General features: G+C 68.8%; 109 protein-coding genes, 3 pseudogenes and 1 other annotated feature (2 of these 113 cut by a window edge). Of the genes and pseudogenes, 52 read left to right on the top strand and 60 right to left on the bottom strand.

Annotation, left to right across the window (positions count from 1 at the left end):
• Both B2515_RS01765 and B2515_RS01770 read left to right on the top strand, forming a co-directional pair.
• Positions 1 to 258, top strand: partial view of a histidine triad nucleotide-binding protein gene (locus tag B2515_RS01765; RefSeq protein ID WP_293872934.1) — the 3' portion only. Its footprint begins 120 nt before the window's first position; the window shows 258 of its 378 coding nt (coding positions 121-378); its start codon lies beyond the left edge, outside the window; the stop codon is at positions 256 to 258.
• 135 nt (positions 259 to 393) lie between these two features.
• On the top strand, positions 394 to 1,929 hold the full coding sequence (locus B2515_RS01770) for an amino acid permease (protein WP_293872936.1): 1,536 nt from the start codon (positions 394 to 396) through the stop codon (positions 1,927 to 1,929).
• 357 nt (positions 1,930 to 2,286) lie between these two features.
• Here B2515_RS01770 and B2515_RS01775 read toward each other — a convergent pair whose 3' ends face one another.
• Positions 2,287 to 3,285, bottom strand: a complete 999-nt coding sequence (locus B2515_RS01775) for an adenosine kinase (protein ID WP_293872938.1) — start codon at positions 3,283 to 3,285, stop codon at positions 2,287 to 2,289.
• Positions 3,286 to 3,392: 107 nt separating this feature from the next.
• Between B2515_RS01775 and B2515_RS01780 the strand changes: the two genes are divergently transcribed.
• The 5 genes from B2515_RS01780 (at position 3,393) to B2515_RS01800 (ending at position 6,005) form a co-directional block, all read left to right on the top strand.
• A complete protein-coding gene (locus tag B2515_RS01780; protein WP_293872940.1) occupies positions 3,393 to 4,082 on the top strand; it encodes an EI24 domain-containing protein in 690 nt (229 codons plus the stop codon).
• A complete protein-coding gene (locus B2515_RS01785; RefSeq protein WP_293872941.1) occupies positions 4,079 to 4,444 on the top strand; it encodes a hypothetical protein in 366 nt (121 codons plus the stop codon). Before B2515_RS01780 ends, B2515_RS01785 begins: the two co-directional genes overlap by 4 nt.
• A 71-nt stretch (positions 4,445 to 4,515) precedes the next feature.
• On the top strand, positions 4,516 to 5,097 hold the full coding sequence (locus tag B2515_RS01790; RefSeq protein ID WP_293872942.1) for a TetR/AcrR family transcriptional regulator: 582 nt from the start codon (positions 4,516 to 4,518) through the stop codon (positions 5,095 to 5,097).
• A 12-nt stretch (positions 5,098 to 5,109) separates the two neighbouring features.
• Positions 5,110 to 5,403 carry a YciI family protein gene (locus tag B2515_RS01795; RefSeq protein WP_293872944.1) on the top strand — a complete coding sequence of 98 codons (294 nt, stop codon included), beginning with the start codon at positions 5,110 to 5,112 and terminating at the stop codon, positions 5,401 to 5,403.
• Entirely contained in the window at positions 5,400 to 6,005 is a 606-nt protein-coding gene (locus tag B2515_RS01800; RefSeq protein ID WP_293872946.1) for a DNA-3-methyladenine glycosylase I, read from the top strand. The genes B2515_RS01795 and B2515_RS01800 overlap by 4 nt, the downstream gene beginning before the upstream one ends.
• A gap of 4 nt (positions 6,006 to 6,009) precedes the next feature.
• Here B2515_RS01800 and queG read toward each other — a convergent pair whose 3' ends face one another.
• On the bottom strand, positions 6,010 to 7,062 hold the full coding sequence (gene queG / locus B2515_RS01805) for a tRNA epoxyqueuosine(34) reductase QueG (protein ID WP_293872948.1): 1,053 nt from the start codon (positions 7,060 to 7,062) through the stop codon (positions 6,010 to 6,012).
• Positions 7,063 to 7,127: 65 nt separating this feature from the next.
• Here queG and B2515_RS01810 point away from each other — a divergent pair, with 65 nt between their 5' ends.
• The 5 genes from B2515_RS01810 (at position 7,128) to msrB (ending at position 12,329) form a co-directional block, all read left to right on the top strand.
• A complete protein-coding gene (locus B2515_RS01810; protein WP_293872951.1) occupies positions 7,128 to 8,063 on the top strand; it encodes an ABC transporter ATP-binding protein in 936 nt (311 codons plus the stop codon).
• On the top strand, positions 8,060 to 9,283 hold the full coding sequence (locus B2515_RS01815; RefSeq protein ID WP_293872954.1) for an ABC transporter permease: 1,224 nt from the start codon (positions 8,060 to 8,062) through the stop codon (positions 9,281 to 9,283). The genes B2515_RS01810 and B2515_RS01815 overlap by 4 nt, the downstream gene beginning before the upstream one ends.
• Before the next feature lie 110 nt (positions 9,284 to 9,393).
• Complete coding sequence (locus tag B2515_RS01820; protein WP_293872957.1) at positions 9,394 to 10,626, top strand: cytochrome P450; 1,233 nt, start codon at positions 9,394 to 9,396, stop codon at positions 10,624 to 10,626.
• Positions 10,627 to 10,736: 110 nt separating this feature from the next.
• Complete coding sequence (locus B2515_RS01825; protein WP_293872960.1) at positions 10,737 to 11,729, top strand: endonuclease/exonuclease/phosphatase family protein; 993 nt, start codon at positions 10,737 to 10,739, stop codon at positions 11,727 to 11,729.
• Between the two features lie 90 nt (positions 11,730 to 11,819).
• Positions 11,820 to 12,329, top strand: coding sequence for a peptide-methionine (R)-S-oxide reductase MsrB (msrB, locus tag B2515_RS01830; RefSeq protein WP_293872963.1), 510 nt, complete (start codon positions 11,820 to 11,822; stop codon positions 12,327 to 12,329).
• Positions 12,330 to 12,342: 13 nt separating this feature from the next.
• Here the strand turns inward: msrB and B2515_RS01835 are convergent, their stop codons facing one another.
• From B2515_RS01835 to B2515_RS01845, 3 genes are all read right to left on the bottom strand, one after another.
• Positions 12,343 to 12,885 carry a CHAP domain-containing protein gene (locus B2515_RS01835; protein WP_293872966.1) on the bottom strand — a complete coding sequence of 181 codons (543 nt, stop codon included), beginning with the start codon at positions 12,883 to 12,885 and terminating at the stop codon, positions 12,343 to 12,345.
• Positions 12,886 to 13,062: 177 nt separating this feature from the next.
• Positions 13,063 to 14,463: an MFS transporter gene (locus B2515_RS01840; RefSeq protein WP_293873506.1), complete on the bottom strand. Its 1,401-nt coding sequence runs from the start codon at positions 14,461 to 14,463 to the stop codon at positions 13,063 to 13,065.
• 80 nt (positions 14,464 to 14,543) lie between these two features.
• Complete coding sequence (locus B2515_RS01845; RefSeq protein ID WP_293872969.1) at positions 14,544 to 15,371, bottom strand: SDR family NAD(P)-dependent oxidoreductase; 828 nt, start codon at positions 15,369 to 15,371, stop codon at positions 14,544 to 14,546.
• A gap of 144 nt (positions 15,372 to 15,515) precedes the next feature.
• On the opposite strand from B2515_RS01845, the gene B2515_RS01850 reads away from it, so the two are divergent.
• Complete coding sequence (locus B2515_RS01850; RefSeq protein WP_293872972.1) at positions 15,516 to 16,676, top strand: acyl-CoA dehydrogenase family protein; 1,161 nt, start codon at positions 15,516 to 15,518, stop codon at positions 16,674 to 16,676.
• A gap of 73 nt (positions 16,677 to 16,749) precedes the next feature.
• Positions 16,750 to 17,538 carry an SDR family oxidoreductase gene (locus tag B2515_RS01855; RefSeq protein ID WP_293872974.1) on the top strand — a complete coding sequence of 263 codons (789 nt, stop codon included), beginning with the start codon at positions 16,750 to 16,752 and terminating at the stop codon, positions 17,536 to 17,538.
• 139 nt (positions 17,539 to 17,677) lie between these two features.
• Here B2515_RS01855 and B2515_RS01860 read toward each other — a convergent pair whose 3' ends face one another.
• Complete coding sequence (locus tag B2515_RS01860) at positions 17,678 to 19,936, bottom strand: NADP-dependent malic enzyme (protein WP_293872976.1); 2,259 nt, start codon at positions 19,934 to 19,936, stop codon at positions 17,678 to 17,680.
• 87 nt (positions 19,937 to 20,023) lie between these two features.
• Here B2515_RS01860 and B2515_RS01865 point away from each other — a divergent pair, with 87 nt between their 5' ends.
• From B2515_RS01865 to B2515_RS01880, 4 genes are read left to right on the top strand one after another with little or no spacing between them, the layout of a single operon-like run.
• Positions 20,024 to 20,212: a hypothetical protein gene (locus B2515_RS01865; protein ID WP_293872978.1), complete on the top strand. Its 189-nt coding sequence runs from the start codon at positions 20,024 to 20,026 to the stop codon at positions 20,210 to 20,212.
• A gap of 5 nt (positions 20,213 to 20,217) precedes the next feature.
• Positions 20,218 to 20,478 carry a type II toxin-antitoxin system RelE/ParE family toxin gene (locus B2515_RS01870; RefSeq protein WP_293872980.1) on the top strand — a complete coding sequence of 87 codons (261 nt, stop codon included), beginning with the start codon at positions 20,218 to 20,220 and terminating at the stop codon, positions 20,476 to 20,478.
• A gap of 24 nt (positions 20,479 to 20,502) precedes the next feature.
• Positions 20,503 to 23,082, top strand: a complete 2,580-nt coding sequence (gene mutS / locus B2515_RS01875; protein ID WP_293873508.1) for a DNA mismatch repair protein MutS — start codon at positions 20,503 to 20,505, stop codon at positions 23,080 to 23,082.
• Between the two features lie 52 nt (positions 23,083 to 23,134).
• Entirely contained in the window at positions 23,135 to 25,879 is a 2,745-nt protein-coding gene (locus B2515_RS01880; protein ID WP_293872982.1) for a [protein-PII] uridylyltransferase, read from the top strand.
• 1 nt (position 25,880) lies between these two features.
• Here the strand turns inward: B2515_RS01880 and B2515_RS01885 are convergent, their stop codons facing one another.
• The 6 genes from B2515_RS01885 to B2515_RS01910 form a co-directional block, all read right to left on the bottom strand.
• Complete coding sequence (locus B2515_RS01885; protein WP_293872985.1) at positions 25,881 to 27,644, bottom strand: cation:proton antiporter; 1,764 nt, start codon at positions 27,642 to 27,644, stop codon at positions 25,881 to 25,883.
• 177 nt (positions 27,645 to 27,821) lie between these two features.
• Positions 27,822 to 30,665: a TonB-dependent receptor gene (locus B2515_RS01890; protein WP_293872988.1), complete on the bottom strand. Its 2,844-nt coding sequence runs from the start codon at positions 30,663 to 30,665 to the stop codon at positions 27,822 to 27,824.
• A gap of 243 nt (positions 30,666 to 30,908) precedes the next feature.
• Positions 30,909 to 31,442 carry a translation initiation factor IF-3 gene (gene infC / locus B2515_RS01895; RefSeq protein ID WP_163959129.1) on the bottom strand — a complete coding sequence of 178 codons (534 nt, stop codon included), beginning with the start codon at positions 31,440 to 31,442 and terminating at the stop codon, positions 30,909 to 30,911.
• Positions 31,443 to 31,514: 72 nt separating this feature from the next.
• Positions 31,515 to 32,081 carry a Uma2 family endonuclease gene (locus tag B2515_RS01900; RefSeq protein WP_293872994.1) on the bottom strand — a complete coding sequence of 189 codons (567 nt, stop codon included), beginning with the start codon at positions 32,079 to 32,081 and terminating at the stop codon, positions 31,515 to 31,517.
• Between the two features lie 9 nt (positions 32,082 to 32,090).
• Positions 32,091 to 34,082 carry a threonine--tRNA ligase gene (gene thrS, locus B2515_RS01905; protein ID WP_293872996.1) on the bottom strand — a complete coding sequence of 664 codons (1,992 nt, stop codon included), beginning with the start codon at positions 34,080 to 34,082 and terminating at the stop codon, positions 32,091 to 32,093.
• 164 nt (positions 34,083 to 34,246) lie between these two features.
• Entirely contained in the window at positions 34,247 to 35,062 is an 816-nt protein-coding gene (locus tag B2515_RS01910) for an LD-carboxypeptidase (RefSeq protein ID WP_293872998.1), read from the bottom strand.
• A 54-nt stretch (positions 35,063 to 35,116) separates the two neighbouring features.
• Here B2515_RS01910 and B2515_RS01915 point away from each other — a divergent pair, with 54 nt between their 5' ends.
• The 21 genes from B2515_RS01915 to B2515_RS02015 all read left to right on the top strand — a co-directional run bounded on the left by B2515_RS01915 (position 35,117) and on the right by B2515_RS02015 (position 51,782).
• Positions 35,117 to 36,556 carry a glutamate ligase domain-containing protein gene (locus tag B2515_RS01915; protein WP_293873001.1) on the top strand — a complete coding sequence of 480 codons (1,440 nt, stop codon included), beginning with the start codon at positions 35,117 to 35,119 and terminating at the stop codon, positions 36,554 to 36,556.
• 23 nt (positions 36,557 to 36,579) lie between these two features.
• Entirely contained in the window at positions 36,580 to 36,816 is a 237-nt protein-coding gene (locus B2515_RS01920) for a DUF6356 family protein (protein ID WP_293873004.1), read from the top strand.
• A 72-nt stretch (positions 36,817 to 36,888) separates the two neighbouring features.
• Positions 36,889 to 37,293, top strand: coding sequence for a hypothetical protein (locus tag B2515_RS01925; RefSeq protein WP_293873006.1), 405 nt, complete (start codon positions 36,889 to 36,891; stop codon positions 37,291 to 37,293).
• The gene (locus B2515_RS01930; protein ID WP_293873008.1) at positions 37,290 to 37,493 is read left to right on the top strand and encodes a helix-turn-helix transcriptional regulator; all 204 of its coding nucleotides are present in this window, start codon (positions 37,290 to 37,292) and stop codon (positions 37,491 to 37,493) included. Before B2515_RS01925 ends, B2515_RS01930 begins: the two co-directional genes overlap by 4 nt.
• A gap of 1 nt (position 37,494) precedes the next feature.
• Positions 37,495 to 38,400: an alpha/beta fold hydrolase gene (locus tag B2515_RS01935; protein ID WP_293873010.1), complete on the top strand. Its 906-nt coding sequence runs from the start codon at positions 37,495 to 37,497 to the stop codon at positions 38,398 to 38,400.
• A 62-nt stretch (positions 38,401 to 38,462) separates the two neighbouring features.
• A complete protein-coding gene (locus tag B2515_RS01940; protein ID WP_293873012.1) occupies positions 38,463 to 39,185 on the top strand; it encodes an alpha/beta hydrolase in 723 nt (240 codons plus the stop codon).
• Positions 39,182 to 39,958 (top strand): hypothetical protein, encoded by a 777-nt coding sequence (locus B2515_RS01945; protein ID WP_293873014.1) that lies wholly within the window; start codon positions 39,182 to 39,184, stop codon positions 39,956 to 39,958. Before B2515_RS01940 ends, B2515_RS01945 begins: the two co-directional genes overlap by 4 nt.
• Positions 39,959 to 40,030: 72 nt before the next feature.
• Positions 40,031 to 40,468: a VOC family protein gene (locus tag B2515_RS01950; protein WP_293873017.1), complete on the top strand. Its 438-nt coding sequence runs from the start codon at positions 40,031 to 40,033 to the stop codon at positions 40,466 to 40,468.
• The gene (gene gloB / locus B2515_RS01955; RefSeq protein WP_293873021.1) at positions 40,468 to 41,196 is read left to right on the top strand and encodes a hydroxyacylglutathione hydrolase; all 729 of its coding nucleotides are present in this window, start codon (positions 40,468 to 40,470) and stop codon (positions 41,194 to 41,196) included. The genes B2515_RS01950 and gloB overlap by 1 nt, the downstream gene beginning before the upstream one ends.
• A 31-nt stretch (positions 41,197 to 41,227) precedes the next feature.
• A complete protein-coding gene (locus tag B2515_RS01960) occupies positions 41,228 to 41,644 on the top strand; it encodes a hypothetical protein (RefSeq protein WP_293873024.1) in 417 nt (138 codons plus the stop codon).
• Positions 41,645 to 41,648: 4 nt separating this feature from the next.
• The gene (locus B2515_RS01965) at positions 41,649 to 42,026 is read left to right on the top strand and encodes a hypothetical protein (protein ID WP_293873027.1); all 378 of its coding nucleotides are present in this window, start codon (positions 41,649 to 41,651) and stop codon (positions 42,024 to 42,026) included.
• A gap of 56 nt (positions 42,027 to 42,082) precedes the next feature.
• Positions 42,083 to 43,309, top strand: a complete 1,227-nt coding sequence (locus B2515_RS01970; protein WP_293873030.1) for a sensor histidine kinase — start codon at positions 42,083 to 42,085, stop codon at positions 43,307 to 43,309.
• 54 nt (positions 43,310 to 43,363) lie between these two features.
• Positions 43,364 to 44,401, top strand: coding sequence for a substrate-binding domain-containing protein (locus B2515_RS01975; RefSeq protein ID WP_293873033.1), 1,038 nt, complete (start codon positions 43,364 to 43,366; stop codon positions 44,399 to 44,401).
• Positions 44,398 to 45,774, top strand: coding sequence for a phosphate ABC transporter permease subunit PstC (gene pstC / locus B2515_RS01980; protein ID WP_293873036.1), 1,377 nt, complete (start codon positions 44,398 to 44,400; stop codon positions 45,772 to 45,774). The genes B2515_RS01975 and pstC overlap by 4 nt, the downstream gene beginning before the upstream one ends.
• The gene (gene pstA / locus B2515_RS01985) at positions 45,767 to 47,023 is read left to right on the top strand and encodes a phosphate ABC transporter permease PstA (RefSeq protein ID WP_293873039.1); all 1,257 of its coding nucleotides are present in this window, start codon (positions 45,767 to 45,769) and stop codon (positions 47,021 to 47,023) included. The genes pstC and pstA overlap by 8 nt, the downstream gene beginning before the upstream one ends.
• Positions 47,020 to 47,778 carry a phosphate ABC transporter ATP-binding protein PstB gene (gene pstB, locus B2515_RS01990; protein ID WP_293873041.1) on the top strand — a complete coding sequence of 253 codons (759 nt, stop codon included), beginning with the start codon at positions 47,020 to 47,022 and terminating at the stop codon, positions 47,776 to 47,778. The genes pstA and pstB overlap by 4 nt, the downstream gene beginning before the upstream one ends.
• Positions 47,778 to 48,473 (top strand): phosphate signaling complex protein PhoU, encoded by a 696-nt coding sequence (gene phoU / locus B2515_RS01995; RefSeq protein WP_293873044.1) that lies wholly within the window; start codon positions 47,778 to 47,780, stop codon positions 48,471 to 48,473. Before pstB ends, phoU begins: the two co-directional genes overlap by 1 nt.
• Positions 48,473 to 49,165 carry a phosphate regulon transcriptional regulator PhoB gene (phoB, locus tag B2515_RS02000; protein WP_163959145.1) on the top strand — a complete coding sequence of 231 codons (693 nt, stop codon included), beginning with the start codon at positions 48,473 to 48,475 and terminating at the stop codon, positions 49,163 to 49,165. Before phoU ends, phoB begins: the two co-directional genes overlap by 1 nt.
• Positions 49,166 to 49,264: 99 nt before the next feature.
• Positions 49,265 to 49,696, top strand: a complete 432-nt coding sequence (locus tag B2515_RS02005) for a hypothetical protein (RefSeq protein ID WP_293873051.1) — start codon at positions 49,265 to 49,267, stop codon at positions 49,694 to 49,696.
• Between the two features lie 93 nt (positions 49,697 to 49,789).
• Positions 49,790 to 50,692, top strand: a complete 903-nt coding sequence (locus tag B2515_RS02010) for an SDR family NAD(P)-dependent oxidoreductase (RefSeq protein WP_293873053.1) — start codon at positions 49,790 to 49,792, stop codon at positions 50,690 to 50,692.
• Positions 50,693 to 50,762: 70 nt separating this feature from the next.
• Positions 50,763 to 51,782: a hypothetical protein gene (locus tag B2515_RS02015; RefSeq protein ID WP_293873055.1), complete on the top strand. Its 1,020-nt coding sequence runs from the start codon at positions 50,763 to 50,765 to the stop codon at positions 51,780 to 51,782.
• 22 nt (positions 51,783 to 51,804) lie between these two features.
• Here B2515_RS02015 and B2515_RS02020 read toward each other — a convergent pair whose 3' ends face one another.
• The 8 genes and pseudogenes from B2515_RS02020 to B2515_RS02055 form a co-directional block, all read right to left on the bottom strand.
• Positions 51,805 to 52,788, bottom strand: coding sequence for a nucleotidyltransferase domain-containing protein (locus B2515_RS02020; RefSeq protein WP_293873057.1), 984 nt, complete (start codon positions 52,786 to 52,788; stop codon positions 51,805 to 51,807).
• Positions 52,773 to 53,627, bottom strand: a complete 855-nt coding sequence (locus B2515_RS02025; RefSeq protein ID WP_293873059.1) for an HprK-related kinase A — start codon at positions 53,625 to 53,627, stop codon at positions 52,773 to 52,775. The genes B2515_RS02020 and B2515_RS02025 overlap by 16 nt, the downstream gene beginning before the upstream one ends.
• A complete protein-coding gene (locus B2515_RS02030; RefSeq protein WP_293873061.1) occupies positions 53,624 to 53,890 on the bottom strand; it encodes an HPr-rel-A system PqqD family peptide chaperone in 267 nt (88 codons plus the stop codon). Before B2515_RS02030 ends, B2515_RS02025 begins: the two co-directional genes overlap by 4 nt.
• A 5-nt stretch (positions 53,891 to 53,895) precedes the next feature.
• Complete coding sequence (locus B2515_RS02035) at positions 53,896 to 54,318, bottom strand: hypothetical protein (RefSeq protein ID WP_293873063.1); 423 nt, start codon at positions 54,316 to 54,318, stop codon at positions 53,896 to 53,898.
• A 113-nt stretch (positions 54,319 to 54,431) separates the two neighbouring features.
• Positions 54,432 to 55,724, bottom strand: coding sequence for an ATP-dependent protease ATPase subunit HslU (hslU, locus tag B2515_RS02040; RefSeq protein ID WP_293873065.1), 1,293 nt, complete (start codon positions 55,722 to 55,724; stop codon positions 54,432 to 54,434).
• A gap of 120 nt (positions 55,725 to 55,844) precedes the next feature.
• A complete protein-coding gene (gene hslV, locus B2515_RS02045) occupies positions 55,845 to 56,390 on the bottom strand; it encodes an ATP-dependent protease subunit HslV (protein ID WP_230781641.1) in 546 nt (181 codons plus the stop codon).
• Positions 56,391 to 56,733: 343 nt separating this feature from the next.
• Positions 56,734 to 56,970 (bottom strand): annotated as a pseudogene (locus B2515_RS02050) (3TM-type holin); the annotation flags it as partial.
• A gap of 5 nt (positions 56,971 to 56,975) precedes the next feature.
• Positions 56,976 to 57,515 carry a glycoside hydrolase family 108 protein gene (locus B2515_RS02055; RefSeq protein ID WP_293873074.1) on the bottom strand — a complete coding sequence of 180 codons (540 nt, stop codon included), beginning with the start codon at positions 57,513 to 57,515 and terminating at the stop codon, positions 56,976 to 56,978.
• Positions 57,516 to 57,700: 185 nt separating this feature from the next.
• Positions 57,701 to 57,756: a sequence feature (sul1 is cis-regulatory element that is thought to sense ions involved in sulfur or methionine metabolism; They are found in Alphaproteobacteria), on the top strand.
• 72 nt (positions 57,757 to 57,828) lie between these two features.
• Between B2515_RS02055 and B2515_RS02060 the strand changes: the two genes are divergently transcribed.
• Positions 57,829 to 59,298: a SulP family inorganic anion transporter gene (locus B2515_RS02060; RefSeq protein ID WP_293873076.1), complete on the top strand. Its 1,470-nt coding sequence runs from the start codon at positions 57,829 to 57,831 to the stop codon at positions 59,296 to 59,298.
• A gap of 41 nt (positions 59,299 to 59,339) precedes the next feature.
• Here B2515_RS02060 and sdhA read toward each other — a convergent pair whose 3' ends face one another.
• From sdhA to B2515_RS02180, 25 genes and pseudogenes are all read right to left on the bottom strand, one after another.
• Entirely contained in the window at positions 59,340 to 61,142 is a 1,803-nt protein-coding gene (gene sdhA / locus B2515_RS02065; RefSeq protein WP_293873078.1) for a succinate dehydrogenase flavoprotein subunit, read from the bottom strand.
• The gene (gene sdhD, locus B2515_RS02070; protein ID WP_293873080.1) at positions 61,139 to 61,522 is read right to left on the bottom strand and encodes a succinate dehydrogenase, hydrophobic membrane anchor protein; all 384 of its coding nucleotides are present in this window, start codon (positions 61,520 to 61,522) and stop codon (positions 61,139 to 61,141) included. Before sdhD ends, sdhA begins: the two co-directional genes overlap by 4 nt.
• Positions 61,522 to 61,950 (bottom strand): succinate dehydrogenase, cytochrome b556 subunit, encoded by a 429-nt coding sequence (sdhC, locus tag B2515_RS02075; protein WP_293873082.1) that lies wholly within the window; start codon positions 61,948 to 61,950, stop codon positions 61,522 to 61,524. The genes sdhD and sdhC overlap by 1 nt, the downstream gene beginning before the upstream one ends.
• Positions 61,951 to 62,056: 106 nt before the next feature.
• Positions 62,057 to 63,235, bottom strand: a complete 1,179-nt coding sequence (locus B2515_RS02080) for a deoxyguanosinetriphosphate triphosphohydrolase (protein ID WP_293873084.1) — start codon at positions 63,233 to 63,235, stop codon at positions 62,057 to 62,059.
• On the bottom strand, positions 63,232 to 65,268 hold the full coding sequence (locus B2515_RS02085) for a tetratricopeptide repeat protein (RefSeq protein ID WP_293873086.1): 2,037 nt from the start codon (positions 65,266 to 65,268) through the stop codon (positions 63,232 to 63,234). The genes B2515_RS02080 and B2515_RS02085 overlap by 4 nt, the downstream gene beginning before the upstream one ends.
• A gap of 428 nt (positions 65,269 to 65,696) precedes the next feature.
• A complete protein-coding gene (gene ftsZ, locus B2515_RS02090) occupies positions 65,697 to 67,199 on the bottom strand; it encodes a cell division protein FtsZ (protein WP_293873088.1) in 1,503 nt (500 codons plus the stop codon).
• Between the two features lie 110 nt (positions 67,200 to 67,309).
• The gene (ftsA, locus tag B2515_RS02095) at positions 67,310 to 68,572 is read right to left on the bottom strand and encodes a cell division protein FtsA (protein WP_293873090.1); all 1,263 of its coding nucleotides are present in this window, start codon (positions 68,570 to 68,572) and stop codon (positions 67,310 to 67,312) included.
• Complete coding sequence (locus B2515_RS02100) at positions 68,572 to 69,507, bottom strand: cell division protein FtsQ/DivIB (RefSeq protein WP_293873092.1); 936 nt, start codon at positions 69,505 to 69,507, stop codon at positions 68,572 to 68,574. Before B2515_RS02100 ends, ftsA begins: the two co-directional genes overlap by 1 nt.
• Complete coding sequence (locus tag B2515_RS02105; protein ID WP_293873094.1) at positions 69,504 to 70,445, bottom strand: D-alanine--D-alanine ligase; 942 nt, start codon at positions 70,443 to 70,445, stop codon at positions 69,504 to 69,506. The genes B2515_RS02100 and B2515_RS02105 overlap by 4 nt, the downstream gene beginning before the upstream one ends.
• Positions 70,442 to 71,347 carry a UDP-N-acetylmuramate dehydrogenase gene (murB, locus tag B2515_RS02110; RefSeq protein WP_414711352.1) on the bottom strand — a complete coding sequence of 302 codons (906 nt, stop codon included), beginning with the start codon at positions 71,345 to 71,347 and terminating at the stop codon, positions 70,442 to 70,444. Before murB ends, B2515_RS02105 begins: the two co-directional genes overlap by 4 nt.
• Positions 71,344 to 71,544: a hypothetical protein gene (locus B2515_RS02115; RefSeq protein WP_293873098.1), complete on the bottom strand. Its 201-nt coding sequence runs from the start codon at positions 71,542 to 71,544 to the stop codon at positions 71,344 to 71,346. The genes murB and B2515_RS02115 overlap by 4 nt, the downstream gene beginning before the upstream one ends.
• Positions 71,541 to 72,956: a UDP-N-acetylmuramate--L-alanine ligase gene (murC, locus tag B2515_RS02120; protein ID WP_293873510.1), complete on the bottom strand. Its 1,416-nt coding sequence runs from the start codon at positions 72,954 to 72,956 to the stop codon at positions 71,541 to 71,543. The genes B2515_RS02115 and murC overlap by 4 nt, the downstream gene beginning before the upstream one ends.
• Positions 72,956 to 74,125, bottom strand: coding sequence for an undecaprenyldiphospho-muramoylpentapeptide beta-N-acetylglucosaminyltransferase (murG, locus tag B2515_RS02125; RefSeq protein WP_293873101.1), 1,170 nt, complete (start codon positions 74,123 to 74,125; stop codon positions 72,956 to 72,958). The genes murC and murG overlap by 1 nt, the downstream gene beginning before the upstream one ends.
• Positions 74,110 to 75,345, bottom strand: coding sequence for an FtsW/RodA/SpoVE family cell cycle protein (locus B2515_RS02130; RefSeq protein WP_293873103.1), 1,236 nt, complete (start codon positions 75,343 to 75,345; stop codon positions 74,110 to 74,112). The genes murG and B2515_RS02130 overlap by 16 nt, the downstream gene beginning before the upstream one ends.
• Positions 75,342 to 76,637, bottom strand: a complete 1,296-nt coding sequence (gene murD / locus B2515_RS02135; RefSeq protein WP_293873105.1) for a UDP-N-acetylmuramoyl-L-alanine--D-glutamate ligase — start codon at positions 76,635 to 76,637, stop codon at positions 75,342 to 75,344. Before murD ends, B2515_RS02130 begins: the two co-directional genes overlap by 4 nt.
• On the bottom strand, positions 76,634 to 77,704 hold the full coding sequence (gene mraY, locus B2515_RS02140) for a phospho-N-acetylmuramoyl-pentapeptide-transferase (RefSeq protein ID WP_293873107.1): 1,071 nt from the start codon (positions 77,702 to 77,704) through the stop codon (positions 76,634 to 76,636). Before mraY ends, murD begins: the two co-directional genes overlap by 4 nt.
• Positions 77,705 to 79,126: a UDP-N-acetylmuramoyl-tripeptide--D-alanyl-D-alanine ligase gene (locus B2515_RS02145; protein WP_293873109.1), complete on the bottom strand. Its 1,422-nt coding sequence runs from the start codon at positions 79,124 to 79,126 to the stop codon at positions 77,705 to 77,707. It lies immediately after the preceding gene.
• Positions 79,123 to 80,538: a UDP-N-acetylmuramoyl-L-alanyl-D-glutamate--2,6-diaminopimelate ligase gene (locus B2515_RS02150; protein ID WP_293873111.1), complete on the bottom strand. Its 1,416-nt coding sequence runs from the start codon at positions 80,536 to 80,538 to the stop codon at positions 79,123 to 79,125. Before B2515_RS02150 ends, B2515_RS02145 begins: the two co-directional genes overlap by 4 nt.
• Before the next feature lie 10 nt (positions 80,539 to 80,548).
• A complete protein-coding gene (locus B2515_RS02155; RefSeq protein WP_293873113.1) occupies positions 80,549 to 82,264 on the bottom strand; it encodes a peptidoglycan D,D-transpeptidase FtsI family protein in 1,716 nt (571 codons plus the stop codon).
• Positions 82,261 to 82,890, bottom strand: coding sequence for a hypothetical protein (locus B2515_RS02160; protein WP_293873114.1), 630 nt, complete (start codon positions 82,888 to 82,890; stop codon positions 82,261 to 82,263). Before B2515_RS02160 ends, B2515_RS02155 begins: the two co-directional genes overlap by 4 nt.
• Positions 82,887 to 83,840 carry a 16S rRNA (cytosine(1402)-N(4))-methyltransferase RsmH gene (gene rsmH / locus B2515_RS02165; protein WP_293873511.1) on the bottom strand — a complete coding sequence of 318 codons (954 nt, stop codon included), beginning with the start codon at positions 83,838 to 83,840 and terminating at the stop codon, positions 82,887 to 82,889. The genes B2515_RS02160 and rsmH overlap by 4 nt, the downstream gene beginning before the upstream one ends.
• A 32-nt stretch (positions 83,841 to 83,872) precedes the next feature.
• Positions 83,873 to 84,307 (bottom strand): division/cell wall cluster transcriptional repressor MraZ, encoded by a 435-nt coding sequence (locus B2515_RS02170; RefSeq protein WP_366001902.1) that lies wholly within the window; start codon positions 84,305 to 84,307, stop codon positions 83,873 to 83,875.
• Positions 84,308 to 84,341: 34 nt separating this feature from the next.
• Positions 84,342 to 84,398 (bottom strand): annotated as a pseudogene (locus B2515_RS17330) (hypothetical protein); the annotation flags it as partial.
• 276 nt (positions 84,399 to 84,674) lie between these two features.
• On the bottom strand, positions 84,675 to 84,947 hold the full coding sequence (locus B2515_RS02175; RefSeq protein WP_414711353.1) for a hypothetical protein: 273 nt from the start codon (positions 84,945 to 84,947) through the stop codon (positions 84,675 to 84,677).
• Between the two features lie 68 nt (positions 84,948 to 85,015).
• Entirely contained in the window at positions 85,016 to 85,984 is a 969-nt protein-coding gene (locus B2515_RS02180; RefSeq protein WP_293873120.1) for a cysteine synthase A, read from the bottom strand.
• 158 nt (positions 85,985 to 86,142) lie between these two features.
• Between B2515_RS02180 and B2515_RS02185 the strand changes: the two genes are divergently transcribed.
• The 3 genes from B2515_RS02185 to aat all read left to right on the top strand — a co-directional run bounded on the left by B2515_RS02185 (position 86,143) and on the right by aat (position 88,144).
• Complete coding sequence (locus tag B2515_RS02185) at positions 86,143 to 86,529, top strand: hypothetical protein (protein WP_293873122.1); 387 nt, start codon at positions 86,143 to 86,145, stop codon at positions 86,527 to 86,529.
• Between the two features lie 118 nt (positions 86,530 to 86,647).
• Positions 86,648 to 87,355 carry a ParA family protein gene (locus B2515_RS02190; protein WP_293873512.1) on the top strand — a complete coding sequence of 236 codons (708 nt, stop codon included), beginning with the start codon at positions 86,648 to 86,650 and terminating at the stop codon, positions 87,353 to 87,355.
• A gap of 51 nt (positions 87,356 to 87,406) precedes the next feature.
• Positions 87,407 to 88,144, top strand: a complete 738-nt coding sequence (aat, locus tag B2515_RS02195; RefSeq protein ID WP_349676223.1) for a leucyl/phenylalanyl-tRNA--protein transferase — start codon at positions 87,407 to 87,409, stop codon at positions 88,142 to 88,144.
• Positions 88,145 to 88,179: 35 nt separating this feature from the next.
• Here aat and B2515_RS17290 read toward each other — a convergent pair.
• Positions 88,180 to 88,614 (bottom strand): annotated as a pseudogene (locus B2515_RS17290) (DUF2155 domain-containing protein); the annotation flags it as partial.
• On the bottom strand, positions 88,614 to 89,009 hold the full coding sequence (locus B2515_RS02205; RefSeq protein WP_293873124.1) for an NADH:ubiquinone oxidoreductase subunit NDUFA12: 396 nt from the start codon (positions 89,007 to 89,009) through the stop codon (positions 88,614 to 88,616). The gene B2515_RS02205 and the pseudogene B2515_RS17290, both read right to left, overlap by 1 nt.
• A 464-nt stretch (positions 89,010 to 89,473) precedes the next feature.
• Between B2515_RS02205 and B2515_RS02210 the strand changes: the two genes are divergently transcribed.
• Positions 89,474 to 90,163 (top strand): hypothetical protein, encoded by a 690-nt coding sequence (locus B2515_RS02210; protein WP_293873126.1) that lies wholly within the window; start codon positions 89,474 to 89,476, stop codon positions 90,161 to 90,163.
• 653 nt (positions 90,164 to 90,816) lie between these two features.
• Here B2515_RS02210 and B2515_RS02215 read toward each other — a convergent pair.
• The 3 genes from B2515_RS02215 to B2515_RS02225 all read right to left on the bottom strand — a co-directional run bounded on the left by B2515_RS02215 (position 90,817) and on the right by B2515_RS02225 (position 92,549).
• On the bottom strand, positions 90,817 to 91,338 hold the full coding sequence (locus tag B2515_RS02215; RefSeq protein WP_293873516.1) for a DUF192 domain-containing protein: 522 nt from the start codon (positions 91,336 to 91,338) through the stop codon (positions 90,817 to 90,819).
• 13 nt (positions 91,339 to 91,351) lie between these two features.
• A complete protein-coding gene (locus tag B2515_RS02220; RefSeq protein WP_293873128.1) occupies positions 91,352 to 91,906 on the bottom strand; it encodes a cold-shock protein in 555 nt (184 codons plus the stop codon).
• 112 nt (positions 91,907 to 92,018) lie between these two features.
• On the bottom strand, positions 92,019 to 92,549 hold the full coding sequence (locus tag B2515_RS02225; RefSeq protein WP_293873130.1) for a regulatory protein RecX: 531 nt from the start codon (positions 92,547 to 92,549) through the stop codon (positions 92,019 to 92,021).
• Between the two features lie 98 nt (positions 92,550 to 92,647).
• Here B2515_RS02225 and B2515_RS02230 point away from each other — a divergent pair, with 98 nt between their 5' ends.
• Positions 92,648 to 94,426 (top strand): fatty acyl-AMP ligase, encoded by a 1,779-nt coding sequence (locus B2515_RS02230; protein WP_293873132.1) that lies wholly within the window; start codon positions 92,648 to 92,650, stop codon positions 94,424 to 94,426.
• A gap of 79 nt (positions 94,427 to 94,505) precedes the next feature.
• Complete coding sequence (locus B2515_RS02235; protein ID WP_293873134.1) at positions 94,506 to 96,863, top strand: putative bifunctional diguanylate cyclase/phosphodiesterase; 2,358 nt, start codon at positions 94,506 to 94,508, stop codon at positions 96,861 to 96,863.
• 12 nt (positions 96,864 to 96,875) lie between these two features.
• On the opposite strand, the gene B2515_RS02240 is transcribed toward B2515_RS02235, so the two are convergent.
• The 5 genes from B2515_RS02240 to B2515_RS02260 form a co-directional block, all read right to left on the bottom strand.
• Positions 96,876 to 98,267 carry a hypothetical protein gene (locus B2515_RS02240; RefSeq protein ID WP_293873136.1) on the bottom strand — a complete coding sequence of 464 codons (1,392 nt, stop codon included), beginning with the start codon at positions 98,265 to 98,267 and terminating at the stop codon, positions 96,876 to 96,878.
• Between the two features lie 109 nt (positions 98,268 to 98,376).
• On the bottom strand, positions 98,377 to 99,771 hold the full coding sequence (gene lpdA / locus B2515_RS02245; protein ID WP_293873138.1) for a dihydrolipoyl dehydrogenase: 1,395 nt from the start codon (positions 99,769 to 99,771) through the stop codon (positions 98,377 to 98,379).
• A gap of 38 nt (positions 99,772 to 99,809) precedes the next feature.
• Positions 99,810 to 100,193: an acyl-CoA thioesterase gene (locus B2515_RS02250; protein WP_293873140.1), complete on the bottom strand. Its 384-nt coding sequence runs from the start codon at positions 100,191 to 100,193 to the stop codon at positions 99,810 to 99,812.
• On the bottom strand, positions 100,190 to 100,390 hold the full coding sequence (locus tag B2515_RS02255) for a hypothetical protein (protein ID WP_293873142.1): 201 nt from the start codon (positions 100,388 to 100,390) through the stop codon (positions 100,190 to 100,192). Before B2515_RS02255 ends, B2515_RS02250 begins: the two co-directional genes overlap by 4 nt.
• A 7-nt stretch (positions 100,391 to 100,397) precedes the next feature.
• A complete protein-coding gene (locus B2515_RS02260) occupies positions 100,398 to 101,750 on the bottom strand; it encodes a pyruvate dehydrogenase complex dihydrolipoamide acetyltransferase (protein ID WP_293873144.1) in 1,353 nt (450 codons plus the stop codon).
• 110 nt (positions 101,751 to 101,860) lie between these two features.
• On the opposite strand from B2515_RS02260, the gene B2515_RS02265 reads away from it, so the two are divergent.
• The 3 genes from B2515_RS02265 to B2515_RS02275 all read left to right on the top strand — a co-directional run bounded on the left by B2515_RS02265 (position 101,861) and on the right by B2515_RS02275 (position 103,890).
• Positions 101,861 to 102,316: a universal stress protein gene (locus tag B2515_RS02265; RefSeq protein WP_293873146.1), complete on the top strand. Its 456-nt coding sequence runs from the start codon at positions 101,861 to 101,863 to the stop codon at positions 102,314 to 102,316.
• 65 nt (positions 102,317 to 102,381) lie between these two features.
• Positions 102,382 to 102,552 (top strand): hypothetical protein, encoded by a 171-nt coding sequence (locus B2515_RS02270; protein ID WP_293873148.1) that lies wholly within the window; start codon positions 102,382 to 102,384, stop codon positions 102,550 to 102,552.
• Positions 102,553 to 102,606: 54 nt separating this feature from the next.
• Entirely contained in the window at positions 102,607 to 103,890 is a 1,284-nt protein-coding gene (locus B2515_RS02275) for a M20/M25/M40 family metallo-hydrolase (RefSeq protein ID WP_293873150.1), read from the top strand.
• A 306-nt stretch (positions 103,891 to 104,196) separates the two neighbouring features.
• Here the strand turns inward: B2515_RS02275 and B2515_RS02280 are convergent, their stop codons facing one another.
• From B2515_RS02280 to B2515_RS02295, 4 genes are all read right to left on the bottom strand, one after another.
• On the bottom strand, positions 104,197 to 105,099 hold the full coding sequence (locus tag B2515_RS02280) for a D-alanyl-D-alanine carboxypeptidase family protein (RefSeq protein ID WP_293873152.1): 903 nt from the start codon (positions 105,097 to 105,099) through the stop codon (positions 104,197 to 104,199).
• A gap of 17 nt (positions 105,100 to 105,116) precedes the next feature.
• Entirely contained in the window at positions 105,117 to 105,446 is a 330-nt protein-coding gene (locus B2515_RS02285; RefSeq protein ID WP_293873154.1) for a hypothetical protein, read from the bottom strand.
• A gap of 11 nt (positions 105,447 to 105,457) precedes the next feature.
• Positions 105,458 to 106,879 (bottom strand): L,D-transpeptidase family protein, encoded by a 1,422-nt coding sequence (locus B2515_RS02290; RefSeq protein WP_293873156.1) that lies wholly within the window; start codon positions 106,877 to 106,879, stop codon positions 105,458 to 105,460.
• 137 nt (positions 106,880 to 107,016) lie between these two features.
• On the bottom strand, positions 107,017 to 108,510 hold the full coding sequence (locus B2515_RS02295; RefSeq protein ID WP_293873158.1) for a replicative DNA helicase: 1,494 nt from the start codon (positions 108,508 to 108,510) through the stop codon (positions 107,017 to 107,019).
• Between the two features lie 73 nt (positions 108,511 to 108,583).
• Between B2515_RS02295 and B2515_RS02300 the strand changes: the two genes are divergently transcribed.
• From B2515_RS02300 to B2515_RS02310, 3 genes are read left to right on the top strand one after another with little or no spacing between them, the layout of a single operon-like run.
• Positions 108,584 to 109,066: a UPF0262 family protein gene (locus tag B2515_RS02300; protein ID WP_293873160.1), complete on the top strand. Its 483-nt coding sequence runs from the start codon at positions 108,584 to 108,586 to the stop codon at positions 109,064 to 109,066.
• The gene (locus B2515_RS02305; protein WP_293873162.1) at positions 109,066 to 109,743 is read left to right on the top strand and encodes a GH25 family lysozyme; all 678 of its coding nucleotides are present in this window, start codon (positions 109,066 to 109,068) and stop codon (positions 109,741 to 109,743) included. Before B2515_RS02300 ends, B2515_RS02305 begins: the two co-directional genes overlap by 1 nt.
• Positions 109,740 to 110,189, top strand: coding sequence for a cytidine deaminase (locus B2515_RS02310; RefSeq protein WP_293873164.1), 450 nt, complete (start codon positions 109,740 to 109,742; stop codon positions 110,187 to 110,189). Before B2515_RS02305 ends, B2515_RS02310 begins: the two co-directional genes overlap by 4 nt.
• A 344-nt stretch (positions 110,190 to 110,533) precedes the next feature.
• Here B2515_RS02310 and B2515_RS02315 read toward each other — a convergent pair whose 3' ends face one another.
• Positions 110,534 to 111,601, bottom strand: the 3' portion of a protein-coding gene (locus tag B2515_RS02315) for an RcnB family protein (protein ID WP_293873166.1). It continues 102 nt past the right edge of the window; the window shows 1,068 of its 1,170 coding nt (coding positions 103-1,170); its start codon lies beyond the right edge, outside the window — the gene reads right to left on this strand; the stop codon is at positions 110,534 to 110,536.

Genomic DNA, 111,601 nt, shown 5'->3' on the forward strand with positions numbered 1-111,601 from the left:
GCGCCGGTCGCGCCGCTGCATATCCTCGTGATCCCGCGCGGCGCTTATGTGTCGTGGGACGATTTCAGCGCCCGCGGGTCGGATGCGGAGATCGCCGGCTTCGTTCGCGCGATCGGTCATGTCGCGCGCGAACACGGGCTGGTCGTCCCCGGCTATCGCCTGCTCGCCAACGTCGGCGGCCATGGCGGGCAGGAAGTACCGCACCTCCACGTCCACCTGTTCGGCGGCAAGCCGCTCGGGCCGATGCTGGCGGGATGATCGCCGCGCCGCGGCAGGCGGCGCGAAGCGGCGGCGCGATAAGGGATTGCCTCTCCCCCATTTGCGGCTAGCATCCCCCGCTTCACCATGCGGCGGCGTTCCAGGGACCGTTCGCATCTGGGGGGATAGAGCTTCATGATATTCGGGCGCGTCAAACCACTCGACGCCATTCTCGCCACGGCCGAAAAACGCGGCTTGCATCGTTCACTCGGGGCGTTCCAGCTGACCATGCTGGGCGTCGGCGCCGTCATCGGCACCGGCATCTTCGTCCTCACCTCCGAAGCCGCGCAAAAGGCCGGGCCGGGCATGATGATCTCGTTCATCATCGCCGGCTTCGTCTGCGCGGTCGCGGCGCTCTGCTATTCCGAGCTCGCCTCGATGGTGCCGGTGGCAGGCTCCGCCTACACCTATACCTATGCGGTGATGGGCGAATTGCTCGCCTGGATGGTCGGCTGGGCGCTGATCCTCGAATATGCCGTCGGCGCCTCCGCGGTCGCGGTCGGCTGGTCGGGCTATATGGTCGGGCAGCTGCGCAATTTGCTGGGGATCGAGATCCCGATGGAATGGGTCAACGGCCCGTCGGCGGGGGGCTATATCAACCTGCCCGCGGTCATCATCTCCGGCCTCGTCACCTGGCTGCTGGTGATCGGCACGACCGAGAGCGCGCGCGTCAACGCGGTGCTGGTGTGCATCAAGGTCGCGGCGCTGTCGCTGTTCGTCGCGCTGTCGCTGCCGGTCATGAACCTCGACCATTTCGAACCGCTGATGCCGACCGGCTTCACCGGGGTCGCCGGCGCCGCCGCCTCGATCTTCTTCGCCTATGTCGGGTTCGACGCGGTCTCCACCGCGGCGGAGGAAACCAAGAACCCGCAGCGCAACGTGCCGATCGGCCTGATCGCGTCGCTGGGCTTCTGCACCATCTTCTATCTTTTGGTGTCGGCGGGCGCGATCGGTTCGCCGCTCGGCGCGCAGCCGGTGCGCGATGCCGCGGGGACCTTGCTGTCGCCCGGCACGTCGGAACTCGCCGACCGCTGCCGTGCGATCGTCGCCGGCGGTGCGCTCGAACCGCTCTCCTGCTCGCGTGAGGCGCTCGCCCACGTGCTGCGCACGATCGGCTGGGTGCAAGTGGGCAACCTCATCGGTCTCGCCGCCACCCTCGCCCTCCCCTCCGTCGTCTTGATGATGATGTTCGGCCAGACCCGCGTGTTCTTCACCATGGCCCGCGACGGGCTGCTGCCGGCGAAGCTCGCGACCGTCCATCCGAAGTACCGGACGCCGCATGTCGTAACGATCGTCACCGGCATCGCGACGACGCTCGCCGCGGCGTTCCTGCCGGTCGGCAAGCTCGCCGATTATTCCAACTCGGGGACGCTGTTCGCTTTCCTGATGGTGGCGATCTCGGTGCTGGTGCTGCGCAAGGTCGATCCCAGCCGCAAGCGTCCGTTCCGCACCCCGCTGGTGTGGCTGGTCGCGCCGGCTGCGATCATCGGCTGCCTGTACCTCTATTTCTCGCTGCCGCTGCTGGCGATCCTCGTCCTGCCGGGCTGGGGCCTGATCGGGCTGCTCATCTACTTCGGCTACAGCCGCAGCCGCTCCTACGTGGGCCGCGGCATCACCGACGTGGTCGACGACCCCGCGATGCAGCCGGAAATCGCCAAGCCTCTCCACTGAGGTTTCGATGCACGATGAAGGGCCGGGGGAGCGATCCTCCGGCCCTTTTTCTTGTGCGACACCTGATGGGTTCACGCGAAGCCGCGAAGACGGAAAGAGGGCGCGTTCAGGGCGAACGCATTGCTTCCCAGTTCTGTCTTAATGATAACCGCAGCCACGGAAGCAACATCGTCGCGGCTTCGCGGCTTCGCGTGAAACCGATATTTCGCGCAGAGGCGCGAACGACGCGGAGGGGTTGCGCGCTTCTCTCCGGTTCATCCGCCGGCACAGTATGAGAGCCGCACGCGAGGCAGGCGGGACGCCTCGGCGGCCTCTGCGCGAACCCCCCCTCTCCGACCGGAGAGGGGGGCAACGCGATCAACCGATCTTGGACGTCGCCAGCGCCTTCATGTCGACGTTCGGCCGCGCGCCGAAGTGGCTGATGATCTCCGCCGCGCAGATCGCGCCGAGGCGGAGAGACTGTTCAAGTCCTTTGCCCTGCGCCTGACCGTGCAGGAAGCCCGCCGCGAACAGGTCGCCCGCGCCGGTCGTGTCCACCACCTGTGCGATCGGCTCGGCCGGTACTTCGGCGCGGGTGCCGTGCTGGATCGCGCAGGCGCCCGAGGCGCCGCGGGTGACGACCAGGGTCGGCACCTGCGCCGACAGCTTCTCCGCCGCCGCCTCGAAATCGTCGGTTTCGGCCAGCGCGGCGAGTTCGCTCTCGTTGGCGAACAGGATGTCGATCAGGCCGTCGGCGATCAGGCTGCGGAAATCGCCGCCATGGCGACCGATGCAGAACACGTCGGACAGGGTGAAGGCGACCTTGCGGCCCGCCTTGCGCGCCGCCTCGATCGCCGCGCGCATCGCCGCGCGGGGCTCCTCGGGGTCCCACAGATAGCCTTCGAGATACAGGATCGCCGCATCCTCGATCACCGACAGGTCGAGCGCGCTCTCGGGCAGGAACTGCGACGCGCCGAGATAGGTGTTCATCGTCCGCTGGCCGTCCGGCGTCACGAAGATCAGGCAGCGCGCCGTGGTCGGCTGACCGGGACGCGACGCGGTGTCGAAGGCGACGCCGGCGGCGCGGATGTCGTGCGCGAACACCTGCCCGAGCTGGTCGTCGGCGACCTGCCCGATGAAGGCGGTGCGCCCGCCCAGCGCGGCGATCCCCGCCACGGTGTTGGCGGCGGACCCGCCCGACACTTCGCGGCCCGGCCCCATCTTGGCGTAGAGGGCATCGGCATCCTCGGGCGAGAACATCAGCTGCATCGAGCCCTTGGCGACGCCGATCGATTCGATGAAGGCATCGTCGGCCTGGCTGAGGATATCGACGATCGCGTTGCCGATCGCGACCACGTCATATTTGGGCTGGAACAAGGGATTGGGGCTCCGGAAAAGATATCGCCACCCCCTAGAGCCGCGACGCCCTTGGCGCAACGTACCGGCGGTTGACGCGCCCGGCGCCACCCGGCACGCCGACGGTCATGCTCCGCGCCCTCTCCCTGTCGATCGGCCAGCTCGGCGACCCCGCGATCCTGCGCGTGCTGATGAAGTCGCTACTGGTGACGCTGGCGCTGTTCGCTGGGCTGGGCGCCGCGCTCTACGTCGGCCTGCGCGCGGCGTTCGAGGCTCTGGTCGGTATCGAATTCGGCGGCAGCCTCGCCGGCGTCGCGGCGGTCGTGCTGCTGGTGCTGGGCGCCTGGCTGCTGTTCCGGGTCGTCGCGATCGCCGTGATTGGCCTGTTTGGCGACGAGGTGGTCGCCGCGGTCGAGGCACGGCATTATCCAGCCGCGCACGCTGCGGCACGGCCGGTCGGCATGGCCCGCTCGACGCGCATGGCGCTCGGCTCGGCGGGGCGGGCGGTGGCGGCCAATCTGCTGATGGTCCCCGTCTATATCGCCCTGCTGTTCACCGCGATCGGCCCAGCCATCGCCTTCTTCCTCGTCAACGCGCTGCTGCTCGGCCGCGACCTTGGCGAGATGGTGGCGAGCCGGCACATGGACGATGCGACGGTGCGGGGCTGGCGCACGGCGACGCGCGGGCGGCGGTTCGCGCTGGGGCTTGCCGGCACCGGGCTGTTCGTGGTTCCGCTCCTCAACCTGTTCGCCCCGATCCTCGGCGCGAGCATGGCGACGCATCTGTTCCACGCGTCGCGACGGGGGACGAGCACGTGAAGGCACTGGCGGCATCCGTACTGGCTCTGGGATTGAGCGCCTGTGCCGCACCCGGCGGCGTCGCGCCGATCCCGGCCGGCCGCACCGTCATCCCCTACACCACCGCCGGGCTGGAGCGCGTGCTCGGCCAGGACGCCGCCGGCCTGACGCAATTGTTCGGCCAGCCCGATGCCGACATCCGCGAAGGGACCGCGCGCAAGCTCCAGTTCGCCGGCCCGATCTGCGTCCTCGACGCCTATCTCTACCCCAAGGGCAGCGAACCGCCGCGCGTCACCTATCTCGATGCGCGCGAACCCGACGGCAGCACCATCGACCGCGCCAGCTGCGTCGCCGCCCTCACCCGCCGCGATGGCGGCAGATAGCTTGCCCGATCGATTTGACAGCCTAGGTCAATCGTCCTAATTTTTCGGCTCCGCTGCCGAAGGCCCTGACGATGCCTGCTGCCACCACCCGCGACCTGATCGTCGAGACGGCGGACGAACTCTTCTACACGCAGGGTTTCGAAGCGACGTCCTTCGCGCGCATCGCCGGGCCGCTGGGCCTGTCGCGCGGGAATTTCTATCATCATTTCAAGACGAAGGATCACATCCTCGATGCCGTCATTACCCGCCGGCGCGACATTACGCAGGCGATGCTCGACGATTGGCAGGTCGTGGGCGACGATCCGCGGGATCGCATTCTCCGCTTCGTGCGGCTGCTGATCGTCAACCGGGTCAGGATCATGGCCTTTGGCTGTCCGGTCGGAACATTGTGCGCCGAACTGGCCAAGCTCGACCACGATGCGCAGCCGCGCGCGGCCGGCATCCTCCTGATGTTCCGCGACTGGCTGACCGACCAGTTCCGTGCGCTCGGCGCAGGCGACGCCGCCGGCGACCTTGCCCTGCACCTGCTCGGCTGGGCACAGGGGACTGCGGTTCTGGCGACGGCGTTGCGGGACGAGGCCATGATCCGCCGGGAGGTCGCCACGACGGAAAGCTGGCTGGCCGGACTGCCCTATCCTTCACCCTCTGCATGAACGGGGAGCATCATGTTCGTTACCTTTCTGCACTTCACCGAACGGCGCGAGGCAGCGGCCTCGTTCATGGCCGGGCATAATGCCTGGATAGCGCAGGGATTCGCGGACGGCATTTTCCTGTGCGCCGGTTCGCTCGACCATGGCGCCGGTGGCATGATCCTCGCCGCCGGCGAGGGTCGCGTGGCCTACGATGCCCGGGTTCAGGCGGACCCGTTCGTGGTGCACGGCATCGTAACCGCGGAAACGCACGAGATCGATGCGAAGCGAACGATCCCGGCGCTCGCCTTCCTGAGGGCAGCGGCATGACCGACACCCTTCCCGGCCCCGACGGCCGGCCGCGCTGCCGCTGGTGTGCGATCACGCCGGACTTCGTCGCCTATCACGATCGCGAATGGGGATTCCCGGTCGCCGACGACATTCGCCTGTTCGAAAAGCTGTGCCTCGAATGCTTTCAGTCGGGCCTCAGCTGGCGGACGATCCTGTCGAAGCGCGAAAATTTCCGCACCGCCTTCGCCGGCTTCGATTTCCGGACGGTCGCCCGCTTTGACGACGCCGACGTCGCGCGGCTGATGGCGGATGCGGGGATCGTCCGCCACCGCGGCAAGATCGAGGCGGTCATCAACAACGCCGCCCGCGCCTGCGAACTGGTCGCGGCCGAGGGATCGCTGGCGGCCTTCCTCTGGCGGTTCGAGCCGGCGGACGACGGCATCGCGCCGCAGAGCCGATCGACCTCCCCCGCCTCAGAGGCCCTGTCGAAAGCCTTGCGCAAACAGGGGTGGAAGTTCGTCGGACCGACGACGGTCTACGCGTTCATGCAGGCCATGGGCCTCGTCAACGATCATGCCGAAGGCTGCGTGATACGCGACGAGGTCGCCGCGGCACGCGCCGGCTGCGTGCGGCCCGCCTAGCGGCTCACGACGTCAACCGACCGATCGCCCAGTCTGCCGCCTCAGCCACCACCGGGTCGGCGTCGTCGCGCAGCCGCTCCAGCACCGGCAACAGCGCCGGCGCGCCGCTGTTGCCCGCGGCGATCGCGGCGTTGCGGACCATGCGGCTGCGGCCGATGCGCTTGATCGGGGAGCCGGCGAACACCTGCCTGAACGCCGCATCGTCGAGCGACAACAGGTCCGCGAGCGCAGGTGCGGTCAGCTCGGCGCGGGGGTGGAACGCCATGTTGGCGGCAGCGCTGGCGGCGAACTTGTTCCACGGACAGACCGACAGGCAGTCGTCGCACCCGTAGATCCGGTTGCCGATACCCGTGCGGAACTCGACCGGGATCGGGCCGGCATGCTCGATCGTCAGATACGAGATGCAGCGCCGCGCATCGAGGCGGTAGGGCGCCGGAAAGGCGTCGGTCGGGCAGGCGCGCTGGCAGGCGTCGCATGATCCGCAGCTGTCGCGCCCCGGCGCGTCAGGGGCCAGATCGAGCGTCGTGTAGATCGCGCCGAGGAACAGCCAGCTGCCATGGTCGCGGCTGACCAGATTGGTGTGCTTGCCCTGCCAGCCGAGTCCCGCCGCCTCGCTCAACGGCTTCTCCATCACCGGCGCGGTGTCGACGAACACCTTGAGGTCGCACCCCGCCTCCTGCGCCAGCCAGCGCCCCAGCGCCTTCAGCGCGCGTTTGATGACGTCGTGATAGTCGCCGCCCTGCGCATAGACGGAGATGCGGCCGCGCGTCCCCTCCCCCGCCAGCCGCAACGGATCGACGGCGGGCGCATAGCTCATGCCGAGCGCGATGACGCTGCGCACCTCCGGCCACAGCCCGGCGGGGGAACCGCGGTGATGCGCGCGCTCCTCCATCCAGATCATCCCGCCGTGCCGGCCCTCGTCCAGCCACTGGCGCAGCCGCGCGGCGGTCTGCGGCGCAGCGTCGGCGCGTGCGATGCCGCAGGCGACGAAGCCGAGTTCCGCCGCTTTCGCCCTGATGCGCGTCTCGATACCGGGTTGTTGCTTGTGTTCGGACACGCCGCGCCGCTACCACAGGTCGGGGGCCAGGGTCATCGGCCCCGATACTGGGGCAGGATGCGATTTTGGCGGACGATCAAGTGGCGGTGTTCGCCGAACATCTGGTGAAGCGCTTCGGCGACCGGCGCGTGGTCGACGGCGTCGACCTGTCGGTGCCGCGCGGTGCGATCTACGGCGTGCTCGGGCCGAACGGCGCGGGCAAGACCACGACGCTGCGCACATTGCTCGGCATCATCGAACCCGACGAGGGGCGCCGCGCGATCCTCGGCCATTTCGCCCCGCGCGAGGCGAGCGACCGCGTCGGCTACCTGCCCGAGGAACGCGGCCTGTACCCGTCGATGAAGGCGCGCGACGCCATCGCCTTCATGGGCGCGCTGCGCGGGCTCGACCGCCGCACCGGCCGCGCCCGTGCCGCAGAGATGATGGAGGCGGCGGGCCTCGGCCATGCGATCGACGAGAAGATCAAGAAGCTGTCCAAGGGCATGGCGCAGCTGGTCCAGCTGCTCGGGTCGGTGGTGCATCGCCCGGACCTGCTGGTGCTCGATGAGCCGTTCTCCGGCCTCGACCCGGTCAATCAGGAAAAGCTGGAGGCGCTGATCCTCGCCGAGCGCGATCGCGGCGCGACCGTGCTGTTTTCGACGCATATCATGGCGCATGCCGAGCGGGTCTGCGACCGGCTGGCGATCATCGCCGGCGGCAAGCGCCGGTTCGAAGGGACGGTGGACGACGCGCGCGGCACGTTGCCGAGCCGGGTCCGCTATCTGCCGACGCGACCCGATCCGGCGGTGGCGGCGGTGCTGCCGCACGATGCGGTGCCGGACGGCGACGGCTGGCGCTTCCAGCTGCCGCGAGAGGGGATCGAGGGGTTGCTGGTGACGCTGATCGAACGGGGCTACGGCATCGGCGGCCTGTCGATCGAACGGCCCAGCCTGCACGATGCGTTCGTCCGGATCGTCGGCCGCGACGCCACGCCCGACGCGATGCAGGAGTATGCGGCATGAGCCTTGCCCGCACCCTCCGCCAGGCGCTGACCATCGCGCGGCGCGACTTCATCGCGACGGTGTTCACGCCGATCTTCCTCCTCTTCCTGTTCGCGCCGGTCATCATGGGATCGTTCGGCGCTGTCGGCGGCCTCGGCGCGGCGAGCGTCGCGGACGGCCGAGGCGACCGCGCGCGGATCGTCGCGATCGTCCCCGATGCGCAGGCGCGGACGATCGCCGAGGCGGACACGCGGCTGCGCGACGTGTTTCGCCGCAGCGAGGAGGCGCCACCGGGACTTACCACGCTACGGCCTGCGGGCGACCCCGCCGCACAGGCCCGCGCCGCCTTCGCGAGCAAGGACTATGAAGCGAGCGCCGTCCTGTACGGGCCGCTCGCCGCGCCGCAGGTGCTGTACGGCCCGCGCGGCAAGCGGGCGGCGGACTATCTGGCGCTGCTCGCCGCGGAGACGTTGACGGCTGACCGGTTGAACGGCGACCTGCCGCGGGCGAATGCGGTGAAGACACCGATGGAGCGGCCGGACGGATCGGCAGGCAACCGCCGCCAGTCGGCTTCCTTCGCGGTGTTCGGCGTGTTCTTGCTCAACCTGTTCCTCGCCAGCCAGGTGGTCGGCACGATGGCCGAGGAGCGCAACAACAAGGTGATCGAGGTGCTCGCCGCCGCGGTGCCGTTGGAAAGCGTGTTCCTCGGCAAGTTGCTCGGCATGTTCGGCGTGGCGATCCTGTTCGTCTGTTTCTGGGGGACGATCATCGCCAAACTGGGGTCGCTGCTGCCGCCGGAGCTGGCCTCGGCGCTGGCGATCCAGGCGGCGGTGGGGATGCCGGCGTTCGTCGCGCTGTTCGTCACCTATTTCACCATGGCCTATCTGCTGCTCGGCTCGGCCTTCCTCGTCGTCGGGGCCCAGGCCTCGACCCCGCGCGAGATCCAGATGCTGGCGCTGCCGATCTCGGTCCTGCAGATGGGCATGCTCGCGCTGGCGCTCGCCGGCACCGCGCGGCCGGGCAGCTGGATCGCGACGCTGGCGGAGATGTTTCCGCTCTCCTCGCCCTTCGCGATGGCGGGCCGCGCGGCGACCTCCGCCGACCTGTGGCCGCACGTCGCCGCGATCGCGTGGCAGTTGCTGTGGGTGTCAATCTTCATCGCCCTCGGCGCCCGCCTCTTCCGCCGCGGCGTCCTGCAATCGGGCAGCGCCAAACCGTTCTGGAAGCGCGCGAAGGGCTGAGCCGCCCATGCCGTCACCCCGGACGGATCGGCCGGGGCGCTCCATCGCATAGCCAATTGACATGAGTGTCAGTTGGGTATCTCCTGCCGCAAAACGACAGGAGAGAGATGATGGCGACGCTGATGCAGCCCGAGGTGCGCGTGGACCCGCTCGATGTCAGCCGGGCGGAGCTCTACCGCGACGACGTCTGGCAGGCCCCCTTCGCGCGACTGCGCGCCGAGGCGCCGGTCTATCGCTGCGAACACAGCGATTACGGCCCCTATTGGTCGGTCAGCACCTACAAGCCGATCGTCGAGGTCGAATCGCTTCCCGAACTCTATTCGTCGGAGGCGGGCGGGATCACGCTCGCCGATTTCCTGCCCGACAGCGACGTGCGCATGCCGATGTTCATTGCGCGTGACCGGCCGATCCACACCGCGCAGCGCCGCACCGTCGCGCCCGCCTTCACCCCGTCCGAGATGACGCGGATGAGCGAGGACATCCGCCATCGCACCGGCGAGATCCTCGACAGCCTGCCGTGGAACACGCGATTCGACTGGGTCGATACCGTGTCGATCGAACTGACCACGCAGATGCTGGCGATCCTGTTCGACTTCCCGTGGGAGGACCGGCGCAAGCTGACCTTCTGGTCCGACTGGGCGGGCGATATCGAGCTGGTGAAGAACGAGGAACTGCGCAAGCAGCGGCTCGGCTACATGTACGAATGCGGGGCCTATTTCCAGCAGCTGTGGAACGGCAAGGTGGGCAAACCGCAGACGCCCGACCTCATCAGCATGATGATCCATTCGGATGCGATGAGCCACATGGATCATTTCGAATTCATCGGAAACCTGATCCTGCTGATCGTCGGCGGCAACGACACGACGCGCAATTCGATGTCGGCGCTTGCCTATGGCCTCGACCGGTTTCCGGACGCCCGCGCGCAGCTGGAGGCCGAACCGGCGCTGATCCCCAATGCGACGCAGGAGATCATCCGCTGGCAGACGCCGCTCGCGCACATGCGGCGCACCGCGACGCGCGACACGGAGTTGATGGGGCAGACGATCCGCGCGGGCGACAAGCTGGCGCTCTGGTATCTCTCCGCCAATCGCGACGAGAGCGTGTTCGGGCCGGATGCCGATGCGATCCGCGTCGACCGGCCCAATGCGCGCCGCCACCTCGCCTTCGGCCATGGCATCCACCGCTGCGTCGGCGCGCGGCTGGCGGAAATGCAGATCGGCATCCTGCTCGAGGAGATGGCGAAACGGCGGATGCGGGTGAACGTGCTCGACGAGCCGACGCGCGTCGCGGCCTGTTTCGTCCATGGCTATCGCCAGCTGCCGGTGGAGATCAGCCGCTACTGACGGCCGGCGCGAGCGCGATGTGACGATGATGTCATCGGCGCTACGTCACCCCGTCATGCCGGCATGGTTACGAACCGGTCCCGTTCCGTGGGGGAGATGGATCGGTGCGTATGTCGGGTATCGCTATATTGGCGTCGATCCTGCTGGTGACGGGCATGGCCGAGCCGCGATCGGTGATGGCCAACGTGCCGGTGGTGCTGCACGCCGCGGCTGCCGCAGGGCCGGTGACGCTCCTGTCCTACAATGTCGAGGGCCTGCCCTGGCCGCTGACGCACGGCCGCACCGCCGCCGCCGCGGCGATCGCCGCGGAGCTGCGCGCGCTCCACGATCGCGGCGCGGGGCCGCAGGTCGTCGCGGTGCAGGAGGCGTTCGGCGACGCGCAAAAGGCGATCGGCACGAGCGCAGGCTATCGCTACGCCGCCTTCGGCCCCGCGGCCGATATGCCCGGCGCACCCGCCACGCGCGCGGACGAGGCTGCCTTCCTGCAGGCCGCGAGCTTCTGGCACGGTGAAACCGAGGCCCCGCATGAGGACAGCGGCCTTGCCGTCTTTTCCGATTATCCGATCGTCTGGGTGCGGCGCATCGCCTTTCCCCGTTTCGCCTGTGCCGGTTACGATTGCCTCGCCAACAAGGGCGTGTTGGCGGTCGCGTTGCGCGTTCCCGGTCGCGCGGATCCGCTGATCGTCATCGACACACACCTTAACTCGCGTGCCGCGTCCGGGGTGGACGATCCCCGCAGCTTCTACGCCTATCGCCATCAGGTCGATACGTTGCGCCGCTTCGTCGCCAGCGTCGTTACAGCGGCATCGCCGGTGGTACTGGCCGGCGACTTCAACGTCGGCAGCGATCCAGAACGGCAGGCCTATCTGGCGGACGCCATGTTCGGTGCGCGGGCGATGACGATCGCCGCGTCGGAAAGCAGCTGCGGCGATGCCTGCCGCATCATCGCGCCGGTCCCGACGATGACGAAGGCGAAGACGATCGTCGCCACTCAGGGGCCGATCGCGGCGGAGGGGCGGACGTCCGGTTTCGGCACGCTCGCGGACGGGACGCGGCTGTCCGACCATATCGGCGTCATGCGATCGTTCGCGCTGCGCAGCTGAGCCCGACCAAGCAACGGGAATGACGGAGAGAAACACGCTCAGCGGGACCACGGCATGGATTGCCGGCGGGCAGCGTCCTATATTCGGGCGATGATCCAGGACCCCACCCGCCGCTCCCTGCTGTCGCTCGCCGCCGCCGGCGTCGCCGGTGCCGCCTTATGGGGTTGCCGCAGCGCGCCCGCCGCGGCGGCCGAACGCTATCCAGTGCAGATGAGCGATGCCGCGTGGCGAAAGAGACTGGGCGACGCGGCGTGGAGCGTGTTGCGCCACGAAAGCACCGAGCGCCCCTATTCCAGCCCGCTCAACGACGAGCATCGCGCCGGCACCTTCGCGTGCAAGGGCTGCGCGCTGCCGCTCTTTTCATCGAGGACCAAGTTCGAGAGCGGCACGGGCTGGCCGAGCTTCTATGCGCCCTTGCCCCGCGCGGTGACGACGCGGACCGACGGATCGTTGATGATGGAGCGGACCGAGGTCCATTGCCGCCAGTGCGGCGGGCATCTGGGCCATGTGTTCGACGACGGGCCGAAGCCGACCGGCAAGCGCTATTGCATGAATGGCGTCGCGATGACGTTCAAGCCGGGGGCGGCAAAGGCCGCCTGATCGGCGCGGCGGCTTATTCGCCCGCGACCGGGACCACCGGGACGATCGCCGCCGTCGCGATCACGTTGGTATCGATCGCAGGGGCGCTCTCGACCGCCGGAGCACGGCCCGAATAGATAAACCCGTTGGTGGGATAGCTGGAGGTGCCGAGGCCACCGGTCGGGCCGTACCAGACCTTGACTTCGCTCCAGTCGCCGGCCGCCGAGACGTCCACGGCGCGGACGTCGCGCTCGATGCCGCCGGCGCGCGACCAGTTGGCGTGGGTGAGCAGCACTTCGCGGTCGTTGACGATGCGCGACACCATGGCGACATGGCCAACGCGCATGCGGCGGGTGGACTGGAAGGCGAGGACCGCACCGACTTTGGGCGCATGGCCACGCTCGTACTTGCCGGCCGCCTGGCCCCACCAGGTGTTGGCGTTGCCGTGGATGTCGATGCCCGAGATCTCGCGCGCATAGGGCGCGCACTGCCAGAACTGCGCCATCGCCGGAGTGGCCATCAACAGGCCGCACGAGAACACCAGCGCAAAACGCGCTGCCAACGCCTTCACAGTCATTTGCTGACCCCCCGGTCAAAACCCGTTCGTCGAGGATGTGGCTAGCCGGGGGTTCCGGAATCTCCAATGGCCGCGGGAACCATAAGCGGCGAACTGTGTTCGCGCGCCGACCAAGCGACGCCGAGTCGATGAAGCGGGTCGGAAGGGCTGACCCTTTCGCGGCGCTGAACGGGCAAACTAGCGGGAATCGGTCAGCTTTTCTGCCCCGAGCCGGGCCAGCCGCGCCTCATGCTCGCGCCGCCCGAACGGGAAGCGGGTGAAGCAGAACGCCGCCAGCCCGGCGATCACCAGATAGGCGGTGCCATAGGTGAGCGTCAGCCGGTCGATCGTCGCGACCGACACCTGGCCGGGCGTCGCCTTTTCCGGGAAGCCCGCCACCGCAAGGATCGCACCGGCGAGGAAGATGCCGATGCCCGAGGTGCATTTCTGCACGAAGAACGATCCGGCGAAGAACACCCCCTCCGACCGGCGACCGGTCGTCGCCTCCGAATCCTCGACCACATCCGCCATCATCGACGCGCCGAGGATGAAGGCGGTGACGTTGCATGCAGTCGCAATGACGAAGAAGAATAGCAGCACCGGCAGGAGCGTCGTGCTGCCGACCTCCGGCAGGAGGTGGAACAGGCGCAACGCATAGGGCGCGATGTTGAAGCTCGCGCCGACGATCACCGCGGTCGCCGCGGCGGAGGGTTTGCTCACCCGTTTGCCGATCCGTGGCGCCGCGATGAAGGCGACCAGCACGCCGCCGAACAAAGCCACCGTCGCATAGACGAAGACGATGCCGCGGAATCCCCAGACATAGGTGTAGAGATAGGTCGACATCGCATAGCTGATCCCCTGCACCGTATAGGCGCACAAGCCGGCGAGCATCAGGATCGCAAAGGCGCGGTTGCGCACCGTCTGGCCAAGCTCGCGGAAGCTGTCGCGCAGCGACTGCGCGACGATCGGCGAATTGGGCAGATTGGGGATCTCGCGATGCGTCCCCCAGGCGGAGATCAGGATCGCGACCCCCATCAGCAGGGCGCCGAGTAGCGCATAGCCGACATAGCCGTCGCGGTTGAGCAGGCCGTTGGGAAATTGCGGCGTCGGCGCGAGGAAATAGAGATAGGCGCTGACCAGCATCGTCAGCCCGCCGGCCCAGCCGAACAGGTAGCGCCACGCCATGATCCGGGTGCGCTCGTCGTAATCCGACGACAGTTCCGGCGTCAGCGCGACCGACGGTACCTCGTAACAGCTCACCGCCGTGCGCACGAGCACCGCGGCAAGGAACAGCCAGCCGAGCGTCGCCGGCTCCGACAGCGATTCGGGCGGATTCCACAGCAGCACCCAGCCGACCATGATCGGCAGCGCCGACCCGTACATCCACGGATGCCGCCGTCCCCAGCGCGTGCGCGTCCGGTCGGAGAAGAAGCCGACCATCGGATCGACGAAGGCGTCGATCAACAGCGCCATCATCACCACCAGCCCGACCGTCGCCGAGGGCAGGCCGACCACCTGATTGTAGAAGAGGAGCAGGAACGTGCCGAACCCGGCATCTTTGACGCCATAGGCGACCGCGCCGAACGCATAGGCGCCCATCGTGCCGCCGCGCAGCCGGCGGGCTGGCGGGACTGCGGCATGGCCGGCGACCGTGGCGGAGAGGGGTTCGGCGCGCATACTCATGCCATGGCGGCCAATGCGGTCAGCAATGACGGTTCGGCTGGGTCCCAGCTGCCGCGCGTGCCGATCGTCAGGCCGCCGTCGACGAGGATATGCGTGCCGGTGACGAACGCCGCGTCGTCGCTGGCGAGGAATGCCACCGCCGCGGCGATGTCCTCCGGCCGGCCAGCGCGCGGGATCGGCTGCGCCCCGGCGGCAGCGCGCGCGATCATCGCATCCGCCTGTTCACGCCGCCCGGCATCGAGATCGAGATTGCGGGTGAAGATACCGGTCAGCACGAAACCGGGGACGACCGCATTCACCCGGATGCGCGACCCCGCGAGGTTCGCCGCCGCCATTTTGGTAAGGTGGAGCACCCCCGCCTTGGCGGTCGAATAGGCGGTCGGCGCATAGCCGGCGCCGAGTGCCGATACCGACGATGTGTTGACGATCGCGCCGCCGCCGCGCTGCGCCATCAGCGGCGCGGCATAGCGGATGCCGAGCGCGACCGAGCGGAGCAGCAGCGCCATCGTCCGGTCCCAGTCTTCGGGGGCGATCTGGTCGATCGGCTCGCGCGCGCCGCCGGCGCCGGCGTTGTTGAACAGGATGTCGAGCCCGCCCGCCGCATCCGCCGCCTGCATCAGCGCCTCGATCTGGTCCGGCTGCGTCACGTCCGTATGCCGGAAGACGATGCGCCCCTGCGACGCGGCGGCCAGCGCCGCGCCGCCCTCGGCATCGATATCGGCGACGACGACGCTGGCGCCCTCGTCGGCCAGCCGCAGCGCGGTCGCCCGGCCGATTCCCGATGCGCCGCCGGTGACGACCGCACGTTTTCCTGCAAAGCGCATCCCGGCTCCTATGTGTTTTCGGCAATCATAGTATGGGCCTTAGACGGGTCAACCGATCGCTTTTCGAAATTCGGGTTTGCAGCCGGAACGGTCCCGCTATACCGGTCGCAGCGGATCAACAGCCCCAGCTTCACTGGAACCGACATGGCCCTCGACCCCGATACGTTCGACGCCCTCATCGACACCGTCCGGCGCTTCGTCGCCGAACGGCTGCGGCCGCTGGAGGCGGCGGTGGAAGAGGCGGATGCGATCCCCGACGCGGTCGTCGCCGAGATGAAGGACATGGGCCTGTTCGGCCTGTCGATCGCCGAGGAGTTCGGTGGGCTGGGACTCGACATGGTCGAGGAATGCCGCGTCGCGATCGAGATGGGGCGCACCACCCCGGCGTTCCGCTCCACCTTCGGCACCAATGTCGGGATCGGCAGCCAGGGGCTGGTGATGGCCGGCACCGACGAACAGAAGGCCATGTGGCTGCCGAAGATCGCGAGTGGCGAGATCGTCACCAGCTTCGCACTGACCGAACCCGATGTCGGCAGCGATTCGGGGTCGGTCAAGACGCGGGCGGTGCGCGCCAGAGACGAAGACGGGGGCGACGTCTATCGCCTGTCCGGCACCAAACGTTACATCACCAATGCCGACAAGGCCCAGCTGTTCACGGTGATGGCGCGTACCGGCGAGGACAAGGGCGCGCGCGGCGTCTCCGCCTTCCTCGTGCCCAAGGACCTGCCCGGCATCACCATCGGCGAGCCCGAGAAGAAGATGGGGCAGAAAGGCGCGAAGGTCGCCGACGTGCATTTCGACGACGTGCCCGTCCCCGCCGCCAATCGCCTGGGCGCGGAGGGCGAAGGGTTCAAGATCGCGATGCGCGTGCTCGATCGCGGGCGGCTACACATCAGCGCGGTCTGCGTCGGCGTGGCGGAGCGGCTGATCGCCGACAGCGTCGCCTATGCCGGCAGCCGCAGCCAGTTCGGCCAGCCGATCGCAGGCCACCAGCTGATCCAGGGCATGATCGCCGACATGAAGACCGAGGCTTTGGTCGCGCGCGCGATGGTGCTGGAGACGGCGGGCAAGAAGGACCGCGGCGAGGACGTCGTGCTCGAATCCGCCGCGGCCAAATATTTCGCGTCGGAGATGGTCGGCCGCGTCGCCGACAAGGCCGTGCAAATCTACGGCGGGGCCGGCTATATCGCCGATTACGGGATCGAGCGTCTGTACCGCGACGTCCGCCTGTTCCGCATCTACGAAGGTACCAGCCAGATCCAGCAGGTCATCATCGCCCGCGAAACGATGAAACGCGGCGGCTGACGCGATCCCTGCCGCATCCTCGCCCCTGCGGACGCCATGATGCGACGACGACCTGAAACCGGAGACATATCCCATGGACACCAGCACCCTCTTCCGCCTCGACGGCAAGGTCGCGCTCGTCACCGGCGGCAGCCGCGGCATCGGCAAGATGATCGCCGCCGGATTCATCGCGCAGGGGGCGAAGGTCTACATCTCCTCGCGCAAGGCCGGCGCCTGCGAGGACGCCGCTGCGGAACTCGGCCCGAACTGCGTCGCGCTGCCGCAGGACGTCAGCACCGTCGCCGGGTGCAGGGCGCTGGCGGGGCAGATGGCGGCGCACGAGCAGCGGCTCGACATCCTCGTCAACAATGCCGGCGCGGCATGGGGCGTGCCGTTCGAGGAATTCCCGGAAAGTGGCTGGGACAAGGTGATGGACCTCAACGTCAAATCGCCCTTCTTCCTGACGCAGGCGCTGCATGGCCTGCTCAAGGCGGCGGGGTCGCCGGGCCGGCCGGCCAAGGTCATCAACATCACCTCGATCGACGGCCAGCGCCTCAACCCGTGGGAGACGTACAGCTATCACGCGTCGAAATCGGCGCTGATCTACCTCACCAAGCGGATGGCGGCGCGTCTGGTCAGGGATGCGATCAACGTCACCTCGATCGCCCCCGGCGCCTTCCCGAGCGAGATGAACAAGGCCGCCCGCGATCACGGCGACACCATCGCCCGCGGCATCCCCGCGGGCCGCATCGGCAGCGACGAGGACATGGCCGGCGCCGCCATCTACCTTGCCAGCCGCGCGGGCGACTATGTGATCGGCGAGACGATCACCGTCGACGGCGGCCTCGTCCATGCCGCGCTGGGGACGAGCATCGACGCGTGAGGGCGAGGCCCGACCGGACGTCGCCGTCATTGCGAGCGCAGCGAAGCAATCCAGAGCGGCGCGTGTGCGGCTCTGGATTGCCGCGTCGCTTCGCTCCTCGCAATGACGAGCGGGCGAGCGGCATTCCGTTTACGCGGACCTACCGCGCGATCCCGCCTGCTGCGAGCACCGCCAGCGTTACCAGCTCGCTCGCGGTGGAAGTCATCGGCGCGATCTGCACCGGCTTTTCCATGCCGATCAGCATCGGGCCGATCACGCTTTCGCCGCCCAGTTCGCGCAGCAGCTTGGCGGCGATATGCGCCGACTGCAGGCCGGGCATGATGAGGACGTTGGCGGGGCCGGAGAGGCGCGCGAACGGATAGTTCGCCAGCTGCTTCGGATTGAGCGCGACGTCAGGCGGCATCTCGCCTTCATATTCGAAGCCGACGTTGCGACCGTCGAGCACCGACACCGCGTCGCGGATATTGTCGACCCACGCGCCCTTCGGATTGCCGAAGGTCGAATAGCTCAGCATCGCTACGCGCGGTTCGTGGCCCATGCGGCGCGCGACCTGCGCGGTCTGTTCGGCGAAATCGGCGAGCTGTTCGCCGGTCGGACGCTCGTTGACCGTGGTGTCGGCGATGAAGACGGTGTGGCTCTGCCCGACGAGGACGTGGATGCCGAACGGGGTGCGCCCCGCCTCGGGATCGATGACGCGCTTCACCTGCCGCATCGATTCCGCCCAGGTGCGGGTGATGCCGGTAATCATCACGTCCGCTTCGCCGAGCTGAAGCAGCGCCGCACCGAAGACGTTGCGATCCTGGTTAATCATCCGCTCGACGTCGCGGCGCAGGTAACCGCGACGCTGCAACCGCCCATAGACGAAGTCGACCATCTTCGGGACCAGCGGCGAATGGCGGCTGTTGTGGACCTCATATTCCTGCGGGTTGGCGACGCCGAGCGCCTTCAGGCGATCGTAGACGTCGTCGCGGCCGACCAGCACCGGCGTGCCATAGCCGCCCTCCTTGAACGAGATCGCGGCCCGCAGCACCACTTCCTCCTCGCCCTCCGCGAACAGCACGCGCTTCGGCCGCGCGCGGGCGCCTTCATAGGCCAGGCTGAGCACCGACGTGGTCGGGTTGAGCCGCGCGCGCAGCGTCTGCCGGTAGGAGTCCATGTTGATGATCGGCTTGGTCGCGACGCCCGAATCCATCGCCGCCTTGGCGACCGCGGTTGGCACCAGTTCCATCAGTCGCGGATCGAACGGCGACGGGATGATATATTCGGGGCCGAAGCTGTGCTGCACACCATAGGCCATCGCGACCTCTTCGGGCACGCGCTGGCGCGCCAGTTCGGCGATGGCGTTGGCGGCGGCGATCTTCATCGCATCGTTGATGCCGGTCGCGCGCACGTCGAGGGCGCCGCGGAAGATGAAGGGGAAGCAGATGACGTTGTTCACTTGGTTCGGATAGTCCGAACGGCCGGTGGCGACGATCGCGTCGGGGCGTGCCGCCTTGGCCAGTTCGGGGCGAATTTCCGGTTCGGGATTGGCCATCGCGAAGATGATCGGCGAGGGCGCCATGTCCTTGACCATCTCGGGCTTGAGCGCCCCCGCCGCCGACAGCCCCAGGAACATGTCGGCGCCGTCCAGCGCCTCGGTCAGGCTGCGGCGGTCGGTGACCGCGGCGTGCGCCGACTGCCACTGGTTCACGTCCTCGCGGCCCTGGTAGATCACGCCGGTGCGGTCGCACATGATGACGTTGTTGTGGCGCACGCCCATCGCCTTCATCAGCTCGGTGCAGGCGATCGCCGCCGCGCCCGCGCCGTTGACGACGATCTTGACCTCGTCCAGCCGCCGCCCGGTCAGCAGGCAGGCGTTGATGAGGCCCGCGGCGCAGATGATCGCGGTGCCGTGCTGGTCGTCATGGAAGACCGGAATGTTCATCCGCTCGCGCAGCGTCTGCTCGATGATGAAGCATTCGGGCGCCTTGATATCCTCAAGATTGATGCCGCCGAAGGTCGGCTCCATCAGCTCGACCGCGTCGATAAAGCGATTCACGTCCTCGGTCTTGAGCTCGATATCGATCGAGTCGACGTCGGCGAACCGCTTGAACAGCACCGCCTTGCCCTCCATCACCGGCTTGGAGGCGAGCGCGCCCAGATTGCCCATGCCGAGGATCGCGGTGCCGTTCGAGATGACCGCGACGAGGTTACCCTTTGCCGTGTAATCGTAAGCGGTTGACGGATCGTCGGCGATCGCCTGAACCGGCACCGCGACGCCGGGCGAATAGGCAAGCGCGAGGTCGCGCTGCGTCGCCATCGGCTTCGATGCGATGATCTCGATCTTGCCGGGACGCCCCTCCGAATGGAACAGCAGCGCCTCGCGCTCGGAGAACTGGATGGACGCTTCGTCGGACATGGGACCTCGCTGACGGGCTGACTGTCCGGCTCTTGGCCGGTTCGGGCGGGGCTTTCAACCCAAGGCGCGAAGGCTTATGCTCGCCACATGAAGCATGAGGCCGATATCGCTCCTCGTACGCGCCGCCTCCCCGACGCGGAGGATTTCGCACGCGCCAAGGCGATGTACGCTGCGGAGGAAGGCGTCGAGCATGTCGTCGTCGGGCAATGGCTGCTGACCTGGGGTACGCCGGAGTTCAAAGATTTTCCCGACTGGCTGGCTGAACAATATGGTTGAACCGGGTGGCTGAGGTCGTCTGGCGATCGCAGGCAGTGAACGACATCCGTGCCATCGCCCGATACATCAACGACCACGATCCGAGAGCCGCCAGCGACATATCCTCACGGTTGCTCGATCTTGGTGAAAGCCTGGCCTCTTTTCCGCGACGTGGTCGCCCACGGGGCGACGAACGCGAGATGACGAGCGTACCACCCTACATCCTGCGCTACCGCGTGGAAGGCGACACCGTCTTCATCCGCCACGGCGCCCGCAACACAGACTGAGCACGCATGACCACCCCCACCCCGATGATGGCGCAATATCTCGGCCTGAAGGCGGAGGCGGAGGATTGCCTGCTGTTCTATCGCATGGGCGATTTCTTCGAGCTGTTCTTCGACGATGCGCGGATCGCCTCGCAAGTCCTCGACATCGCGCTGACGTCGCGCGGCGAGCATGAGGGCGAGAAGATTCCGATGTGCGGCGTGCCGGTCCACGCCTCCACCGCCTATCTGCAGCGCCTCATCAAGGCCGGGCATCGCGTCGCCATCGCCGAACAGACCGAGACGCCGGCGGAGGCCAAGGCGCGCGGCGGCTACAAGGCGCTGGTGGCGCGCGGGATCGTGCGCGTCGTCACCGCCGGCACCCTCACCGAAGAGGCGCTGCTCGACGCGCGCCAGGACAATTGGTGCGTCGCAATCGGCGAGGCGGCGGGCGCGGTGGCGATCGCCGCGGCGGACGTGTCGACCGGACGGTTCGAGGTGATCGACTGTCCGACAGCGGCGCTCGACGCCGAACTGGCGCGGCTGGGCGCGGCGGAGGTGGTCGCGTCCGAGGCGGGCGAGCAGGCCCATGCCGCCACGACGCTGCGCCCGAAGCAGGGCTTCGACAGCGGCACCGGCGAAACCCGGCTGAAGGCGCTGTTCGGCGTCGCGACGCTGGACGGCTTCGGCCAGTTCAGTCGCGCCGGCCTCGCCGCGGCGGGCGGCCTCGTCGCCTATCTCGAACATACCGCCAAGGGCGCCCTCCCCTTCCTGCGCCCGCCGCGGCTGACGCAGGCGGCGGAGACGATGGCGATCGACGCGGCGACGCGCGAGAGCCTGGAGCTGACCTGCACCACCGGCGGGCAGCGCAAGGGCAGCCTGCTCGACTGTATCGACCGCACGGTGACGGGCGCCGGCGCGCGGCTGCTCGCCGCCGATCTCGGGGCGCCGCTGATGGACAGGGCCGCGATCGATGCGCGGCTCGATCTCGTCCAGTATTTCCACGACGCCGCCGGCCAGCGCGAGCAGGTGCGCGGCGCGTTGCGCGCCCTGCCCGATATCGGCCGCGCGATCGGGCGGCTGGCGGCGGGGCGCGGGTCCCCACGCGATCTCGGCCAGCTGCGCGACGGGCTGAACGGGGCGTGGCACCTGGGCGAGCGGCTGGCGAAGATCGACGCGCCGCTGGCGTTGCTCGACCGGATCGCACCGCGGCTGCGCGGCCATGGCGCGCTGATCGACCTGCTCAAGCGCGCGCTCGTGCCCTCGCCGCCGATCGAGGCGAGCGACGGCGGCTATATCGCCGCGGGTTACGACCTCGCGCTCGACGATCTGCGCGATGCGGGCGCGGGCGGGCGCAAGGCGATCGCCGCGCTGGAAGCGGAGATGAAGGCCGCGACCGGCATCGCCGCGCTCAAGATCCGCCACAACAACGTGCTCGGCTATCATGTCGAGGTGCCGGCGCGATCCGCCGATCCGCTGATGCAGCCCGACAGCGGATTCACGCATCGCCAGACGCTGGCCGGTGTCGTCCGCTTCAACACGCCCGCGCTACACGAGGTCGCCGCCCGCGTGTCGCAGGCGGGCGCGCATGCGCTCGCCGCGGAGGCCGCGCATCTGGAGGAACTGACCGCTTCCGCGCTGGCGCATCGCGAGGGCATAGCCGCCACCGCCGACGCGCTCGCGCGGATCGACGTCGCCGCCGCGCTCGCCGAACGCGCGTCGGAAGGGCAATGGGCACGGCCCGCGCTCGCCGATCATGCCTGTTTCGATATCGTCGGCGGCCGGCATCCGGTGGTCGAGTCGGCGGTGGCAAAATCGGGCGACCGCTTCGTCGCCAACGATTGCACGATGACCCCGGATTCGCGGCTGTGGCTGGTCACTGGCCCGAACATGGGCGGCAAGTCGACCTTCCTGCGCCAGAATGCGCTGATCGCGGTGCTGGCGCAGGCGGGCAGCTATGTTCCCGCGACCAGCGCGACGCTGGGGCTGGTCGACCGGCTGTTCAGCCGCGTCGGCGCGTCGGACAATCTGGCGCGCGGGCGGTCGACCTTCATGGTCGAGATGGTCGAAACCGCGGCGATCCTCGCGCAGGCGACGCCCAACAGCTTCGTCATCCTCGACGAGGTCGGACGCGGCACCAGTACCTATGACGGGCTCGCCATCGCCTGGGCGGTGGTCGAGGCGATCCATGAGGACAATCGTTGCCGCTGCCTGTTCGCGACGCATTACCACGAGCTGACCCGGCTGGCGGAACGCTGCGAGGCGCTGACGCTGCACCATGTCCGCGCACGCGAGTGGAAGGGGGAACTGGTGCTGCTCCACGAACTCAGCACCGGGCCGGCGGATCGCAGCTACGGCCTCGCGGTGGCGCGGCTGGCGGGCATGCCGCCGGCGACGGTGGCGCGCGCCAAAGCGGTGCTGGCCAAGCTGGAGGCGGGGCGCGCCAAGACCGGCGGGCTGGCGGCGGGCCTCGACGACCTGCCGCTGTTCGCCGCCGCGCAGGTCGCCGAAGAGGAGCAATGCGATGCGATCCGCGGCGCGGTCGAGGCGCTCGACGTCGATGCGCTGACGCCGCGCGAGGCGCTCGATACCCTGTACCGGCTAAAGGCGCTGACCCGCGAGGGGTGACGGCGGCAAAGCCGGGTGTCGCGCCGACGTGCGACCCGCTATGACCGCCGCCATGGCAGGCCGTTTCGATCACATCCCCAACCGTCGCACGATCATCGACCGGCGTGCGCTCGCCGAGCGGATCGCGGCGATCGATGCCAGCGATGCCGCCCTGCGCGCGCAGGTTGCGGCGACGCTGAAGACCGCGCTCGTCGAGGGGCGGGCGGAGATCGAACGACGGCTCGCGACGCATCCCTCGCGCGGGCTCGAGGCCTCCAACGCGCAGGCCTATCTGACCGACGCGCTGCTGCGCGTGCTGTTCGACGTCGCGACGCAGCGGCTGCATCCGATTTCCAATCCGACCGCGGGCGAGCGCCTGACGCTGATCGCGGTCGGCGGCTATGGCCGGGCGGAGATGGCGCCCTATTCGGACGTCGACATCGGCTTCCTCACCCCGGGCAAGCAGACGCCCTGGGCAGAGCAGGTCATCGAATCGATGCTCTATGCGCTCTGGGACATCGGGCTGAAGATCGGCCATTCCAGCCGCTCGCTCGACGAGATGGTGCGCCAGTCCAAGGCCGATGTGACGATCCGCACCGCGCTGCTGGAGGCGCGCTACGTGACCGGCGACACCGGCCTGTACGACGAGGCGGCGACGCGCTTCAAGACGGAGGTGCAGCACGGCACCGAGCGCCAGTTCATCGCCGACAAGCTCGCCGAGCGCGACGCGCGCCACCGCAAGATGGGCGACACCCGCTATGTCGTCGAACCCAACGTCAAGGAGGGCAAGGGCGGGCTGCGCGACCTGCATGCGCTGTTCTGGATCGGCAAATACATCCACGATGTGCAGCGCGGTGCCGACCTAGTCGATGCCGGATTGCTGACCGCGGAGGAATATACGCTGTTCCACCGCGCCGACAATTTCCTGCAGGCGGTGCGCTGTCACCTGCACAGCGTCACCCGCCGGGCGGAGGATCGGCTGACCTTCGACGTGCAGCGCGAGATCGCGACGCGGATGCGCTTTTCCGATCGCCCGGGCAAACCCGCGGTCGAGCGGTTCATGCAATATTATTTCCTGCAGGCGAAGACGGTCGGCGACCTGACCGGCGTGTTCCTCGCGCATCTCGACGAAAGGTTTGCGGCGCGCGGGCGGCGGTTCGGGCTGCCGACGATCCGCCGGCGGCCGGGCAAATTGCAGGGTTTCGTCCTCGATCGCGGCCGGCTGGCACTGCCGCGCGACGATTATTTCATCGAGGACCCGGTCCGGCTGATCGAGATCTTCCAGCTCGCCGACCTGCATGGCGTCGAGATCCATCCGCTGGCGATGCGGGCGGCGAACCGCGACGCACGGCTGATCGCGCGCCACCGCCGCGATCCCCGCGCCAACGTCCTGTTCCTCGACGTGCTGACGTCCCCGCGCGATCCCGAGCTGGTGCTGCGCTGGATGAACGAGGCGGGGGTGTTCGGCCGCTTCGTGCCCGATTTCGGCCGGGTCGTCGCGCAGATGCAGTTCGACATGTACCACCATTATACCGTCGACGAGCATACGATCCGCGCGATCGGACTGCTGGCGCGGATCGAGCGCGGCGAGCTGAAGGAGGATCATCCGCTCGCCTCCGCGATCATCCGGCACATCGTGTCGCGACGCGTCCTGTACGTCGCGGTGCTGCTGCACGATATCGCCAAGGGGCGCGGCGGCGACCATTCGATCCTGGGTGCGGAAGTCGCGGAGCGGCTCTGCCCGCGCTTCGGCCTCACCCCCGCCGAGACCGAGACGGTGGCGTGGCTGGTACGCTGGCATCTGCTGATGTCCGCCACCGCATTCAAGCGCGACCTCAGCGATTTCAAGACAATCCTCGATTTCTGCGAGGTGGTGCAGAGCCCCGAACGGCTACGGCTGCTGCTGGTGCTGACGATCGTCGATATCCGCGCGGTCGGGCCGGGGACGTGGAACGGCTGGAAACGCCAGCTGCTCTCCGACCTTTTCGAGGCGGCGGAAGAGGTGCTGCGCCTCGGCCACAAGCAGCGCGGCCGCGGCGAGCGGATCGCGACGCGGCAGGAGAATCTGCAGGCGACGCTCGGCTGGGACAATGCGCGCTTCGCCGCCTTCGTCCGGCGCTTCCCCGAGGCCTATTGGATCGCCGAGCCCGACGACGTGCTCGCGCACAACGCCCGCTTCATCGCCGCCGCCGGCGATGCGCAGCTGTCGATCGACGCGCAGGTCTATTCGGAACGCGGCGCGACGCTGGTGACGATCTACGCCGCCGACCATCCGGGCCTGTTCTACCGCATCGCCGGCGCGATCCACGTCGCCGGCGGCAATATCATCGACGCGCGCATCCATACGACGCGCGACGGCATGGCGATCGACAATTTCCTCGTGCAGGACCCGTTCGGTCGCCCGTTCGACGACCTCAGCCAGCTGGGGCGGCTTCGCACCGCGATCGAGGATGCGCTCGCCAATCGCGGCAAGCTCGCCGACCGGCTGGTCGCCAAGCCCGCCGCCCGCACCCGCGCCGACGCGTTCGAGATCGTCCCCAACGTCCTGATCGACAACCGCGCCTCGAACCGCTTCACGGTGATCGAGGTCAACGCCCGCGACCGGCCGGCGCTGCTCAACCAGCTGGCGCAGGCGCTGTTCCAGTCGAAGGTGACGCTGCATTCCGCGCATGTCGCCACCTATGGCGAGCGCGCGGTCGACACCTTCTACGTCACCGATCTGACCGGCGACCGGATCGTCGCACCGACGCGGCTGAAGACGCTGGAGAAGCGCCTGCGCACCGCCGCGGCGGGCGAATCGATCGACGTGGCCGCCTGATCTAGGCCACGCCCGGCGGCGCGAAGGTCAGCATCGTGTCGCCGCTTTCGACCACGGGCCGCTGGCCGGTCGAGAAGAGCAGCAGGCGCCGGTCGGGCTTGAGCACCGCGACCGGTTCCGCCTCCGGGGCGAGGCGCGCGCGATAGGCGTCGTAGGTGTGGACGTCGGTGATCCGGGTGCGGCCGAACGACCAGCCCGCCGCGACCCTTTGCTGCAATTCGTCGACCGTCTCGCCGCCCTCCAGCAGCACCCGTCCACGCCCGCGGGCGCGGCGGTCTTCGTCGACGCCGGTCTGCGTCAGTTTGTCGGTGCCGACCTCCGGCCCCAGATCGCCGCAGACCAGCGCATTGTAGGAATCGCTGTCGGTGGCGGCGATGACATGCTGGAACTGGAGCATGTCGAGCGTGTCCTGCGTCACCTCGTCGAGGATGTCGCCGCGATGCACCTCCAGCTGTTTCTTGCGCGCGGCGCGCAGCGCGAACTTGGCGGTATCGGCCACCGTTACCTTCAGCCCCAGGGCTTGCAGCGCGACGCCGAAGGCGGTGGTGAAGCTGTTGGCGCCAACCAGCAGCACCCCCTCCCCCTTGCCCTTGTCGATGCCGAGCCGGCGCGCGACCCAGGCCGCCGAGAAGCCGTGCGCGAAGATCGTCGCGACGACGACGCCGAACACCAGCGGCACCAAAGCATCGGCGTCTTTCATTCCAAAATCGTCGAGCCGCAGCGCGAACAGGCTGGTCACCGCGATCGCCACCACGCCGCGCGGCGCGATCCACGCGACGAACAGCCGCTCGCGCCACGGCATCTTCGAGAAGGCGAGGCTGGCGAGCACCGTCACCGGCCGCACCACGAACAGCAGCAGGAGCAGGAAGATCAGGAAGCGCGCCTGAAAGCGCTCGATCACGCTCCATTGCAGCGTCGCCGACAGGATGATGAACACGCCCGAGATCAGCAGGACGGCAAGGTCCTCCTTGAAATGCTTGAGCGCGGCGGTCGATTGGGTCTGGCGGTTGGCGAGCACCACGCCCATCACGGTGACGGTGATGAGCCCCGTCTCATGCTTGATGAGGTCGGCGAGGACGAAGCCGGCGATGACGGTGACGAGGACGCTGGGCGCCTTGAGATATTCGGGGATATAGCCGCGGCGGAAGGCGGTCGTCAGGCCGAACCCCAGCCCGACGCCGATCAGCCCGGCAACCAGGGTCGCGGCGGCGACGTCGAACCCAATCGCGACGACACTGCGGTCGGGGCCGACATAGGTGATATAGGCATAGATCGCGACCGCGAGCAGCGCACCGATCGGATCGTTGACGATCCCTTCCCATTTCAGCGTATCGCGCACCCGCGCAGGGACACGCAGCGTCCGCAACATCGGCCCGATCACGGTGGGCCCGGTCACGACAAGGATGCCGCCGAACAAGGCCGATATGCCGAGCGGCAGGCCCGCCCCGTAAAAGGCCGCCGCGGTGCCGAGCACCCAACCGACCGGCACGCCGATCACGACCAGACGCAGCACCGCCGATCCGGCATGACGCAAATCGCGGAAGTTGAGGCTGAGGCCCCCTTCGAACAGGATCACCGCGACGGCGAGCTTGATGATCGGTTGCTGCAACGCGCCGAAGTCGCGCTGCGGATCGATAAGCCCGGTGACCGGCCCGGCGAGCACGCCCGCGATCAGCATCAGCGCGATCGCCGGCCGCCCGGTGCGCCACGCGATCCATTGCGCACCGATGCCGAGCACACCGATCAGCGCCAGTTTGACGAGCAAGGAATCGAAGATCAGCGGCTTTCCCCTTTTGGCGGTCCCAATCGCTCCCACCGGGTGTCGGTTCCGGTCGCAGCGGCAACCATGTTGCGGCGCAGCGAAGACGTAGCGGGACGGATGCCAAAAGAAAGGGCCGGCCGCATCGCTGCGGCCGGCCCAGTTGGTCGTTGCCTCGTGGGATCAGAAACGGGCGCGGATGGTCGCGCCATAGGTGCGCGGCTCGGCGAGGAACTGCGAGAACAGCTGGCGCGAACCCGGATACTGTGGATCCTGGAACGCCGCCGACGTGCCGCCTTCCTGGAACGGCGAGTTGAAGGCGACCTGCGCATAATCGATGTTGAACAGGTTCTGGCCCCAGAATTCGAGGCTGAACTTCTCGTCCGGGGTCCGCAGGCCGATGCGCGCGTTGACGATGGCATAGCCGTCCTGCGTCTTCTGCGGGAACAGGTCGGAGCCGGTGTTATAGTCGCTCGTCACACGGGTATCGGCGTAGAACAGCGCCGAATAGCCACCGCCGATCTGCGGCGTCCACGATGCCGAGGCGGTGGTGACGATGTCCGCGGAGTTCGACAGCCGCTGCCCGGGCAGCTTGCGCAGCGACTGGTTGAGCGGTGCACCGGCACCGGTCCCGACCAGATTGTCGCGATAGCCGGTGTCGGTGAAGGTCGCACCCAGCGACACGCGCACGTCGCGCGCCGGGGCCAGCGTCGCCTCGAGCTCGACGCCCTGCGCGCGGACGCCGTAGCCGACGTCGCCCGACGGGCAGGCGCCGCTGGTGCCGGCGGCGGCGTTATAGTTGCTCGCGGCGGTGAACTTGCTCTGGTCGCGGTCGGCGCCGTTGAGGTTGGTCGAACAGCCGTTGATGTTCTGGACGATGAAGACGCTGCCGTCGAAGGTGTTGAGCTGGAAGTTCTTGAAGTCCTGACGGAAGGCCGCGACGCTCAGCGTGAACGGGCCGGTGCCGTATTTCGCGCCGATCTCGAACGAATTGACCGTCTCCGGCGCGAACTGGAGCGCGCCGACCAGCGCCTGCGCGCCGCCCTGCGAGGCGAAGGAGAAGGTCGGCAGCTTCAGCGCCGAACGGTCGAGGTTGAACCCGCCCGCCTTGTAGCCACGCGAATAGCTGCCGTAGACGAGCAGATCGTCGATCGGCTTCCACGACAGGATGCCGGTGCCGGTGAACTGATCCTCCTTGCGCTGGCTGTTGATCGTGACGCCGTTCAGCTCCGCGGTGGAATTGCCCTGGCACGACAGGCCGATGATGCCGCCCGCGACCGCGGCGAGGCCGGCGTTGGTCAGGAACGGAGTCAGCGCCTGCTGGTTGGCGACGCAGCCGGTGTTGTCGTTGGTGAACGCGGCGTCGAACTTCTTGCGTTCGTTGGTGTAGCGGACGCCCAGCGTCAGATCGAGCGTGTTGGTGAGGTGGACGATATTGTGCGTGAACAGCGCCCAGTTGCGGCTGTTCTGGTTGTAGACGTCGCGGGTCGAGCCCTTGTCGTTGATCGCGTCCAGCGTATCGATCGCGCGCACGATGGTCGCGCCGGCCGCACCGAACGGCCCGGCCGCGCTCGACAGCGCGCCGCGGCCGCCCGCGGTGATGCAGCCCGCCGAGGTCGGCGAGTAGAAGCCCGCCAGCGCCCCGCCCGAGATCAGGCGACAGGTGGCGAAACGCCCATAGTCCCGCCCGAAGCGCAGATTGTCGAGCACGCGCAGGTCTTCGTTCGCGAAGAAGCCGCCGACCAGCCAGTCGAGCTTGTCGTTGAACAGCGAACCGTTGAGGCGGACTTCCTGCGTGAAGGTGCGGAAACGGCGCGCCGCATTGCCGTTGGCGGCGCGATAGAGAATGTCGACGCGGCTGTAGTCGGTGTCCGACCCCTGCGACGAATCATAGTCGCGATAGGCGGTGATCGAGGTCAGCCGGGTGCTGCCGAAATTCCAGTCGAGCTGGCCCGAGACGCCCCAGTCCTTGGTCGTGCCGGCGAAGCTGCGGCCCTGGCTGACCGAGACGTCGCGGCTGTAGCCGGGCCGATTGACCAGATTGAGCGGCTGGCCGAGATCGCGGATGACGTTGACGATGTTGTTGCCGTTGCTACCGGCGATGCCGCTCGCATTGACCGAGCCCAGCCCTGCGTTGACCGAGGCCAGCGGCTCGTTGAGGTTGCCGATCGCCTGATTGACCGACCGGTCGACATAGGTCGCCGCGCAGCATTTCTCGTCGCGCTTGGTATAGTCGCCGATCAGGCGGAAGCTGATGTCGGCGCTCGGCTCGAAGCGCAGCTGGCCGCGCACGAAATAGCGGTCGCGATCGTTGACGTCGGTGTTGTTAGTATAGTCGCGGTAGAAGCCGTCGCGCTTGACGTAGACGCCGTCGACGCGCGCCGCGATCGTTTCGCCGAGCGGCAGGTTGAGATTGCCGGCGACGCGATAGAAATTGTAATTGCCGTAGGTCGCCTCCGCCCCGCCGGTGAAGCCCTGGAAGGACGGCGCCTTGCTGACGATGCTGATGAGGCCCGCCGACGAATTGCGGCCGCCGAGCGTGCCCTGCGGGCCGCGCAGCACCTCGACCCGGTCGATCTCGCCCAGTTCGGTGAGGCCGATGCCCGAGCGCGACCGGTAAACGCCGTCGATGAACACCGCGACCGAGCTTTCGAGGCCGGGGTTGTCGCCGACCGTGCCGATGCCGCGGATACGGGCCGAGCCATTGGCTTCCGATCCGGTCGACGACACGAGCAGCGACGGCGCAAGCTGGTTGAGCTGGCGGATGTCGTTCGCACCCGAATTCTGCAGCGTCTCGGCCGAGACGGCGGAGATGGCGACCGGGACGTCGGCCAGCGCCTGCGCGCGGCCCTGCGCGGTGACGACGATATCGCTGACGTCGGCCTGATCCTGCGTCACCGAGGCGCCCGCGGCAGCCGACGTCGTCTGCGTCGCGGGGGTCGCCTGTTCCGGAGACGTGTTCTGCGCCAGGGCGGGCGTGGCAATCGCGATCGTCGCTGCCGACAGCAAATATGCGGTAAGGCGCATGGTCATCTCTCTCCTGAACGATTTCGTTTTTCGAATATCGGGTTTTCTTTTGAGGCTAGGGTCGCTCAGGCGTGAGCGTCTAGCAATTTGTACCCGAAATCCGACTTTTCGAACGGAGTGTCGCCAATGCGCAACACCGGGCCCGTTGCCGGACCCGGTGTTCAAAAAAGCATGACGCTACGGAAAGCGTTTCATCGCGATAAAGTGCGACAGCAGGGTTTACCCGGCTGCCGGCGCGGCCGATTACTTGGGCGCGAGCACCATCAGCATCTGGCGGCCTTCCATGCGCGGATAAGCCTCGACCTTGGCGGTTTCGGCGACCTGTTCGGCGACACGCTGCAGCACGGCCATGCCGAGCTGGCCGTGGCTCAGTTCGCGACCGCGGAAGCGCATGGTAACCTTCACCTTGTCGCCCTCCTCGATAAACTCGGCGACCTTCTTCATCTTGGTGTCGTAATCGTGGTCGTCGATGTTCGGACGCATCTTGATCTCCTTGATCTCCTGCGTCTTCTGCGACTTGCGGGCGAGGTTAGCCTTCTTCTGCGCCTCGTACTTGAACTTGCCGACGTCGAGGAACTTGGCGACGGGCGGATCGGCGTTGGGCGACACCTCGACCAGATCCAGGCCGAGTTCCTGCGCCTGCGCCATCGCCTCACGCGTGTACATCACGCCAAGATTCTCGCCCTCATGGTCGATCACGCGGACCTTGGGGCTGACGATCCACTCGTTGAAACGAGGGCCATTCATTGGCGGCGCCTGGTTCGGCCGGCGCATCATGGGAGGACGTATGGGTATAGCTCCTGCAGTGGTTTGAATCGCATATAGGCGATTATCGTGCCGAATTGAAGGCTAGTCGAGTTCGTCGAGGCGAATCGTCACACCGGCGAAGAGCGCGGCCACCGGCTGATGCGCCTCGAACTCCGCGACTTCGACATAGCGGCCATCGACGGGATTGCGGTGGATGCGGATCGTCTGGCGGACGGCATCGACCACCCAATAGTCGCGCACGCCATGTTCGGCATAGAGCGGCCCCTTCACCCGCAGGTCGTAACCCAGCGAGCTGTTTGCCACCTCGATCACCAGCGTGAGGTCCGGTCCACGCACCTGCCGCGGCATACCGCCCTTGGCCCAGACCGCCAGATCGGGCTCCAGCAGGCGGACCGGCGAGAGGGTCACGGAGGGCTCCACGAACAATCGCAGGTGATCGGGCAACCCCCGAACGAGCGCCCGATTGAGCCGCGACTTCATGATCTCGTGCCAGTCTGCCTTTGCCGCCGCCATCGGCACGATCTCCCCGTCGATCAATTCGAAGTTCTCGTTCTCGGCAAAGACCCCGGCCGCGGTCAGCTCATAGACCTGATCGACCGTCAGTCTTGCCGGGATCGCCCCCGACTGGATATCCTGCAGGATAGTCACGCGTTCCTCCTATCGCAGATCGGGCGGCGTCGCCTCGTCGGTCAGCCTGACTACGATCTCCTCCACCGTCACGAATTCCTGCGCCTGGCTGCCGAGGCGGCGGACGGCGACCTTACCCACCTCCGCCTCGCGCTTGCCGACCACGAGCAGCACCGGGACCTTGGCGAGCGAATGTTCGCGGACCTTGTAGTTGATCTTCTCGTTGCGCAGGTCGGTTTCGACGCGGATGCCCGCCTTGCGCAGCGTCGCCGCCACCTGCTCGGCATAACCGTCGGCGTCGGACACGATCGTCGCGACCACCGCCTGCACCGGCGACAGCCACAGCGGGAAACGGCCGGCGTGGTGCTCGATCAATATGCCGATGAAGCGTTCGAACGTGCCGAGGATCGCGCGATGCAGCATGATCGGGCGGTGGCGGTTGCCGTCCTCGCCGACATAGCTCGCGTCGAGCCGTTCGGGCAGCACGGTGTCGGTCTGGATCGTTCCGACCTGCCACGTCCGCCCGATCGCATCGGTCAGGTGAAATTCCAGCTTGGGCGCGTAGAAGGCCCCCTCGCCCGGCAGCTCCTCCCAGCCATATTCGGGCGTGTCGCGGCCCGTCGCGGCGACGGCGTCGCGCAGCGATTGCTCCGCCCAGTCCCACATGTCTTCCGACCCGAAGCGCTTCTCCGGGCGCAGCGCCAGCTTGATCGCATAGCTGTCGAAGCCGAGGTGCTTGTAGACGCTGTCGAGCAGTTCGCAGAACTTGCGCACCTCATCGACCAGCTGGTCCTCGCGCACGAAGATATGCGCGTCGTCCTGCGTGAACTGGCGCACGCGCATGATGCCGTGCAGCGCGCCATGCGGCTCGTTGCGGTGGCAGCAGCCGAATTCGGCCATGCGGATCGGCAGGTCGCGATAGCTCTTGATCCCCTGTTTGAAGATCAGGACGTGCGCCGGGCAGTTCATCGGCTTGAGCGCCATCAGGTCGCCCTCGCCGGACAGCACCGCGCCCTCGTCATCGGTGTTCGGCACCTCGTCCGGCACCACGAACATGTTTTCGCGATACTTGCCCCAATGGCCCGACTGTTCCCACTGCTTGGCGTCCATCAGCTGCGGCGTCTTGACCTCGGCATAATCGGCGGCGTCGAGCCGGCGGCGCATATAGGCCTCCAGCTGGCGCCACAGAATGAAGCCCTTGGGGTGCCAGAACACCGACCCTTGCGCCTCGGACTGGAGGTGGAATAGGTCCATCTCCTGCCCGATCTTGCGATGGTCGCGCTTGGCCGCCTCCTCCAGCATGAAAAGATGCTGGTCGAGCTGCTTCTTGTTGAGCCAGCCGGTGCCGTAGATGCGGCTGAGCATCGCGTTCTTCTGGTCGCCACGCCAATAGGCACCCGACACGCGCGTCAGCTTGAACGCCTGCGGATCGAGCTTGCCGGTGGAGACCATGTGCGGGCCGCGGCACATGTCGAGCCACTGGCCCTGGCGATAGATCGTCAGTTCCTCGTTATTAGGCAGTTCGGCGGCCCATTCGGCCTTGAACGTCTCGCCCTGCCGCGTCCACGTCTCGATCAGCTGTTCGCGGGTCCAGACCTCGCGCGTGAACGGTTCGTTGCGCGCGATGATGCGGCGCATCTCGTCCTCGATCGCGGGCAGGTCGTCCTCGGTGAACGGCCGGTCCTTCGGCGCGAAATCATAATAAAAACCGTCGTCGGTGGCGGGGCCGAAGGTGATCTGCGTGCCGGGGAACAGGTGCTGCACCGCCTCCGCCATGACGTGCGCGAGATCGTGGCGGACGAGTTCAAGCGCATCCGCCTCGTCCTTCGCGGTCACCAGCGCGAGATTGGTGTCACCCTCGAACGGGCGGTTGAGATCGCGCACCTGCCCGTCGATCCGCGCGGCGAGCGCCGCCTTGGCGAGGCCCGGCCCGATCGCGGCGGCGACGTCCGCGGGGGTAGTCCCGGGCGCAACCTCGCGGACGGAACCGTCGGGCAGCGTGATACGGAACATGGCGGACATGGGGAGATTTCACCTTTTTGTTGAAACTGCGCAGATAGGGTGACGACGCCTATATAGGCAAGCGTCGCCACGCTTGCTTTCCGGCAGCCCTGACCGCGGCCCCGATTCCCTACGTCACCCCGGACGTGTTCCGGGGTGACGATGTATCGGGGGTATTCTATCGTTCAGATCATGCCGAACGGCACCACCCGGTTGCTCTGGGTATGGCCGATGTCCGCCCGCCCGAGATACGGCACGCCGAGGTCGCGGCACCAGCGCTGCACCATATATTCGAGGCTTTCGGCCCATTCGGGCTCGTTCGGCTTGATCGCGGTCGCATCGCCCAGCCGCACGCCGGCAATCCCCTTCAGCTGCGTCGCATGGCCCATGTGGAACAGCAGCCGGTCGATATTGTACATCGGTTCCGACACCTCCTCGATCAGCAGGACGTGATCGGTCAGGTCGGGCAGATAGGGCGTGCCGATCAGGCTGCCGAGGATCGACAGGTTGAACGCCGCCGCCGGCCGCCCGTCGAGCCCCGGCTCCAGCCCCTGCCGGTCGCCGCGCGCCAGCCAGCCGAGCGACCGCGCGACGGTGACGTCGCCCTGTTTGCGGCGAATGTCGCTCGCCATCGGGCCGTGGCAGGGCCGGCCGATCCGCCGCGCGTAGAGCGCACCGAGCAGGAACCCCATGTCGGAATAGCCGAGATAGGTCTTGTGCCGCGCCGCCGGCCCCAGTTGCGGCATCACCAGCGGCAGGATGCGGTTCGAACCATAGCCACCGCGCAGGAACCAGATCGCGTCGAAACCGGGATCGTTGGCGAATTCGAGGAAGGCGGATGCGCGGCGCGCGTCGCTGCCGGCGAAATGGCCGTCGACCTCCCAGCATTGCGGATGGACGATCAGATCGACCTCCGGATAGGCGAGCGCGGCGAAGGCGATGAACGGCGCCTCGGCATCCTTGTTGCCGATGCTGGCCGGCGCCACCACTCCAATCCGCATGCCCTGATCGCCTCGTCTCTTGCCCGCGCTGGCCTGCGTCGATAGCGCGGCGGGATGGCGAACGGCAACATCCCCTCATCCGTGCAGGGCTCCATCGGGGGCAAGCGCTTCTTTCTGGTCGGCATCGGCGGGTCGGGGATGATGCCGCTGGCGACGATCCTGCGTGGCCGGGGCGCGCTGGTCGACGGGTCGGACCGCGGGCTGGACCAGGGCCGCGTCCCCGCCAAGTTCGACGCGTTGCGCGCCCGCGGCATCGGCCTGTTCGCGCAGGACGGCAGCGGCGTCACCTCGGCGGAGCAGATTGTCGTCGCCTCCGCCGCGGTCGAGGACAGCGTAGCCGATATCGTCGCGGCGGACCGGCTCGGCTGCGCCCGGGCGAGCCGTGCCGACCTGCTGAGCAGCCTGTTCAACCAGAGCCGCCTGCCGATCGGCGTCGCCGGCACCAGCGGCAAATCGACCGTCACCGGCATGATCGGCTGGATCCTGCACGCCACCGGCCGCGATCCCACGGTGATGAACGGTGCGGTGATGAAGAATTTCGCCCGCCCCGACGCCGCCTTCGCCAGCGCGCTGGTCGGCGCGGGCGAGGCGTTCGTCAGCGAGGTCGACGAAAGCGACGGGTCGATCGCGCATTACCGGCCGCGCATCGCGGTGCTCAACAACGTCAGCCTCGACCACAAGGGGCTGGACGAATTGCGGCGCCTGTTCGCAGGCTTCATCGCCGGGGCGGAGACGGCGATCGTCAACCTCGACAATGACGAGGCCGCGGCGCTTGCCCGGGCGTTGCCGAAGGAGCGGCTGGCGACCTTCGGACTCGACCGCGACGCCGACTTCGCCGCGCATGCGATCGTCGAGGCGCCCTTCTCGGTCGCGTTCGACCTGATCGCCGGGGGTGGCGCGCCGATCCCGGTCCGGTTGCAGGTACCGGGCCGCCACAATGTCGCCAATGCGCTCGCGGCGATCGCCGCCAGCGTCGCGGCGGGCGTGCCGCTGGCCGACGCGGCGCAGGCGGTCACGGGCTTCACCGGCCTGCGCCGCCGCTTCGATCTGGTCGGTGAGGCAGGCGGCGTCGCGGTGATCGACGATTTCGGGCACAACCCCGACAAGATCGCGGCGACGCTCGACACGCTGCACGCCTTTCCCGGCCGGCTGCTGCTGCTGTTCCAGCCGCACGGCTATGGCCCGCTCAAGGTGATGCGCCGCGAACTGGTCGCGATGTTCGCCGACCGGCTCAGCGCCGACGACGTCCTGGTGCTGCCCGATCCGGTCTATCACGGCGGCACCGTCGCGCGCGAGGTCGGCAGCGCCGACATCGTCGCCGACGTCGCCGCCGCCGGCCGCGTCGCCGCGCACATTGCCGACCGCGCCGCCGCCGCCGCCCGGCTGGTCGAGATGGCACGCCCCGCCGACCGCATCGTCGTGATGGGCGCGCGCGACGACACGCTCGGCCTGCTCGCCGCGGACATGCTGGCGGCGCTGGCCGCGAAGGGCTAGGCTGGCGGCGGAGGTACGCAGCGATGAACCCGTTCACCGATCATCCGGCCACGGTCGGCGAGAGCTATACCGAGCATTTCCACGTCGCCACGCATTTCGGCCTGCGCATGATCGCGGGCGGGATCGGCGCGGTGCTGCACGGCATCTTCCCTTTCCTGTGCAAGACCACCGGCAGTCGCACGATCGAGGCGCTGCACGGCGAGATCGTCGCCAAGCGCGGCGACGTGGTGCAACAGAGATCGGTGGAATTCATCATCTGATGTAAAGCGCGCTTGACGTAAAGCTCACTTTCCATGTAAAGCTTCCTTCACAACGACTCGAAGGAGGCCCAGATGCGTTTCTCCCCCGCCCAGCGCCGCTACAACCGGCGCATCATCGTCCTCGCCATCATCTATGCCGCCGTGCTGCTGCCGGTCTGCTGGCTGTTCGCACGCCACCTCGTCGCCGGGCCGCTCGCCTATGCGCTCGGCATCCTGCCCGCCCTGCCGGTCTCTGGCTTCTTCGCCGTGATCGGCCTGTATCTCGCCGAGGAAACCGACGAATATCTGCGGATGCTGCTGGTGCGGCAGGCGCTGGTCGCGACCGGCCTCGCAATGACCACGGCGACCTTCTGGGGCTTTCTGGAGGGGTTCGACCTCGTACCGCATCTCGTCGGCTATGCCTGGCCGATCGTATGGTTCGCCGGCCTCGGCCTCGGCGCGGGCGTCAACGCGCTGATCGAGCGGAGGGCGGCATGAACAACCGCCTGCGCGACCTGCGGGGGCAGCGCGGCTGGTCGCAGCAGCATCTCGCCGAACAGCTCGAGGTCAGCCGGCAGAGTGTCAATGCGATCGAAACCGGCCGCTACGACCCGTCCCTGCCCCTCGCCTTCAAAATCGCCGAACTGTTCGACCTCGCCATCGAAGACGTCTTCGTCAGTCCATCCAGGGAGAAGTGATATGATCCGTTATTTCGGCCTCCGCCTCGCCGCCACCGCCCTGACGCTCGGCGTCGTCTTGCAACCCGCCCCCAGCCATGCCGCGACGCCAGCGCCCGCGATGCAGATGGCCCGCATTTCCGTCGTCGCATCGGGCAAGGGATCGCCGGTGATCCTCATCCCCGGCCTGTCGTCGCCGCGCGCGGTCTGGGACGGCGTCGTACCCGAACTGGCCAGGCGCCACCGCGTCTATGTCGTGCAGGTCAACGGCTTCGGCGGCGACGCACCGGGCGCGAACCTGACGCCCGGCATCCTCGACGGCATCGTCGCCGACCTGCATACGCTGATCGCGAAGGAACGGATCGCCGGCGCCGCGGTGATCGGCCATTCGATGGGCGGGCTCGCCGCGCTGATGCTCGCCAGGGCGCATCCGGCGGATGCGGGCAAGCTGATGATCGTCGATTCGCTGCCCTTCATCGGCACGCTCTATGCCCCCGGCGCGACCGTCGCGATGGTCGAACCGCAGGCGAAGGCGATGCGCGACGCGCAGCTCGCGAGCTACGGCAAGCCCGCCAGCGACGCGACGGCGACCGCCACCGCGAACCGGCTCGCCGCGAAGCCGGCGTCGCGCGCGCTGGTCGAACGCTGGTTCAAGGCCGCCGACCCGCGCGTGTCCGGACAGGCGATGTACGAGGACCTGACCACCGACCTGCGCCCCGCGATGAAGCAGATCGCGACGCCGATCACGATGGTCTATCCCTGGTCGCCGACCGGGCCGACCAAGGCGCAGGCGGACGCGCTCTACAAGACCGCTTATGCCGAGACGCCGCACGTCACCTTCGTCGATATCGGCGATGCCGCGCACTTCGTGATGCTGGACCAGCCCGAAGCCTTCGCCCGCGCGGTCGACGCCTTCGCCGGCCGCTGAGCGATGGGCAGGAGGGCGGGCGAGGCTCCACATCCCGCCCGGCCCGCGATAAGGAAGTGGCCATGACCCAGCTGCCCCGCCCCCGTCTCGCCTATCACCACACCGGGGGCGACGGCCCGACCGTCGTCTTCCTCCCCGGCTATGCCTCCGACATGCAGGGGACCAAGGCCGTCGCGCTGGAGGGCTGGGCACGGGCGACGGGGCGGGCGTTCCTGCGCTTCGACTATGGCGGCTGCGGCCAGAGCGAGGGCGCGTTCGAGGACCAGACGCTCGCCGGGTGGCGCGACGACGTCGTCGCGATGCTCGACCAGATCGCGACCGGGCCGGTGGTACTGGTCGGATCGTCGCTCGGCGGCTGGCTGATGCTGCTCGCCGCCCGGGCGCGGCCCGCCGCGGTGGTCGGGCTGGTCGGCATCGCACCGGCGCCCGATTTCACCGACTGGGGCTTCTCGACCGAGGACAAGATGACGATCCTGACCGAGGGCCGGCTGGCACGCGCCAACCCCTATGGGCCGGAGCCCACCGTCTACACCCGCGGCTTCTTCCAGTCGGGCGAGGCGAACCGGCTGATGTTCGGCACGATCCCCTTCGACGGTCCGGTGCGGCTGGTGCAGGGACAGGCCGACCCCGACGTGCCGTGGCACCGCACCGTGCGGCTGGGCGAGATGATCCGTTCAGCCGACGTGCAGACGCTGCTCATCAAGGATGGCGATCATCGCCTGTCGCGCGACACCGATATCGCCGCGATCGTCCGGGCGACCGAGGACGTGCTGAACCGCTTATGATCCTGCTTCTCGCCGCCGCGCTTCAGGCCGCTTCTCCCGCCCCTTCCACCGTCGCCACCGTCAGGGGCGCCGACCCGCGCGAGGCGCGCTACGACCTGTGCGTCCGGCTGGCGAACAGCGATCCCGCCGCCGCCCGTGCCGAGGCGGTGCGCTGGGCGACCAGCGGCGGCGCATGGTTCGCGCGGCAATGCGCCGGCCTCGCCTATACGCAGGAGGGCAATTTCCCGGCGGCCGCCGCCGAATTCGAGGCGGCCGCCAAAGCGGCGGAGGCGGCGCGCGACCGCCGCGCCGCCAATTACTGGGCGCAGGCCGGCAATGCGCGGCTGGCGGCGGGGGATGTGCCCCGCGCGCGTGCCGCGCTCGACACCGCGCTGGTCGCGGGCACGCTGGAGGGTTTCGCGCTCGGCGAGGCGCAGCTCGACCACGCCCGCGTACTGGTCGCGGCCAACGAACCGGAGGCGGCGCGCCGCGACATCGACCTCGCGCTGACCCATGCCGCCGACGACCCGCTTGCCTGGCTGCTGTCGGCGACGCTGGCACGGCGCGAGGGCGATCTGGTCCGCGCGAAGAAGGACATCGCCGAGGCGCTGAAACGCGCCGCGGACGACGCCTCGGTCCAGCTCGAGGCCGGCAACATCGCCGCCGCCGCCCGCGACGAGGCCGGCGCACGCACCGCCTGGACGCAGGCGGCCCGCCTCGCCCCCGATGCCCCCGCCGGCCGCAACGCGCGCGCCGCGCTTGCCCAGTTCGACGCGCCCGCGGCGAAGCCCTGACGCCGTGGACACCCTATGGCCGGCCATGCGTTGAGGGGCTAACCATCCATCGCCATCAGAACAGGGTTTCGCATGCAGTACCTCCACACCATGATCCGCGTCACCGATCCGGACGCGACCATCGCCTTCTTCGAGCTGCTCGGCCTTCAGGAGGTGCGGCGTCTGGAGAACGAGAAGGGGCGCTTCACCCTGATCTTCCTTGCCACCGAGGCGGACATGAACGGCCCCGGCGAACGCGCCAAGGCGGAGGTCGAGCTTACCTACAATTGGGACCCGGAGGAATATGGGAGCGGTCGCAACTTCGGCCATCTCGCCTATCGCGTCGACAATATCTACGACACCTGCCAGCGGATGATGGACGGGGGCGTGACGATCAACCGCCCGCCGCGCGACGGCAACATGGCGTTCGTCAAGACGCCGGACGGCATCTCGATCGAGCTGTTGCAGGCCGGCGATGCGCTGGCGCCGGCCGAGCCGTGGACGTCGATGCCGAACACCGGGAGCTGGTGATGGCCCTGGAGATCGTCCGCGTCCCCGTGCTCAGCGACAATTACGCCTGGCTGGTCCACGACCCGGTCAGCGGCGAAACGGTCGCGGTCGACCCGGGCGAGGCGGCGCCGGTACAGGCCGCCGCCGCGGCACGGGGCTGGACGATCGGCCAGGTATGGACGACGCACTGGCACCCCGACCATACCGGCGGCAACGAGGCGATCCGCGCCGCCGGCGCGCGGATCACCGGCCCCGCCGCCGAAGCCGCCAAGATTCCGACGCTCGACGAGACGGTCGGCGAAGGCGACGTCGTGCGGATCGGTACGGAGGTCGCGACGGTCCTGCACGTGCCCGGCCACACCGCGGGCCATATCGCCTTCCACCTCGCCGATGCGGGCGCGATCTTTACCGGCGACACGCTGTTCGCGATGGGCTGCGGCCGACTGTTCGAGGGCACGCCGGCGGAGATGTTCGCCAACATGCAGCGCTACGCCGCCCTCCCCGACGCGACCGAGGTCTATTGCGGCCACGAATATACCCAGTCGAACGGCCGCTTTGCGCTAACCGTCGAGCCGGACAATGCCGCGCTGGTCGCGCGGATGATGCACGTCGACGAGGCGCGCGCGGCGGGCGAGGCGACGGTGCCGACGACGATCGGGCTGGAGCGGGCGACCAACCCGTTCCTGCGCGCGCGCGATGCGGCCGAGCTCGGCCGGTTGCGCGAGCAGAAAGACACTTTTCCCGGCTGAGCTGTTCGGCCGGGCACGACAGGAGGTTCTCATGAAGACCGCAGGATCGTTGATCGCCGTCGCTCTGCTGGCTGCCGCCTGCACGCAGACCCCGCAGGAACGGATCGCCACGCAGGAGGCCAATGCCGCCGCCGCGGCCAAGCTCGGCAAGCAGCTCGCCGGGCTGACCCCCGGCCCGTCGACATCCTGCATGCCGCGCTTCCCGACGACGCAGGTGCAGGCGTTCGGCCCGACGATCCTCTACACGGTCAGCCGCGGCCTCAAATACCGCAGCGATACCGCCGGCGGCTGCGAGCGTGTCGGGCGCGGCGACATCCTCGTCACCCGCTCGCCGACCGGTCAATTGTGCCAGGGCGACATCGCGACGACGATCGACCAGACAGGCCGGACGTTCAGCGGCAGCTGCTCGTTCGGGCCGTTCGTCCGCTACAGCAAGTCGGGGTCGTGACGCGATGACCCGGCCGCTCGCCGCGCTGGCGCTCGCCCTGCCGTTGCTCGCCGCCGGATCGGACCCGCTCGCGGGCCGTGTCGCAGGGGCTCCACAACGGTGCATCTCCGTGTCGGCAACCAACGGCCCGTCGATCGTCGATGCGAAGACGATCCTCTATACCGAGGGTGCCGGACGCCGGGTCTGGAAGACCGGACCGATCGGCGCCTGCCCGTCGCTGGAGCCGCTGACGACGCTGATCGTCGACATCTACGGCGGGCAATTGTGCCGCAACGACCGGTTTCGCGTACTGACGCCGGGCACCTCGATCCCGTCCGCTTACTGCCGCTTCACCGAATTCACGCCTTATGTGAAGGTCGCGGACGCGCCGAAGCCGGATTGACGGGGACGACGATACACCCCCTGCCCAGCCCGCCCGACTTGGGCTAGCCAGCGCACATGATGACCCGATTCGTCCGACGGCTGAGTGGCGCGATCGTCATCGCGATCGGCGTGGCCGTCGGCGTCTTTCTCGTCGACGGGCGCGCCGACGGCGCGGCCATCGCGCTGGTCGGCGGAATCGCGGTCGCGCTGGCGGCGATGGGCCGCGGCGACGAGGGGCAGGCGACCACCGGGCACACCGGCCCGGATGCGAACCTGCTGCTCGGCGAGGTGCTCGACGTGATCGCCGAACCGGTGCTGCTGGTCCGCGGCGGCATCGTCACCTGCGCCAATGCCGCCGCCGGGGCATTGCTCGGCCGCCATATCGTCGGCGAGGACGTGCGCGTCGCGATCCGCCATCCCGCCGCCGCCGACCGGCTCAGCTCGGGTGCGCCACTGCCCGGCCGGCCGGTCGAGCTGGTCGGGCTCGGCACCCCCGACCAGCGTTGGGAGATGCGGACCGGCGAAACCGGCGACGGCGCTCGCATCGTCCATCTCGTCGACCAGAGCGGCAATTACGCCGCCGAGAAGATGCGCGTCGATTTCGTCGCCAACGCCAGCCACGAACTGCGCACGCCGCTCGCCTCGATCCTCGGCTTCATCGAGACGCTGAACGAGGAGGCAGGTGAGGACCCGGGCCTGCGCAAACGCTTCCTCGACGTGATGTTCGCCGAGGCGCAGCGGATGCAGCGGCTGGTCGAGGATTTGATCTCGCTGTCGCGGATCGAGGCGGAGAAATACCGCCTGCCCGGCGACCGGCTCGACCTCGGCGAGCTGCTCGAGGATGTCGCGGCGGAGATCGCGGCGGCGCGCAGCCCGCGCGCGGACGATGTCGGCGTCACCATCGAACCCGACCTGCCGCAGGCGATCGCCGACGAGGCGCAACTGTCGCAGCTGTTCCACAACCTCATCGGCAATGCGATGAAATATGGCCGCCCCGGCACGCCGGTGACGGTGACGCTGGGGCTCGACCGGTCGGGCCTGCTGCGGCTGACCGTGGTCGACGAGGGCGAGGGCATCGCCCCCCAGCATATTCCGCGCCTGACCGAACGATTTTATCGCGTCGACGCCGGGCGCAGCCGCAGCGTCGGCGGCACCGGCCTGGGCCTCGCGATCGTCAAGCATATCGTCGAGCGGCATCGCGGCCGGCTCGACATCGCCAGCAAGGTCGGCATCGGCACCACCGTCACCGTCGCGATTCCGCCCGCCGAACCGGTTGCCGGGGGCGCTGTCATCAAAGGGTAACCGAACCGTCACACAGGCGGATCGGGGCGACGCGGAGTCGCCCGCGGGGGACCGATGCGCGTTCTACTTATCGGCCTGACGGGGCTCTGCCTCGCAGGTTGTCAGGACCAGGCGAATGGCGGTGGCGGCGGCACGCGGGATCAGATCACCGCGGTCGGCTCGTCCACCGTCTATCCCTTCACGACCCTGATCGCGGAGACGTTCGTCGCGACCAATCCGGACGCGCGGGCCCCGGTGATCGAATCGACCGGCACGGGCGCGGGGATGAAATTGTTCTGCGCCGGCATCGGCGCGGGCCACCCCGATATCGAGGATGCCTCGCGCCGGATGAAGCGCAGCGAATATGCCGCCTGCGAAGCGAACGGCGTCGGCCCGGTGATGGAGATCCAGATCGGCATCGACGGCATCGCCTTTGCCGAGGCGCGCAACGGCCCCGGCATGACGCTGACCCCGGCCGACCTGTATCGCGCACTCGCGGCGACCCCGCTCGGCCGGCGCAACACCGCCAGGCTGTGGCGCGACGTCAATCCGGCGCTGCCGGCGACGCCGATCCAGGTCTATGGCCCGCCCGCGACCAGCGGCACGCGCGACGCGCTCGCCGAGCTGATCCTCACCCGCGGCTGCGAGGCGGTCGATCCGCGCGCGAAGACGCTCGGCCCCGACGCGCACAAGGCGCTTTGCACGCGGGTGCGCGAGGACGGCGCCTATATCGACGCGGGCGAGAACGACAATCTGATCGTCCAGAAGCTCGCCGCCAACCCGACGGCGATCGGCGTGTTCGGCTACAGCTATCTCGAACAGAATGCGGGCAGCGTGAACGGCGTCGCGATCGACGGCGTCAAGCCGACCTATGCGACGATCGCCGCGGGCGCCTATCCCGGATCGCGGCCACTGTATCTGTATGTGAAGAAGGCGCATCTGCGCGCGATCCCCGGCCTCGCGACGTTCCTGCAGCTGTACGCCCGTGCCTGGGGCCCCGACGGCCCGCTGATCCGCCGCGGCCTGATCGCCGCGCCCCCGGCGGTGCGGGCGAAGGCGGCGGCGGTCGTCGCGAACGAGACGCCGCTCGACCCCGCGGAGCTGGGATCGTGACCGGCCTCGCCATCGTCCTCGTCGTCTTCGGCCTCGCGCTGATCGGCTGGCTCGCCGCGCGGATGCGCGCCGCGACGTTCCGCAAGCCCGGGGTCGCGCGGTTCAGCGCCTTGCCCGTCCATTACGGCTATTTCGTCGCGATCTGCGCGCTGGTGCCGCCGCTTTTCTTTCTCGGCGTGTGGAGCCTGACCGCGCCCGCGCTGGTCACCGACGCGGTCGTTGCGACGCCCGCCGCCGCCGCGCTGCCGCCGGCCGGCTTCGAGCGCGCCTCGATCCTCGCCGAAGCGCGCGAACTCGGCGCGGGCCGCAGCTATGGCGCCTTCCACGCGCTGTCCGCCAAACTCGCCCCCGCCTATGCCGACGCGCAGCGCCGTTACGACTGGATCGCCACCGCGGTCGCACTGCTGCTCGCCTTCGCCGGCGGCGGCCTCGCCTTCACCCGCGTCCGCCCCGATTTCGCCGCCCGCACGCAGGTGGAGCGCGGCGTCATGCTGCTGCTGCTCGCCGCATCGCTGATCGCGATCCTGACCACGGTCGGCATCGTCGCCTCGCTGCTGTACGAATCCGCGCGATTCTTCAGCATCGTGCCGGTCGGCGAATTCCTGTTCGGCACGCATTGGAGCCCGCAGGTGATCGACGCGCGCGATCCCGGTGCCAGCCTCGGCGCGGTGCCGCTGTTCTGGGGAACGTTCTTCATCGGCGCGGTCATCGCGATGGCGGTGGCGATCCCGTTCGGGCTGATGAGCGCGATCTACCTCACCCAATATGCCCGCGCCACGACCCGCCGCTGGATGAAGCCGGTGCTGGAGATGCTCGCGGGCGTGCCGACCGTCGTCTACGGCTATTTCGCCGCGCTGACCGTCGCCCCCGCGGTGCGCGAGTTGGGGCTGACGCTCGGCATCGCCAACGCCTCGTCGGAAAGCGCGCTGGCGGCGGGGGCGGTGATGGGGATCATGATTATCCCCTTCGTCTCCTCCATGGCAGACGATTCGATCGCCGCCGTCCCCGCCGCGATGCGCGACGGCAGCCTCGCGATGGGCGCGACCAGTTCCGAAACGATCCGCAAGGTCATCCTGCCCGCCGCCCTGCCCGGCGTCGTCGGCGGCATATTGCTCGCGGTGTCGCGGGCGATCGGCGAGACGATGATCGTCGTCATGGCGGCCAGTGGCGTCGCGACGCTGACCGCCAATCCCTTCGCCAGCACCACCACCGTCACCAAGCAGATCGTCGACCTGCTGACCGGCGAGGCCGAGTTCGACAGTGCCAAGACGCTCGCCGCCTTCGCGCTTGGCCTGACCCTGTTCGTCATCACGCTGGCGCTCAACGTCGTCGCACTGACCGTCGTCAAACGCTATCGGGAAGCCTATGAATAGGACGCGCCAGCCGACCGACTGGAAGGGGGCGGCGTTCCGGCGCCGCACCCGCCGTCGCTATGCCGCCGAGCGCCGCTTCCGGTTGCTGGGCCTCGCCGCGGTGTGGCTGTCGGCGGGCTTCCTCGCCTTCCTGCTCGCCAGCATGCTGTGGCAGGGCGCCAGCGGCTTCCGCCAGACCCGCGTCGCCCTCCCGATCGACCTCGCCGCGGCGAGGCTGGCGGTGACGCCCGCGCAACTCAGGGGCCGCGGCGCCGACCTCGCGCTTGCGGGCGCGGGGCTGGAGGGCGTCGTCGATCGCGCCGCGACGCAGGCCTATGGCGGCGCCGGCACCGACCTGCTGTCGGACGGCGCATGGCTGGTGGTGCGCGACGCGATCAAGCGCGACCCCGCCATGCTCGACCGCCGCGTCACGATCGCAGTTCCCGTCGACAGCGCGCTCGACGTCGCCGCCAAGCATGACGGCAATCCGCAGGCCGAGGCGACGATCGCTCGGCTGACGGCGCAGGGCGTCCTTACCACCGGCTGGAACCTCGGGTTCCTCACCGCTGCCGATTCGACCGATCCGACCCGCGTCGGCATCTGGGGCGCGTTCAAGGGCTCGCTGCTCACCATGGCGGTGACGATCGGCCTCGCCTTTCCGATCGGCGTGCTCGCGGCGCTCTACCTCGAGGAATATGCGCCGCGGAACCGCTGGACCGACCTGATCGAGGTGTCGATCAACAACCTCGCCGCGGTGCCGTCGATCATCTTCGGCCTGCTCGGCCTCGCGGTGTTCCTCGGCACCTTTCACCTGCCACGGTCGGCGCCGCTGGTCGGCGGGCTGACGCTCGCGCTGATGACGATGCCCGTCATCGTCATCGCCGGGCGCAACGCGATCAAGGCGGTGCCGCCGTCGATCCGCGATGCCGCGCTGGCGGTCGGCGCGTCGCCGGTGCAGGTGGTGTTCGACCACGTCCTGCCGCTCGCGCTGCCCGGCATCCTCACCGGCACGATCATCGGCATGGCGCGCGCGCTCGGCGAAACCGCGCCGCTGCTGATGATCGGCATGCGCGCCTTCATCGCCGCGCCGCCGTCGCGGCTCACCGATCCCGCCACCGTGCTGCCGGTGCAGATCTTCCTGTGGTCCGACGACGTCGACCGCGGCTTCGTCGAGAAGACGTCGGCGGCGATCATCGTGCTGCTCGTCTTCCTGCTCGCGATGAACGGCCTCGCCATCTACCTCCGCAACCGTTTCGAGACCCGCTGGTGACCCACAAGATCTCTGCCAAGGACGTCAGCGTCTTCTACGGCGCCAAACAGGCGATCGATCACGTCTCGATCGACGTCGACCAGGACAATGTCGTCGCCTTCATCGGCCCGTCGGGCTGCGGCAAATCGACCTTCCTGCGCACGCTCAACCGGATGAACGACACCGTCGCCAGCGCGCGCGTGACCGGCGAGATCCTGCTCGACGGCGAGGATATCTACGCCCCGTCGATGGACGTCGTGCAGCTGCGCGCGCGCGTCGGCATGGTGTTCCAGAAGCCCAATCCCTTCCCCAAATCGATCTACGAGAACGTCGCCTACGGTCCGCGCATCCACGGCCTCGCCACCGCGCGCGCCGACCTCGACCTGATGGTCGAGCAATCGCTGCGCCGCGCCGGCCTGTGGGACGAGGTGAAGGATCGCCTGTCGGACAGCGGCACCGCGCTGTCCGGCGGCCAGCAGCAGCGGCTGTGCATCGCCCGCGCCATCGCGGTCGATCCGGAGGTGATCCTGATGGACGAACCGTGCAGCGCGCTCGACCCGATCGCGACCGCGAAGATCGAGGAGCTGATCCACGGGCTCAAGGGCCGCTACGCGATCGTCATCGTCACCCACAACATGCAGCAGGCGGCGCGCGTCTCGCAGCAGACCGCCTTCTTCCACCTCGGCCAGCTGGTCGAGTTCGGCCGGACGGGCGACATCTTCACCAACCCGCGGGAGGAACGCACCCGCGACTATATCACCGGGCGGTACGGCTAATGGTAGATCATACGGTCAAGGCGTTCGACGCCGACATCGGCCAGCTGCGGGGTATGATCTCGCAGATGGGCGGGCTGGCGGAGGATGCGATCGCGCTGGCGATGCAGGCGTTGCAGCGCCCCGACCCGGCGCTCGCCGCACGCGTCCGCGCCGACGACAAGGCGATCGACGCGATCGAATCCGAGGTCGAGCGGCTCGCCGTCCGCATCATCGCGCTGCGCGCGCCGATGGCGGTCGACCTGCGCGAGGTGGTGGCGGCGCTGAAGATCGCCGCGGTCGTCGAACGCATCGGCGATTACGCCAAGAACATCGCCAAGCGCGTGCCGATGATAGACGGCGAACACCGGATCGAACCAATCTCGCTGCTGCCGTCGATGGCGCGGATGGCGAGCGACATGGTCCGCGCCGCGCTCGACGCCTTCGCCGCGCGCGATCCCGAGGCGGCGATGCGCGTCGTCGAAAGCGATGCCGCGCTCGACGATTTCTACGACAGCATCTTCCGCACGCTGGTGACCTATATGGTCGAGAATCCGCGCACGATCAGCCAGGTCGCCCACCTGCTGTTCGTCGCCAAGAATCTGGAACGGATCGGCGACCACGCCACCAACGTCGCCGAGATGGTCTATTTCGCCGCAACCGGCACCCAGATGGCCGACCGCGACCGCGGCGGCGCCACTTCCGAGGACGAACGCTGATGGCACGCGCATCCATGCTGCTGGTCGAGGACGATGCCGCCCTCGCCGAACTGCTGATCTATCATTTCAAACGCGAGGATTTCGAGGTCGCGCACACGCCCGACGGCGAGGAGGCGCTGCTGCTCGCCAAGGAAAAGGCGCCCGACATCGTCCTGCTCGACTGGATGGTCGAGGGGCTGTCGGGCATCGAGGTCTGCCGTCGCCTGCGCCGGATGACCGAGACGCAGAACGTGCCGATCATCATGCTGACCGCGCGCGGCGAGGAAGAGGATCGCATCCGCGGCCTCGAGACGGGCGCCGACGATTACGTCACCAAGCCCTTCTCGCCGCGCGAACTGGTCGCCCGCGTCAGCGCGGTGCTGCGTCGCGTCCGGCCGGCGCTGGCGGGCGAGGCGCTGACCTATGACGATATCGAGATGGACACGGTCGGCCACAAGGTCCGCCGCTCGGGCGAGGTCGTGCCGTTGGGGCCGACCGAATTCCGGCTGCTCAAGCATTTCCTCGAACATCCCGGCTGGGTGTTCAGTCGCGAACGGCTGCTCGACGCGGTCTGGGGCCATGACAGCGACATCGAGAGCCGCACCGTCGACGTCCATATCCGCCGCCTGCGCAAGGCGATCAACGTCGGCGACCGCCCCGACCTGATCCGCACCGTTCGCTCGGCCGGCTATTCGCTCGATTCGGGCGCATAATAGAATCGGGCGCGAAACGAAGGAGAAAACTTTCGGTTGGGGCGTTGGGCTGGGGCGCTGACGTATTTCAGTGCATGAGATTCCAAAGGAGACTCCGCGATGAAGCTCATCTTGCTGGCCGCCACGGCCCTGATCGCCGCCCCCGTCATGGCGCAGACGACCCCGGCGCCGGCCGACGCGCAGACCGCGCCGGCCGGCACGCCCGATCAGACCATGACGCCCGCACCGGCCGATCCCGCCGCAGCGCCGGCCGATCCGGCAGCGGGTCCTCCCCCCGCCGACGCCGCCAGCGCACCGGCACCGCAGGCGTCCGCGCCCGCGCCGATGGCGACCGGTTCGGGAACGCCTGCCGGCGGCTATGCCCCGACGGGTTCGGCGCTGAGCGGCGGCACCCCCGGCGCGACGCTGCCCCCGGTCTTCCGTCCGGCGCCGACCCCGGATCAGGCCTATCCGGCCCCGGCACCGCTGGCCAAATATCCGGTCTGCAAGAAGGGCCAATACGACCAGTGCATCCAGCGCGGCGGCAAGTAAGCCCCGCGCATCGGCGACCGGCATGACCGGTTGCCAGATGCCACTTACCGTTTAGGGAAAGGCGCTCCAACGATAGAGAGGAGCGCCTTTTTCATGTCCCCCATTCGCTTCGACGGCAAGGTCGCGATCGTCACCGGTGCCGGCGGCGGTCTCGGTCGCCAGTACGCACTCGAACTCGCCCGTCGCGGCGCGCGGGTGGTGGTCAACGATCTGGGCGGCGCGCGCGACGGCACCGGCCATTCCGACGCCGCACTGGCGGTGGTCGAGGAGATCCGCGCGGCGGGCGGCGAGGCGATGTCGAACGGCGGCAACGTCGCCGACTTCGACCAGATGGTCGACATGGTCGCCGCGGCGAAACAGGCCTGGGGCGGCGTGCACATCCTCATCAACAACGCCGGCGTCCTCCGCGACAAGACCTTCGCCAAGATGGACCCGGCGGATTTCGAATTCGTCGTCCGCGTCCACCTGCTCGGCTCCGCCATGGCGACCAAGGCGTGCTGGGAGACGTTCCGCGAACAGAATTACGGCCGCGTGCTGATGACCGCCTCGTCCACCGGCCTGTTCGGCAATTTCGGCCAGGCGAATTACGGCGCGGCGAAGATGGGCCTCGCCGGCCTCACCAAGACGCTGGCGATCGAGGGCGCGAAGAACGACATCCGGGTCAACACGATCGCCCCCACCGCCGGCACGCGCATGACCGAGGACCTGTTCCCCGCCGCCGCATTCGAGGCCTTCGCCCCCGAAAAGGTCGCCCCCGGCGCGCTCTACCTCGTCAGCGAGGACGCGCCGACCAACGTCATCCTCGGCGCCGGCGCGGGCGCGTTCCAGGCCTCCTACGTCACGCTCACCCGCGGCACGCTGCTGACCGGCGACGACCTGTCCCCCGAAGGCGTCGCGGCGCATTGGGACGCGATCACCGACCGGACCGGCGAGATCGTGCCGAAGACGGGCGCGGAACAGGCGATGACGGTCGGCAAGCTGCTGCAGGGCGGTTGAGGTCGCACGGGGTGTATTGATTAAACAATACACCCCTGATACCCTCCCGGCGTCAACAGGGAGGATCACCATGTACAGCGAAAGCGACATCGATGGCGCGGTGACGGCGGGGGCGATCTCCCCCGCCGCCGCCGCGGCGCTGCGCGCCCACGTCGCCACCAGCCACGCCGCGCCGGCGGTGGACGAGGAGCATTTCCGGCTGCTCACCGGGTTCAACGACATCTTCGTCGCCATCGCGCTGGTGCTGCTGCTCGTCGCGGTCGGCCAGATCGGCATGGCGATCACGCCAGCCGCAGGCGGCACGCTGGTCGCCGCCGCATCCTGGGGCCTCGCCGAATATTTCACCACGCGCCGCCGCATGGCCTTGCCGAGCATCCTGCTGCTGATCGCCTTCGTCGGCGGCGTCGCGGGCGCGCTGTTCGGCCTCGTCGAGACGGTCGCGCCGCATATCGACGGACGCGCCGGTGCGCTGGCAGCGGCGGGCGTCGCCCTTGCCGCGGCGGGGGCGGCATGGCTGCACTGGCGGCGGTTCATGGTGCCGATCACCGTCGCCGCGGGGGCCGCGGCGCTGGTCGGAACCGCGATCGGTCTCGCCCTCGCCGCTGTGCCGACGATCGAGCAGGCGGTGTGGCCGCTGCTGCTGGTCGGTGGCCTCGCCGTCTTCGCCACCGCAATGCGCTGGGACATGAGCGACACGCAGCGCCGCACCCGCCGCTCCGACGTCGCCTTCTGGCTGCACCTCGCCGCCGCACCGATGATCGCGCATTCGATCTTCCAGATGCTCGGGGTGTTCCGCGGCGAGATCGGCGCGGGCATGGCGCTGGTGGTGCTGGCGCTCTACGTCGGCTTCGCTGCGATCGCGCTGGCGGTCGACCGGCGGGCGCTGCTGGTCAGCGGCCTCGCCTATGTGCTGGCCGCGCTCTACGCGCTGTTCCGCAGCGCCGGCGCGATCGAGCTGGGCGCGGCACTGACCGCCTTCGTCATCGGATCGGCACTCCTCAGCCTCTCCGCCTTCTGGCAGCCGATGCGCCGCGCCGTAGTCACCGCGCTGTCGCAGTCGCTGCGCCACCGCCTGCCCGCGGTGGCATAGACCTGACCGACCGGCGGCGGGCCTAGCCCCGCCGCCATTTCGTCCACAGATGCCGCGCCAGCATCGCCGGCGGCATGCGCAGCCAGTGCGAACGGATATAGAAGACCAGCCGCGTCAGCGGGCGGATTGGTCGGCCCCAATCGTCGCGGGCGAGCAGGCGGCGCAGATACAGCCGGTCGCTCCAGCCCGGCGCCTCGACCGGCGGCGGCGTCCCGAACAACCGCCGGCTCAGCCGCAGCGCCCGCGCCATCTCGCGCGCCAGTCCGTGATGCCGCGCCCGCGCCGCCAGCCCGTCGTCGCCATGCTCCCCGATCAGGCAGTGGATGTCCCACAGGTTGCGCAGGCCCCCCGCCAGATCGCCGTCCGCGAACAGATGCGCCGCCGCATGCACCGCCATGTCGTCGGGCGACAGCAGCGACAGACCGTTGCCGAGCGGTTGCGCATCGACCAGCAGCGCCGGAGCGTCCGGCCGAATCCGCGCGGTCAGCGGCAGGATCGTATGGTGGACGTCGATCATCCGGTCGCGCTCGCGATGGATCAGCGGCGGCAGCTCGTGCATCCAGCGACGGTAATAGGCGTCGTCATAGGGATCGGGCTTGACCCATTCCCACCCCGCCGCAAGCAGTGCCGCCTCGACCGCGTCCAGCGCATCCCGCGGCACCAGAATGTCGAGGTCGCCGATCGACCGACCCCGCCCCGCCGACAGTCCGCCCGCGACGAAGGCGGTGCCCTTCAGCAACACCACCGCGCATCCCAGCGGCGCCAGCGCCCGCCGCGCCATCTCCGCCTCCCACAAGGCGGCACGGCGGCCGTTCTCGGCGGCGGTGCGCGCATCCGCCAGCAGCAGCGCGACATCCTCGGGCAGCGGCAATCCGTCGAGCCGATAGGCCAGCGTCCCCAGCAATTGCTCGGCACGCGCGGTGGTGATGAGCCCGATCCAGTCGGTGTCGAGCGTCAGCGACTGCGGATCGGCGAGCGCGCGGGCGAGGGTCAGAGCGTCCGCCACAACGCCTCCACCTGCGCCACCGCCGCCGCGCCGTCGGGATAGTCGATCGCCTGCGCCGGCACCGTCCGCACCAGCCGCGTCAGCGTCGCGAACCCCGCCTCGCCCATGGCGACGTAATTGGTCGACGCCTGCGTCAGCCGGACGAACGCCTCGCTGCCGCGCACCGGCAGCGTCTCGGCCGCATGGCCGTAGCGGGGGAAGAGCAGCAGCACCGGCCGCGCCGGTTCGTCCATCGCCCCCACCGCCAGCCCGTCCGGCACCATGTGGCGGATGTCGCCCTTCGGCGTCCCCGCCAGCAGCGGCCCGAACCGCGCGTCGGGCTGCGCCGCCATTGCCGCGGCGATCCCCGCATTCTTGAGGCTGATGAGCCGGGGAAAGGCGTGGACGAGTCCGGTCTCCGGATCGATCAGCGCGAATTCGTCGCCCATGAACCGCCAGCCCTTCGCCGCGAGCAATGTCGCCAGCGTCGATTTGCCCGCGCCCGATTCGCCGGTCATCAGCAGCGCACGCCCGTCGCGCTCGACGCAGGAGGCGTGGAGCAGCAGGTGGCGCCGGCCGCCGAGCGCCAGTTGCAGGTTCATCGCCATTTCCGCGGCGAGCAGCCCCTGCGCCAGCGGCAGCGGCGCCGCCTCGGGCAGCGTATAGTCGCCGGCGATGCGGATCGACGGGCGCACCAGACGCCGCCACGGCCGCGTCGCCTCCAGCCGGACGGTGAAGTCGGGCAGGTTGGGCGAGGGATAATAACGGTACAATTCGCGCAGCTGGTCGATCGGCTCGCGCCAGTCGCTGCCGACGCGAAAGCCGATCGGCCCGATCCGCACCGAAAAGACGTGCCTCATGCCGCCTCGACCAGCCCGGCGACCATCAGTTCGTCGAGCCGGGCGGCAAGCGCGGCGCGGTCGGCATCGGCCAGATCGAACCGGTCGGCGAGCCGCGCGAGCAGTGCGTCGAGGTCGAGCGGTTCGTCGGCCAGCACCGTCAGTATCTCGGGCGCGGGGCTGGCGAGCAGATGCGTGATGCCCGACGGACGATGGAACACGGCGGTGAAGGCGTCGAGCCCGGCGGTCAGCAGCGCCTCGGCGGGCGGGGCGCGATAGCGCACGGCCGTCAGGCGCGGGGCATCTGCAACGAGGCGAAGCAGGTGAAGCCGCCCTGCCCGCGCTGCAACCGGCGGATATAGCTGACATAGGCGCGGTTGCTGTCATAGGTCGTGCCGGGCAGCTGGCCGCCGGCGAGCGCACGCTTGACCTCCTCGCCCTTGAACGGCCGCGCGGCGGGCGGGAACGCGCCTTTGGTGCCGGGCGCGACGACGTTGCCGGCGGGATCGATGAAGCGCCCTGCCCGCCCCAGGTCGGGCACCGGGATCTGGCAGTTCATCACCGAACCGGCGGTCTGCGCCAGCGCCGGGCGGATCGACACGACCGCACCCGCCGTCACCGCGCCGAGCATCAGCACGCGTCGCCGGGTCGAGACAGAATCGTCCCCGGCTTGCGCTTCGTCCTGGCCGTCGGTCGGCGTCGCGTCGTTCATGGCACCCCTGCTAGACGACGCTGAGTTTCACATTCGCCAACCACTGGCAAGCGCCGCAACACGTGCCATCGCGAGACGACGGGGGCGCCCGCCGTCTCGCTATCGGCCTGGGATTACAGCACGAAGCGGCTGAGGTCGGTGTTGCGGGCGATTCCGGCGAGCTGGCGGTCGACATAGGCGGCGTCCACGACCACGCTTTCGGTGCGATCCTCCGCGTCGAAGCTCACCTCCTCGAGCAGCTTCTCCATCACCGTCTGCAACCGGCGTGCGCCGATATTCTCGACCTGCCCGTTCACCTCGGCGGCGATGCGCGCGATCGCGGCGATGCCGTCTTCGGTGAAGCTCACCTCCGCGCCTTCGGTCGCCAGCAGCGCCTTGTACTGCAGCGGCAGCGACGCCTTGGTGTCCGACAGGATCGCGATGAAATCCGCCTCGGTCAGGCCCTTCAGCTCGACGCGGATCGGCAGGCGGCCCTGCAATTCGGGCAGGAGGTCGGACGGCTTGGCGACGTGGAACGCGCCGCTGGCGATGAACAGGATATGGTCCGTCTTCATCGGGCCGTATTTGGTCGCGACCGTGGTGCCCTCGATCAGCGGCAACAGGTCGCGCTGCACGCCTTCGCGGCTGACCGATCCACCGCGCACGTCGCTGACCGCGATCTTGTCGATCTCGTCGAGGAAGACGATGCCGTTGGCCTCCGCATCCGCCAGCGCGGTGCGGCTGACCTCGTCCTGGTCGAGCCGCTTGTCCGCTTCCTCCTCGACCAGCTTGTCCCACGCCGCGCGCACGCCGATCTTGCGGCGCTTCAGCTGCTGACCGCCGCCGAACGATTTCATCATCTCGCCGAGGTTTATCATCTGTGCGCCTGCGCCCGGCACCTCGAACGGCGTCGCGGGCGCCTGTTCCAGCTCGATCTCGATCTCGGTCGCATCGAGGTGGCCGTCGGCGAAGCGCTGCTTGAAGCTCTCGCGCGTCGCCTGGCTGCTGTCCTTGCCGACCAGCGCGTCGAGCAGGCGCTTCATCGCCGCCTCCTCCGCCTTGTCCTTCACCGCGACGCGGCGCCGTTCCTTCTCCAGCCGGATCGCTTCCTCGACCAGGTCGCGCGCGATCTGTTCGACGTCGCGGCCGACATAGCCGACCTCGGTGAACTTGGTCGCCTCGACCTTGACGAACGGCGCATCGGCCAGCTTGGCGAGGCGACGGCTGATCTCGGTCTTGCCGCAGCCGGTGGGCCCGATCATCAGGATGTTCTTGGGCGTCACCTCGTCGCGCAGGTCGGCGGACAATTGCTGGCGGCGCCAGCGGTTGCGCATCGCCACCGCGACCGCGCGCTTGGCGTCGGACTGGCCGATGATATGGGCGTCGAGCGCGGCGACGATCGCCTTGGGGGTCAGGTTCTGGTTCATGGGTTTCTTCTTGCCCCTCCGCTTCAGAGGAGGGGTAGGGGGTGGAGACGTCTCGGGCGGTAGCCGTTGTGGACAGGCCCCACCCCAACCCCTCCCCTGAAGGAGAGGGGATTTCCGGCGTTACGTATCGCTGTCCATCAATTCGATGGTGGTCCGGTCGTTGGTATAGACGCAGACCTCGGCGGCGATCGCCATCGCCTTGCGGCACACCGTCTCGGCATCCGCCTCGTAATCGACCAGCGCCCGCGCCGCGGCGAGCGCGTAATTGCCGCCCGATCCGATCGCGGCGACGCCATTCTCCGGCTCCAGCACGTCGCCGTTGCCGGTGAGGATCAATGTCACGTCCTTGTCGGCGACGATCATCATCGCCTCCAGATTGCGGAGGAATTTGTCGGTGCGCCAGTCCTTGGCCAGCTCGACCGCGGCGCGCATCAGCTTGCCCTGATGCCGCTCCAGCTTCGCCTCGAGCCGCTCGAACAGCGTGAAGGCATCCGCGGTCGCGCCGGCGAAGCCGCCGATGACCTGCCCGTCCGCGCCGAGGCGGCGGACCTTCTTGGCATTGGGCTTCATCACGGTCTGGCCCATCGAAACCTGGCCGTCGCCGATGACGACGACCTTGCCGTTGCGCCTGACCGACAGAATGGTGGTGCCATGCCAGACCGGCATGGAATGTGGATCGTTCCCGCTCATGCCGCGCGATGTAGGGTGGCGGGTGGCGGGGTGCAAAGGGTGCGCTGCGGTTAGATCGCCAGGTCGATTTGATTCACGCGGAGACGCGGAGAAGGGTCTGGCGCGCAGAGGCGCTGAGGACGCAGAGAAGGAACCAGCGGCGCAGCCCCCTCATCGCTCTTGCCCGATCGTTCGGGGTGAAGGGTAGATCGGCCTGCGGCGCTGACATTCCCCTCTGCGTCCTCTGCGCCTCTGCGCCTCTGCGCGCAAAAAACCTTCTCCGCGTCTCCGCGTCTCCGCGTGAACCAAACCTTCCTGGCGGCTTCGCGAGACCGAAACCCTATTCCACCCCCCGGACCTTCCCCCACGCCCGCGCCGCGGTATAGCCGAGATAGCCCGTCCCGAACAAAGCGTACAAAGGCTCCGGGATCGCCGCCAGATACGCCCCCATCCCCCGTGCCATCGCCGCCGCGGTCGCGGGGCTGACCGCGCCGATCACGCTCATCGGGATCGCCCACAGCAGCAACGCGTACATCACGTAGAGGAACGTCGGCCGTGCCCGCCGCACCCAAGGATCGGGCGTCACGACAGCCGCTCCGCCAGCCACCCGTACAGGAACGCCTCGTTCGCTGGCCGCCGCTCGGCGAGCGCGACATAATGCTCCCCCTGCAAGGCATCGACCGCACGCACCAGCACGCGCTCCCCCGCCGCCCCGCGCCGCGCGAGGAACGCGTCGAGCGCCGCCAGCGTCCGCGCGCCGATCGCCCGGTCGAGCGCCAGATCGGCATAATCGCTCGCCCCGCGGTTGAGCGCGTTGAGCGCGCGCTGAAGGAACCCGATCGCGGTCGCGGTCCCCATGTTGACGCCGGTGTCGAACAGCTCCGCCGCGAGCAGGGGCGCACGGGACGCGATGCGATCGAACCCCGGCGCGCGCCAGTAGACGCGCTCGTAGATCGCCGCCGCCACCGCGCGCGGCATATCCCGGATCGGCCCGTGATAGCCGTTGGCGCGCGCCACCGCGATCGTGATCCCCCAGCGCGTCGCCCCGCCGCGATCCGCGGGATGGTCGACATAACCGCCCTCCCGCGCGATCAGCTTCTCGATCAATACAGCCGGATTCATCGTCCCTTCCCCCTGTCGTACCCGCGCGAGGGATCATGCCTCACGCGAGTAGGACAGCGGATTCTGAACGGCGGCCGGGAATGCCGCTTCGTCAGGCGCTTGGCCGGGGCGCCCGGCGACGCCGCTCCATCACCCGGTCCGCCTGTTGCGCCGCAGCACGAAGCGGGGTAACCCGCGGTCATTCGCAAGGACCCGGTGCAATTCCGGGTGGCTATTCCGGCCGCCGATCCGCCGGACAACATGATACCGCGCCCGACATCCTCCCATCGCCGCCGCTGCGATGCCCGTCCGCGCGGTCCATGCGGACCTGTTCATGACCCCATATTTCTCCCGCTACCGTGCCGAATGGTACAGCGGCGCCGCCAATGCCCGCCGCGACGTCCTCGCCGGCATGGTCGGCACCTTCGCGCTCATACCAGAAGTCATTGCCTTCTCCTTCGTCGCCGGCATCGATCCCGAGGTCGGCCTGTTCGCCTCGTTCGTCATCGGCATCGTCATCGCGATCTTCGGCGGGCGACCGGCGATGATCTCCGGCGCGGCGGGGTCGGTCGCGCTGGTCGCCGCCGCGCTCGTCCACAGCCACGGCCTGTCCTATCTGCTCGGCGCGACGATCCTCGCGGGCGTGTTCCAGATCGCCTTCGGGTTGTTCAAGCTCGACGTGCTGATGCGCTTCGTGTCGCGATCGGTGCGTACCGGCTTCGTCAACGCGCTGGCGATCCTGATCTTCTCCGCGCAGGTGCCGCAAATGGTGGACGTCAGCTGGCACACCTATGCGATGATCGCGCTGGGCCTCGCGATCATCTATCTGCTGCCCCGCGTCAGCGATGCGATCCCGTCGCCGCTGATCTGCATCGTCGTTCTGACCGCGATCGGCATCGCCTTTCCGATGCCGCTGCACACCGTCGCCGACCTCGGGCGGTTGCCGGCGTCGCTGCCGCATTTCGCCCTCCCCGCGCTGCCGCTCGAATGGCGGACGCTGGGGATCATCGCGCCCTATGCGCTGGCGATGGCCGCGGTAGGTCTGCTGGAATCCCTGATGACCGCGCGGGTCGTCGACGACCTGACCGAGAGCAACAGCGACAAGGCGCAGGAATGCACCGGCCTCGGCCTCGCCAATGTCGCAGCCGGCCTGTTCGGCGGCATCGCGGGGTGCGGAATGATCGGCCAGACCGTCGGCAACGTCCGCTATGGCGGACGCGGGCGGCTGTCGACCTTGGTCGCGGGCGTCTTCCTGCTCGTCGTGATGGTGCCGCTGCGACCATGGGTGGCGCAGGTGCCGGTCGCGGCGCTGGTCGCGATCATGATTATGGTGTCGGCGAGCACCTTCTCATGGGGCTCGCTGCGCGACCTTGCCCGGCATCCCAAGGTGTCCGGCGCGGTGATGCTCGCGACCGTCGCGGTGACGGTGGCGACGCACGATCTGTCGATGGGCGTCGCGGTCGGCGTACTGATGAGCGGCGTGTTCTTCGCGTTCAAGGTGACGCGCCTGATGCGGGTCGAAACCGGCTATGACGCCGCGAGCGACACGCGCACCTATGACGTGTCGGGTCAGGTGTTCTTCGCAAGCGCGGAGATCTTCGCCGACCGTTTCGACCTGCGCGACACCGCCGGGCGCGTGCGGATCGACCTGACGCAGGCGCATCTGTGGGACATTACCGCAGTCGGCGCGCTGGAGGAGGTCGTCTCCAAATTGCGCGCGCATGGCATCGCAGTCGAGGTCGTCGGCCTGAATACGGCGAGCAGCGTGCTGGTCGACCGTCACGCGCCGCTGGTGATGGGCTGACCCAAAGAGGCCCCTCCCGTCGGGGAGGGGCTATCGCAGGATCAATACACCCGCTTCTTCGGCTTGATGTACTCGACGTCGTCGGTCAGCGTATAGTCGTGCACCGGACGGTAATCGATCGCCGTCGCACCGCCGACGCCGCCCCAGCCGGTGAAGGTCGTGATGGTGTGCTTCATCCAGTTCGCGTCGTCGCGATCGGGATGATCCTCGTTCACATGCGCGCCGCGCGATTCCTTGCGGTTCGCCGCCGAATCGATCGTCACCACCGCCTGCGCGACCAGATTGTCGAGCTCCAGCGTCTCGATCAGGTCGGTGTTCCAGATCAGGCTGCGGTCGTTGACCTGCACGTCCTCCATCTTGCGATAGATGCCCTTCATCAGCGACCGGCCCTCGGTCAGCAGCGCATTGTCGCGGAACACCGCGCAATGCTTCTGCATCGTGCGCTGCATCTCGCCGCGGATTTCTGCGGTCGGAATGCTGCCGGCGGCGTTGCGGAACTTGTCGAGACGGGTCAGCGACAGCTCCTCCGAACCCTTGGGCAGCGGGTTGTGCGTGCCGTTCGGCTTGCAGATGTCGGCGATCCGCTTGCCGGTCGCGCGGCCGAACACGACGAGATCGATCAGCGAGTTCGAGCCAAGGCGGTTGGCGCCATGGACGGAGACGCACGCCGCCTCGCCCACCGCGAACAGGCCGGGGACGACCGTGTCGGGGTTGCCATCGACGAGGTTGACGACCTCGCCGTGGAAGTTGGTCGGGATGCCGCCCATGTTGTAATGCACCGTCGGCGTGACGGGGAGCGGCTGGCGCGTCAGGTCGACGCCCGCGAAGATCTTGCCCGTCTCGGTGATGCCCGGCAGCCGCTCGTGCAGCACCTTGGGATCGATATGGTCGAGGTGCAGGAAGATATGGTCGCCGTTCTTGCCGACGCCGCGGCCTTCGCGCATCTCCATCGCCATCGAACGGCTGACGACGTCGCGCGAGGCGAGGTCCTTCGCCGACGGGGCATAGCGCTCCATGAAGCGCTCGCCCTCAGAGTTGGTCAGGTAACCGCCTTCGCCGCGCGCGCCTTCGGTGATGAGCACGCCCGCGCCGTAGATGCCGGTCGGGTGGAACTGGACGAACTCCATGTCCTGGAGCGGCAGGCCGGCGCGCAGCACCATGCCGCCGCCGTCACCCGTGCAGGTATGCGCCGAGGTCGCCGAGAAATAGCAGCGCCCGTAGCCGCCGGTCGCGAGCACGGTGTTGTGCGCGCGGAAGCGGTGGATCGAGCCGTCCTCCATGCACAGCGCGACGACGCCGCGGCACTGGCCGTTCTCCATGATGAGATCGAGCGCGAAATATTCGACGTAGAAGTCGGCATCGTAGCGCAGCGACTGCTGGTACAGGGTGTGCAGCATCGCATGGCCGGTGCGATCGGCGGCGGCGCAGGTGCGCTGCGCGGGGGGACCTTCGCCCATGTTCTGCATCATGCCGCCGAACGGGCGCTGGTAGATGCGGCCCTCTTCCGTGCGGCTGAACGGCATGCCGGCATGCTCCAGCTCGTACACCGCGGCGGGCGCCTCGCGGACCATATATTCGATCGCGTCCTGGTCGCCGAGCCAGTCCGACCCCTTGACGGTGTCGAACATGTGCCACGTCCAGTGATCCGGCCCCATGTTGCCGAGGCTGGCGGCGATGCCGCCCTGCGCCGCGACGGTGTGGCTGCGGGTCGGGAACACCTTGGTGATGCAGGCGGTCTTCAGGCCGTTCTGCGCGCATTCCATGACGGCGCGCAGCCCAGAGCCGCCCGCGCCGACGACAACGGCGTCATAGGTATGGTCGATGATCTTGTAGGCGGCGCTCATGCGGCGGCTCCGAAGGCGACCTTGAGGATCGCAAAAATGGCGGTCGCGGCGGTCGCGACGGTGAAGAAGTTGAGCAGCAGCATGTAGGCGACGCGCTTCTCGCCGTGCTGGTAATCCTCGATCACCACCTGCAGTCCGAGGCGGAAGTGGTAGAAGACCGACACGATCAGCAGCAGCATCGGCACTGCCGCCCAGCTGTTCTGCAACCAGCTGTGGACGCTGGCATAGTCATAGCCCGGCATGCGCAGCAGGGCGAAGACGAACCAGAGCGTCAGGAACAGGTTGGACCCTGCGGTGACGCGCTGGCGCCACCAGTGATGCGCGCCTTCCTTGGCGCTGCCGAGGCCGCGGACGCGGCCGATGCTGGTGCCCGAACCCATTACTTCATCCCCAGGTAGAACCAGAAGGCCGCGGTCAGGACGAACCCGCCGGCGATCACGATCAGGCTGAACATCTTGTTGCGCTTCAGTTCGAAGGCCGCGCCCGCGTCCATGACGAGGTGCCGGATGCCGTTCAGCATGTGCGTGAAGAAGGCATAGGTGATGCCGATCCCGACGACCCAGCCGATCACGTTGAGATTGCCGGCGTCCGTCGTGAACACGCCGCGGAACGTCGCATAGGCCTCCGCGCCCGACGCGATCGCGGCGAGCCACCAGACCAGCAGGACCGTGCCGACGGTCGCCATGCCGGATCCGGTCGCGCGATGGAGAATGGAGACCAGCATATGCGGCCCCCAGCTGTAGTGGAGCTTCAGGAAGCCCGAAAAGAGATGCGGGCTGCGCGGACGCGCCGGTGTGCGGGATGCCATGAACGGTCCTCGGGCAAAATCGAATGCATTGCCTATTAGGCCGCCAGTGCTGCGATGCAACCCATCGCTTCGGCTTGCCGCAGCAACGCGCCGACGGATCGCTCGCCTAGAAGCCTTCGGGCAGGTCGATCGCGCCGACCAGTTCGCGATAGCGGGCGATGGCGTAGCGATCGGTCATGCCGGCGATGAAGTCGGCGATGTGGCGACTGCGTTCCGGCTCGCTCGTCGGCACGTCGACCGACCAGTCCGCGCTCATCGCCGCCGGATCGGCGCGATAGGCGGCGAACAGCCCGCTGACGATGCCGTGCGCCGCATCCGCCGCCTCGAGCTGGCGGGGGTGATGATAAAGATTGGCGTACATGAAGCGTTTGAGGTCGCGTTCCTCCTCGCGCATCGCTGGCGAGAAGCCGCACAGCGCCTCGCCTGCCTGCCGGACGTCGTCCGCGCTGCCGACGCCCGATGCGGCGACGCGGCGACGCGTCTCCTCGATCAGGTTGTTGACCATCGTGCCGATCTGGCTGCGAACGAGTTCGCTCGCCAGCCGCTTGGGCGCGACCTCCGGAAAGCGCGCGCAGGCCGCGTCCCAGCCGCGCGCGACGATCGGCACCGCGAGCAATTGGTCGAGCGTCAGCAGCCCAGCGCGCAGGCCGTCGTCGATGTCATGATTGTCATAGGCGATGTCGTCGGCGATCGCCGCCACCTGCGCTTCAAGGCTGGCATGCGTCGTCAGGTCGAGCGGAAAGGCCGCATCCGCCTCGCGCAGCGCCCAGCCGGGATGGCGGACGGGGCCGTTGTGCTTGGCCAGTCCCTCCAGCGTCTCCCAGGTCAGGTTGAGCCCGTCCCAGCGCGGATAAGGCCGCTCGATATGGGTCAGCGCCCGCAGCGTATGGCCGTTGTGGTCGAAACCGCCGGCATCGGCCAGCGCCGCCTTCAGCGCATCCTCGCCGGCATGGCCGAACGGCGGATGGCCGATGTCGTGCGCGAGGCACAGCGCCTCGGTCAGGTCCTCGTTCAGCCCCAGCACGCGCGCGATCGTCCGGCCGATCTGCGCGACCTCGAGGCTGTGGGTCAGGCGGACCCGGAAATGATCGCCGTCGGGCGACAGGAACACCTGCGTCTTGTGCCGCAGCCGGCGGAAGCTGATCGAGTGGATGATCCGGTCGCGATCGCGCTGGAAATCGTCGCGGGGGCCACGGACCGCGAGAGGCGCGGTCCCTGTCTGTTCCTCGTGAAGGCGACCTTTGCTGCGCGCCGGGTTCGAGGCCCAGGGCGCGCGCACGCTCACTTGGCGGGCAATTTCGTCACGGCCTGCCCGGCATCGCTGCTGAAGGTGAAGGCCGAGACGCCCGCCTTGGCGAGCTGGTTGACGAAGGTGCGCGCCTCCGCGTCGGTCTTGAACGGGCCGGTCAGCACGCGATTGGTCGCACGCAGCGGCGTCGACCAGCCGCCGCGGCTGCCGAACACTGCCGGCGCCTTCGCTTTCACCGCGGCATAGGCCTTGGGCAGGTCGCCTTCATAGGCACCGCCCGCGACCTGCACCCAGATGCGCGCCGGATTCGCGCGCGCCGCCTTCTTCTCCTCGGCCGCCGCCTTGGCCTCGGCGAGCTTCTTCTCATCGGCAATCTTCTTCGCCGCGAGCGCCTTTTTGTCCGCGACCGCCTTGCGATCCGCCGCACGCTTCTCCGCCGCGGTCTTGATCGCCAGCGCCTTTTCGGCGGCGGCGTCGCGCGCTTCCTTGGCCTTCGCCTCCGCCATAACCCGCGCGGCGGTGTCGACCGGCGGCACGGCGGCAACCGGCGCGGCCCGGACCGGCTCGACGACGCCGAGTTCCGACGCCGGAATCGACAGGCCCGCAACGATCCGCGCGAGCACCGAATCGGCTTCGGCGCGCGACGGCGGCGCGGTGAAGTTCGCGGGCGGCGGCGCAGCGGCCGGCGACACCGCCGCGACCTGAACCGGTGGCGTCGGCGCGATCGCCGCAGGCGCCGGGGCGGCGGTGGCGACCGTCGGCTGCGTCGGCGAGGACGTGAAGCCCGGCGTCGGCGTGACTTGCGGGCGCGGCTGTGCGGGCACGGGCTGGACGAGCGTCGCGGCGGCGACCTGCGTCGGTGCCGGCTGTGCCGGAACGATGGCGGCGGTCGTCGGTGGCGGCGTCGGGGCCTTCGCCAGCACGGCGAGGTTCGCGGCCTCGGCCGTCGTCGGTGCCGGAGGACGGGTTACGGGGTTCGACACGGGCGCGGGTGTCGGCGCGATGGTGGCGGGCAACGGGTTCGACGCCGCGCTCGCCAGCGTCACCGGCGCGGCGGATGGCGGCAGCGGCTGGACGCGCGCGAGGGCCGCGGTCGCAGCCTGATAGGAGGGCGCGGCAGGCGTCGCCCGCGGCGGCTGCGTCGTCGTCGCGGCAAGTGCGACCGCTGGCGCGGCATCGCGATCACGGCCGCCCCGACGCCTGCGATCCTTCTTGCCCGGCGCCGCCGCGGGCTGCACCGCCGCCAGCGCAACCGGCTGCTGTTCGGGCGCCAGCTGCGGCAGGTTCGGCGCCAGCCGCGCGTCGGCGAGCCGCTCGGGCGTCGCATGCACCTCGCCGAAATGCACCGCGAAGGCGCGATCCGCGGCGGGCAGCGCCGGCAGGCGCTGGAAGAACGGCTGCAATCCCTGCGCCATGCCGACCGGCAGCATCGTCGTCGCGATCTTCTCGGCACCAGCCTGATCGCCGCCCATCGCCAGCACGAAGGCGCGGATGCGCCACGCGCTGCGATCCGACTTCCGCAGCAGCGGATCGAGCTGTTCGAGCGCCGCATCGCGCTTGCCGGAAATACCGAGCGACAGCGCATAGCGCTTGACGATCTCGTCGTCCGGCCGCGCCTTGAGCGCCAGCCGATAGTCGCGCTGCGCCCGCTCCTGCTGGCCGATCAGGTCATAGGCGAGACCGCGATCGGCCGCGAAACCGCGCGCGTCATAGCCCGCCGCCTCGGCTTGGGCGAAATAGCGTAGCGCCTCGCCCGGCCGTTCGGAGCGGACGAGGATCGCTCCCTCGCCCGCCTTGATCCGCGGATCGCTCGCCGACACCTTTTCGGCGCGGGCGTAGAGCGAGGCGGCACCGCTGAGGTCGCCGAGCGACAGCGACAGGTCGGCCGCCGCGATCAGCGCATTGAGATCTCGCGGGTTCGCCGCGAGCGCGCGCATCTGCTCGGCCAGCCGGTCGGCATCGGTGGTGCCGGGCAGCGCCTGCACCACCTCCTGCGCCAGGAGGGCGGCGGGCGCACTCGCCGCCAGAAGAGCGGCGGGCGCCAGAAAAGCGGAGGTCAGGAAACGCATGGGGTACCGGCGACTAGAGCCCAGCCCGGCCGAACCGGCAATGTCCGATTTGGCGTCGCGCGGTGAAACGGGCTTGGACGGCGACGAACATCGTTGGTGGCTCGGGCTGCGGGTTGGATCGTCATGCGACGTCGGCGGGCATGAAAGCCATGACGGCCGGCCGCGGCGACCGATGGATGCGCCCGTCACCCGAACGCCACCGTTCGGCCAGCGTCGCTCCCCTCCCTGACAGGGAGGGGCCGGGGGTGGGTGGGCCAACGAGGATGTGGCGGTGCCCCATGTACCAACCCAGCCCCGCCCCCTCCCTGTCGGGAAGGGGAGCGCGCAGGTACGAATCGTCGCCACCGCGCCGAAGCGGCGTAACGCCGCGCGGCGCGATGGCAGCATCGACACGACCACCCCTCCCCGCTCCGGGGAGGGCTTGCCGCTTACTGGTTGTTCTGGCGGTGCAGGAAGCGCGGGATGTCGATGGGTTCCTTGCCGTCGCCATCCGCCTCGTCGCGCGCCGGTCCACGCGCCGCATTCGACATGCGCTCGAACAGCGTGCCGCCGAGCTTCACGCGCGGCTGCGGCGCCGCGTCGGGCGTTGCGGCCTCGCTGCCGGGCGCGATCCACGGCCGGCGTCCTTCCGGAGCCGCCGCGACCGGGGCACGCGGCGCCGGCTCGTCGGCATAGGTCCTCGCCGGCGGCGGCACGATCGTCTCGGCACCGAGCACCAGTTCGTCGTCGGCTGCGTCCGTCGCCTGCGGCTGCGCATCGGCCTGCACCGCGTCCGCCTTGTCGAGGTCGAGCGGCGCGGGGGCTGCGGCCGGCGACGCGGCGAACGACACCGACGGGGCGGGCGCCGCCGCGTCCGTGGCCGGCGCACTCGGGCGGAAGGAGGTGCTGTCGTCGGTCTTGCGGCCCATGCCGAAGCTGAACGACTTGGCCGCTTCCGGGGCCGGCGCGGCGGCACCGGGCTTGGCGTCCGAATCGATGCCGGTGGCGACCACCGAAACGCGGATGCGGCCTTCCAGCTCGGGGTTGAACGCCGAACCCCAGATGATGTTGGCGTCGGGATCGACCAGGTCGCGGATGTGGTTGGCGGCCTCGTCGACCTCGAGCAGGCGCATGTCGTCGCCGCCGGTGATCGAGATGATGACGCCCTTGGCGCCCTGCATCGACACGCCGTCGAGCAGCGGGTTGGCGATCGCCTTCTGCGCCGCTTCCAGCGCGCGATTGTCGCCGCTCGCCTCGCCGGTGCCCATCATCGCCTTGCCCATCTCCTGCATCACCGACCGGACGTCGGCGAAGTCGAGGTTGATGAGGCCGGGCATGACCATCAGGTCGGTGATGCCGCGCACGCCCTGCTGCAGCACCTCGTCCGCCATCTCGAACGCTTCCTTGAACGTCGTGTTGGCGTTCGCGATCAGGAACAGGTTCTGGTTGGGGATGACGATGAGCGTATCGACATATTTCTGCAGCTCCTCAATGCCGCCGTCGGCGCTCTTGGCGCGACGGTTGCCCTCGAAGCTGAACGGCTTGGTGACGACACCGACCGTCAGGATGCCCATGTCGCGCGCCGCCTTGGCGATCACCGGCGCCGCACCGGTGCCGGTGCCGCCGCCCATGCCGGCGGCGATGAAGCACATGTGCGCGCCCTCGAGCCGCTTGGCGAGATCGTCGATCGTCTCTTCCGCTGCGGCCCGGCCGATCTCCGGGCGCGATCCCGCACCGAGCCCCTGCGTGATCTTCGCGCCCAGCTGGATGCGGTGCGGCGCGATCGACGACTTCAGCGCCTGCGCATCCGTGTTGGCGACGAGGAAGTCGACGCCCTGCACGTCGGCGCGCATCATGTTGGCGATGGCATTGCCGCCGGCGCCGCCGACACCGATGACGGCGATACGCGGGGTCAGCTCGTCGACCTCCGGAGTGATGAATTCGATGCTCATGACCTGACTTTCTCCGCCCCTACCGGTGAACGCGCCGGGACCTTGATTAACCTTTTGCCTCAACGACTCGCAACGTTCCACAGAAAACGGAGACGAGTCGTCGCGGACACTCAATAATTCGCGCGCGCCGCCTGGATCAGCTTGCGCATCATGCCCATGCCCTTCTGGCGATGAACGGTGGTTTGCTGCGGCGCCACCCCGCGCAGATCGATCGGATCGGTCGCAGCATAGAATGCCAGCCCCGCCAAGGTGGCGAACGCCGGTCCGCCATGCGCTTCGGGCAGAGCGGTCAGCCCGCGCGGCCGGCCGATGCGCACCGAACGGCCCAGCGCCTGCTGCGCATAGTCGGCGATGCCCTTCAGCTCGGCGCCACCGCCGGTCAGCACGACCTGCCGCCCGACCGGGCCCTCGAACTTGAGGTGCGCCAGCGCCTTGCGGATCTCGTCCATCTGATGTTCGAGCCGCTGGCGGACGATGCCGATCAGCTGCGCCTTGGTGATCTGCATCCCGCCATGGACGTCGTCCTCGGCGGCGATCGGCATCACCGGGATCATCTCGTGATTGTCGCGCGGGGACGCGTTCGCCGATCCGTGGAAGCATTTCATCCGCTCCGCCTGCGCCCGGCGGGTGCCGAAGGCGCTGGCGATATCGTCGGTGATGTCCTGCCCGCCGAGCGGAATCGAATGCAGCCCGACCAGCATGCCGCCCGCGAACAGCGACACGTTGGTGATCCCCGCGCCGATCTCGACCAGCGCCACGCCCAGCTCGCGCTCCTCCTCGGACAGGCAGGCGAGCCCGGTCGCGACCGGCGAGGCGATGATCGACTTCACCTCCAGATGCGCCGATCGCACGCACAAATCGAGATTGCGCACCGGCGATCCGTCCGCGGCGACGACATGGATGTGCACGCCCAGCCGGTCGGCGTGCAGCCCGAGCGGCTTCTTCACCCCGGTCAGCCCGTCGAGCGTGTAGAGCGCCGGCTGTGCATGCAGCACCATCCGCCCCTGCGGATCGATCGAATTGCGCCCCGCCGCGAGCAAGGCGTCGATGTCCTGCTGTTCGACGCGATGGCCGCCCAGCTCAAATTCGACCTCGGCGACGTCGCTGACGAGGCCGCCCGCGGAAAAGCCGACCCAGACGTTCTCGATGTTGATCCCGGCGATCCGTTCGGCCTGCTCCACCGCCTCGCGCACCGCCGCCTCGGTCGCCGCCATGTCGGCGATATAGCCGCGCTTGACCCCGCGGCTCTCGCGCTGGCCGGTGCCGAGCACGATCAATTCGCCGCCGTCGCCCTTTTGCGCGATCATCGCCGACACCTTCGACGACCCGATGTCGAGCGCCGTAATCAGCCCCTCCGGTGCAACCTTCGCCATCAGCCCTCAGCCCCCGCTTGAGAATCCGCATCCCCGGTCGAGGACGGCGGTGTCGTGACTTCGCTCGGATCCGGCACGTTATGCGCCATGCTCGCCCCCGGTTTGCGTGCGACCAGCTTGCTCGGATCGCGCATGTCGAACCGGATCCAGCCACGGCCGAGCAATGGCCGCGCGCCGTCCAGCTCGGCGAACCTGAGCAACGCGCCCGGCGCGCCGTCCTCGGGCAGCGCCAGCGTCTCGCCGCTGTCGAACGTCAGGTCCCAGCGCCGGTTGCCGATCCAGGTCGCCGCCTTCACCCGCGGCTTCAGGGCCGGTGCGGCGGCGAGCAGCGCCTGATAGCCCGCCTCCTGCCGGTCCGCGCCCGGGCCGATCACCAGCGGCAGGTCGGGGATCGCCTCGGTCCGCACCGGCTCGAGCAGCACGCCGTCCTTGTCGATCAGCGTCAGCTGGCCATTGTCCTGCCAGACCGCCGCAGGGGTACGCTCGACGATATCGACCAACAGCGTGTCGGGCAGCCGGCGCGAGACGTGCGCATCCGCAATCCAGCCGTAGCGCAGCAGCTTCTGCCGCACCGATTCCAGATCGACGAGCGGCATCGCCCGGCTCTGCTGGTCGAGCGCGACCGCATAGACGCTCATCCGGTCCATCCGCTTGAGGCCGGTGACCTCGATCTGCTCGACGCGAAAGCCCGCCTGCCCCGCGCCCTCGGCGATCGCGGTGCCGATCATGCCGGGGATGCCGATCCACGTCACCACCGCGAGCGCGCCGGCGATCCCCGCGCCGGTGATCGTCCAGGTCGCCGCCTTGCGGACCGTGTCCTCGCTCACCGGCACGGCGGCCATGGCGCGTTCGAACAGGCCGGCCTTGCGCACCGGCTGCTTGCGCCGCGCGCCCGGCCGCTTGGGCGGCGGCCCGCGCTTGATCGTGCGGCTCATCCCGCCTTCGCCTTCGCGTCGGCCAGCGCCTCGTCGACGATCGCCTGCACCAGCTCGGGATAGCTCATCCCCAGATGCCGCGCCTGTTCGGGAACGAGGCTGAGCGGGGTCATGCCCGGCTGGGTGTTCACCTCCAGCAGGAAAAGGCCGTCGACGTCGCGCTCGTCGTCCCAGCGGAAGTCGGAACGCGACGCGCCCTTGCAGCCGAGCAGCCGGTGCGCCTCGAGCGCGAGGCTCTTGCACGCCTCGGCGATGCGATCGGGGATGTCGGCGGGGCAGACGTGTTCGGTCAGCCCGTCGGTGTATTTCGCGTCGAAATCGTACCAGCCGTTCTTCGGCTTCAGCTCGGTGACGCCGAGCGCGCGGTCGCCGAGCACCGCGGTCGTCAGCTCGCGGCCGCGGACATAGGGTTCGGCGAGCAGCTCGTCGAACTCGGCCCACGGCCCCGCCACGTCGCGGCCGATCGGGTTGCCGTAATTGCCGTCGTCGGTGACGATCGCCACGCCGACCGACGACCCCTCGTTGATCGGCTTGAGCACATAGGGGCGCTGCAGCGGATCGCGCTCGTGAATGTCCGCCGACCGGACGATGCGACCGCCCGGCATCGGAATGCCGGCGGGCACCAGCACCTGCTTGGTCAGCACCTTGTCGATCGCGATCACCGACGTGGCCAGCCCCGAATGCGTATAGGGAATGCCCATCAGGTCGAGCAGGCCCTGCACGCTGCCGTCCTCGCCGGGGGACCCGTGCAGCGCGTTGAACACCAGATCGGGCTGCGCCTCGGCCAGCCGCGCCGCGACGTCGCGCCCCATGTCGATGCGCGTCACCCGATGACCGAGCGATTCGAGCGCCTCGGCGCAGCCCTCGCCCGACATCAGCGACACCGGACGTTCCGCGGACCAGCCACCCATCAGCACGACGATATGCAGGCCGCTCATGCCGTCACCCCGACCCGCTGGATTTCCCATTCCAGCGTCACCCCCGAATGCGCCTTCACCGTCTCGCGTACCTCTTCGCCCAGCGCCTCGATCTCCGCGGACGTCGCCGAGCCGAGGTTGAGCAGGAAATTACAATGCTTTTCGGATACCTGCGCGTCGCCTCGGGTCAAGCCGCGACAGCCGGCGGCATCGATCAGCGCCCACGCCTTGTGTCCAGCAGGATTCTTGAAGGTCGATCCGCCCGTTTTGCTCCGCAGCGGCTGCGACGCCTCGCGCTCGGCGGCGATCCGGTCCATCTCGGCGCCGATCGCCACGGGTTCGGCCGGATGCCCGCGGAACGTCGCCGACACCACCACCGCGCCCTCGGGCAGCAGGCTGTGGCGATAGGTGTAGCCGAGCGCGGCCAGCGCCAGCGTCCGCCGCTCGCCCGACCGCAGCACGACGTCGCAGTCGACCAGCACGTCCTTGACCTCGCGGCCATAGGCCCCGCCGTTCATCCGCACGAAGCCGCCGACCGTCCCGGGGATCGAGCGCAGGAATTCGACCCCGCCGATTCCCCCATCGCGCGCGGTGGAGGAGACGAGGATACCGCTCGCACCACCGCCGCAGCGCAGCGTGACGGCGTCCAGCCGCTCGACCTGCGCGAACGCCTTGCCGAGCCGGACCACGACGCCCGGCACGCCGCCGTCGCGGACAATCATGTTTGATCCCAGCCCCAGCGCCATCACCGGCACGGCGGGGTCGAGATCGCGTAGGAACGCGGCCAGATCGTCGGCATCCTTCGGCTCGAACAGCCATTGCGCCGCCCCGCCCGACTTGAACCAGACCAGCGGCGCCAGCGCGGCCCCCGTGGTCAGGCGCCCGCGTACCGTCGGCAGCAGATCGAGGACGGCAGCGCTCACCAAGGCCCGACGCCCCACAATCGCGTCCACGCCTGAAACGCCGCCAGATTCGCCTCGGCCGCCTTGCGCGTCGCCTCCTGCGCCTGCACCATGGCCTCACCCGCGCTCACCGCATGGCCGCCGGCCTCCAGCGACTGGCGCTGCGCGTCGAGCATCTGCTTCTGCAGCTTCAGGCTTGCATCGAACCAGTCGTTCATCGCCGTTCTCCGATCGCGCTCGCCAGTCCCGCGGCCCATCTGGTGATGTCGCCTGCCCCCAGGCAGACGATCATGTCGTTCGGCTGCACCGTCGCCGCCAGTTCGTCGGCGAGCCCGTCCGCATCGGCGACCGTCGCCGCGGAACGATGCCCGCGCCGCTTCAGCCCGTCGACCAGCGCCTGCGCATCAACGCCCTCGATCGGAACTTCGCCCGCGGCATAGACCGGCGTCACCAGCACGCGGTCGGCGTCGTTGAACGCGGTCTGGAAGTCCTCCATCAGATTGCCGAGCCGCGAGAAGCGATGCGGCTGCACGACCGCGATCACGCGCCCCTCCGCGCCTTCGCGCGCGGCGGCGAGCACCGCGCGGATCTCGACCGGGTGATGGCCGTAATCGTCGATGATCGTCACCGCCCCGCCCTCGACCGGCACCTCGCCGACGTTGGTGAAGCGGCGCTTGACCCCGCCGAACGCCGAAAAGCCCTGCTGGATCGTCGCGTCGGGAATGCCGAGTTCCAGCGCCACGCCGATCGCGGCGAGCGCGTTCTGGACGTTGTGGCGGCCCGGCATCGGCAGTTCGATATTCTCGATCGACCGCGTCGCGCCGTCGCGCGTCCGCACGATGCATTCGAAGCGGTTGCCGCCCGGCACCGGCGTCACGTTGACGCCGCGCACGTCCGCCTGCGCGGAGAAGCCGTAGGTGACGACGCGGCGGTCGCGCACCCGCGGCAGGATGTTCTGCACCTCGGCATGGTCGAGGCACAGCAACGCCGCGCCATAGAAGGGCACGTTCTCGACGAATTCGACGAAGGCGTCCTTCACCGCATCGAAGCTGCCATAATGGTCGAGGTGTTCGGGATCGATGTTGGTGACCACCGCGATCGTGCCGTCGAGCCGCAGGAAGCTGCCGTCGCTCTCGTCCGCCTCCACCACCATCCAGTCGCTCGCGCCCAGTCGCGCGTTCGATCCGTAGCTGTTGATGATGCCGCCGTTGATGACGGTCGGATCGACCCCGCCCGCATCGAGCAGCGCCGCGACCATCGACGTCGTCGTCGTCTTGCCGTGCGTACCCGCGACCGCGACGGTCGATTTCAGCCGCATCAGCTCGGCGAGCATCTCCGCGCGGCGCACCACCGGGATGCGGCGTTCCAGCGCGGCCTCGACCTCGGGGTTCGAACGGGTGATCGCGGTCGAGACGACGACCACCGCGGCGTCCGCGACATTGTCCGCGGCGTGGCCGATCGACACGGCGATACCCTTGTCGCGCAACCCCTGCACGACATAGCCCTCGGCGACGTCGGAGCCCTGCACGGTATAGCCGAGGTTCTTCATCACCTCGGCGATGCCCGACATGCCGATGCCGCCGATCCCGACGAAATGGATCGGCCCGATGTCGGTCTGCACGCCGCGGATCATGCGCCCGCTCCTGCCAGCGCAGCCTTCGGCCGGGTCGGCTTGCCCACCGGCAGGCGCGACAGCGGCGCATCCAGGCTCTCGACCAGGTCGGCGAGGTCGCTGACCGCATTCGGCCGGCCGACGCTCTTTGCGCGGGTCGCGGCATTTTCCAGCGCGGCGGGGTCGAGGCCCAGTTTCTGCATCTGCTTGGCCAGCTCCACGGCGGTGAATTCGGGCTGCGGGATCGTGCGCGCGCCGCCCGCCCGGGTGATCTCGCGCGCGTTGACGGTCTGGTGATCGTCGGTCGCGCCGGGCAGCGGCACGAGGATCGCGGGACGACCCGCCGCGGTCAGCTCCGCGATGGTCGAGGCGCCGGCGCGCGCGATCACCAGATGCGCCCAGGCCAGCTGCTCGGGCATGTCGGGCAGATAGGTCGCGAGTTCGGCCGGAATCTGATGCTCGGCATATTTCGCCCGCACCGCGTCGATATCCTCGATCCGCGCCTGATGCGTCACCTGCAACCGGCGGCGGAAGGTGACCGGCAGCATCGCCAGGCCATCCGGCACGACCTGACTGAGGATGCTCGCGCCCTGGCTGCCGCCGGTGACGAGGACGCGGAAGATGCCGTCCTCCTCCAGCAGGGGATAGGGCTTGCTGCGCAATGCCAGCACCGCCTCGCGGACCGGATTGCCGACGAGATGGACCTTGTCCGCCAGCTTCGCCGCCAGCCGCTCGGTCGCCTTGTACGAGGTGGCGATCGCGCCGACGCGGCCGGCGACCAGCCGGTTGACGCGGCCGAGCACCGCATTCTGTTCGTGCACCGCGGTCGGGATATTGTCGGCGAACGCCGCCAGCAGCGCCGGCATCGCGGGATAGCCGCCGAAGCCGATCACCGCGGCGGGCTTGAACGTGCGGTACAATTCGCGCGCCATCGCGCGGCCGCGCACCATCTCGCGCACCGCCGACGGCCAGCCGAGCGGCTTCTTCACCTGAAAGCGCCCTGCGGGCAGAACGTGCGTCTGGATACCCTCGAACAATCCCGGAAAGCGCACCCCGCGCGCGTCGCTGACCAGTGCGACGCGATGGCCGCGCCGGGTCAGTTCCTCCGCCAGCGCCGCCGCGGGCACCATATGTCCGCCCGTACCGCCGGCGGCGAGGACGTAATGCTTGCTCAATTCGAACCCCATCTGACTACATACGGACTGCGCGTCAGGAACGGGTTGCGCCGGGTGAACGCCAGCAGCAAGCCCATACCGACCGACAGGGCGATCATCGACGACCCGCCATAGCTGATGAACGGCAGCGTCATGCCCTTCGACGGCGCGAGGCCGGTGTTGACCGCCATCGACACCAGCGCCTGCGCCCCGAACTGCACCGCCAGCCCGGATGCGGCGAGCAGCTTGAACTCATCCTGTTCGTCGAGCAGCTTGACGAACACCCGCACGACGATGGCGAGGAAGACGAGCGCGATGATCGCGCAGGCGATCAGGCCGAATTCCTCGCCGATCACCGAATAGATGTAATCGGTATGCGCCTCGGGCAGGCCGAACTTGGCAGTGCCGCCGCCGGGGCCGGTGCCGGTCCAGCCGCCGCTGGTGATCGTAGCGTGTGCCGCATTGGTCTGGAAGTGATCGCTCGCCCCCTCCCCCTCGACACCGGGGAACAGGAAGGCGTCGATGCGGTTGCGGGCGGTGCTATAGAACATGTACGCCGCGACCAGCCCGACCGGCACCATCGCGACGATCGCGCCGAGGATGCGCATCGGCGTCCCCGCGATCATCAGCAGCGCCAGCCAGACGGTGCAGAAGATCACCGTCTGACCGAAGTCCGGCTGCAGCATCAGCAGCACCGCGATCACCCCGGTCATCGTGCCGGTGATGAGCACCGTCGGCAGTTCCGGGTCCTTCGCCTTCAGCGACAGCAGCCACGCCACCGTGACGATGAACAACGGCTTGAGGAACTCCGACGGCTGGAACGAGGCGAAGCCATAGCCGATCCAGCGCCGGGCGCCGTTGATGCTGTTGCCGACGAAGGGCGTCAGCGCAAGGCAGACGATCAGCACCGCGGCGCCGAGCAGCGCCAGCCGCCGCGCGAGCGGCACCGGCAGCATCGACACGCCGAACAGCACCGGCAGCGACACGCCGACCCAGATCAGCTGGCGCCAGAAATAATAGAGTGGGGTGAATTTGTGATGCTCGCCGGAATAGCGGACCGCGGTCGCCGGGCTCGCCGCCGCCACCGCGATCAGGCCGATCGCGATCAGGAACAGCGTCAGCAGCAGCAGCATCCGGTCGATGTCCCAGAACCAGGTCCCGAGCGGCGAGCTGTCGCCGCGCCCGCCGCGCCGCTTCACCTTCGCGATCAGCGTATCGCCGGTCGGCTGCTCCGCCATGGTTGCGCCATTCATGCGAGGGCCTCCACCGCAGCCCGGAATGCGGCTCCGCGATCCTCGTAATCGCGGAACTGGTCGAAGCTAGCACAGGCCGGCGACAACAACACCACGTCTCCGGGCTGCGCCGCCGCCGCCGCCTGCGCGACCGCGGTGGCAAGGTCGCCCGACAGCGCGACCGCCGGCACCCGGCCGGTCAGCAGGTCGCGGAACAGCGGCCCCGCCTCGCCGATCGTATAGGCCGCGACGACGGACCCGAAATAGGGGGCGCAAGCGTCGAGGTCGTCGCCCTTGCGCTTGCCGCCGACGATCCAGTGGATGCGCCCGAATGCGCCGAGCGCCGGCGCGGTGCTTTCGGGATTGGTCGCCTTGCTGTCGTCGACGAAGGTCACGCCATCGCGGACGGCGACTGTCTGCATGCGATGCGGCAGGCCGGCATAGGTCGCGAGGCCGCGGTCGATGTCGGCCTCCGCCACGCCCAGCGCCTTGGCGACCGCGATCGCGGCGAGCGCGTTCTGCGCATTGTGCGGCCCCTGCAGCGCCGGCCAGCGGCTCTGGTCCATGCACACGCCCGGCGCGATCTTGGTCAGATGCTCGCCCCGCGCCGACAGGCCGCGTGCGATCTGCGCCGACGCCGCATCGCCGATGCCGATCACCGCGTCATGGGCGGGCGACTGCATCGCGAACAGCCACGCCTTCGACGCCGCATAGCCTTCGAACCCGTCGTAGCGGTCGAGATGGTCCGGCGTGATGTTGAGCAGCACCGCGACGTCGCAATCGAGGCTCTGCGTCAGGTCGATCTGGTAGCTCGACAGTTCGAGCACATAGACGCCGCCTTCGGGCAACGGCGCCTGTTCGAGGATCGGCAAGCCGATGTTGCCGCCCATCAGAACCGGCACGCCCGCGGTCTGAAGGATGTGGTGAACCAGCGCCGTCGTGGTCGACTTGCCGTTGGTCCCGGTGATGCCCACCACCCTGTGCGCGGGCAGTTCGGCCCGCGCCTGCGCGAACAGTTCGATATCGCCGATGATCGGCACGTTCGCGTCCCGCGCGCGCGCGACCAGAGGATGCGTGTTGAGCGGCACCCCCGGCGACACGACGAGCCCGGCCGCGCCCTCCAGGTTCAGTTTGGCGATGTCGTGGACGATGACGCCGTTGACCTCGGCCGCCCGGTCGCGCGCGGCGGGGTCGCTGTCCCAGGCGACGACGTGCGCGCCGCTCTTCGCCAGCGCACGCACCGTCGCGAGGCCGGATCGGGCCAGCCCGAGCACCGCATAACGCTGCCCCACGAAGGCTTTCGAGACGATCACCGCAACTTCAACGTCGACAGGCCGGCGAGCGCCAGCACGAGGCTGATGATCCAGAAGCGGATGACGACGGTCGGCTCGCTCCAGCCCAGCTGCTCGAAATGGTGGTGGATCGGCGCCATGCGGAACACGCGCCTGCCCGTCCGCTTGTAGAAGAACACCTGGATGATGACCGACAGCGCCTCCGCGACGAACAGGCCGCCGACGATGCCGAGCACGATCTCGTGATGCGCGACGACGGCGATCGTGCCGAGCGCGCCGCCCAGCGCGAGGCTGCCGGTGTCGCCCATGAACACCGCGGCCGGCGGCGCGTTGAACCACAGGAAGGCGAGGCCCGCCCCGATCACCGCGCCGCAGAAGATGGCGAGCTCGCCCGCGCCGGGGACGTGCGGGATGCCGAGATAGGTCGCGAACTTCACGTTGCCGGCGAGGTAGACGATCAGCATGAAGGCGACGCTGGCGATGATGACCGGCATCGTCGCGAGCCCGTCAAGCCCGTCGGTCAGGTTCACCGCATTGCCGAAGGCGACGATCGTGAACGCCGCGAACAGCGGGAAGAAATAGCCGAGGTCGAGGTACATGCGATCGGTGAACGGCAGGTACAGATGCGGCCCGTTCTGCCCCATGATGATCCACGACGCGATGCCGGCGATGGCGAATTCCAGCAGCAGCCGGGTGCGCCCGGAGACGCCCGCGGTGCTCGCCTTGCGCACCTTGTCGTAATCGTCGAGGAAACCGATCGCGCCGAACCCCAGCGTCACGAACAGGCACGACCAGACGTAGGGGTTGGACAGGTCCATCCAGATCAGGATCGCCAGCGACATGGCGGTGAGGATCATCAGCCCGCCCATCGTCGGCGTGCCGCGCTTGGCGAGGTGCGTCTGCGGCCCGTCGGCGCGGATCGGCTGCCCCTTGCCCTGCCGCACGCGTAGCCAGCCGATGAAGCGCGGCCCGATGATGAGGCCGATCAGCAGCGCCGTCGCCACCGCCGCGCCCGTCCGGAAGGACTGGTAGCGGATGAGGTTCAGCAGCCCGGTGAAGCCCAGGTGCTCGGCGATCCAGTACAGCATTTACGTTCCGCCCCCCTGCGATCCCCGATCGTGCTCACCGTCGCGCGATCGCGACGCGCCCGCACTGGCGAGCCCCGCGACCACCCGCGACAACCCGACCCCGTTGGACCCCTTGACGAGCAATGCATCGCCGGCGCGAGCCAGATCCTTCAGACGGCCGAGCGCAGTCGCAGCATCGGCCACATGCATGACTTCGACCCGCCCCTCAAGGGCCTGCGCCAGCGGCGTCATCGCTTCGCCGACCAGCAGCGCCGTTTCGACGCGCGCAGCAAGGATCGGCCCGGCGAGATCGGCGTGATAGTCGGCGGAGGCGTCGCCCAGCTCGCGCATCTCGCCGAGCAGGGCGATATGCCGCCCCGGCTCCTCGGCGAGCACCGCCAGCGTCGCGCGCATCGAGGCGGGATTGGCGTTGTAGCTTTCGTCGATCACCAGCATGTCGCCGCCCGCCGCTGGGGCGAGGAAGCGCGCGCCGCGCCCGGCCAGCCCGCCCATCTCGGCGAGCGCGAGGCCGGCACGGGCGAGGTCCGCGCCCGCCGCATCGACCGCGGCGAGGACGGCGAGCGCGTTGGACACCCAATGCATCCCCGGCTGCGACAGCGTGAACGACAGCTCCCGATTCCCCAGCTTCGCGGTGACGAACGATCCGCCCGACGGCAGCCGCATCGCCTCGATCGCGCGCACGTCGGCACCCTTGTCGAGGCCGAAGGTCACCGTGCGGGCGGCAGAAGGCGCGGCGGCGGCGATCAGGCGGTCGCGGTGCGGGCTGTCATAGGGCACGATCGCGACGCCGCCCGGCTCCAGCCCGCGGAAGATCTCGCCCTTGGCGTCGGCGATCGCGCTTTCGTCGGCGAAGAAGGCGGTGTGCGCGGGCGCGATGGCGGTGACGATGGCGATATGCGGGCGGACCAGCTGCGTCAGCGCGCTGAGTTCGCCGGCATGGTTCATGCCCATCTCGAACACGCCGACCTTCGTGTCGCGCGGCATGCGGGCGAGGCTGAGCGGCACGCCGGTGTGGTTGTTGTAGCTCTTGACCGAGCGGTGCACCGCGCCGGGCAGCGAGCGGTCGAGCGCGGCGAACAGCGCCTCCTTGGCACTGGTCTTGCCGACCGAGCCGGTGACGCCGATCACCGTCCCCGTCATGCGTGCGCGGGCGGCACGGCCGAGGTCGCCCAGCGCGGCGAAGGTGTCGGCGACGCGCACGCCCGGATGCGCGGTATCGGCCGAGACGATCGCGCCCGTCGCGCCCTGCGCGAACGCCTGGTCGACGAACCGGTGGCCGTCGGTGCTCTCGCCGGTCAGCGCGACGAACAGGTCGTTGGCGCCGACCTCGCGGCTGTCGAAGGCGACGCCGTCGACGGCGAAGTCGGCGGATGCCACGCCATAGGTGGCGGCGGCGATCTCGCCGGCGGTCCAGAGGGTCACGCCGCGCACTCCCGCGCGACCGTCACGTCGTCGAACGGCAATTCCATGTCGCCGACGATCTGGCCCTGCTCATGCCCCTTGCCCGCGATCAGGACGATGTCCTGCGGCCCGGCCTGCTCCACGGCATGACCGATCGCCTCGCGCCGGTCGCCGATCTCGCGCGCATGGGGTGCGCCCTTCAGGATGGCGGCGCGGATCGCGGCGGGGTCCTCGGTGCGGGGGTTGTCGTCGGTGACGATCGCCACGTCCGCCTGCATCTGCGCGACCTGTCCCATCGTCTCGCGCTTGCCCGCGTCGCGATCGCCGCCCGCGCCGAACACCACGATGAGCCGGCCGCCGGCATGTGGTTTCAGCGCCGCGATCGCCGCCTCCAGCGCGTCGGGGGTGTGCGCATAATCGACATAGACCGGCGCGCCCGACCGGGTGATGACCGCACGCTCCAGCCGCCCGCGCACCGGTTGCAGCCGCGCGAGATCGGCGACCGTCCGCGCGACGTCGCCCCCGGTCGCGATCACCAGCCCGGCCGCGACCAGCGCGTTCGCCGCCTGATAGCCGCCGATCAGCGGCAGCATCACCTGATGGGTCTGCCCCTCGGCCTCGATCGTCAGCCCCTGCCCGAGCAGCGTCGGATCGCGCTGCACCAGCCGCAGCGTATGGCCGCGTTCGCCGACGGTTATCAGTCGGTTGCCGCGCGCCTGCGCCAGGTCGATCACGCGCCCGGCATGCACGTCGTCCGCCCATACGACGGCGGTGCCCGCCGGGCTCAGCACCTCGGAGAACAGCCGCAGCTTGGCGGTCAGATAGGCGCCGATGTCGCCATGATAGTCGAGGTGGTCGCGCGACAGGTTGGTGAAGGCCGCCGCGGCGACGTTCAGCCCCTCGGTGCGATATTGCACCAGCCCGTGGCTGGACGCCTCGAACGCCAGATGCGTCACGCCCTCGCGTGCCAGCCCGGCGACGTTGGACAGGAAGGTGACGACGTCGGGCGTCGTCAGCCCGGTCGTCACCCGCTCGTCCGCGGTGGTGACGCCCAGCGTGCCGATCGAGGCGGCATGCTGCCCCGCCATCCGCCACAATTGCCGCGTCATCTCGACCGTGGAGGTCTTGCCGTTGGTGCCGGTCACCGCCACCGCGACCGCCGGGAACGGCGCGAAGAAGTGCGCGGCAAGCTGCGCGAAGCGTTCGCGCGGGTTTTCGGCATGGATCGCCACCGCGCCCGCGACCGCGACGCCCGGCCGCGTCACCACCGCGACCGCGCCGGATCGCACCGCCTCGGCGATATAATCCTCGCCGTTCACCCGCACGCCCTGGAACGCGCCGAAGACGGTGCCGGGGGCGACCTTGCGGTGATCGATCGCGAAGCCGGTGACGACCGCCTCGTCCTGGCCGCCGGTCAACGTCGCCAGCCTCATGCGCGCGCGCTCACTGGCCGGTCGGCTGAACGCGGCTGGGGTCCTGCCACAGTGTCGGCACGATATCCGACACGTCGATATCGCGCGTCGCATCGGGGACGACGCCCAGCATCGCACCGACGCGACTGATCGTGCGGCCGACGACCGGCGCGGCGTTCCAGGCAGCGGTTTTCCACCCGAAGGTCTCCTTCGTTCCCAGCGGCGAATCGAGCATCGCCAATACGACGTAGCGCGGCTCGTCCATCGGGAAGGCCGCGGCGAACGTCGCCACGTTGCGCGACCGGTCGTACCCGCCCGCGACTGCAGCCTCCGCCGTACCCGTCTTGCCGCCGACGCGATAGCCCGGTGCTTCGCCCTTGCGACCGGTGCCGCGCAGCACGATCAGGCGCAGCATCTGGCGCATCCGCGCGCTGGTCTGTTCGCTGATGACGCGGCGGCCGACCGGCGCATGGCCCGGCGCGACCTTGAGCAGCGTCGCCGGACGCCACACGCCGCCATTGACCAGCGCGGCATAGGCGCTGGCGAGGTGCAGCGGCGTCACCGCGATGCCATGGCCATAGGCGGTGGTCATCGTCGTCGTGCGCGCCCAATAGGTCGGCAGCAGCGGACGCCCCTTCTCGCGCAATTCGATATCGGGCTTGGTGTCGAAGCCGAGCTTGCGGAACATCGCCTGCATCCGCTGCGGCCCGACCTCGTCGGCGACCCGCGCGGTCGCGATATTGGACGAATAGATCAGCGTTTCCGCCATGTTGAGCCAGCGCTTGGGGTCGCCGCGCTCGTCGTGGATGGTGTAGCCGCCGACCTTCAGGGGGTGCGTCGCGTCGAACCGGCGCGCGAACGACGTCACCACGCCGGTGTCCATCGCCGTCGCCATCGTGATCGGCTTGAACGTCGATCCCAGCTCGAACACGCTCTGCGTGGTGATGTTGCGCAGTTCCTCGCTGCCCGCCATGCCGACGCGATTGGGGTTGAACGTCGGCAGCGACACCATCGCGATCACTTCGCCGGTGTGCACGTCGAGCACGATACCGCCCGCCCCGCGCGCGGAGAAGGTCCCCATGGCGCGGCCGAGCTCGCTCTCCAGCGCCGCCTGCACGCGCGTGTCGAGCGACAGCGCCACCGGCTGCCCCGCCTTGGTCGGGTCGAGCAGGCGTTCGTCGAGCACCCGCTCCATCCCGCTCATGCCGTGGCCGTCGGTGGAGAGGAAGCCGAGCGCGTGGCTCGCCATCGTCGATTGCGGATAGAGTCGCTGCGTCTCGCGCGCGAAGACCAAGGCCGGCTCGCCGATCGCATTGACCTGCTCGACCAGCGCCGGGCTGGCGCGGCGCTGCAGGTAGACGAAGCTGACGTTGCGGCTCAGCTGGCCATAGAACCACGCCTGATCGCCGCGATCGGGCATCAACGCGGCGAGCCGGCTGGCGATCTCCATCTTGTCGCCGATGATCTTCTTGGGGTGGACCGCGATCGTCCAGGCGTCGATCGTCCGCGCCAGCGGCGCGCCGTTGCGATCGACGATGTCGCCGCGCGCCGCCAGGGCCGCCACCCGCGCCTCCGCATCGCGCCCCGACAGCGCGCCGAGCATCGCCAGCCGCCCGACCACCAGCGTCACCGCCGCCGCGAACAGCATCAGCAGCATCATCAACCGCATATGCGACGTCGCCACCAGCGCATGGCGCTGGCTGGCGTTACGCCGCTGCGGCACCGGGCGGGCGACGATGACGGTCAACGTTTGCGGGCCTCCGCACGCGCGCTGCTGAGGATATCGCCGAGCGTGGTGTCGGACAGCAGCTTCTTGTCGAGCATCGCCACCGCCTGCGGCCGGACCTTGGCGACCGCCGCCCGGGCGCGGGCCGCTTCGTCGAGCTTGGCGATCAGCGGCGCGCTCTTGGCGATCGTGGCGACGGTGATGACCGCGCGGCGGGCGGTCGGCATCGCCGCGGCGACCTGCACGGCGGCGGGGGCCGGCGTCGCGGCAGGAGCGACCGGATTGACCGTGGACAGCGAGGGAACGACGAGCGCGGCGGTCTGCATGCCGGGGGTGCCAGGCATGCCGATCTGCGTCACGTCGAGGCTGGCGAGCGCCGCCTCGTCGGTGACGAACTGGTGCGCGACGGGCGCGGCCAGCGCCAGCGTCTCGCCGTTCCACTTTTCGAGCTGGGCGAGGTTGGCGCGCGTCTCGAACTCCGTCTCGAGCGCGCGGATGTCGCGCTCGGCGGCGTCGATCCTGCGATCCATGCCCTCCAGCTTCTTGCGCTCGGCAGCGACCTGCAGCGAGACCAGGTAGAAACCGAGGACGATGGCGACGCAGCCACCGAACCACCCGATCCCCTTGAACCGATACGCCGCCGTCATACGATCACCTCCGCCAAGTCGTTGTTGTCCCCGGATTGCCCCCAGGCGGGCGCCGCCGTCCGCCGCGCCGTCCGCAAGGTCGCCGATCGGGCGCGCGGGTTGCGCGCCACCTCCGCCCCGCCCGCGCGCACCGCCCGGCCGACCGCCTCGAAACTCGGCGCCACCGCCACGCTCGCCTGCGGCAGGTGCCGCGATCCACCGGGCGTGTTGCCCGACCGGTCGCGCAGGAAGCGCTTGACCAGCCGGTCCTCGAGACTGTGGAAGGTGACCACCGCAAGGCGGCCACCCGGCTTCAGAGCGCGCTCGGCCGCGGCGAGGCCGTCGACCAGCTCGCCCAGCTCGCGATTCACATGGATGCGAATCGCCTGGAAGGTCCGCGTCGCCGGGTCCTTCTTGTCGTGCGGGCGATGGCCCAGCGCCTTGCGGACGACATGCGCCAGCTCGCCGGTGCGGGTGAGCGGCCGCGCGGCGACGATCGCACGCGCGACGCGGCGCGACTTGGGCTCGTCGCCATAGTGATAGAGGACGTTGGCGATCGTTTCTTCCTCGGCGGTGTTGAGGAAGTCCGCCGCGCTCGGCCCCTCCTGCGCCATCCGCATGTCGAGCGGGCCGTCGGACTGGAACGAGAAGCCGCGCTCGGCCTGGTCGAGCTGCATCGACGATACGCCGATGTCCATCGTCAGCCCGTCGACCGGCCCGTCCAGTGCCGCCTCCAGCGCGGAAAAGTCGCTGTGGACCAGCGTCAGGCCGGGGATGTTCGCCGCACGGCCGGCCGCGATCGCATCGGGGTCGCGATCGAAGGCGACGACCTGCGCCCCGGTGGCGAGGATCGCGCGGGTATAGCCGCCGGCGCCGAAGGTCGCGTCGACCATCGTTTCGCCCGGGGCGGGGGCGAGCGCGGCGATCACCTCGTCGAGCAGCACGGGGACGTGGGGGGCTTCCGCCGTCACGGGGCCAGTCACGGGGCCGGTCACGGGGCCGGTCACAGGGCGATCCCCTTATCCTGGCAATAATAGCGGCAGGCGGCGACCATCTGCGGCGCGATGCCGGGCGTTTCGAGCAGCGTCTTCGGGTCCCAGATCTCGATATAGTCGAGCGTCCCCCAGAAGAAGGCGTGCGCGCCGATATTGGCGTAGAAGCGCGGGAAGCCGGGCATGATGAACCGACCGGAACCGTCGAACGGCACCGCTTCGCCATTGGCGCCGCCGCGCTTGATATTATGGTCGACCTTGCCGTCAGGCCCGCGCGACAGCGCGACCCGTTCGTTCAGTTCGCGCTTCAGTTCGGCGATATAGGCGGGATCATAGGCGATAAGGCAGGGCTGATCCTCATGAGCGGCGATGATGACGGTGCCGCCGTCCTTGCCGTCGGCGCGGGGCGCATTCTCCGCGAGCGTGTGGCGGAGCGCATTGGGGATGGCGACACGGCCCTTGTCGTCGACAAGAGCAAGTCCACTGCCCTGATAATCGCCCCTTTCCGACACGCCCGTCTCGCACCCTGACGCGCACGGCTCACCGCTTCGAAAAGCAGCCTGTCGCTGCCCCTCGACGCCTTGCGAAAACGCAAATCGGTGATGCCTGCCCCGTTGTTAGCCGTTGGTATCAACAGCCCATCGGGGAAGCAACGGGATTTTTGGGGATGGTCGGGGAAAACGCGCCCGGACGAGGGCTATCCCGGCGGCGACTGGACTCGCCGCGATACCGGATCGCACCCCCCGAAACCCCGGCAACGCACGGATTCGGGGCAGCCGAACGGCGCGATCCCCGGATTTCCCCGGCGACCGATCATTTTGCGGCCTGAACGTTGCTGGTGGAGGGCGCGACGCCGAGTTCGGCGAGCGGTTCGCCCGACCCGTCCGCCGCGGCGGCGGCGACGCTGGCATTGGTCATCGCGATATTGGCGACGACGTCGGCCTGCGCCGAACCGGCGATCGCGATCGGCCGCTCGCGCGTTGCCGATCCCAGGATCGCGCTCGCGACCGCGATCAGCAGCACGACGGCGACAAGGCCGATCACGCCGACCTTGATCCGCTGCATCGTCTGGTGAGTGTCTCGCACGGCTCTCATCTTGCCGCACGGCTGTAACGCTTCGTCACCCGTTTGTCGAATGACGGCATGGCCGCGACTCAGGACAAGCCCTTGGCCGCCCGCCATTCCGGGTCGTAGAGCGAGGACAGGTAGCGGAATCCGGTGTCGCACAGGATCGTCGCGATGCGCCTGCCCGGCCCCAGATGGCGGGCCAGCTGCACCGCGCCGGCGACGTTGATCCCCGACGACAGGCCGAGGCACAGCCCCTCCTCGTCGAGCAGGCGGCGCACCCAATAATAGCCCTCCTGATCGGAGATGCGGAATTGCGTGTCGATCGGCGCGCCCTCCAGATTGGCGGTGATCCGCCCCTGCCCGATCCCCTCGGCCACCGACGATCCTTCCGACCGCAATTCGCCGTGCGCATAATATTCGTACAGCGCCGCACCATGCGGATCGCTCAGCGCGATGCAAACGCTGTCGTCCTTGGCCTTCAGCCCCAGGCCGACGCCCGCGATCGTGCCGCCGGTCCCCGCCGCGCAGGTGAAGCCATGGATCCGCCCGTCCATCTGCTGCCAGATCTCCTCCGCGGTGCCGACGATATGCGCGCGGCGGTTGGCGACATTGTCGAACTGGTTCGCCCAAATCGCATTGTCGCGCTCCTCGGCGATGCGGCGGCTGGTGTGCACGAAATGGCACGGGCTGGCATAGGGCGCCGCCGGCACCAGCACCAGCTCGGCACCCAGCGCGCGCAGCGTGTCCATCTTCTCGCGGCTCTGCGTCTCGGGCATGACGATGATCGTGCGATAGCCCTTGGCATTGGCGACCAGCGCCAGGCCGATCCCCGTGTTGCCCGCCGTCCCCTCGACGATCGTGCCGCCGGGGTGGAGCACGCCGCGCGCCTCCGCATCCTCGACGATCGACAACGCCGCGCGATCCTTCACCGACGCGCCCGGATTGGCGAATTCGCACTTGCCGAAGATGTCGCAGCCGGTCGCCTCGCTCGGCCCCTTCAACCGGACGAGGGGGGTGTTGCCGATCAGGGCGAGCGTGTCGGGGGTCGTATGCATCTGCGCTAGATGGCGTGCGTCGTCGCCAGCGGCAAGCAAAGCCGCGCTTCACCCCGGCAAAGTTTCCGCTCCCGTTCACCGCATTTTGCGACGCAGTCTCACATAGATCGGCCATTCGCCTTGACGCTCCGTGCTGCATGCGCGAACGTCTCGCCGCTATGAAGAGCCCTCTCCTCCTCTCCGCCGCCGCCGCGCTTCTCGCGCTGGCTGCCTGCAACTCCCAACCGGCCCAGCCCGACGTCCTCGATTCGAACCCGGATCCGATGGCGACCGAGCTGGCGAACCGCGCCCCCGTCGAGCTGCCGCCGGCGATCAAGGCCGACAAGACCTTCCGCTGCAAGGACAACAGCCTGCTCTACGTCACCCTGTTCCAGGGCGACAAGCAGGCGTTCGTGAAGACCAGCCCGACCGGCGCCATCAACCGCCTGACCGCCGAAAAGGCCGGCGATCCGCTGACCGCCGAGGGCGGCTGGAAGCTGACCGGCACGGCGTCGAACATCACCATCACGCAGCCCGGCAAGCCGTCGCAGACCTGCAAGTCCTAACGCATCCGGTTTCCGGATGACGACGGGCCGGCGGAGCGATCCGCCGGCCTTTTTCGTGTCCGCCGTTTCCGTGCGTGCCGCATTGCGGCATCGCGGCCGAAACGGTACGATCGCCCGCATGGCGACGATCGCGATCTACAGTTCGAAGGGCGGCGTCGGCAAGACGACGCTGGCCGTCAACCTCGCCTGGTGCGCGGCGGCCCTGTCGCAGCGCCGCACGCTGCTGTGGGACCTCGATCCGCAGGCGGCGAGCAGCTGGGTGGTCGGCCGCGAACCCGCCGGCGACCAGGCGCGCGCCCTGTTCACCAAGGACAGCAAGGCATCGGCGCATGCGCAGCCGACGATCGTCCCGGGGCTCGACCTGATCCCCGCCGACGCCTCGCTGCGCACGCTCGATCTGCTGCTCCACGATATCGGCAAGCGCCGGCGGCTCGGCCGGCTGATCGAGCGGATCGGCGATTACGACCATGTCCTGCTCGATTGCCCGCCCGGGCTCACCGAGACGAGCGAACAGGTGATCCGCGCCGCCGATCTGATCGTCATGCCGGTGATCCCCTCGCCGCTGGCGCAGCGCGCGGCGGACGAGGTGCTGCGCCACCTCGGCGGCAAGGTGCCGGTGCTGCCCGTGCATATGATGGTCGACCGCCGCCGCCGCCTCCACGCCGAGGCGCTCGCCGCGCAGCCCGACTGGCCCGCGATCCCGATGGCGAGCGCGGTCGAGGCGATGGCCGAACACCGCGCGCCGGTGGCGACCTTCGCACCGCGCTCCGCCGCCGCCGGCGCCTTCGCCGCGCTGTGGACCGCGATCGAGCGCCGCGTGGCGTAATCCGCGGGCGGCCTTGCCATCGCCGCGGCCGGACGCCACGTTCGCAGGACGATGGACATGCTCGACCCGCAACTCGTGCTCGGCGCCTATGCGGTGGGCGTGTTTCCGATGGCCGACCATCGCGACGCGGGCGGCGTCTATTGGGTCGAGCCGCGCACCCGGGCGATCCTGCCGATCGACGGGTTCCGCCTGTCGAAATCGCTGCGCAAGACGATCGGCCGCGACCGCTTCCGCGTCACCGCCGACGCCGCCTTCGAACGGATCATCCAGCTGTGCGCGGAAAGCGCGGAGGATCGGCCGGAAACCTGGATCAACACCGATATCGAGCGGGTGTTCACCACTCTCCACCGGCTGGGCTTCGCGCATTCGATCGAATGCTGGGAGGGGGAGGAACTGGTCGGCGGCCTCTACGGCCTCGCGCTCGGCCGCGCCTTCTTCGGCGAATCGATGGTCAGCCGCCGCACCGATGCCTCGAAGGTCGCACTCGCCTGGCTGGTCGCACGGCTGAAGGCGGGCGGATTCACCCTGCTCGACTGCCAGTTCATGACCGACCACCTCGCCTCGCTGGGCGCGGTGGAGATCGACCGGGCGGATTATTGCGCGTTGCTGGCCGGGGCGCTGGACGGCGGGACCGGTTCGGCCGCCGCATCGGTGCGATCCGCGGCGGCGACGGGCGATTTCTTCGCGCTCGAACGACCCGCCACATCGCCACCACCGGCACCCACCGCGGTCGTATCGGGGCCGGTCGCCGGCCAGGACATCGTGCAGCTCTTGGTCCAGACGTCGTAGACCGGGTGCTGGACGACGTTGAGCGCCGGCCGCTCGCGGAACAGCCAGCCCGAAAAGGCGCGCCGCCAGTGCCGGTCGCTGCCGCGCACGTCGAGCTGGACGAAGGCGCCGGTCAGCTGGTCCTGTTCCCAGGGCGCGGTATGTTCGCAGGCACGCAGGCGGACGATCGCATCGCCGACCCGCACCGCCTGCCCGGGCTTGAGCGTCACGTCGCGGCTGACGCCGTTACGCTTGTTGAGCAGCCCGACCACCGCGACCCGCTCCGCCATCGGCGTACCGCCGGTCGGCAGCGCGACGTCGCTCGACGCGATCGTCTCGATCGCCTCCGCCGGCGCGACGTCGCCCGGCGTCAGGTCCTGCGCGACGACGCTTTGCCCGCCCGTGTCGGCGCGATGCAGCGCCCGGTAGCCGAGCACCCCCGCCACGACCAGCGCCACCAGCAGCACGCCGGCGGCGAGCCAGCGCTTCATCACCCTTCGGGCGTCCACGCCTCGTAATCGCCGGTGGCGGCGGCGCGCTTGCCGCCCTTTTCCAACGAGCCCGAGGGGCGATAGGCGAGCGGCGTGCCGGTCATGTTCGGCACCGCCGGCTTCTGCCACGCACGCACCGGCGGCAGCGCGCGATCGGGCACGTCGTCGATATGATGATGCAGCCAGCTGAACCACACCGGCGGCACGCGGCTGGCGTCGTTCGCACCCTCGTAGATCACCCAGCGACGGACCCGGCCGCTGCCGTCCTTGCCGCCTTCGTAATAGACGTTGCCGAGCGCGTCGGTGCCCATCTGCTTCATGCCGCGCAGGCCATAGAGCATCGTGCCCCAGGATGCGCCGGACCACCAGGTGAACGGATTGAGGTTGATGCCCATAATGCCCCTGCGCTTACCCGTCTCGCGCGCCGCCTTCAACCGGGGATCGACGCGATCGTTTCAGGTGGATGGCGTGGGGAACGAAAAGCCTCCGTGTGGTCACGAACTGGACGACATGAACACGTTGGAGGAGACGATCCGGTTCTGTCGTTTCCGGTCGTGAGATGATGCGACGGAGCCGTATCGAGACGAATCAAACGTTATCGGACGGCACGGAGTAGGACATACCGGGATTGGGCCGCACCTATATTCTCCGGAATCGGAGGCGGCGATATCGGCACGGTGGCGCCGGACACGGTGGCGTCTGAGCCGTTTGCCCCGGGCGATGTCGAGGCGCGTTGGCGGAGATGGCGCCGTTGGGCTGGCGACGACGGTACATTCGTAAGCAAGATAACACCACACAGCCTAAAGTGTGGCCGGATGCGCCAATTGCAGACATTGCCTTTGCGTGCGAGCGTGATGGCATGAGCGATGATCGAACCGTGGTGGAGACCGCAAAAGACGGCAACGGGTTCAAACGTTGGCGGCTATTGCTGCGGCCGCACGGCTTCTTCCTTTTCGAGGAAATGACGTTGCAGGACGAGATTTGCTATGTCGATAATGATGGGAACGAGGGGGCAATAGTCGCCGAAGCCTACTGGATGCCGACGCACGTCTCCGGCCTATTCGAGTCGGAAGAAGCAGCCCGCGAGGACGCTCTCGCCACGCTTCCTTGGCTGCGCGAGGCTTTAACGAACGTCCGCTTCCCTCCCACTAGCGGATGCAGGCCAGTTATGGATTTGACCTGGGCCGTACCGACTACCAAACAGAAGATGCAGCATGAGAGCGGAGATATGGGTAGAGACAAGCGACTGCTCGGCGCGATGTCCCTTATGGTGGTTTCCGCCGTCGCTTGGCTTATCCAAGCAGGGATCGTTCGAGCGTACATCTACTCTGCGGTGATGGGAAACTGGTCCGATTTCACCAAATTCTTCCGTGTTCAGCCCCCATCAAAATACTGCCTCGATTATTGTGTAGCCGACCTGCCGTTCGTTGCAGGCTGGACTGGGATCGTCTGCTTTTGCTTGGGATTTGCCCTCATGTTCGCTGCTTGGCTTCGACCTGACCGGAAGCCGCCTGGCCGTGCCAAATACGATAAGCGGACAGCCTGTTGAATCGACAGAAGCGGCCGTCCCGCTATCGCCCACGACCGGACATTTAAGCTGGCGATGCGGGTTCCCGAAAACGGTCATTGGTATAGGTGCATCGCTCGCGAATACCGTTGAGCCTTAGGAACTTATCGGAATGGGTCTGTATCAGCTAGACTGCGATATCGCCTCCACGATAGGAGAAAAGCTTCCGTGCTAGGAGCTTTGTGGTCTGTGTTCTCGCATCCAGGCACGATCGCAGGCCGCGATGGTGTCGGAACCTTGGTGTTGCCCGCCGTCATTGTAGCACTGCTCACCTTCGGGTTCATGGCAGCTGTTGGACGGCATGTGATGGGTCGGTTCCCGGTTGTTGCCGTTCTGCTGGGCTGCGTTTTCGTTCCATCTGTCATGAACGCGCTCGCATTTCTGGCGGCGAGCAGTGATCGCGCTGGTACTGACGGCGGGGGAATACTCGTCTTTGCTGCCCTTGTGCTCTCGATCTGTGCAGTTCCGGTCACGCTGGCGACCAGTGTGCTGTACGCTGTTGTCTGGCGCAGGCGCAGGCGCAGGGTTGAATAAAGAGCGACTGCGTTATGGTTCTCGGGCCGGAAAGCTGCCCGCCCGCCATCCCCCCAAGATCAGACAGCCCAACGCAGCCTGACTCCCCCACCCCGGCCCCGCTACTTCGCCCAGGTCACCCGGTCGCCCTCGGCGATGCCGAGTTCGGCGGCGCGGCCGCCGACGATCTCGAGGACGGCGGCGACGGGTTCGCGGGATTTCACCTCGGTCGTCGCATACGGGACGGTGTTCTCGGCGATGGTCGCGATCGTGCCGTCGGCGCGGATGAAGAGGATGTCGAGCGGGGTCGGCGTGTTCTTCATCCAGAAGCTCGCCTCGCGCGGGGCGCCGCCGCCGGCGGGATAGGGATGGAAGAGCATGCCGCCGTCGGGCGTCAGGTCGGTGCGGTACATCAGGCCCTGCGCCTGCTGCGCCGCAGTCACTGCGCGCTCGACGAGGAAGACATGGCTGCCGCCAGCCCCGGTGATCGTCACCGGCAACCGCGTGCTGGCGTCCGCCGCCTGCCCGGCATTGCCCCCGCCGTCACCACCCGAACAGGCCCCGGTCGCCATGAGCAGCAGCGCCGCGGCCGTCGCCGCCCCCACCGCCTTCGCCGCCTTCGCCGCCTTCACCCTTGCGCTCATCGCCGTCACCCGCTCAATCCTGTTCGACGCTCACCGCCAGCGGCCCCTTGCGCCCGTCGACGATGCGCGCGCGCAGCCGCTGTTCGGGCTCGATGGCGGCGATGCCGGCGCGGCGCAACGTCTCCATGTGCACGAACACGTCGCTGTCGTCGCGGTCGCGGACCAGGAAACCATAGCCCTTCAGCCGGTTGAACCATTTGACCGCGACGCCCTCATAATCGCCGGCGGCATCGATCAGCGTCACCGGATCGATCCGGTCGGTGGCACGCGGCGGCCGCACCGGCTCCTCGACCGCGTTGCTGAGGTCGATCGCGACCACTTCGCGCGCCTGATAGCCGCGGCCGCGCTGCACCGACAGCGTCTCGACCCGCGCGCCTTCGGGCAGGCTACGTCGGCCGTGCGGTTGCAGGACGGAAAAATGGATCAGCACGTCGCCGACGCCGGCATCGTCCGCCACCGCGAAGCCGAAGCCGCGGGTCACGTCGAACCATTTGATGACGCCCGACACGGCGACCACGCCCTGGTCGTCGCCGTCCGGCGCGCGTGTGGCGGCCGTGGCGCCGGGCATGACCCCGTCGTCCCGCTCGTCGCCCTCCCGTTGCGGCTCGCTACGCATAACTCTACCCCTGTTAACGCTACGCTAGCACGGTTCGTCGCTGCTGCAATTGCGAAAGGACTGTTTACTCCAATTCATCCAGTTCTTCTTCGCTTTGCGCGACGACGATGCGGCGCGACCGTTCGAAACCATGGCCGGCGCGCAGCATCGCCGCGAGTTGCTTGTCGCGCACCGCCCGGTCTTCGGTCGGCATCCCGAACGGTCCGATCCGCTTGCGCCGGGCGAAGGTGATCGCGGCCTCCCCTGCCCGTTCGGCGATGGCGGGTGCGAGATCGTCGGCGTCGGCCTGTGCGATATGCGCCTGGCGCAGCGCCATCGTCACCCGCCGCGCGCCCAGCCCCTTGCGGCCCAGCGCGGCGGCCTTGCTCTCGGCGTACAGGCGGTCGTCGACATAGCCGAGATCGGCCATCCGCTGCGCCAGCGCCCGGGGATCGGCGGCCTCGCCGTCCCAGCCGCGTTCGCGGATCTTGCGCCCCAGATAGTCGGCCAGCTTGCCCCGCGTCGTCGCGAACCGCTCGACGTAGCGAAGCGCCAGCCGTTCGAGGGCGGCGGCGTCGAGCGGCGGTGGAGGGCGGCGTTCCTGCCTCATGGCCATGTTGTTGCCACACTGGCACCGGATTTAGAACGTCGATCGTGCGTTATAGCGCAGGATGACGACAGTCGCGGGTCGCGACGAGTGAACAGGAATATGTGATGACCGAGCAGTCTGCGCCTTCGCTGACGCCCACGCCCACGCTGGACGAGCTGCCGCGTCGCTACGCCGACTTCACGACGCTGGGCGAGGCGCTGGACTATGCGGCGCAGGGCGTGCGCGGCCTCAACTTCCACGATGCGCGCGGCACGCTCGCCCGCCCCTATCCGTTCGCGGAGCTGCGCGCCGATGCCGTCGCCATGGCGCACCGCCTGATCGCGGCGGGCGTGCAGCCCGAGGATCGCATCGCGCTGGTCGCGGAAACCGGACCGGAGTTCGCCGCCCTGTTCTTCGGCACCGTCTATGCCGGTGCATGGCCGGTGCCGCTGCCGCTGCCGACCTCGTTCGGCGGGCGCGATTCCTATATCGAGCAATTGCGCGTCCAGCTGGCGAGTTGCGACCCCCGGATGCTGATCTTCCCGCCCGAACTGGCCGCGATGGCGGCGGAGGCGGCGCGCCTCGCCGGGACCGAGGGGATCGACTGGTCCGAATTCGCGACGCGCGAGGCGGCCGCGGTCGCGCTGCCGCAGGCGGACGGGCAGGCGATCGCCTATCTGCAATATTCCAGCGGGTCGACGCGGTTTCCGCATGGCGTCGCGATTACGCATCATGCGCTGCTCAACAATCTGGCGGCGCACAGCCACGGCATGGAGATCGCCGCCGACGGCACCGATCGCTGCGTCAGCTGGCTGCCCTGGTATCACGACATGGGCCTCGTCGGCTGCTTCCTGTCGCCGATCGCCAACCAGGTATCGACCGATTACCTGAAGACCGAGGATTTCGCCCGCCGCCCGCTCGCGTGGCTCGACATGATCTCGCGCCACGACGGCACGACGCTGAGCTATTCGCCGACCTTCGGCTATGACATCTGCGCGCGCCGCATGTCGTCGCAGACCAAGGCGAGCGACCGCTTCGATCTGTCGCGCTGGCGCGTCGCGGGCAATGGCGCGGACATGATCCGTCCCGACGTGATGCAGGCGTTCGTCGACGCCTTCGCCGACGCGGGGTTCAAGGCAAGCGCCTTCCTGCCGAGCTACGGCCTCGCCGAGGCGACGCTGGCGGTGTCGCTGATGCCGCCGGGCGAGGGCATCCGGGTGGAGCTGGTCGAGGAGACGCAGCTGTCGGGCGGCGGCGATTCGCTCGCCGCCAACGATGGCCCGCGCCCGCAGCGCTTCCGCGCGATCGTCAATTGCGGCAAGCCGGTGCGCGACATGGCGGTCGAGATCCGCGAGGAGGACGGCACCCCCCTGCCCGACGGCGCGATCGGCAAATTGTGGTGCAAGGGGCCGAGCGTCATGGTCGGCTATTTCCGCGACGAGGCCGCGACCGAAGCGTGCATGGCGCCCGATTCCGACGGGAAATTCTGGCTCGACACCGGCGACATGGCGTACATGTCGAATGGCTACATCTACATCGTCGGCCGCGCCAAGGACATGATTATCGTCAACGGCAAGAACCACTGGCCGCAGGACATCGAATGGGCGGTGGAGCAACTGCCCGGGTTCAAGGCCGGCGACATCGCCGCCTTCGCGATCACCACGCCGGGCGGCGAGGAGACGCCGGCGGTGCTGGTCCAGTGCCGCAGCAGCGACGATTCGGAACGCCAGCGGCTGCGCGAGGAGATCCGCGAGCGCGTGCGGTCGGTGACGGGCATGAACTGCGTGATCGAGCTGATCCCGCCGCGCACCCTGCCGCGCACCAGCTCGGGCAAGCTGAGCCGGGCGAAGGCGCGCAACCTGTACCTGAACGGCGACATCAAGCCCTATGCCATCGCCGCCTGATCGACGAGCAGCGCCGGATCGGACGTAAAAGCCGGCGCGGCTAACCATCCATCAACTTCGTCGCGGTAGATCCTGCCGCGTGAGCAAGACCGTATCGCCAGCCTCGGATCCCCATGCGATCCATTTCCTGCAATTGCTCGGGCTGCGCGACGGCGCGGATGCGGCACAATGGGCGCGCATCCGCTCGACGCAGCTGGATGCGGGCCGCCGCCCCGCCCTGTTCCTGCTCGCCGCCAACCTGATCGGGGCGGCGGCGACGGTGTCGCTGTTCGCCACGCAGGTGGGGCATGCGATCCTCGCCGGCTGGGCGGCGCTGGTCGGGATCGTCTCGGTCACCGTCGCCATCCGCCGGCTCGGCACGCGCCATCGCGACGGCGGCTATGCGACGCAGGACGATGTCCGCGCAACCGTGCTGGAGGGGCTGGCGCTGGCGGTCGCCTGGTCGATCCCGTGCCTGGTGTTCAACACGCATCCTGGATCGAACGCGGCCTATGTCCTGTGGATGATCCTGTCGGTGCTGATGACCGCGGGCGCGGTGGCGATGGCGCCGCTGGCGCTGGCGACGATCGCCTTCGTCGGCGGCGTCGGGCTGACCGTGACCGGCAAGCTGGTGACGGTCGGCAGCTATGCCGCGGCGGCCGCGACCTCGCTGTTCACGGTCATGCTGATCGTCATCTGCCTCAACCGCGCCCGCTCGCTGGTCGTGATCCGCGCAAGCCAGATGGCGCTGGGCGAGCGCGACGAGACCGTCAGCCTGCTGCTGCGCGAATTCGAGGCGACCAACGCCGACTGGCTATGGGAAACCGACGCCGCCCGGCGGATCGTCAAGGCCTCGCCGCGCTTCGCCTATGCCTGTGGGCTGGACCCGATCACCATCGAGGGCCGCCCGTTCCTGCAGGTGCTGTCCGGGCCGGCGTGGGACACCGGCAATTTCTCCGCCGGCCTCCGCAACCTCGCCGACAAGCTGAAGACGCGCGAAAGCTTCCGCGACCTGCGGCTGCCGGTCGACGTCGGCGGCGAGGAGCGCTGGTGGGAACTCGCCGCCAGTCCGCGCTTCGATGAAAAGGGAACGTTCTGCGGGTTCCGTGGTGTCGGGTCCGACGTCACCGAACAGCGCGCCTCGGCTGACAAGATCAACCGCATGGCGCGCTTCGACACGCTGACCGGCCTGCCCAACCGGCTGATGGTCAACGAGACTCTGGTCCGGGCGATGGCCGATGCCGACAAATGGGGCGGCCGCTGCGCGTTCATGATGATCGACCTCGACCGGTTCAAGGCGGTCAACGACACGCTCGGCCATCCGATCGGCGACCGCCTGCTCAGCCGCGTCGCCGAACGGCTCGGCCAGCTGATGAGCGACAACGAGACGTGCGGGCGGCTGGGCGGCGACGAATTCGCCGTCGTCATGCGCGACGCTACCGACACGACCGCGGTCGAAGGCCTTGCGCAGCGGATCATCGAGACGCTGTCGCGCCCCTATGAGGTCGATGCGCACACGCTTTACATCGGCGCCTCGGTCGGCCTCGCCGTCGGGCCGCGCGACGGGCGCACCGCGGAGATGCTGATCCGCTCCGCCGACCTCGCGCTCTACCGCGCCAAGGATGCCGGTCGCGGCGTCTACCACGCCTATGAGCCCGAGCTGCACGTCCAGGCCGAGGAGCGCCGCGTGCTGGAAATGGCGCTGCGCCAGGCGCTCGAAAAGGGCGAGATGCACCTCCACTACCAGCCGGTGGTCGACGCCGGTTCGGGCCGGCTCAAGGGGTTCGAGGCGCTGCTGCGCTGGACGAGCCCGCAGTTCGGCAACGTGTCGCCCGCCAAGTTCATCCCGCTCGCCGAGGAGGCGCGGCTGATCCAGCCGATCGGCGAATGGGTGCTGCGCACCGCCTGCGCCGAGGCGGCGAATTGGCCGTCCGACGTGCGCGTCGCGGTCAACGTCTCGCCCGACCAGCTGCAGAACCCGAGCTTCGTCGCGGTCGTTACCTCGGCGCTGGCCAATGCCGGCCTGTCGGCGGAACGGCTCGAGCTGGAAGTGACCGAAAGCGTGTTCATGCACGAGGGGCTCGGCGCGACCAAGGTGCTGGAGCGCATCCTCGACCTCGGCGTGCGGCTCAGCCTCGACGATTTCGGCACCGGCTATTCCTCGCTCGGCTATCTGTCGCGCACCCGCTTCTCGTCGATCAAGATCGACCGCAGCTTCGTCCAGGGCGCGTCGAAGGGCGTCAAGGAGGCGATCGCGATCATCCGCGCCGTCGTCGCACTGGCGCAAAGCCTCGGCATGGCGACCACCGCCGAGGGGGTCGAAACCGAATCGGAACACCGCATGGTGCAGGACCTCGGCTGTACGAAGGTGCAGGGCTATTATTTCGGCCGCCCGCTGCCGGTCGACGAAGCGCGCGCCCTGGCGGCGCGGCAATGGGGCACCAGCGCCGCGGCGTGATGCCGCGCGTGTTCAGCCGAGCATGCCGGCGTAGCTTTGCGGCGCTTGCGGCAGCGTCGCGCGCGCCAGCGCGCCGATCGCGATCACGCCGACCAGCGCGAGCGTCGCGGCACGCGGCCAGCGCCGCGGCCCGATCAGCACCCAGCCGACCGCCGTCGCCGCGAGCGTCCACAGATGATAGCGCAGGTCGGAGGCGATGCTGATCGCAGCGAAGCTCACCTCGATCGCCAGTGCCGAGGTGAACAGCGCCGCTGGCAGCCGGTCCTCAGCCGGGCCACGCCTCGACCGCAACAGCCCGGCGATCGCCGCGACCACCCAGACCGACGGCCAGCCGAGCGGCGATTCGATCAGCCACGCCGCCAGCCCCTGCCACCGCGCGGCCGCCGCCGCGGGCTCGGCGAACCCGCGCCTATTGGGCTCGCTCGCCTGCGGCGGCGCTGCGCCGATCCAGTGCAGCGGCACCCACAACCGCTCCGTCGAATTGAGGTGCGCCAGCCGGTGCGTCGCATAGCTGAGCGGATGGCGCAGGATCATCCCCGCCAGCCGGATGTAGAGCGTGCCGGCTGCGGTCGCCTGCCACGGCGCGACCAACGCCTCGCATCGCTGCGGCTCGCCGAGCGGGTCCCAGAAATAGGGGCGGACGCACCGCTTCGCACGCATTGCCGCGAGCGTCGCGGTGGACAGCCCGACCGCCGGATCGCCGCTTGCCACGCCGATCCCGGACAGGTCGTACATCGCCTGCGTCCGTTCGACGCCGCTCCGCTGCGCCTGCATCAGCCGGTGGTTCAGCAGTGGCGCGAGCAGCAGCGCCAGCACGATCCCGCCGACCGCCACGCCCGCCCGCGCCCGCCCGTGCGGCCAGGGCAGCAGCATCGCGATCAGCGGCATCACTGCAAAGGGGGCATTGGCACGTACCAGCAGCGCATAGCCCATCAGGATCGCGACGAGCGCGAGCGCAGGCCATGGCAGCCGCCGCTCGCGCAGCCGCCACCAGCCGACGACGCCGACCGCGCCGAGCAGTGCGCCCGACATCTGCATGTCCTTGAGCACCACCGCCTGCCAGCCGAGCAGCGGCGGCCAGACGCCGATCGCCAGCATGGCACACGCCGCACGTCCGCGCCCGCGTGACGCCAGCGCAGCGGCGAGCAGGCCCAGTCCCGACCAATAGGTGCCGAGCTGCAATGCCAGCATCGGCGCCGGCCCGTGGCGCGCGAACAGCGACCACAGCCGCGCCATGACCGGCGGATGCCAGTCGTCGTAGCGCCCGTCGATCGCCTGCGCATGCTGCGCGAGACTGTCGAACGCGACATAGCCGGGCCAGAATATCGCCAGCGATATCGCGAACAGCAGCGCCGCCGCAAACGCGACGCCCGGCGCCGCCACCCTGTCCGAGGGCGCCGTCACAACGCCATGCCCTCACCCGGCCCGACCGGTGCCACCGGACGATCCCCCTTCTCCTCCCGGCGGGAGGGGAAGGAGGCAAGGGATGACGGGAGCGGCATCCCCGCAGGGACTAGAAGTGAATCGCCCGCCCGTAGGCGCCCAGCACGCTCTCGTGCATCATCTCGCTGAGCGTCGGATGGGCGAACACGGTTTCCATCAGCTCGTGCTCGGTGGTTTCGAGCTGGCGCGCGATCACATAGCCCTGGATCAACTCGGTCACTTCCGCGCCGACCATGTGCGCGCCGAGCAGTTCGCCGGTCTTGGCGTCGAACACGGTCTTCACGAAGCCTTCCGCCTCGCCGAGCGCGATCGCCTTGCCGTTGCCGATGAAGGGGAATTTGCCCGCCTTCACCTCATAACCGGCTTCCCTGGCCTTCGCCTCGGTGAAGCCGACGCTGGCGACCTGCGGACGGCTGTAGGTGCAGCCGGGGATGTTCCACGTCTCGAACGGATGCGGGTCCTGGCCGGCGATCTTCTCGACGCAGACGATGCCTTCGTGGCTCGCCTTGTGCGCCAGCCACGGGGCACCGGTGACGTCGCCGATCGCATAGATGCCCTCGACGTTGGTGCGGCCGTAGCCGTCGACCTTGATATGGCCGCGATCGGTTTCGACGCCCAGCGCCTCGAGCCCGATATTCTCGGTGTTCGGCACGATGCCGATCGCGACGATGGCGTGGCTGAACTCGGTGCTGGTGACCTTGCCGTCCGCGCCCTTGATCGCCGCGGTGACGCCATTGGCGCCGCTTTCCAGCTTTTCGAGGCCCGATTTGGTGAGGATCTTGATCCCCTGCTTGGTCAGCGCCTTGGTCATGAACTCGCTGACCTCGGCATCCTCGACCGGCAGGATGCGGTCGAGCATTTCGACGATCGTGACGTCGGCACCCATGTCGTTGTAGAAGCTGGCGAATTCCACGCCGATCGCGCCCGATCCGATGACCAGCAGCTTGGTCGGCATCACTTCGGGCACCATCGCGTGGCGATAGGTCCAGATGCGCTTGCCGTCGGCCTTGGCGAACGGCAGGTCGCGGGCGCGGGCGCCGGTGGCGACCATGATATGCTTCGCCTCGAGGTCGAGCGTCTTGTCGCCCTGCTTGACCGAGAGCTTGCCCTTCCCGGTCAGCGCGCCGACGCCTTCGAAGACCTGAACCTTGTTCTTCTTCATCAGACCCTTGACGCCGGCATTGAGCTGGCCCGCGACCTTGCGGCTACGATCGACGATCTTGCCGAGGTCGAAGCCGACATTGTCGGCCTTCAGCCCGTAGGCGTCGGCATGCGTCATGTAATGATAGACTTCGGACGTGCGCAGCAGCGCCTTGGTCGGGATGCAACCCCAGTTGAGGCAGATGCCGCCCAGGCGCTCGCGCTCGACGATGCCGACCTTGAGGCCGAGCTGGCTCGCCCGGATCGCCGCGACATAGCCGCCGGGGCCGGAGCCGAGGATGAGGAGGTCGAAGGTATCAGCCACGTTGCGAGGTCCTTACCGGGGGAGGTTCAACACGAATGTCAGGAGAGCGGCGCGACCCGGCGGGGTGCGCGGTTTTCGTCGGTGGCGACGAAGATGAAGCGGGCCTGCGTCACCTTGCAGGCATCGTTGGCATGGCGGGCGCGGCGCCATGCCTCGACCTCGATCGTCATCGAAGTGTTGCCGACTGCGGTCAGCCGCGCATAGACCGACACTTCGTCGCCGACGAGGACGGGGGCGTGGAACTTCATCGCGTCGCAGGCGATCGTCACCGCCCGGCCGCCGGCATGGCGCGATGCGACCGATCCGGCGGCAAGGTCCATCTGCCCCATCAGCCAGCCGCCGAAGATGTCGCCATAGGGATTGGCGTCGGCAGGCATCGCGGTGACGCGGATCGTCGGTGCGACGTCGGGCAGGTCGGTCATGCGCGCCTCCGGTCGATCGCGCGGGCGCGGCGCAGCGGGCCGACGCCCATCAGCACCGTCGCCAGCATCGCCGCCGCACCGCACCACCAGATCACCTCATAGCCCAGCGGATAGGACCATGCCGCCGCCCAGGTCATCGCCGCGGCCGCGACCAGCCCGGCGACGATGTGCAGCAGTTCGACGGTTGTCCGCGCCACGCCTGCCTCAGGCGAGCATGCCGAGCGGCCGCTCGACCAGCGCCTTGAACACCTTCATCAGCTCGGCCCCGTCGGCCCCGTCGATCGCACGGTGATCGAAGCTGCCGGTCGCCGACATGACGGTCGCGACGGCCAGTTCGCCGTCGACGATATACGGCCGCTTCTCGCCGGCGCCGATCGCCATAATCATCCCCTGCGGCGGGTTGATGACCGCCTCGAACTGCTTGATGCCGAACATGCCCATGTTGCTGATCGACGCGGTGCCGCCCTGGAATTCCTCGGGCTTCAGCTTGTTCTCCTTGGCGCGGGCCGCGAGATCCTTCACCTCGTTGGAGATCGCCGACAGGCTCTTGGTGTCCGCACCGACGACGATCGGCGTGATGAGCCCCGACGGCGTCGACACCGCGACCGAAATGTCCGCGCGCTTGAAGCTGATGAGCTGGTCGGGCGTGAACATGACGTTGCACTTGGGCACCGCGATCAGCGCCTGCGCCAGCGCCTTCACCAGCATGTCGTTGACCGACAGCTTGACGCCGCGGCTTTCCAGCGACGCGTTGAGCTCGCCGCGCAGCTTCAGCAGCGCGTCGAGCTGGATATCCACCGTCAGGTAGATGTGCGGCACCGTCTGCTTCGATTCGGTCAGGCGGCGTGCGATCGTCTTGCGCATGTTGCTGAGCTTGGTCGCCTCATGCGGAATATCCGGCACGGCAGCGGGCTTGGCGGCGGGCGCAGGTGCGGCCGCGGCGGCCGGGGTCGATTCGCTCTTCGCAGCCGCCGGTGCGGCCGCGCCGGACTTCGCACCCTCGACGTCCGCCTTGACGATGCGACCGTTCGGGCCCGAACCGCTCAGGCCGGCGAGTTCGATGCCCTTTTCGGCGGCGATGCGGCGCGCCAGCGGGCTCGCCTTGACGCGCTCGCCCGACTTGGCAGGGGCCGGCGCCGCGCCGGCATCGGCGGGCTTGCCGTGATCCTCCGCCTCGGTGACGTCGCGCTGGGCGGGCTTCGCCTCGTCGCCGGTCGCGTTGGGGTCCTTCGGATCGGGACGGCCCTTGAATTCGGGATCGGCGGGCTCGGGCGTCTCGCTCTTCGCCGGCGCGCTGACAGAGGATGCGTCCTCGCCCTCTTCGGCCAGGATCGCGATCACCGCGCCGACCTTCACATTGTCCGTGCCTTCGGCGATCAGGATCTTGGCGATCACGCCCTCGTCCACCGCCTCGAATTCCATCGTCGCCTTGTCGGTCTCGATTTCGGCCATGATGTCACCGCTCTTGACGGTGTCGCCTTCCTTGACGAGCCACTTGGCGAGCGTACCCTCTTCCATCGTCGGCGACAGCGCGGGCATCTTGATCTCGATCGACATGCAGGTCCTCTTGCCTGGGGAGCAGGTCGCTCCCTTCGCGCCCTACGCGCGGGGGGTCAACCCTTGCGCGGGCTCAAGGCGCGGACCACGTAACGGAAAAGGGGCAAAACATGCGCATATACCTCGTGGTGGTCGACGACAGTCCGGAAGCGGAGATCGCGCTGCGCTTCGCTGCGCGCCGTGCGGTGAAGACCGGCGGCGGCGTCGAAATCCTGACCCTGATCCCGCCGCAGGAGTTCATCGCCTTCGGCGGCGTGCAGGCGACGATCGAGGAAGAGGCGCTGCTCCACGCCGAAGGGCTGGTGTCCGCCGCGGCGGGGACGCTGGTCAGCGAATCGGGGCTGAAGCCGTCGATCACCGTGCGGCAGGGCGACGGCCCCAAGATCATCCGCGAGATCATCGCCGCCAACCCGGACATCGCCGCGCTGGTGCTGGGCGCGGCACCGGCGGGATCGCCGGGCACGCTCGTCACCCATTTCGCCGGTTCGGACGCGGGCGCCCTGCCCGTCCCGGTGATGATTATCCCGGGATCGCTGACCCGCGAGGCGATCGACCGGCTGAGCTGATCCACAGCAGCCGCAGGGCGATGAAATCGTTTGCATTTTTGTGCTTGCGGATCGTATAATATGACATGTCCGCCAATCTCTTGCCGCCGATGCCCTACATCCGGGCGCTCGACCTGCTGACCCGCGCGCTCAGCACGCTGGACGACCTCGACGAGGGGATCGCCGCCGCGCAGCTGAGCGGGGTCATCGACCTGGTCGCGGCGCGGCTCGGCGACCAGAGTCGCTGTACGCATTGATCGGCTAAATCAGGGGCTTGAGCGGACGGGCGCGACGCGCCACACCGCCATGCCATGCTGATCCTCCCGCTCCTCGCCGCCGCTGCCGCCACCGCTGCGGCCCCCGCCCCCGATCCCGCCCGACTGAAGGCCAGCGTCACCGCGCTGGTCGGCTTCGGCACGCGGCACACTTTGTCGTCGACCACCGATCCGAAGCGCGGCATCGGCGCGGCGCGCAGCTGGGCGGCAAAGCAGTTCGAGGCGATCGGGCGCGACTGCGGCGGCTGCATCAAGGTCGAACGCATCAGCCGCAGCTTCACCGGCCCGCGCGCGCCCGATGGTGTGATGGTGGAGGACGTGCTCGGCATCCAGCGCGGCCGCGATCCCGACCGCGTCGTCATCATCGGCGGGCATATCGATAGCCGCGTCACCGACGTGATGGACGCGACCAGCGACGCACCGGGCGCCAACGACGATGCCTCCGGCGTCGCCCTCGTACTGGAAACGGCGCGGCTGCTGTCGAAGCGGCGTTTCGACGCGACGATCGTCTATGTCGCCTTCAGCGCCGAGGAGCAGGGGCTGTGGGGCGCCGAGCTGCTCGCCGACACCGCCGCGACGCGGGGCTGGACCGTCACCGCGATGCTCAACAACGACATTGTGGGAAATTCGATTGGCCAAGGCGGCGTCCGCGACCCGAACCGCGTCCGCGTCTTTTCGGAAGGCATCCGCGCGGCCGAGGATCTGCCCCAGCAGCAGCGTCGCCGCGGCGACGGCGGCGAGGATGACGGCCCCAGTCGCGCGCTCGCCAAGACGATCGATGGCATTGCGGACGCGATTCCCGGCGGCTTCGACGTGGTGATCGACCGGCGTCCGGACCGGTTCGGGCGCGGCGGCGACCACGAACCGTTCCTGAAGCGCGGCTATCCCGCAGTCCGGTTCTCGGTCGGTGCGGAAAATTGGGACGCACAGCATCAGAACCTGCGCACCGAGAACGGCACCGTCTTCGGCGACACGATCGACCGGATGGATTTCGCCTATCTCGCCAAGGTGACGGCGATCAATGCCGCGACGATCGCCCGCCTCGCCGCCGCACCCGCCGCGCCCGCAAGCGTCACGTTGGTCGGCGACCTGTCGCGCGATACCCGGGTCAGCTGGATGCCGGTACCGGGCGCCGCGGGCTATCGCATCCGCTGGCGCGCCAACGACGCCGCGTCGTGGAGCCAGTCGCGCGACGTACAGGGCAGCGACGCGGTCGTGCAGCAGGTGCCGGTGGACGACACGTTTTTCGCGGTGTCTGCGCTGGCGGCGGATGGTAGCGAGAGCCTGCCGACGTTCGGCGGACGGGCGGCGCGGCGTTAGTTGGGTCTGCGCGAGAATTGGTTCACGCGAAGACGCTAAGCCGCGAAGAACGGGATTCACGCGGAGACGCGGAGAAGAGGTTTTTGCGCGCAGAGGCGCGGAGGACGCAGAGACGATTTGACGCAGCGCAGCTGCTTCCTGTCAGGCCGCAGTGGTGAGCAAAGAATAAGATTGCCTGCGGCGCAACACCCTCTTCGGCTCTGCGGCTCTGCGCGAACCTCCCTCGCCTTTTCTTCTCCGCGCCTCCGCGTAAATCCCCTTCTTCGCGGCTTCGCGTGAACCCGAAACCTCCCGGCATTACAAAGATCAGTCCGCCGGCAACGCCCCGCCATTGCCCAGCCATTCCTCCAGCGTATCGGGGATGCTCCGCGCCGGCGGTGGTGGCGACGGCGCAGCGCGGCCGAAGCCTTCGGTCAGCAGCTTCGCGACGAGGCGGTCGCGCAGTTGGACCGAGCGTTCGCCGATCACCACCGCGATCAGCCGCCGGTCGCCGCGTTTGGCGGAAGCCGCCAGCGCAAAGCCGGCCTCGGCGGTATAGCCGGTCTTGAGGCCGTCCGCGCCCGGATAGGCGCCGAGCAGGTGGTTGTGGTTCTGCACCGTCCGCCCGCCCCAGCTGAAGCTGCGCGTCGCGAACACCGCGTAGCGCCGCGGATGGTCGCGTTGCAGCGCCAGCGACAGCCGCGCCATGTCCTGCGCGGTGGTCAGGTTGGCGCCGGGCAGGCCGGTCGAATTGGTGAAGGAGGTATCCTCGAGGCCGAGCGCGCGCGCCTTGGCGGTCATCATCCGTGCAAACCGGTCTTCCGTGCCGCCGACGGTTTCGGCCAGCGCGACCGCGACGTCGTTCGCCGACACCACGGCGACGGCGCGGATCGCCTGATCGACGGTCATCGTCGCACCCGGGCGCAGGCCGATCCGCGATGGCGGCTGGTTCGACGCATAGCGCGAGATCCGCACCGGATCGCCAAGCCGCAACGTTCCCGCATCGAGCGCGTCGAACGTCAGGAACAGCGTCATCATCTTGGTGAGCGAGGCGGGCCGGCGGACGATGCCGGCATTCTGCGCATAGAGGATGCTGCCGTCGCGCGCGTCCATGACGATCGCCGACACCGGCCGCGTCACCGCGTCCGCCGGCGCGATCGGCGCGGCCAGCCCCGCCAGCAGCATGGCGCCGCACCAGCGATGGAGGGCGCGGCGCGACAGCATCGTCATACCCGATGCGTCCGCGATTACTGCGGCGCCTGGTCGTTGGCCGGCGCCTCGTCGCGCGACACACGCGCGGTCATGCCGGTGGCGTCGGCATCCTCGATCATCTGCGCATCGGGCGCGACCGGGGCTTCCGGCGGCACGTCGATCGCGGCGGTGTTCGCGTCCACTGTCGGCGGCAGCGACTCCGTCGGTTCGGCGGAGGGCAATGCATCAGGCGTCGCCTCGTCCATCGGCGCCTGCTCCGTCATATTCTCGTCGAGCGGCTGTTCGGGCTCGGAGCGCGAACAGGCCGCCAGCAGCAGCAATCCCGCGGCCAGCGCCGCCCAGGTCTTCATCTTACGCATACGCATCACCTCCCCTTTCACCGTGCCGCGACCATCTGGCTCGCCGAGCGCGCCTCGATCTTCGCCGCCAATGTTGCATCCCATCCATAGGGATCGTCACGGAAATTCATCTGGCCGCTGCCGCTGGCGAAGGCGGTCCAGTAGAGCAAATAGACCGACACCGGCTTCACCAGCCGCGCCCGCACGGTATCGCCCTTGTCGACGGTCGCCGCGATCGCCTCCGGCGTCCAGGCGGGATCGCCCTTCAGCAGCAGCTGCGCAAGATCGGCGGGCTTTTCCAGCCGGACGCAGCCGTGGCTGGCGAGCCGGCTAAAGCTCGCGAACTTGGCCCGCGACGGCGTATCGTGGAGGTAGACCGAAAAGGCGTTGTCGAAGTCGAACTTGTAACGGCCGAGCGCGCTCTGGTCGCCGGCCTTCTGTTGCAGGCGGGTGCCGTCGATGACGCGGAAGCCGTTGCGGCGGAAATAGCCGGGGCTCTTCTTTTCCTTCGGCCACAGCTCCTTGGTCGCGATCGAGGTCGGCACGTTCCACGGCGGGTTGATGACGACGCTGTGGATGGTCGAGGAGAGCATCGGCGTCTCATCGCCCGGCCGGCCCGTGACCGCGCGCATCGACATCACCGGCTGGTCGCCGTCGAACACGGTCAGCACCGCGGCGGCGATGTTCACCTGGATGCGGTCGCGCGGCAGGTCCTGCGGCAGCCAGCGCCAGCGCTCCATATTGGCCATGATCTGCCGCACCCGCGCCTGGGCCGGCACGTTGAGCGCCGCCAGCGTCTGCGTCGACACGGTGCCGGTGGGGTTAAGGCCGTAGCGACGCTGCGCACGGCGGACCGATTCGAGCAGTTTCGTGTCGAAACCGCCGGTGGCGGCGACGTCGGTGTCCTCGACCGCCAGCCGCTTGCGCAGCGCGAGCACGCGCGCTCCGCTCGCACCCATGCCGAGGTCCGGCCCGGCAGCGAGTGCCGGCCAGCCGCCGGCGGCGGCGATGCTGCGATAGCGTTCCAGCCCCGCCTTCAGCCCGTCATAACCCGAATAGGGCGGCGGCAGCGCGGCGAACCATGCGGCGATCCGGTCGCGGCGCACCGCATCGGCGAAGCCGGGCAGCGGATCGAAGGTCGGCGGGCGCAAGCCCCAGTCGCGCTGGAAGTCCGCCTCCGCCAGCCGCCCGGCATGGACCGCTCGGGCATGGTCGAGCGCGTCGCGCACCAGCCGGTCGCGGGCGGCGGCGTCCATCGGCTGCGGCGCGGCGAGGCTGAGCCCCTGCGCCAGCGTGTCGCGCGAAAGCAATGCCGCGAGCTGCGTCGCCTGCGCGTCGGTCAATTGCGGCAGCGGGATCGTCGGGACGACCACCGGCGGCGCCACGACCGCCGACGGCGGCACCGGAACCGGCACCACCTGCGCCGTCGCCGGCATCGCCGGCAGGAGCATGGCGGCCATCGCCACCGTCGCTATGGTTCGTGTCATGCTGTTCCCCTGGACGGCCCCGCTCGAAGCGCCGGGCCATCGCACCGTTCACCTCGCTCTAGGCTGAACGGACCGGTGCTGACTACCTTTGCGAACAGGATTTTTTGGCCTCAATAGCCCGCATAGTCGCTGAACTTGGTGATCGTCGGGTCGAACTTTAGCACCACCTTGCCGGTCGCGCCGTGGCGCTGTTTGGCGACGATCATCTCGGCGAGGCCATAGACTCTTTCCATGTCGCTCGCCCATTTGGCGTGATCCTCGAACACCTTGGCCTCGTCGCCTTCCATCGGGCGCTTCGGTTCGCGCTGCGCGGTGTAATAATCCTCGCGAAACACGAACCAGACCATGTCCGCGTCCTGCTCGATCGAGCCCGATTCGCGCAGGTCGGACAGCATCGGCCGCTTGTCCTCGCGGCTTTCGACCGCGCGGCTGAGCTGCGACAGCGCCAGCACCGGCACGTTCATGTCCTTGGCCAACGTCTTGAGCCCGCGCGAGATTTCCGAAATCTCCTGCACGCGATTCTCCTTCGATCCCTTGCCGCCGCTGGTCAGCAGCTGGAGATAGTCGACCACGACCAGCCCGATCTGGTTGTTGTGGCGGCGCTGCAGGCGGCGGACGCGGGTGTGGAGCGCGCTGATCGACAGGCCGCCGGTGTCGTCGATGAACAGCGGCAGATTCTCGAGTTCCGCCGCCGCGGCGGCAAGCTGGCCGAATTCGGCCTTGCTGATCTTGCCCATGCGCAGGCTTTCGGAGCTGATCTGCGACTGTTCGGCTAGGATACGCGTCGCCAGCTGGTCGGCGCTCATTTCGAGGCTGAAGAAGACGACCTTCGCCCCCACCGATTCGCTGGGCGGAATGCCGTCGGCCATGTCGCGCATCCAGCGGCGCGCGGCGTTGAAGGCGATATTCGTGGCGAGCGACGTCTTGCCCATGCCCGGACGGCCGGCGAGGATCATGAGATCGGAATGGTGCATGCCGCCGATCTTGGCATTGACGCTATCGAGGCCGGTGGTGACGCCCGACAGATTGCCGCCCGAGTTGAGCGCGCGCTCGGCCATCTTGACCGCCATCGTCGTCGCCTGCGCAAAGCTCTTGGTGGCATTCTCCGCGCCGCCGTCGCCGGCGACCTTGTAGAGTTCCTCCTCCGCCGCCTCTATCTGCGCGCGCGGATTGACCTCTTCGGAGGTGTCCATCGCGCGTTCGACCAGCGTCCGCCCGACGCTGACCAGCGCGCGCAGCATGGCGAGGTCGTAGATCTGCGTCGCGAACTGGCGCGCGCCGATCAGCCCCGCGCCAGACCCGGTCAGGCTGGCGAGATAGGACGGCCCGCCCAGTTCGCGCATGCCCTCGTCGGCCTCGAACATCGGCCGCAGCGTCACCGGCGTCGCCAGCATGTCGTTGGCGCGCAGCGTCTTGATCGCGGCGAAAATGCGGGCGTGGACGGGTTCGTAGAAATGCACCGGCTCCAGCCGGTCGACCAGATCGTCGGCGAGTCGGTTGTCGATCATCATCGCGCCGAGCATCGCCGCTTCGGCCTCGACGTTGCGGGGCAATTGCATGGGTTCGGCGGGGACCGCCGGAGTCGGGAATGCGAGTGTGGCCATGCGCCAGCTTCTATCCGAAAATTCGACGCGCGACACGATTTGTCGGATCGGTTCAACCCGACTATCTGGCCCTATGGCCGACCCGCGGATCATCGACATCACCCTCGACGAGCACAGCATCGGCTGGCGCTCGGCCGACGTCGAGCAGGAACGGCGGATCGCGATCTTCGACCTACTGGAGGGCAATCACTTCGCACCGCAGCGCCAGCATGCCGACGGCTATGCGGGGCCGTACCGGATCAAGCTCGAATCGGCGGAGGGGCGGCTCGGCATCCACATCCACCGCGAGGACGACAGCCATCTGGAGACGCTGGTGCTGGCGCTTGGGCGCTTCCGCCGGTCGATCAAGGACTATTTCGCGATTTGCGACAGCTATTATCAGGCGATACGCGCCTCCACCCCGCAACAGATCGAGACCGTCGATATGGCACGCCGTGCCGTCCACAATGATGCCGCAGACCTGCTGCGCGAACGGCTGGAGGGCAAGATCGACGTCGATTTCGACACCGCGCGCCGGCTGTTCACGCTGATCTGCGTGCTGCACCTGCGCGGCTGATGGCCTACGGACTGTTCAAGGCGGCGGGCGTACTCGTCGGCGCCGGGCTGCTCGGCATCGCCGGCTGGAGCTTCGCGACCGGCTGGCATCCCGCGCCGAGCCAATATCCGTTGCAGGGCATCGACTTGGGCGAGAATCCCGGCGCGATCGAATGGGGGACGGTGCGTGCGCGCGGCGCCGATTTCGCCTATCTGGTCGCGACGTCGGGCGCCGACCGCCGCGATCCGGGGTTCGAGGCGAACTGGGCCGCGGTGCCCGAGGCGGGGCTGCGGCGCGGCGCGGTGCATCTGTTCTCTTTGTGCCAGCTGGCGGCCGATCAGGCGAATGCGTTCAATGCGTTCGTGCCCCGCACCGATGATGCTTTGCCCATGGCGGTCGACGTCAGCTATCGCGGCGATTGCACCGCGCGGCCCGACCGCAACGTGCTCGCCGACGAAGTGCGCACCTTCATCCAGATGGTCGAGACGCATACCCGCAAGCCGGTGTTGCTGCGCATCACCAAGGCGGTGGACAAGGATTACCAATTGTCCGCCGCGATCGACCGGCCGGTCTGGGCGATCGGCAATCTCTTCCCGCCGAGCTATGCCGCGCGGCCGTGGCGGATGTGGCGCGCTAGCGACATCCGCCGCATCGACGGCATCGAAGGCCCCGTCAACTGGAACGTCGTAGCGCCATGACCGAAGACTCCACCCGCCTGATCCATGCCGCGCGCGAGGCGGCGACGCGCGCGCATGCGCCCTATTCGCGCTTCGCGGTCGGCGCCGCGCTGCTGATGACCGACGGCAGCCTCGTCACCGGCGCGAACGTCGAAAATGCCAGCTACGGCCTGTCGCTCTGCGCCGAGACGGTGGCGATCGCCACCGCCAGCGCGGCGGGGCGGCTGCGCGAGGTGGTCGCGGTCGGCGTGATCGGCGGCGCGATGGACGCCGACGGCCGCGCTACCGGCACTACCCCGGTCAGCCCGTGCGGCCGCTGCCGACAGGTGCTCAACGAGGCCGCGCAGCTCGGCGGCCGCGACATCGCCGTCTATTGCGGCGCGGCGGAGGGCGACGCGGTGGCTAGCTACCGGCTGTCGGAGCTGCTGCCACAAGCGTTCGGACCGGCGGATCTGGGCATCGGCTGACGCGGCAACCATGCGTTTACGCGTGCCGCTCTGGATTGCCGCGTCGCTGCGCTCCTCGCAATGACGATTCAGGGCGGCGGGCGGAGGTCTTTGCCGCCGTCCGTCGTCGCGAGCGGAGGGACGCCATCCAGAGCATCGCGCTTGCCGCTCTGGATTGCCGCGTCGCTACGCTCCTCGCAATGACGATTCGGGGCAGCGGGCGGAGGTCTTTTCCACCGTCCGTCGTTGCGAGCGGAGCGAAGCAACCCAGAGCCACACGCGGACCGCTCTAGATTGCCGCGTCCCTACGCTCCTCGCAATGACGATTCAAACCTGCGTCAGTGCGCTGCGCCGGATTGCCATGGTCAATTGCACCGGCAGGTCGGGGCCGGACGCCAGACGCGCTTCGTCTTGGTCCGCGCGCGCGGCTTGCGGGTGTAGGTGACGGCGTCCTCGTAGATTTCGGTCGTCGTGGTGGTCACGACCGGTGCGCTCTGCACCACGACCGTCGTGGTCGACGCGCCGGGGTAGAAATAGCCGCCGCGATAATAGCCGCCGGCGCCGCTGGTGGTGGTGACCGTCGTCGTGCCGTCCGCCGAGCGCCAGCTTTGCCCGCCCGGCACATAGCCGACCGGTGGCGGCGGGGCGCGGTCCGGTGCGACCGGCACCGCATGGCCGCGGTCGTAGACCGGCGGCGGTGGCGGGGCGCGGCGATCCTCCGCCCTGTCGATCGCATAGCCGGCGGCGGCACCGACGCCCGCGCCGATCAGCGTCCCGCCGAGGCGATTGCCGCGGCCGGCGATCAGATTGCCGGCGACGCCGCCGACGGCCGCACCCGCCACCGCCCCGCCGACGCCGTCGTCGCGCCGGTAGTCGCGATCCTCGTAACCCCGATCGTCGTAACCCCGGTCGTCATAGCCGCGGTCGTCATAACCACCATCGGCGTAGACGCGGTCGTCGCCACGGTCATAGCCGTCGTCATACCGGTCCCAGTCGATGCCGTCGCGCGTGTCGTAGACCGAGCCGCGCGCGTCGACGAGCACCGCATCGTCGTAATAGCGCACCCAGTTATAGCCGGCGGACGGCTGCGTCAGGCCATAGGACTGCCAGTCGCTGATATAGAAGCGCGGGGCGACCCAATAGGTCGGCAGCGCATAGCCGCGATACGGCCGGCGATAGGCGCTCCAGCCGCCGGGGGCGTTGGCCCCGCCCCACCAGCGGCCGCCGACCTTGCTGCCCCAGCGCGGCTGGCCGGGGTGAACCATCGGGGGCCGGCCGTTGCCGTTCCAGCCGACGGGCCGGCCGGGCTGCACCGTCGGGCGCTGGCCGGGATAGCCGCCGCGCTGCCAAGTCTGCGGCTGCCATGGTCCACGGGGCTGGATCGCCGGCGTCGGTGCGATGCCCTGCCGCGGGGCCGGATAGCCCGCGCCCGG

This window comes from Sphingomonas sp. UBA978 (assembly GCF_002292295.1).
GTDB lineage: Bacteria > Pseudomonadota > Alphaproteobacteria > Sphingomonadales > Sphingomonadaceae > Sphingomonas.

What these genes read in the sequence shown, in the direction of transcription:
- B2515_RS01770 (WP_293872936.1), top strand. Translation starts at nt 394, where the DNA reads ATGATATTCGGGCGCGTCAAACCACTCGACGCCATTCTCGCCACGGCC.
- B2515_RS01780 (WP_293872940.1), top strand. Translation starts at nt 3,393, where the DNA reads ATGCTCCGCGCCCTCTCCCTGTCGATCGGCCAGCTCGGCGACCCCGCG.
- B2515_RS01790 (WP_293872942.1), top strand. Translation starts at nt 4,516, where the DNA reads ATGCCTGCTGCCACCACCCGCGACCTGATCGTCGAGACGGCGGACGAA.
- B2515_RS01795 (WP_293872944.1), top strand. Translation starts at nt 5,110, where the DNA reads ATGTTCGTTACCTTTCTGCACTTCACCGAACGGCGCGAGGCAGCGGCC.
- B2515_RS01800 (WP_293872946.1), top strand. Translation starts at nt 5,400, where the DNA reads ATGACCGACACCCTTCCCGGCCCCGACGGCCGGCCGCGCTGCCGCTGG.
- B2515_RS01815 (WP_293872954.1), top strand. Translation starts at nt 8,060, where the DNA reads ATGAGCCTTGCCCGCACCCTCCGCCAGGCGCTGACCATCGCGCGGCGC.
- B2515_RS01820 (WP_293872957.1), top strand. Translation starts at nt 9,394, where the DNA reads ATGGCGACGCTGATGCAGCCCGAGGTGCGCGTGGACCCGCTCGATGTC.
- B2515_RS01825 (WP_293872960.1), top strand. Translation starts at nt 10,737, where the DNA reads ATGTCGGGTATCGCTATATTGGCGTCGATCCTGCTGGTGACGGGCATG.
- msrB (WP_293872963.1), top strand. Translation starts at nt 11,820, where the DNA reads ATGATCCAGGACCCCACCCGCCGCTCCCTGCTGTCGCTCGCCGCCGCC.
- B2515_RS01835 (WP_293872966.1), bottom strand. Translation starts at nt 12,885, where the DNA reads ATGACTGTGAAGGCGTTGGCAGCGCGTTTTGCGCTGGTGTTCTCGTGC.
- B2515_RS01840 (WP_293873506.1), bottom strand. Translation starts at nt 14,463, where the DNA reads ATGGGCGCCTATGCGTTCGGCGCGGTCGCCTATGGCGTCAAAGATGCC.
- B2515_RS01845 (WP_293872969.1), bottom strand. Translation starts at nt 15,371, where the DNA reads ATGCGCTTTGCAGGAAAACGTGCGGTCGTCACCGGCGGCGCATCGGGA.
- B2515_RS01850 (WP_293872972.1), top strand. Translation starts at nt 15,516, where the DNA reads ATGGCCCTCGACCCCGATACGTTCGACGCCCTCATCGACACCGTCCGG.
- B2515_RS01855 (WP_293872974.1), top strand. Translation starts at nt 16,750, where the DNA reads ATGGACACCAGCACCCTCTTCCGCCTCGACGGCAAGGTCGCGCTCGTC.
- B2515_RS01860 (WP_293872976.1), bottom strand. Translation starts at nt 19,936, where the DNA reads ATGTCCGACGAAGCGTCCATCCAGTTCTCCGAGCGCGAGGCGCTGCTG.
- B2515_RS01865 (WP_293872978.1), top strand. Translation starts at nt 20,024, where the DNA reads ATGAAGCATGAGGCCGATATCGCTCCTCGTACGCGCCGCCTCCCCGAC.
- mutS (WP_293873508.1), top strand. Translation starts at nt 20,503, where the DNA reads ATGATGGCGCAATATCTCGGCCTGAAGGCGGAGGCGGAGGATTGCCTG.
- B2515_RS01880 (WP_293872982.1), top strand. Translation starts at nt 23,135, where the DNA reads ATGGCAGGCCGTTTCGATCACATCCCCAACCGTCGCACGATCATCGAC.
- B2515_RS01890 (WP_293872988.1), bottom strand. Translation starts at nt 30,665, where the DNA reads ATGCGCCTTACCGCATATTTGCTGTCGGCAGCGACGATCGCGATTGCC.
- infC (WP_163959129.1), bottom strand. Translation starts at nt 31,442, where the DNA reads ATGATGCGCCGGCCGAACCAGGCGCCGCCAATGAATGGCCCTCGTTTC.
- thrS (WP_293872996.1), bottom strand. Translation starts at nt 34,082, where the DNA reads ATGTCCGCCATGTTCCGTATCACGCTGCCCGACGGTTCCGTCCGCGAG.
- B2515_RS01910 (WP_293872998.1), bottom strand. Translation starts at nt 35,062, where the DNA reads ATGCGGATTGGAGTGGTGGCGCCGGCCAGCATCGGCAACAAGGATGCC.
- B2515_RS01915 (WP_293873001.1), top strand. Translation starts at nt 35,117, where the DNA reads ATGGCGAACGGCAACATCCCCTCATCCGTGCAGGGCTCCATCGGGGGC.
- B2515_RS01920 (WP_293873004.1), top strand. Translation starts at nt 36,580, where the DNA reads ATGAACCCGTTCACCGATCATCCGGCCACGGTCGGCGAGAGCTATACC.
- B2515_RS01925 (WP_293873006.1), top strand. Translation starts at nt 36,889, where the DNA reads ATGCGTTTCTCCCCCGCCCAGCGCCGCTACAACCGGCGCATCATCGTC.
- B2515_RS01930 (WP_293873008.1), top strand. Translation starts at nt 37,290, where the DNA reads ATGAACAACCGCCTGCGCGACCTGCGGGGGCAGCGCGGCTGGTCGCAG.
- B2515_RS01935 (WP_293873010.1), top strand. Translation starts at nt 37,495, where the DNA reads ATGATCCGTTATTTCGGCCTCCGCCTCGCCGCCACCGCCCTGACGCTC.
- B2515_RS01940 (WP_293873012.1), top strand. Translation starts at nt 38,463, where the DNA reads ATGACCCAGCTGCCCCGCCCCCGTCTCGCCTATCACCACACCGGGGGC.
- B2515_RS01945 (WP_293873014.1), top strand. Translation starts at nt 39,182, where the DNA reads ATGATCCTGCTTCTCGCCGCCGCGCTTCAGGCCGCTTCTCCCGCCCCT.
- B2515_RS01950 (WP_293873017.1), top strand. Translation starts at nt 40,031, where the DNA reads ATGCAGTACCTCCACACCATGATCCGCGTCACCGATCCGGACGCGACC.
- gloB (WP_293873021.1), top strand. Translation starts at nt 40,468, where the DNA reads ATGGCCCTGGAGATCGTCCGCGTCCCCGTGCTCAGCGACAATTACGCC.
- B2515_RS01960 (WP_293873024.1), top strand. Translation starts at nt 41,228, where the DNA reads ATGAAGACCGCAGGATCGTTGATCGCCGTCGCTCTGCTGGCTGCCGCC.
- B2515_RS01965 (WP_293873027.1), top strand. Translation starts at nt 41,649, where the DNA reads ATGACCCGGCCGCTCGCCGCGCTGGCGCTCGCCCTGCCGTTGCTCGCC.
- B2515_RS01970 (WP_293873030.1), top strand. Translation starts at nt 42,083, where the DNA reads ATGATGACCCGATTCGTCCGACGGCTGAGTGGCGCGATCGTCATCGCG.
- B2515_RS01975 (WP_293873033.1), top strand. Translation starts at nt 43,364, where the DNA reads ATGCGCGTTCTACTTATCGGCCTGACGGGGCTCTGCCTCGCAGGTTGT.
- pstA (WP_293873039.1), top strand. Translation starts at nt 45,767, where the DNA reads ATGAATAGGACGCGCCAGCCGACCGACTGGAAGGGGGCGGCGTTCCGG.
- phoU (WP_293873044.1), top strand. Translation starts at nt 47,778, where the DNA reads ATGGTAGATCATACGGTCAAGGCGTTCGACGCCGACATCGGCCAGCTG.
- phoB (WP_163959145.1), top strand. Translation starts at nt 48,473, where the DNA reads ATGGCACGCGCATCCATGCTGCTGGTCGAGGACGATGCCGCCCTCGCC.
- B2515_RS02005 (WP_293873051.1), top strand. Translation starts at nt 49,265, where the DNA reads ATGAAGCTCATCTTGCTGGCCGCCACGGCCCTGATCGCCGCCCCCGTC.
- B2515_RS02010 (WP_293873053.1), top strand. Translation starts at nt 49,790, where the DNA reads ATGTCCCCCATTCGCTTCGACGGCAAGGTCGCGATCGTCACCGGTGCC.
- B2515_RS02015 (WP_293873055.1), top strand. Translation starts at nt 50,763, where the DNA reads ATGTACAGCGAAAGCGACATCGATGGCGCGGTGACGGCGGGGGCGATC.
- B2515_RS02025 (WP_293873059.1), bottom strand. Translation starts at nt 53,627, where the DNA reads ATGAGGCACGTCTTTTCGGTGCGGATCGGGCCGATCGGCTTTCGCGTC.
- B2515_RS02035 (WP_293873063.1), bottom strand. Translation starts at nt 54,318, where the DNA reads ATGAACGACGCGACGCCGACCGACGGCCAGGACGAAGCGCAAGCCGGG.
- hslU (WP_293873065.1), bottom strand. Translation starts at nt 55,724, where the DNA reads ATGAACCAGAACCTGACCCCCAAGGCGATCGTCGCCGCGCTCGACGCC.
- hslV (WP_230781641.1), bottom strand. Translation starts at nt 56,390, where the DNA reads ATGCCGGTCTGGCATGGCACCACCATTCTGTCGGTCAGGCGCAACGGC.
- B2515_RS02055 (WP_293873074.1), bottom strand. Translation starts at nt 57,515, where the DNA reads ATGAATCCGGCTGTATTGATCGAGAAGCTGATCGCGCGGGAGGGCGGT.
- B2515_RS02060 (WP_293873076.1), top strand. Translation starts at nt 57,829, where the DNA reads ATGACCCCATATTTCTCCCGCTACCGTGCCGAATGGTACAGCGGCGCC.
- sdhA (WP_293873078.1), bottom strand. Translation starts at nt 61,142, where the DNA reads ATGAGCGCCGCCTACAAGATCATCGACCATACCTATGACGCCGTTGTC.
- sdhD (WP_293873080.1), bottom strand. Translation starts at nt 61,522, where the DNA reads ATGGGTTCGGGCACCAGCATCGGCCGCGTCCGCGGCCTCGGCAGCGCC.
- sdhC (WP_293873082.1), bottom strand. Translation starts at nt 61,950, where the DNA reads ATGGCATCCCGCACACCGGCGCGTCCGCGCAGCCCGCATCTCTTTTCG.
- B2515_RS02085 (WP_293873086.1), bottom strand. Translation starts at nt 65,268, where the DNA reads ATGCGTTTCCTGACCTCCGCTTTTCTGGCGCCCGCCGCTCTTCTGGCG.
- ftsZ (WP_293873088.1), bottom strand. Translation starts at nt 67,199, where the DNA reads ATGAGCATCGAATTCATCACTCCGGAGGTCGACGAGCTGACCCCGCGT.
- ftsA (WP_293873090.1), bottom strand. Translation starts at nt 68,572, where the DNA reads ATGGCGAAGGTTGCACCGGAGGGGCTGATTACGGCGCTCGACATCGGG.
- B2515_RS02100 (WP_293873092.1), bottom strand. Translation starts at nt 69,507, where the DNA reads ATGAGCCGCACGATCAAGCGCGGGCCGCCGCCCAAGCGGCCGGGCGCG.
- B2515_RS02105 (WP_293873094.1), bottom strand. Translation starts at nt 70,445, where the DNA reads ATGAGCGGCCTGCATATCGTCGTGCTGATGGGTGGCTGGTCCGCGGAA.
- B2515_RS02115 (WP_293873098.1), bottom strand. Translation starts at nt 71,544, where the DNA reads ATGAACGACTGGTTCGATGCAAGCCTGAAGCTGCAGAAGCAGATGCTC.
- murG (WP_293873101.1), bottom strand. Translation starts at nt 74,125, where the DNA reads ATGGGGTTCGAATTGAGCAAGCATTACGTCCTCGCCGCCGGCGGTACG.
- B2515_RS02130 (WP_293873103.1), bottom strand. Translation starts at nt 75,345, where the DNA reads ATGAATGGCGCAACCATGGCGGAGCAGCCGACCGGCGATACGCTGATC.
- mraY (WP_293873107.1), bottom strand. Translation starts at nt 77,704, where the DNA reads ATGCTGTACTGGATCGCCGAGCACCTGGGCTTCACCGGGCTGCTGAAC.
- B2515_RS02150 (WP_293873111.1), bottom strand. Translation starts at nt 80,538, where the DNA reads ATGAGGCTGGCGACGTTGACCGGCGGCCAGGACGAGGCGGTCGTCACC.
- B2515_RS02160 (WP_293873114.1), bottom strand. Translation starts at nt 82,890, where the DNA reads ATGACGGCGGCGTATCGGTTCAAGGGGATCGGGTGGTTCGGTGGCTGC.
- B2515_RS02180 (WP_293873120.1), bottom strand. Translation starts at nt 85,984, where the DNA reads ATGCATACGACCCCCGACACGCTCGCCCTGATCGGCAACACCCCCCTC.
- B2515_RS02185 (WP_293873122.1), top strand. Translation starts at nt 86,143, where the DNA reads ATGAAGAGCCCTCTCCTCCTCTCCGCCGCCGCCGCGCTTCTCGCGCTG.
- B2515_RS02190 (WP_293873512.1), top strand. Translation starts at nt 86,648, where the DNA reads ATGGCGACGATCGCGATCTACAGTTCGAAGGGCGGCGTCGGCAAGACG.
- aat (WP_349676223.1), top strand. Translation starts at nt 87,407, where the DNA reads ATGGACATGCTCGACCCGCAACTCGTGCTCGGCGCCTATGCGGTGGGC.
- B2515_RS02205 (WP_293873124.1), bottom strand. Translation starts at nt 89,009, where the DNA reads ATGGGCATCAACCTCAATCCGTTCACCTGGTGGTCCGGCGCATCCTGG.
- B2515_RS02210 (WP_293873126.1), top strand. Translation starts at nt 89,474, where the DNA reads ATGAGCGATGATCGAACCGTGGTGGAGACCGCAAAAGACGGCAACGGG.
- B2515_RS02215 (WP_293873516.1), bottom strand. Translation starts at nt 91,338, where the DNA reads ATGAGCGCAAGGGTGAAGGCGGCGAAGGCGGCGAAGGCGGTGGGGGCG.
- B2515_RS02220 (WP_293873128.1), bottom strand. Translation starts at nt 91,906, where the DNA reads ATGCCCGGCGCCACGGCCGCCACACGCGCGCCGGACGGCGACGACCAG.
- B2515_RS02225 (WP_293873130.1), bottom strand. Translation starts at nt 92,549, where the DNA reads ATGGCCATGAGGCAGGAACGCCGCCCTCCACCGCCGCTCGACGCCGCC.
- B2515_RS02230 (WP_293873132.1), top strand. Translation starts at nt 92,648, where the DNA reads ATGACCGAGCAGTCTGCGCCTTCGCTGACGCCCACGCCCACGCTGGAC.
- B2515_RS02250 (WP_293873140.1), bottom strand. Translation starts at nt 100,193, where the DNA reads ATGACCGACCTGCCCGACGTCGCACCGACGATCCGCGTCACCGCGATG.
- B2515_RS02260 (WP_293873144.1), bottom strand. Translation starts at nt 101,750, where the DNA reads ATGTCGATCGAGATCAAGATGCCCGCGCTGTCGCCGACGATGGAAGAG.
- B2515_RS02265 (WP_293873146.1), top strand. Translation starts at nt 101,861, where the DNA reads ATGCGCATATACCTCGTGGTGGTCGACGACAGTCCGGAAGCGGAGATC.
- B2515_RS02270 (WP_293873148.1), top strand. Translation starts at nt 102,382, where the DNA reads ATGTCCGCCAATCTCTTGCCGCCGATGCCCTACATCCGGGCGCTCGAC.
- B2515_RS02275 (WP_293873150.1), top strand. Translation starts at nt 102,607, where the DNA reads ATGCTGATCCTCCCGCTCCTCGCCGCCGCTGCCGCCACCGCTGCGGCC.
- B2515_RS02280 (WP_293873152.1), bottom strand. Translation starts at nt 105,099, where the DNA reads ATGACGATGCTGTCGCGCCGCGCCCTCCATCGCTGGTGCGGCGCCATG.
- B2515_RS02285 (WP_293873154.1), bottom strand. Translation starts at nt 105,446, where the DNA reads ATGCGTATGCGTAAGATGAAGACCTGGGCGGCGCTGGCCGCGGGATTG.
- B2515_RS02290 (WP_293873156.1), bottom strand. Translation starts at nt 106,879, where the DNA reads ATGGCCGCCATGCTCCTGCCGGCGATGCCGGCGACGGCGCAGGTGGTG.
- B2515_RS02295 (WP_293873158.1), bottom strand. Translation starts at nt 108,510, where the DNA reads ATGGCCACACTCGCATTCCCGACTCCGGCGGTCCCCGCCGAACCCATG.
- B2515_RS02300 (WP_293873160.1), top strand. Translation starts at nt 108,584, where the DNA reads ATGGCCGACCCGCGGATCATCGACATCACCCTCGACGAGCACAGCATC.
- B2515_RS02305 (WP_293873162.1), top strand. Translation starts at nt 109,066, where the DNA reads ATGGCCTACGGACTGTTCAAGGCGGCGGGCGTACTCGTCGGCGCCGGG.
- B2515_RS02310 (WP_293873164.1), top strand. Translation starts at nt 109,740, where the DNA reads ATGACCGAAGACTCCACCCGCCTGATCCATGCCGCGCGCGAGGCGGCG.